Genomic DNA, 113,051 nt, shown 5'->3' with positions numbered 1-113,051 from the left:
CCGATCCCGGTGCCGGTGGCCTACCACACCTTCGGCGGCTGGAAGCGTTCGGGCTTCGGCGATCTCAATCAGCACGGCCCGGCGTCGATCCAGTTCTACACCAAGGTCAAGACCGTCACCGAGCGCTGGCCCTCGGGTATCAAGGATGGGGCCGAGTTCGTCATCCCCACCATGAAGTAGCCGGCGATGGACCTGCACGACTTGGACGACGACGAACGCGTGATCGCCGAGACGGCGGCCGCGTTCGCCGAGAAGCGCATCGCGCCTTACGCATTGGAATGGGACCAGACGCACCACTTCCCCACCGATGTGTTCAGGGAGGCAGGCGAACTGGGTATGGGCGGCATCTACTGCGCCGAGGACGCCGGCGGCACCGGGCTGCGTCGCATCGATGCGGTGCGCATCTTCGAGCAGCTCGCCGCCGCCGACCCGAGCATTGCCGCATTCATGTCGATCCACAACATGTGCGCGTGGATGATCGACACGTATGGCACCGACGAGCAGCGCAAGACGTGGGTGCCATGCCTTTCCTCCATGCAGTCCATCGCCAGCTACTGCCTGACCGAGCCAGGCGCCGGATCAGACGCAGCGGCGCTCCGCACCAAAGCGGTGCGGGACGGGTCCGATTACGTGCTCGACGGCGTGAAACAGTTCATCTCCGGCGCCGGCAGCTCGGATGTGTACGTGGTGATGGCACGCACCGGCGCCGACGGGCCGAAGGGGATATCGGCCTTCCTGATCGAAAAGGATTCGCCAGGGCTCAGTTTCGGCGCCCAAGAGGTCAAGATGGGCTGGAACGCCCAGCCGACCGCGCAGGTGGTGTTCGAGGGTGTGCGGGTGCCCGCCGATGCGCTGCTGGGTGGCTCCGAGGGCACCGGCTTCGGCATCGCGATGAACGGGCTCAACGGTGGTCGTATCAACATCGCGGCATGTTCACTGGGCGGAGCGCAGTCCGCGCACGATAAGGCCGTCGCCTACCTGGCCGACCGTCAGGCCTTCGGTGGCACCCTGCTCGACGAACCCACCATCCGGTTCACCCTCGCCGATATGGCCACCGCACTGGAGACCTCACGGAACATGTTGTGGCGCGCGGCCGGCGCCCTGGACAGCGGCCACCCCGACAAGGTGATGCTGTGCGCGATGGCGAAGCGGTATGTCACCGACGCGTGCTTCGAGGTGGCCGATCAGGCCCTGCAACTGCACGGCGGCTACGGATATCTGCATGAGTACGGCCTGGAGAAAATCGTCCGCGATCTGCGGGTGCACCGCATCCTTGAGGGAACGAACGAAATCATGCGCGTGGTGATCGGGAGATCCGTCTCGTCGCGTGCGAGTGCATGAAAGGACCCGCAATGAGTACGATCGCGTTCCTCGGACTGGGGAACATGGGCGGGCCGATGGCCGCCAACCTCGTGGCCGCAGGGCATACGGTGCGCGGGTTCGACCCCGTTCCCGCCGCCGTCGAGACCGCAAAAAGTAACGGCGTCAGCGTCTTCGGCAGCGGAGCCGAGGCTGTCGACGGTGCCGACGTGGTGATCACCATGCTGCCCAACGGTGCACTGGTCAAGAGTGCATATGCCGAGGTGCTGCCGGCGGCCGCGGCCGGGGCGCTGTTCATCGACAGTTCCACCATCTCCGTCGACGACGCCCGAGAGGTGCACAGGCTCGCCGGTGAACACGGATTCGCCCAACTCGACGCGCCGGTGTCCGGCGGGGTCAAGGGCGCGGTGGCCGGCACGCTGGCCTTCATGGTCGGCGGCGAGAGCGAGGCCGTGCAGCGCGGCCGGCCCGTCCTGGAACCGATGGCCGGCAAGATCATCCACTGCGGCGACTCCGGTGCCGGTCAAGCCGCGAAGGTGTGCAACAACATGGTGCTCGCGGTGCAGCAGATCGCCATCGGTGAAGCGTTCGTCCTGGCCGAGAAACTGGGATTGGACAAACAGTCGCTGTTCGACGTCATCACCGGTGCCACCGGGAACTGCTGGGCGGTACAGGTGAATTGCCCGGTCCCCGGACCGGTTCCGACGTCGCCGGCGAACAATGACTTCAAGCCCGGGTTCGCCACCGCCCTGATGAACAAGGACCTGGGATTGGCGATGGCTGCAGTCACCTCGACGGGTTCGGCCGCACCGCTGGGTACGCATGCCGCCGAGATCTACGCCAAGTTCGCCGCCGAGCACCCGGACAAGGATTTCAGCGCCGTCATCGAGATGATCCGAGGCTGAATCCGCCGTCGCTTCGCGCACCGGGGAGCGCGTGAGCCCGACCCCTCGAACAAGCTCAGCGCGCCATCCACCAATAGCGGTGCAGCCGCGCACATCCGTCGGCCGACCAACCGTCGTAGTCGCGGCGCACCGCGGCGGCACCGGTGAAGTCCTGGCCGCTGGTGTACGCCGTCGGCACGACCACCGTGGCCAGCTTGGCCGCGGTGGTGGCGCACAAGCCGTGTGCCGACCCCGTCACCGCCAGCGCGCACTCCGGCCCCAGCCCGAGTTCCCACAGCGCGTGCCCGTGCAGGTCCGGTTCGCGGGTGGGGCGGGGTAGGTCATCGGGGGTGACGGTGGCCCCGGCGATCCCCTCGCCGATCAGCTGACGCACCAGCGGCTCCACCCAGTGCGGTGACCCGGTGCTGATCACCGCGATCGCGATACCCGCGGCGTACAAGCTGTTCACCAGGTCGTCCAGGCCCGGTCGCGGGATAACGTCACCGTCGAGCACCCATTCGGCGAACAGGTCGTTCTTGGTGTGCTGGATGTGGGTGGCGATCTCCGCGCTGATCCGCCCGTAGCCCCGCCTGCGCAGGGCCGAGGCGATGCGGCGGCGTTCGTCACCGATACACACCAGCCTGCCGTACTCGGCGACCGTCCAGCTGATATCGAAACCGTGCGCCGCGAATGCCGCGTTGAACGCACGCCGCTGGCCGTCCCGCTCGATATCGGCCAAGGCACCGTCCACGTCGAAGATGACCGCCTGCAGCGGTTCCACCACGGCGCCGGCCGGCCGGCCGGCATCCCACCAGTAGCTCCGCACCCCGATGTCACCCCGCATGTACACAGCGTGGCCCAGGTCACACACCGGCGGCCTCCCCCAAAGGGGGGATTCGGGAGGCCAACTTGCGCAGAATGGTCGCCATGGCACCACAGCGAGAAGCCGAAGGCGGATCGCGCAGGCCGCTGCGGCTGGTCCTGGTCGACGACCACGAGATGGTCATCGAAGGGCTCAAGGCGATGCTGGCCGCGTTCGGCGAGCGGGTGCAGGTGGTGGGCCAGGCCGTCGGCACCGACCGCGCGGTGACCGTCGTCGACGGACTCGACCCCGACATCGTGCTCTGCGATGTCCGGATGCAGGGCTCCAGCGGCCTGGACCTGTGCCGCGAACTGCGCGAACGCAACCCGAACCGCAAGGTGGTCATGTTGTCGGTCTACGACGACGAGCAGTACCTCTTCCAGGCGTTGCGGGTGGGGGCATCGGGTTATCTGCTCAAGAGCATCGGCAGCGACGAACTGGTGCGCCAGCTGGAGTTCGTGCACCTCGGGCAGACCGCGCTGGATCCGGGGATGGCCGCCCGCGCCGCCGACACCGCAGCCCGCTTACAACGCGACGAGTTCTGGCCCGGGGCGCGGCAGGGCCTCACCCAGCGGGAGAGCGAGATCCTGTCCTATGTGGTCAACGGGCTGTCCAATCGCGGGATCGCCACCAAACTGGTGATCGGCGACGAAACGGTGAAGAGCCATCTCAGTTCCATCTACCGCAAGCTCGGGGTGACCGATCGCACCGGCGCCGTCGCCACCGCACTGCGGGAGGGGATCTACCGATGAGCGCCGACGAGGATGCCCCGGGCAGCTCCGATCTTGCCCGCCGGACCGTGCTCACCACCGACGGCGAGCTGACGCTGCTGCGCGAACTCATCCAGGCCGCCTCCAGCGGCCCCGGTGTGGAGCCGCTGGCCGCTGCCGCGGCCCGGATGATCACCGCCGCCACCGGCACCGACGTCTGTTTCGTGCATGTGCTCGACGACACCGAACGCTCACTGACCCTGACGGGGGCCACCCCACCGTTCGACAGTGAGGTCGGCAAGATCCGGCTGCCGCTCGGGCACGGCGTCTCGGGGTGGGTGGCCAGCCATCGTGAGCCGGTGGTGATCATCGCCGACAAGGAAGCCGATCCGCGCTACCTGCCGTTCGAGTCGCTGCGTGGATCCGACTTCACCTCGATGGTGTCGGTGCCCATGGAGACCGATCCGGGCGGCCTGGTCGGGGTGCTCAATGTGCACACCGTGGCGCGCCGGGAATTCGGCGCCCGCGATGTCGAGCTACTGCTGGTGATCGGCAGGCTGATCGCCGGCGCCATGCACCAGGCGCGTCTGCACCGGCAACTGGTGGTCCGTGAACGTGCCCACGAGAACTTCGTCGAGCAGGTGATCCAGGCTCAGGAGATCGAACGCAGACGGCTGGCCGGAGATATCCACGACGGGATCTCGCAACGGCTGATCACCCTGTCGTACTGGCTGGACGCAGCGACCCGGACGGTCGCCGAAAACCCCTCGGAGGCAGGCGTTCAACTCGGCCGGGCCCGTGAGCTGGTCGACCTGACCCTGCAAGAGGCGCGCGCGGCGATCAGCGGACTCCGTCCCCCGGTGCTCGACGATCTCGGGCTGGCCGGCGGGCTGGCCAGTCTGGCCCGGTCCATCCCGCAGCTGCGTCTGGAGCTGGATCTGGCCGATGAAAGGCTGCCCGACCACATCGAGGTGGCGCTGTACCGGATCGCCCAGGAATGCCTGCAAAACGTCGTCAAACACGCCCAGGCGAGCGCCGCCCGGCTCACCTTCGGGGTGTACGAGGACACTGCCCGCCTCGAAATCATGGACGACGGAATAGGTTTCGACACCTTCGAGAACCCGCTCGGCAGCGATGAGATGGGTGGCTACGGCCTGCTGTCGATGGCCGAGCGCGCCGAGATCGTCGGCGGGCGGCTGCACATCCGGTCCCGCCCCGGCGCCGGGACCGCGGTGACGGCCACGATCCCGCTCCCTTCGATCTAGCGCCGTCAGAAGTCGCCGGCGTGCCGGCGCAGGGTTTCGATGGCCGTGGTGAGCGCCCGAGAGTCCGCTGCCGACATCCCGATATCGGCGAAGACTTCCTTGTTCAGCGTCTCGGTGGCGTCCTCGACCGTGGACCGGCCCAGATCGGTCACCCGCACCAGCGTGGTGCGGCCGTCCGTCGGATGCGGTATCCGTTCCACCAGACCGTCGGCCTCCAGCCGCCGGATGGCGTGGGTGACGCTGGTGACGTGCAGCTGCAACCGGTCCGATGCCTTGGTGATGGGCAGCGCGCCGCTGCTGCTGAAGGCCAGCAACCGCAGCAGCTCGAACCGCGAGAAACTCAGATCGTAGGGCCGCAGCGCGGTCTCCACCCGGGCCAGCATGATCTGGTGCGCCCGCATCACCGAGGTGATCGCCACCATCCCGTCGGCCACATCGCCCCAGCCCGCGCGTTCCCAGTTGGCACGGGCCTGGGCGATCGGGTCAGGTCTGCCAGGTTGTGGGGGCATCCCCTGTTCTTACCGCATCCGTGCCCGCGAGCGCGGATTCGCCCCGTGTGCGGTCGCGATATGCGGCGACCGCCGAGAGCACCGCCCGGGTCGACTGGCGCACACCGATGGTGATGCGGACACCCCCGTCACCGTAGTGCCGCACGCGCGGGCCGGCCCCGTCGAACACCTGCCGCCAGACCGCCCGGTCTCCCCCGGGTGCGGGCAGGTAGACGAAGTTGGCGTGCGCGTCGGTGCTGTAGATGCCGACGGCGCGCAACCGGGCGCTCAACAGCCGGCGCTGGGCGGTGATGATCCGGATACGCTGCCGCATCTCGTCTTCCGCGTCGTAGCACGCCGCCACCGCGACCAGCCCCGTCAGTCCCACTCCGAACGGCAGCTGCATGGTCCACAGCCGCCGGGCCAGATCCGGGCTGCAGAACCCATAGCCGATTCGCAACCCAGCCAACCCGTAGGCCTTCGAGAAGGTGCGTACCACAACGACATTCGGGTACTGCTGCACCAGCCCGCGGGTATCCAGCCGTTCGCCCGCACCGAGGAACTCGACATAGGCTTCGTCGAGCACGACGACGGTGTCGGCCGGCACCCGGTCCAGGAAGCGATGGATCTGCGCGGCGGACTCGACGGTGCCGGTCGGGTTGTGCGGACGGCATACCACCACCACCCGAGCGGAACGGGCCGCAGCGGCCATCGCGTCCAGATCGTGGTGACCATGCGGGTCCAACGGCACGGTGATCGACCGCAGACGGGCGATCTGCGCGAAGATCGGATAGCCGTCGAACGTCGGAGTCGCCATCACCACCGCGTCGCCGGGCGCGGTGAAGGCCTGCAGAACCTGCATGATCACGCCGGTGGCACCGGTCCCGATCACCACCTGCCCGTCGTCGACCCCGAGATGATCGGCGATCAAGGTGCGCAGCCGCTGCGGCAGGAACTCCGGGTAACGGTTGGCCGAACCGATGCAGGCCACCAACGCCGAATGCACCGAAGGCAGTGGCGGGAAAGGATTCTCGTTCAGCGACAACGCCAACGGATCCCGCGCATCGGGGAGGGTTTCGACCACGTCGGTCAGCGCACCGGCCGGGATGCTCATCGTCCGCCCCAGCGCACCGCGGCCGCGCCGGCGAAATCCCCGGCGTGCGCGAAGGCCGCCATCAGCACCGTGTCACCGGCTTTGACTCGGCCGTCGGTGATCGCGCGGTCGAAGTTGATCGGGATCCCCGCGGCGAACAGGTTTCCGCAGTCCTCGAAGGTGTCGACGTGACGCTCCTTGGGCAGTTCCAGTGCGTCACGCCAGTTGCGCAGGAACGCACGGTTGGGCTGATTGGTGACCAGCAGGTCGATATCCTTTGGCGCCACCCCGATTCGGTCGCACACCGCATAGGACACCTCGGGCACCTGGCGGTTGCCGCGGGCCAGCACCTTCGTGATCTTCGACTCGGTGAAGCCGATGCAGCCCTCACCCGGACCGGCGGCCCACCATTTGCGCGGCGGGTCGACGGCGATGGTCATATCCCCGGCGAACTCACCGTAGGTGCGGCATTCCACATCCAGGATCGGCGACGAGTCCGACAACGTCACCAGGCCGACGGCCGCGCCGTCGCCCGGTACCGATGCCTGGGCCTTGCGCCGCACCGTCTCCTGCTCGAAGATCTGGCCCGCGGCGTTCTGCGCGACGGCGATCAGCGCGGTGCGCCCCTCACCCGAGGCCAGCAGGCTGCGCGCCATCTTGAGCCCGAGCACGAACGCCGCGCAGCCGCCGTTGTGCAGGTCGACCACCCAACCCGGCTTCATCCCGAGACGGTGGGCAATGGCCCCACCGCCACCGTAGAACGGCATATCGGGCAGCTGCGTGTGTGTGATGAGCACATCGACATCGGACAGCACATCGGCGCCGTGCCGCTCGATCAGGCCGGCGGCGGCCCGCTCGATCATGTCGGTGGCAGTCTCGTCCGGTGCCACGTGATGCCGGTATCTCGGTGCCCGGAACATCAGGTTGTCACGCAGATCATCGGAATCGGCGAACTTCGCGTAATACTCGGCCCCGATGGGTTCACCGGGCAGATAGGTCGAGACGTCCAGCAGGCTGACAGCAGCGGTTCCGGTCATCGAAGACACCTCACTTCATCCAGTCCGGGGTGATGGGCAGGCCGTTGTGGTGCCGGTACTCGGCGATGGCCTTCAGATTGCGCAGCTCCAGTTCGTGGCCGGCGCCGAACATGTCCCAGAAGTCGCCCACCCACACCGGCCGTTCCGGGGGTGCCGCCTCGGGGTAGGGATTCTCGTCGTAGAACGGGTGGTGGCAGTTGGTCCACAGCACCACCGAGCCAGGCTTGTTGAGCACGACCTGCGCGTCCACCACACGCATCAGGTAGATCATCCACAGGTGGTGGCCCTGGTCCCAGGCACAGTGGTAATCGACGGTCATCGCATCGGGATTGGCGACGGTGCGGGTGTAGATCTCGGTCTCCGACCCCAGCCGGTCATAGGCCAGCCAGAGGTCCGGCTCTTCGGTGGGGGTGAATCCGCGCAGACTGTAGGTCCACTCCTCCAGGCTCCGGGTGTCGGCCAGATACTCGTAGAGTTCCCTTGGCGGACAATCGATATAGCTGTTGACGGTGCAGAACTCACCGAATACCTGGTCGTGCGGATACACCGACCGCATCATCTCCATGATGATCGGTGTGGCCTGTTCACGAGGTGACGTCTCGATGCGGACGACTCCCTCGATCGGGGCGGCGATATCGGCAAGTGCGGGCAACGCTATGGGCTTAGACATGAACGTGGGCCTCCTTGGTCTCCAGAAACGGTGCGAACGGTGGAATTTCATCGGCAGAACATTCGATGCTGACGACCGACGGTCCCTCCTCGTCGAGGGCGGTCTGCAGGGCGTGGGGTAACGCGCCGATCTCGGCGACGTCGACGGCGGGCAGGCCCGGGAACATCGCCGCCAGGCCGGCGCCGAGCTTGCTGGGCGTAAATCTGTTGTAGCTGTAGAGGTCCCGGTAGAACAGCTGCTCGCGGGTCACGCACATGGCGTGGGCGTTGTTGTTGAACAGGACGACGGTGACCGGCAGCCGATACTGGATGGCGGTGTGCAGTTCCATACCGTGCATGAAGAACGAACCGTCGCCGGCGATGATGACCGTCCGGTGGCCTCTGGCGAAGCACATTCCGATACCGGCGCCGAAGCTGTAGCCCATCCCGCCCATCCCGAGCGCCACCACGAACCGTCCACCGCGGCGTACCGGCAGGTAGTGGATGGCCGACGCTCCGGTGTTCCCGGCGTCGACGACGATATCGGTACCGTCCGGCAACGCCGCGTCTAGCGCGGCCATCGCGGCCCGATACCGAATTCCGTTGCCCTCGTGGACGGGTGGGGTGAGCTCGGTGTACGGGATCCTGTCCGGCACCGTCACTCCGTCCGGCGGGCAGGATCGTAGCGACTGGGGACCTGACCCGACCCGACCTGACCCGGACAGGGCGGCGTTGAGCATCGTCAGCGACCGGCGCAGGTCGTCGGTGTGCACATGCAGACTCGACAGGTAGGGCGGCTCCGCCCCCAGCGACAACACCGGCAGTGCCGCCAGCGCGGCATCCAGCCCCGCGCGCGCGGTGGCCGGCAGGCGGGTGCCCACCAGCAGGCAGACGCCACTGGCGGTCAGCGCTTCGGCCACCCCCGGGTGACCCATCACACCTGTCACCCCCAGTGCCGACGATGATCCCAGGCCGGGAGCACCGCTGACGTCCTTGGCATCGGGCACGGTGGCCACCCGAGCCCGCAGAATGGCCCGAAGCCGCTCCAATTCATCGCGGGCATCGTCACGGGCCACCTGTTCACCGGCGATGATCGTCACGGGGCCACGCACCCGGCGCAGTTGCTCTGCGATCGGGTCCGGGTCACCGATCGGAACGGCGAGCGGCAGTCCGGCGCCGGCGGCACCCTCAAAGATGCCTTGCTGTACATCTTTCGGCAGCAGCAACACGGCCGGGCCGCGGTGGGAGGCGGCCAGCGCCTCGCTCAACGCAGTCTCGATCAGGGCCGGATCCACCACCCGCCGGCAGTACACCGACACCGCCGAGAACAAGGCTTCGGCGTCCAGCGACCCTCCCAGCCCGCTGGTGTCCTGGAACGATCCGCGGCCGTCCATCGCCGTCGGCGGCTGTCCCACCAGGGCCAGTACCGGCACCCTGCTGGCCAACGACTCCCCCAGTGCGGCAATGAGATTGAGGGAACCTCCCCCTGACGTGGCGGCCACCACCCCGAGCGGCGCACCTGAGCGCCGGTATCCGTCGGCCATGGTGGCGGCCGAGAACTCGTGCTTGGCCAGCACGGCGGTGAGGTCGGCACGGAAATGTGCCGCGTCGTAGAGGTCCTCGATATTCGCGCCGTCGACGCCGAAGATATGCCGCACCCCATGTGCCGCGAGGCGGTCGACGATATGGTCGACCACCCGGCGCCTGCTGGTCTGTCCGTTGGACACTGCTCACCTGCTTTCTCGTTCTGCAGGTGACACGGTTCCGGTCGGGATCGGGTTCACCCGCGGGACCGATTCACAGGTTCTTTTCGAGCAGGACCTTTCCGTCGTCTGCCGAAACTAGTTGCACAGCAGCGATTTCCTTCATGGGCCGCGGAGTGTTTCCGCTGGGTAGGGCGGTCGCACCGGACAATCCGAGCCAGGTCGCGATCTGGTCGCGACTGCCGTCCTTGCCCACCACCACCATTCCCAGGTTCTGCGGCTTGTTGTCCCGTTGGCCCCAGTCGCCGTAGCTGCACGCCATATCGATCCGCGTGCCCCAGCTGTACTCGGACATCGAGATGCTCGCGGCGATGGTCGTGGGGTTGACCTTGTTCATCTCCAACGACGGCGCCGCCTGCTGGGTCTCCTGCTGGATGCCGAACACGTCGGGACGAACGGCCACCACGACGCCCACCGCCAGCAGTGCGGCCGCCAGGCCCACCGCAGCCGAGGTCAGCCACCGCGAACGCCGCCTGCGCCAGCGCACCTGTTCGACCACCTGCTCGCGCAATTCGGGGCGTAACGGCGGCTCCGGCTCCCGCACCGAGTCAGCATCGTCCATCGCCTCGACATCGGCGAGGTCGACCATGGCCAGCAAGGCCGGCATCCCGGTCAGTTCGGCCACCGCGGCGCGGCACTGCGCGCAGGTCGGCAGGTGCGCCTCGTACTCGCGGCGTTCGGCCGGGGACAGCGCGCCCAGCACGTAGGAGGCGTCCCAGGTGGTGTACTGATCTCCGTCGGAGATCGACTCGTTCCCGGTCATCGCGTCACCCCCATTTCCTGCAGATTGAGGCGTAGTGCCCGGACCGCGTAGTGCAGCCGCGATTTCACGGTGCCCTCGGCGATCTGCAGATCGGCAGCGATCTGGGCGGTGCTCATACCCTGGTAGTACGCACGCTTGATGACCGCGCGATGGTCCTCGGACAGTTCGCTCAGCGCGGTGCTGATCAGTAGGCGGTCCAGCGCAGAATCCACTTCGTCGGGGCCGGCAGCGGCTCTCGAATGGTTGTCGGCGACCGTTTCCATATCGGGGGTGTCGGTTTCGTTACGGAAACGGGCGCTTCTCCGGTCGTCGATGACGAGATTACGCGCGACCGTGTACAACCAGGGACGTACCGGTCGGTCCGGGTCCGTCGTCACTTCGGGATGCCGCCACGCGCGCAGCAGCGTCTCTTGCACCACGTCTTCGGCGCGGGCGGCATCGCCCGTCAATCGCAGGGCATACCGCCACAACGCGCCGGCGTGCTCGTCATACAGCACCCGCATCATCGCGGCCTCCGGATCGTCCACTCCCAACCTCCACCCCTTACACGACGCCGGCAGTCATCCGGTTCAACCGGAAATGTTTGCCCCGGCGGGCGGGAGCGAAGCGACCCGGGGAATCGATCCGGCGGGCGGGAGCGAAGCGACCCGGGGAATCGATCCGGCGGGCAGGAGCGCAGCGACCCGGGGAATCGATCCGGCGGGCAGGAGCGAAGCGAGCACGGGATCAGGCGGGCAGAAGGGTGAGGATCCGTGGCCCGTCCTCGGTGACCGCGACGGTGTGCTCCCAGTGCGCGGCGCGGGAACCATCGGTGGTGACGACGGTCCATTCGTCATCGAGGATCTTGGTCTTGGCGGTTCCGAGCGTGAGCATCGGCTCGATCGCCAGCACAGAGCCGACGGCCAGGTACGGGCCACGCCCGGGTGCGCCCTCATTGGGCAGGAAGGGGTCCATGTGCATCTCTCGACCGATACCGTGGCCGCCGTAGCCGGCGACGATGCCGTACTTGCGGTCATGGCGCGCCTCTGCGGCGTGGGTTCCGGTCTCGATGGCGTGTGAGACGTCGGTGAGCCGGTTGCCGGGCACCATGGCGGCGATCCCGGCTTCCATCGACAGCCTGGTGGCTTCCGATAGCAGTTCGTCGGCCTCGATCAAGGTGCCGACCCCGAAGGTGACCGCGGAGTCGCCGTGCCACTTCTCCAGGATCGCCCCGCAGTCGATGGACACCAGGTCACCGTCGGCCAGCACCTCGTCGTCGGACGGGATACCGTGCACGACGCGGTCGTTCACCGACGCGCAGACGGTCGCCGGATACCCGTGGTAGCCCAGGAAGGACGGCACTCCGCCGCCATCGCGGATCACCGATTCGGCGATGCGGTCCAGTTCGCCGGTGGACACCCCTGGTGCAGCGGCCCGCTGCACCGCCTGCAGAGCCGCCGCCACCAATGCGCCGGCGGCTGCCATGGCGTCCAGTTCGCCCGCACTGCGCTGGGGAATGGTCTTACGCCGTCCCGGCACCGAGATCATGAGCGCCTACTTCAGCGGCCGAGCGCGTGCAGCGCCCGCGCGAACACCTCGTCCAGGGAACCCACGGCGTCGACCGTCTTCAGTTCACCGGCGTAGTAGTCCAGCAGCGGTGCCGTCTCGTCGCGGTACACCTTGAAGCGGTTGCGGATGACGTCTTCGGTGTCATCGGCGCGGCCACGGCCCTTGAGACGCTCGACCAGCTCGTCCTCGGGCACCCGGAACTCCACCACCGCGTCGAGCGTCAGCCCGCGCTTGGCCAGCATGTCCTTGAGCGCCTCGGCCTGTTCCACCGAGCGCGGGAAGCCGTCGAGGATGAAACCGTCGGCCGCGTCCTCGGCGTCGATACGGTCGTCGACCAGCGCGTTGGTCAGTGTGGCGGGGACCAGGTCGCCCGCGTCCAGGTACTTCTTCGCTTCCAGCCCCAGCGGGGTGCCGTTGCTGATGTTGTAGCGAAACAGGTCGCCGGTGGAAATCTGCGGGATCCCGAGCTTCTCGGCCAGCTTCTCTGCCTGTGTGCCTTTTCCGGCGCCCGGCGGGCCGAGCAAAACGATTCTCACTTCAGGAACCCTTCGTAGTTGCGCTGCATGAGCTGGCTCTCGATCTGTTTGACCGTGTCGAGGCCGACACCGATCATGATCAGCACGGCCGTACCGCCAAACGGCAGGTTCTGCACTGATCCGGAGTTACCGATCTCCAGGAACAGGTTGGGCAGCACGGCGATCACACCGAGGTAGATCGATCCCGGAAGAGTAATACGGCTCAGCACGTAGCGCAGGTAGTCCGCAGTCGGCTTGCCCGGCCGGATGCCTGGGATGAAGCCACCGAACTTCTTCATCTCGTCCGCCCGCTCGTCGGGGTTGAACGTGATGGAGACGTAGAAGTAGGTGAAGAAGATGATCAGGCCGAAGTAAATCGCGATGTAGACCGGGTCCGCCGGGTTGGTCAGGTAGTTGGCGACGAACTGATCCCACCAGCCGTTGCTGGGGCCCGACCGGCCGCTCTGGATCAGCTGGGTGATCAGGTGCGGGATGTAGATCAGCGAGGACGCGAAGATCACCGGGATGACGCCGGCCTGGTTGACCTTCAACGGCAGATAGGTCGAGGTCCCGCCGTACATGCGGCGGCCGACCATGCGCTTGGCGTACTGCACCGGGATACGGCGCTGTCCCTGCTCGACGAACACGACGCCGACGATGATCGCCAGCGCGGCCACGCAGACCGCGGCGAAGACGATCCCGCCGCGGCTGTCCAGGATGGTCTTGCCCTCGGACGGGATGCGGGCGGCGATACCGGCGAAGATCAGCAGCGACATGCCGTTGCCGATACCGCGCTCGGTGACCAGCTCACCCATCCACATGACGAGGGAGGCACCGGCCGTGAGCACCAGCACGATGACGATCAAGCCGAAGATCGACGTGTCATCGATGATGTCGAGGTTGCAGCCCTGCAACAGGCCACCGTTGGCGGCCAGCGCCACGATGCTGGTGCCCTGCAGGATCGCCAGGGCGACCGCCAGATAACGCGTGTACTGCGTCATCTTGGCTTGGCCCGCCTGGCCTTCTTTGCGCAGCTGTTCGAAGCGCGGGATCACCACCGTCAGCAGCTGCACGATGATGCTGGCCGTGATGTAGGGCATCACGCCGACGGCGAACACCGTCAGCTGCAGCAACGCACCACCGGAGAACAGGTTGATCAGGGAGTAGATCTGCGCCGAGTCGCCGCCGCTGACCTGCTCGATGCACTTCTGCACGTTCGGGTAGTTGACACCTGGCGACGGGATGGACGCGCCAACGCGGTACAGGATCACGATCGCAAGCGTGAACAGAATCTTGCGCCTGAGGTCGGCCGTCCGCAGTGACGATATGAAAGCCGAAAGCACTCTTCCTCCTGCGCAGCCGAGCACTTGTCGCGGCGTGCCAATGGGGCTGGTTGGTCCAGCGTTTGGTCAAGTCGTGCGCGGTGCCCCGATCAGCTGCTCCCAGCCTGCACAGTCGCGCGTCAAACAGTCTACGAGAGTAACAGTCGCACGCCGGCGCCCCGCCGGGGAAACCGGCTCCCGGCATACCCCGTCATCGGGGCATCTTCGATTCGATCTTGTCGGCGATATCGACCGCCGCACTGATCGGCTCCTGCTGCGCAGGTTTGCAGGCCTGGATGTCGAGGATCACGTTGGCCGCCAGTGCCAGCGCCCGCTGACACGACCTGGTCTGGCTGTCGGCGCCACGGGTGTACGGCATCGACAACAGGGTGTCGGTCTTGGCGAGGTTACCGCTCACCCACTTCGGCAGCGCCTGTCCGTTGACCCTGATGTTGATCGTGTGATTGGTGCACTTGGACCACCGGTCCGCCGAATCGTCGAAAAATGCCCGCGCGGCATCGGCAGTCCGGTACGTCACCGCCGACTGCACCACCAGGCTGTCCCACTGATCCGTGTTGGGTGTCCGGAGCATTTGCTGGCGCAGCGTCTTGTAGTGGCTCGGGTCGTAGATGGGGGCTTCGTTCACCTGCCACACCCCGAGGCAGTTCAGATTCGACAACAGGTTGCGATGGTCACCCATCACATCCACCGGGTTCTGCGGCGTCATGCCGGTGACGCCCACGACGGTGTCGACATCCTTGGCGCTGAGCAGCAGTCCGGGCAGCGCCGAGTCCGGCACCGATTTGGGCGGTTTCGCGGGGTCCGAGGCTGACCCGTCCGAGCAGCCGGCCAACGCGAGGCTGAGCGCGAGCGCCCCGATAGCAATGATCCTCACCGGGTCAGGCGTGCGTCCCGGCCGCAGCGCAGGCTTCCTGTACGCGGGTCGCCTGATTGTTCATCTCGGTGGCGGTGCCGTTCAAGCTGTCACCGGGAATGCGCAGTCCCATCTTGACCAGCAGCTTGGTGGCGCCGAGCGACCACGTGCGCATCGGGTCGGAGATATCCGGTGGCAGGCCCGGGGTGTTCGCCGCGTCCATCGAGATTCCGGCGGCCTCGCGCAACGCGGTCCGCCCGGTCGAGTTGCTGCTCGCCACTGCCGGATCGCTGTAGCCGGAGCCTTCCAGGGAGTCGGCGAAGTCTCCGTAGTACTGCGCGGAACCGTCGAGCACCTGAGCGAACTGTGCGCACGCGGCGACGGCGGCCGGGTTGGCCCCCTCCGATGTGATGGCACCGACCTGTACCTGCGCAGCCTGCACCGGTGCCGGCGCCGGATCGGCGTCGAGGTCATCGGCGTACGCCGGCGTGGCGCTCGCCAGACCCATCCCGAGTGCGATGAGCGACACGACTCCGGCTTTCCGGGCCTTCTCGTTCAGCCGAGGTGACTTCAAGGCGCTTCCTCCAAACAATGTCGGTCTCGCGCGGTCCGGTTTGGAGATCGGCGCCGAGACTGCAATGCGCATCACGGTCCATTCATCAGGTGTCCAAACCGTGAACGAACCACCAACGGCTGGTTTCCGGCTGCCGTCCATTCGTTTGCATCCCCCTGTGGAATTCATTGGGCCCGAATGTGATTCCGGAAAGAAGCCCAGCTCGAAGACGCGCACTAGACGGGAACAGGGCGTGAACAATTTCCCCTCCGTTCACCGTCCGGAAACCCCGCCATTAGAGGCTCCGACGCGACGTATCCGTTACATAACCGTTCGACCTTCGGTATTCCGAATATGAGAGGGCGATATCACCACCATGTACAAACATCTTGCCGCTCTGGCTGCCTGCGTGCTGGTGCCGGTTGCGACTGCGCCTCTCGCACAGGCCGACCCGCCACCGCCCCCCGCCAACCCCGATTCAGCCATCACCCCGCTCGATCCCACCAATCCCCTTCCGCCCGAAGGTGATGTTGCCTCTGCGGCTCCGGGCGTCCTGAACACTCCGGACGGCTGGCACCTCGAGGTGGTCGGCAGCAACGAGACCCAGCTGCCGGTGGCTCCGCTGACCACCGCCGTCTCCTCGCGCGAATACCTGGTCGCCGGCACCTTCACCGGCAAGATCACCGGTGGCGGCAAGACCAAGCTGACCGGCGGGTCGCTTGAGGCCGGCGAGCAGATCGGTTGCGGCATCGTCTCCGATGAAGTGGAGATCAACCCCGGCGCCAGCTTCAGCCCCGGCATCAAGATTCCGTTCACCAACGACGTCAGCGCCGGTTTCGGCGTTTCCCTCCAGGGCAAGGTCTACCTGAAGCCCGGCACGGTGACGACGGTTGCCATCGACAAGAAGAAGTTCAAGGGCACCACGACTCGCGTCACGATCACCGGCGTCCGGATCAAGACCGACCAGTGCGCCGGCCAGTCGTTCATCCGCTCGTACGCGACGCTGACCAGCTCGACCGACAACACCGACGACGTCGTCACCTACCTCGGCGTCACCAAGGCCGTCTGACCACATGCGCACCGGAACGGAAGAAAAAATGTTGAAGCGTATTGCCACAGTTGCCGCTTGCATGGCGCTGCCGCTTGCGACGGCGCCGATCGCCCTGGCCGATCCGCCGGTCGATGACGCCGGACCGCCGCCGGACAACGGTGTGGTCGCCTCTGCCGAACCCGGCATCGTCACCACCCCGGACGGCTGGGTGCTCACCGTGGTGGCCAAGGATGAGACGCAACTGCCGGTCGCGCCGCTGACCACTGCCGTCTCCTCGCGCGAGTACCTGGTCGGCGGAACCTTCACCGGTACCGTCACGGGCAAGGGCAAGACCACCCTCAAGGGCGGAACGCTGGAAGCCGGCTACCAGATCGGTTGCGGTATCGAGCTGGGCCAGGTCCGTCTCATCGGCTCGGTGGGTGTCAGCACCTCCGGTTCGTCGCTGGCCGGCGGGCTGATCCCGACCGGTGTGTCGTTCCCGATCTCGGGCACCATCGAGATCCACGCGAAGCCCGGCACGGTCTCCAACGTCGCCGTCGACAAGAAGGAATACAAGGCGGCGCCGGTGCGGGTCACCCTGAAGGACACCCATATCAAGGTCGACGGTTGCGTCGGTCAGTCGTTCCTGCGTTCCTACGCCACGCTGACCAGTTCAACCGAGGACACCGATGACATCGTCGCCTACTACGGCGTGACCAAGTCTGTCTGACATCGGCATGGCTTCCACACCAGATCGCTACGCCCGCAACCGTTCTACGGTGGCGGCGGCAGCTGGTTTAGTGGCTCTGGCAGCGGCGGTCGCCTTCCCGGCGGCCGCCGTTGCGGACCCGCTGCCACCGGATCCGCTGCCCGTTCCCGGCGACCCCGCGCCGCCTCCGCCCGCACCGAACGTCCCGGTGATAGGCGCACCGCTCGGACCGTCGGGATGGAATATCTTGGCACAGAACGGCTCTCAGGCTGCCCCGGGCGCACTCGGGGCTCCGCAGGATCTTTCCGGGCTGGACCGCAACACCGTTCTCGGTCAACTGCCGGCGCCGGCAGCTCCCGGTACGGGTCCCGGCGCAGTACCCAACCTCAACCCGTTCAACAACGCCTATGGGTTGCCGCAGTGCGATGTGCCGTCGGCTCCCGGCAAGTGTGAACAGTTCGACGTTGCACCCGGCGAAGAGCATGCCGATGTGAGCCGCCGGGAGTGGCTGGGCCGGTACATCGATCTCTACCGCGACGGCAGGCTACGGGGCGGATTGCTCGGCCAGCTTCCGCAGCAGCAGCTCGGAGAACCGTTGCCGGGCACCGCACCCCCGCCCGGCACCAACATTCCGCCCGGCCTCGGCCAGTACCTGCCCGACCCGCCGGCACCCGCGGACGGCGCTCCCCCAGTCCCCGCTCCAGCACCGCAGGGCTGATACACGCACATATGGTATCGAAAGAGGCCGTATCCCAACGGGTTTGACCTGTGGGATGCGGCCTCTTGTCGTCGACACGAGAATCCCCTACAGCGGAGAGCCACGGCATCCGTGTCGAAATGTACTGATTTACAGAGAAGTTCACCCTTGGCAAAGCTCGCGCGACCGCAACCCTCGGCTCGCACCCCAGGCTCCACTCCACCGAACCGGGCATGCGCGATACGCAGGGAAGGTCTCGCGCGCGGCGCGAAATACGGCTTCCTCAGCGAGATTTCGGTGAATTCTAGGAGAACTCACGCTGGGAGCTTTTCCTCAGCCGCAGGTAGAGGACCTGCGGTTTCAATACCAGTTGATTTAAAGACATTGCTGGGTAGTGGATTAGCAATTCCTAAGGTAATTTCTGCCTGTCAAACTCACCCAGACCCAGGGAGTTTCCGCTGTGAACCGTAAGTCCGCTTCACTGACGGCCGGTGTGTGCTCACTCTGCATCACCGCATCGTTGGTTACCGCTCCGCCGCACGCCGCAGCGGCCGCCACTGCGCCCGCCGTTCAGCACCGCACCGTGTCCACGCTCGAACAGCCCTATGAGCTGACGGCGTCGATCGACCAGTTGCTCGCCGTGGCCGGCCTGCCGCTGAACAACTTGAACACGACGATCAACACGGTCGGTCAGCTGCTGGTGTTCGTCAAGGGCCTCAACCTGGCGATGGGCCACCTTTACACGGGCGCTTGGGGTTCCGTCCCGGCAGACCTCCTGCAGGCGTGGACCGATGAGCAGAAGGCGATCCAGAACGTCATCGCGCTGCCCGCCAAGCTGATCGCCTACGACCTCGCCGTCATCGGCGGGGCGTTCGGCGCCACGGCGACTGCCGCCACCGCGGCGAAGTCCGGCACCGCTGTCGCCACTGCGAGTGCGGGGAGCACCGTTACCGGCATCGCCACACTCCTTTCGCTGCCGCTGCAGAACTTCAACACGGCCGTGAACACCGTGGGTCAGCTGCTGGTGTTCATCAAGGGCCTCAACTCGGCGATGGGTCACCTCTACACCGGCGACTGGGCCGCGATCCCGACCGATCTGGCGAAGGCCTTCACCGACGAGGTGACGGCCATCAAGAACGTCTTCGCCCTGCCGGGCAAGCTCATCGCCTACGACCTGGGCGTCATCAGCGGTGTGGTCGGCGCCACCGCGACCGTGGCCGCCGCGACGCCCGTCGCGAGTTCGCGCGTCCAGACGCTGGCCCTGACCGCCGCCCCCTCCACTGCGGGCAGCACGGGCAAGACCGCCGAGGAGGCGTCGAAGTCCGGCACGGAGACCAAGGACGGCACCGACGCCACGGACACGACCGAGGTCAAGGACACCACCGAGACCAAGGACACCACCACCGAGGTGAAGGATCCCACCGAGGTCAAGGATCCGACCGAGGTCAAGGACACCACGACCGAGGTGAAGACCCCCACCGACGAGAAGACCTCGACGGAGACCAAGGACACCACCGGTACCGATACCGCCGGCTCGGAGTCCGGGACGTCCACCGATACGGCCGGTGACAAGACCGGCGACACGGCCGGGGACAAGTCCGCCACCGACGGCAAGGGTTCCACCACCGGCAAGCAGGGCACGGGCAAGAAGGGCTCAACCTACGGCAAGCACGCTCGCCAGGATGACGGCACCGACTCCACCGCGTCGGCGTCCACCGGTACGACCAAGACGTCGACCGGCGCCGGCCGGCACCGCAAGCCCGAGGGTGCAAGCTCGGAAGGTGCGTCCTCTTCGGCGTCCGCTTCCTCGGCAGGCGGCTCCAGCGCTGCGGCGTAACTGACGCATCACGCACGTATCGACGAGGCCCCCGGCAGCACTGCCGGGGGCCTCGCTCGTGTCCAAGGAAGCAAACAGATTCAAGGCGTACAGTCGGAAGCGTTCATTACATCAGCTAAGTAAACGGCGAGAGGGGCCTTGTGATGGCACGCGTAGACGGCGATACCTGGGATCTGGCATCCAGCGTCGGCGCCACCGCGACGATGGTGGCGGCCGCCCGGGCGATGGCCTCGGCCGCCCCCAATCCGGTGATCGACGATCGGTTCGCGGCCCCACTGGTACGGGCGGTCGGCGTCGACTTCTTCACCAAGCTCGCCGACGGTGAACTCGGTGAATCGGATCTGGGTGACGACCCCCGGATGAACATCGCGCGGTTCGCCAACGGTATGGCCGCACGGACCCGGTTCTTCGACGACTTCTTCACCGCCGCCGGGAACACGGGTGTGCGCCAAGCCGTGATCCTGGCCTCGGGTCTGGATGCCCGTGCCTACCGGCTGGACTGGCCGGCTGGCACGGTGGTATTCGAGATCGACCAGGCCGCGGTCATCGAGTTCAAGACGCAGACACTGAGCGATTTGGGTGCGCAGCCCACCGCGGATCGCCGGACGGTGGCCGTCGACCTGCGCGACGACTGGGTGTCCGCGCTGCGGGGCGCGGGGTTCGACCCGGCCGCGCCGACCGCCTGGATCGCCGAGGGCCTGTTCGGTTACCTGCCCTCGGAGGCGCAGGACCGGCTGCTCGACCTGATCACCGCGAACAGCGCCCCCGGCAGCCGACTGGCCGCCGAGGCGGTGCCGGGCACCGGCGACGTCGACCCCGAGGTGCTCAAGGAGCGCATGCAGTCGGTCACCGACAAGTGGGCCGAGCACGGGTTCGACCTGGACTTCAGCGAGCTCGTCTATCTGGGCGACCGCACCGACGCCGGCACCCATCTCGACGACCTGGGTTGGCAGACCTCCGGCGTGCCCACCAACGAGCTGCTGGCCCGCTACGGCCTGCCCACGCTCGACGAGGACGCACAGTTCGGGTCGCCCATCTACATCACCGCGGTGAAGTGATGGCGCGGTCCGAGACGGACAGCTGGGACCTGGCCTCCAGCGTGGGCGCGACCGCCACCATGGTGGCCGCGGCCCGCGCGCGGGCCACCGCCGAACCCGATGCGATCATCGACGACCCGTATGCCGCGGACCTGGTACGCGCGGTCGGTGTGGATTTCTTCACCCGGTTGGTCAACGGCGATATCGAGATCCCCGATGATGAGGCCGCCGCCGGCATCCGGCTCATCACCGACACCATGGCCGTGCGGACCCGGTTCTTCGACGACTTCTTCATCGCTGCCGGGGACGCCGGCATACGCCAGGCGGTCATCCTGGCCTCCGGCCTGGACACCCGGCCGTACCGCCTGCACTGGCCTGCGGGCACCGTGGTCTACGAGATCGACCAGCCTGACGTCATCGCCTTCAAGACCCAGTCCATGGATGCCCTTGGCGCGAGGCCGTCAGCGCAGCGCCGGACCGTCGCGATCGACCTGCGCGAGGATTGGCCTTCGGCTTTGACGGCAGCCGGATTCGATCCGGCTGCACCGTCCGCCTGGAGTGCCGAGGGCCTGCTGATGTACCTGCCGCCCGACGCGCAGGACCGGCTCTTCGACGAGATCACCGCCTTGTCGGTGTCGGGTAGCCGGCTCGCCACCGAGTATCACGGCGGCGACTTCGGCCAGTCGATCGGCGAACGCGCCAAGGAGATGGTCGGGCAGTGGGGCGCGCAAGGATTCGACATCGATCTGTCCGAGCTGTTCTACAAGGGCGAGCGCAACGACGTCGTGGACTATCTGTCCGCCCGGGGCTGGCAGGTGCACAGCCGCAGCCGCCGAGACGTGTTCGCCGACTACGGCCGTCAGTTCCCCGAACGGGCCAACCCGCTGCAGCACTCGGTATCCATCACCGCCATTCGGGACTGAAGGAATTTTCATGGCAACCAACAGCACTGCGCGCTCCGACGGCGACTCCTGGGACCTCGCCTCCAGTGTCGGCGCCACCGCCACCCTGGTGGCCGCCGGCCGCGCCATCGCCAGCACCGAACCGCACGGCTTGATCGACGATCCCTACGCAGCGCCGCTGGTACGCGCGGTCGGCATCGACTTCTTCACGAAGATGATCGACGGCGAGCTCGATCTGACGGACATCTCGCCGGAGGCCGCCAAGCGAGCTCGCTCCAATATCGACGAGATGGCCGTCCGGACAAAGTTCTTCGACGAGTATCTGATGGCCGCCACGGAAACGGGCGTCCGGCAGGTCGTCATCCTGGCATCCGGACTCGACTCGCGCGCCTACCGCTTGTCCTGGCCCGCCGGGACGATCGTCTACGAGATCGATCAGCCGGATGTGATCGAGTTCAAGACCAGCACACTGGCCGGCATCGGCGCCGTACCGACCACCGAGCGCCGCACGGTGTCGATCGACCTGCGCGAGGATTGGTCCACCGCGCTGCGCAACGCCGGCTTCGATGCCGCCGCCCCGTCCGCCTGGCTGGCCGAGGGACTGCTGATCTACCTACCTCCGGAGGCCCAGGACCGCCTGCTCGACGTCATCGACCAACTCAGCGCCCCAGGAAGCACCGTGGCCACCGAGTTCGTGCCGGGACTGCGCGACTTCGACCCGGAGGCGGTGCGTGACGAGGCCGTGAGCCTGAAGGCTCTCGGACTGGACCTGGATATGTCGTCGCTGGTCTATCCCGGCGAAAGGCACTCTGCCGCCGACTATCTGGGCGCCAGGGGCTGGGAGATGACCGGTGTGCCACGAGCCGAACTCTTTGCGCGCTACGGGTTGCCGCTACCCGAGGTGGTCGTGAACAACCCGATGGCCGAGATCATCTACATCAGCGGCACTCAGAAGCGGTAGTCCCCCAGCCACAGCGCCGTCACACCGCTGACGGCGCTGTGGGCCTGATCCAGCGCCCCGACGACCGAACGACCCAGCAGCGCGCCGAGTGCCTGCGGCAGAGAGGCGGCCACGGGCTGCGATGATGCCTTGGGCCGCAACATATCCAGCAGCGACGAGCCCGGGTAGCTCACCAAGCGGGCGGCGGCGTCGGGCGCCACGCCGGCGAGCACCTTGGCCCGGGTGATCGCGGTGCGCAGACCGCCGAGTTCGTCGACCAGACCACGCTCCTTCGCGTCCGCCCCCGTCCACACCCGGCCGCGGGCCACCGCGTCGACATCCTCGACCGACAGCTTGCGGCCATCGGCGACCCGCTGCACGAAGTCGGTGTAGAAGAGGTCGGCCTCGGCTTCCACGTGGGCGTGCTGTTCCGCGGTGAACGGCGCATTGACCGACCAGGCGTCGGCATTGGCGTTGGTGCGCACCGAATCGGTACCCACCCCGAGACGGTCCTTGAGCTCACGGGCCACCAACTTGCCGGTGACCACACCGATCGAACCGGTGATCGTGCCGGCGTTGGCGATGATCTCGTCGGCGGCCATCGACACGTAGTAGCCGCCGGAAGCGGCGACGGCACCCATGGACGCCACCACGGGCTTGCCGGCGGCCCTGGCCCGGACCACCTCCCGCCAAATGGTTTCCGAACCCGTCACCGAGCCACCGGGGCTGTCCACCCGCAAGACGATCGCCGATACTTCGTCATCGGCGACGGCCTCGCGCAGGGCGGCGGCGATGGTGTCCCCGCCCGCGCTGGAGTTGCCGATCGGCAGCACCTGCGGTCCGCCGCGCCCACTGACGATCGGTCCGTGCAGCGTGACCACCGCGATGGTCGGTTTGCTGTTCAGGCCGGGGATGTTCGGTATCGGTTTGGCGGCGGTGGCCCGCGCGTATCGAGACAGGAACAGCCGAGGTGGCGCGTCCTCACCGTCGGCAACCGCTGCGCCGCCGCTGAGTTCGGCGATCCGCGCGTAGGCCTCGTCGCGGAAACCGATGCGGTCGATCAGCCCGCCGGTCACCGCGTCATCGCGCAGCAGCGGGGCCTTGTCGGCCAGCGCATCCACCGCGGCGCTGTCGAGGTGCCGCGATGCCGCGACCGCGGTGCGCACCTGCGCGTGCAGGCTCTCGATCATCGCGCTGTCCGCTTCCCGATGCGCGTCGGTGTAGCTGTCCTGCGTGAAAAGGTTTGCCGCCGACTTGTATTCGCCACGGGCCACGAACTGGGCCTCGATCCCCACCTTGTCCAGGGCATCGCGCAGGAACATCGCATTGGTCGCGAAACCGACCAGCCCGACCGTGCCCGACGGCTGCATCCACACCTCGCGGAACGCCGAGGCCAGGTAGTAGGACAACGTGCCGGGATACGTTTCGGCCCAAGCCAGTGTCGGCTTCAGCTCGCCGAAGGCGACGATGGCCTCGCGCAGTTCCTGCACCGGGCCCGGCGCCGCCGCGGGGATCTGCACCCGGGCGATCAGACCGGCCACCCGATCGTCCTTCGCGGCACGGTCGATGGCGGCGACGGCCTGACGCAGGGTGATCGGCTTTCCGCCGGCCGAGATCAGCGCCATCGGATCGAATCCGGTGGTCTCCGGCGGCATCGCCTGCAGGTCCAGTTCCAGCACACACCCGTCGGGCACGCCGTTGTGCCGGGCCGTGTCCACCTTGCGGACGATGGCGCGCAGTTCTGTAGTGCCTGGGAGAAATCCGAACATCACCCGAGCGTACCGATCGCCGGGCGCCGGGCACCGGCGCTCGATCGGCCGTACCGTGTGGCCGTGAGGTTCTCCATCTCCCTGCCCCAGTTCGTGGACACCGCGTTCGACACCACCGGCGTCAAGGAGTATCTGGCCCGGGCCGAGGAACTCGGGTTCGACGGCGGCTGGACGCTCGAGCAGACGGTCGGCCCCGCACCGCTGATCGCCCCTCTGGAACTGCTCTCCTATGCGGCGGCGTGCACGACACGGTTGCGGCTCGGGGTGGCGGTCTTGGTCACGTCCTTGCACGACCCGCTGCAGCTGGCATCGGCGGTCACCGCCGTCGACCGGCTCAGCCACGGCCGGCTCGATCTCGGAGTCGCCCCAGGCGGCGGCGGACGTCAGTTCTCGGCGTTCGGCGTCGACGGGTCGTCGTTCATCTCCAGCTTCACCGAAGGACTGGAATTGATGAAGGCGGCATGGTCGGACGAACCCCGGCTGACCTTCCACGGGCGGTTCCGCGATGTCGCCGACCTACAGATCGTGCCCAAGCCGGTGCAGCGTCCCCATCCGCCGATCTGGTTCGGCGGCAACGCACCTGCCGCGCTCGCCAGGGCGGTCCGGCACGGAGACGCGTTTCTGGGGGCCGGATCGTCCACCACGGCCGCCTTCGCGACCGCAGTGCACACGCTGCGCCGCGAACTCGACGAACAAGCCAGGGACGCGGCCCGGTTCACCATCGGCAAGCGGGTCTATCTGATCGTCGACGACGACAGATCCCGCGCGTGGGATCGCGCCGTGGCCGGGTTGGACCGGATCTATGGCCACGGCGCGGGGCTCGAAGCCGTCGCGGTGGCAGGCACACCCGCCGACGTGCTGCGCGGACTGGCCGAGGTGGCCGCCGCGGGAGCACAGACCATCCTGCTGAACCCCCTGGGCGCGACCGTCGCCGAGGATCGTGAGCAGATGGAACGCCTTGCGGCCGAAGTAATCCCGCAGCTGCCCTGAATGAAGGGCACGGTGCGCGCAGAAGACCGGGAGTATTGGCCTGCCCGACCCCTCGCCCCCAGGCAGGCCAATACGAACGTATTGTTGCACGATACATTCGTACTTGCCACGTCGGGCTATACGGTGGGTCGGTGACTCGCTGGCCGCCGGATTCCACCCGCGATCCGGCCGCTTCCAATGCCGACAAGATCCGCCACGCCGCACTCGTCAACTTCGCCGCGCGCGGTGTCGGGGCCACCTCGTTGCGCGAGGTCGCATGCGCGGCAGGGGTGTCCATCGGACTGGTCCAGCACCATTTCGGGACCAAGGCCGGGCTGGTCGACGCGGTCGACCGGTACGTCGTCGAAGTGATCCAGACCACGCTCGCCTCCGGGCCGGGACCCACCACGCTCGAGGCCTTCGGCGAGAAGGTCACCGCTCTGTTGGTACAGCACCCCACCGTCGTCGACTATCTGGCCCGGTCACTCGTGGAGGTCACGCCGGTCGGGTCCGCGATCTTCGACACCTTGATCGAACAGGGCCTGACCCGGTGGGAACGGCGGGCTGAGGAGGGCCTCGCCCGCGACGATCTGGACCACACCTGGGCGGCGCTCAATCCGGTGCTGTTGTTCTTCGGCACGGTGCTGCTGCGGCCGCATATCGAGCGGCATCTACCGGCTCCCTTCACCTCACCCGCCGAGCTGGAGCGGTGGGGTGTCGCCGTCAACGACATGATGCGCAGGGGCCAGATGCGCCCCGAGGATTAGCGTGCCCATGCAAACGGCCCCCGCCGGAAGCGGGGGCCGTTTGTGAAGAGAACTACTACAGCTCGGTCGCCGAGCCGCCGGCAGCAGTGATCGCCTCGCGGGCGCTGCCACTGAACTTGTGCGCGGTGACATCGACCTTGGCCGACAGCTTGCCGTCGCCGAGGACCTTCACCAGCACGTTCTTACGCACCAGGCCCTTGGCCACCAGCTCGTCGACACCGACGGTGCCGCCGTCCGGGAACGCCTTGCCCAGCTCGCCGATGTTGACGACGCCGTACTCGGTGCGGAAGCGGTTACGGAAACCCTTCAGCTTGGGCAGACGCATGTGGATGGGCATCTGGCCACCCTCGAACGTCGAGGGGACGTTCTTACGGGCCTTGGTGCCCTTGGTGCCGCGGCCCGCGGTCTTACCCTTGGAACCTTCACCACGGCCGACGCGCGTCTTGGCGGTCTTCTCGCCCGGCGCCGGCTTCAGGTCGTGCAGTTTGATAACGCTCATGATTCCTAGACCTCCTCAACCGTGATGAGGTGATGGACGGCCTTGATCAGGCCGCGGGTCTGCGCGTTGTCCTCACGAACGACCGACTGACGGATCTTCCGCAGTCCGAGGGTCCGCAGGCTTTCGCGCTGCTTCCAGCGTGCGCCGATGGTTCCGCGCACCTGGGTGATCTTCAGTTCAGCCATGATCACGCATTTCCTTCACGCGCGGCTGCAGCAGCCAGCGCCTCGCTCTCGCGACGGGCCCGCAGCATTCCGGCCGGCGCGACATCCTCGATGGACAGGCCACGACGGGCCGCCACCTCTTCGGGGCGCTGAATCATCTTCAGCGCCGCCACGGTGGCATGCACCACGTTGATCGCGTTGTCGCTACCCAGCGACTTCGCCAGAACGTCGTGCACGCCGGCACATTCGAGCACCGCGCGGCAAGCACCGCCGGCGATGACACCGGTACCCGGGCTGGCCGGTCGCAGCATCACGACACCGGCCGCGGCCTCACCCTGAACCGGGTGGACGATGGTGGCACCGATCAGCGGCACGCGGAAGAAGTTCTTACGCGCTTCCTCGACACCCTTGGCGATGGCGGCCGGAACTTCCTTGGCCTTGCCGTAGCCGACGCCGACCATGCCGTTGCCGTCACCGACGATGACCAGAGCGGTGAAGCTGAAGCGCCGACCACCCTTGACCACCTTGGAGACGCGGTTGATGGTGACAACGCGCTCGATGTAGTTGCTCTTCTCGCCGCGGTCGTCACCGCGGCCACGACCGCCGCGGTCGTCGCGACGGCCACGGCCGTCACGGTCGCCACGACCGCCGCGATTGTCCTGCGCCGAACCGGCGCCAGCCTGCTCGGCCATCATGCAGTCCTCTCGTTAACAGTCATCAGAATTTCAGCCCGCCTTCGCGCGCGGCATCGGCAAGCGCCGCGATGCGACCGGCGTAGGTGTACCCACCGCGGTCGAACACGACGGCCTCGATACCGGCGGCCTTGGCGCGCTCGGCGATCAGCTGACCGACGCGGGTGCTGACGGCCTTCTTGTCGCCTTCGACGGCACGCACGTCGGCCTCGATCGACGACGCGGCGGCCAGCGTGGTGCCGGTCAGGTCATCGATGAGCTGCACGTGGATGTGCCGCGCCGAGCGGTTCACCATGAGCCGCGGCGTGGTAGCGGTGCCTTCGACCTTCTTGCGCAGCCGGGCGTGGCGGCGCAGGCGCGCGTTGCGCCGGGTCTCGGAGATGTTCTGCCCCACCGGCTTACGGGTGGCGGCTTCAGTCTTCGTGGTAGCCATGGGTTACTTACCTGTCTTTCCGACCTTGCGGCGGATCTGCTCACCCTCGTAACGCACGCCCTTGCCCTTGTACGGGTCGGGACGGCGCAGGCGACGGATGACAGCGGAGATCTGACCGACCTTCTGCTTGTCGATGCCGGAGACCGAGAATTTGGTGGGCGTCTCCACCGCAAAGGTGATGCCTTCCGGCGCCTCGATGAGCACCGGGTGGCTGTAGCCGAGCGCGAACTCCAGGTTGGCGCCCTTGAGCGCGACGCGGTAACCCACGCCGAAGATCTCCAACTTGGTGGTGTAGCCCTCGGTCACACCGGTGACCAGGTTGGCGACCAGCGTGCGCGACAGCCCGTGCAGCGAGCGGTTGCGCCGCTCGTCGTTGGGGCGGGTCACGACGATGGCACCATCGTCATTGCGGGACACCACGATCGGCTCCGCGATGTCGAGGGTCAGGGTGCCCTTGGGCCCCTTGACCGACACGTTCTGGCCCTCGATGGCCACGTCGACTCCGGCGGGAACCGGAACCGGCTGTTTTCCAATACGCGACATGTTCTCTTCCCCTACCAGACGTAAGCGAGGACTTCGCCGCCCACGCCTTGTCGAGATGCCTGGCGATCGGTGAGCAGACCCGAGGACGTGGAGATGATCGCCACGCCCAGGCCGCCGAGCACCCGAGGCAGATTGGTGGACTTCGCGTAGACCCGCAGGCCGGGCTTGCTCACCCGACGCAGGCCGGCGATGCTGCGCTCACGGCTGGGGCCGTACTTGAGCTGCACGACCAGGGCCTTGCCGACGCGGGCATCCTCGGTGCGGAAATCGGAGATGTAGCCCTCACTCTTGAGGATCTCGGCGATATTGGCCTTGATCTTCGAGTGAGGCAGCGTCACCTCGTCGTGGTACGCCGAATTGGCGTTACGCAGACGCGTCAAGAAGTCTGCGATGGGATCGGTCATCGTCATGACAGCCGGTTCACCTTCCTCGCGGCGGTTCCCATCGGGTCATCCGACACCGTGGGCCTTCCGTGTTTTGAAATCGAATGAATGCTGGTTACCAGCTGGACTTCTGCACACCGGGCAGTTCGCCCGCATGTGCCATCTCGCGCAAGCAGATTCGGCACAGGCCGAACTTGCGGTACACCGCGTGCGGACGGCCGCAGCGGTTGCACCGGGTGTAGCCACGCACCGCGAACTTCGGCTTCTTGTTGGCCTTGTTGACCAGAGCCTTCTTTGCCATTGCTCAGTTCTCCTTGAACGGGAAGCCGAGGGCCCGCAGCAGCACTCGTCCTTCATCGTCGTTGGTCGCCGTGGTGACCACGGTGATGTCCATGCCACGGGGGCGGTCGATGGAGTCCACATCGATCTCGTGGAACACCGACTGCTCGGCGAGCCCGAAGGTGTAGTTGCCGTTGCCGTCGAACTGCTTGGGGCTCAGGCCACGGAAGTCGCGGATACGGGGCAGCGCGATCGACACGAGACGGTCGAGGAACTCCCACATCCGGTCGCCGCGCAGCGTGACGCGGGCGCCGATGGGCATGCCCTCGCGCAGCTTGAACTGTGCGATCGACTTGCGGGCCTTGCGGATCTCCGGCTTCTGGCCGGTGATCAGGGCGAGGTCGTTGACCGCGCCGTTGATCAGCTTGGCGTCGCGGGCGGCGTCACCGACACCCATGTTCACGACGACCTTCACCACGCCCGGGATCTGCATCACGTTGGCGTAGTTGAACTCTTTGTTGAGCGCGTCCTTGATTTCCTCGCGGTAGCGCTGCTTCAGCCGCGGCTGCACCTTGGCGGTGTTTTCTACGGTGGTCATGTCAGATGTCCTTGCCATTGCGCTTGGAGACGCGGATCTTCTTGCCCGACTCCTCGTCGACGCGGTAGCCGATGCGGGTCGGGTTGCCGTCGGAATCGACGACCATCACGTTGGAGACGTGGATTGCCGCCTCCTGCGTGACGATGCCGCCCGAGGACGCGCCACGCTCGTTCTGCGACTGAGCGGTGTGCTTCTTGATCCGGTTGACACCCTCGACGAGAACCTTGTCGCGGGTCGGGTAGGCCTCGAGGACCTTGCCCTTGGCGCCCTTGTCCTTACCGGAGATGACGAGCACGGTGTCGCCCTTGTGCACCTTCATTTACAACACCTCCGGGGCAAGCGAAACGATCTTCATGAACTTCTTCTCACGCAGCTCACGACCGACCGGCCCGAAGATGCGGGTGCCACGGGGGTCGTTGTCGTTCTTGATGATGACGGCGGCGTTCTCGTCGAACTTGATGTAGCTGCCGTCGGCGCGGCGACGCTCCTTGACGGTGCGCACCACGACGGCCTTGACGACGTCACCACGTTTGACGTTGCCGCCGGGGATGGCGTCCTTGACGGTCGCCACGATGATGTCGCCGATACCGGCATAGCGCCGCGACGAGCCACCGAGCACGCGGATGCACAAGATCTCCTTGGCACCCGTGTTGTCGGCGACCTTCAGCCGCGATTCCTGCTGAATCACTCGATCTCCTGACCTGGGTTGTGTGCACGCCAGATACCGACCTGGTCATGCGCGGTCTTGTTTCCGCAGGGCACGCAGGGTCATAGGAATATGACCGAGGTCTGCCCGCGGCAACCCCTAGAGTCTAGGGGACGCGCTGCTCAGCGCCAAATCCCAGCTCAGCCGGGGCTGCACCGTCACACCACGGCGGCGGTCAGTTCCACCTCGACGGGCGCCCCGGACGGCAGAGACGCGACGCCGACAGCGCTGCGCGCCGGCAGTGCACCGGCACCCAGTTCCGCGGCCAGCATGGCTGACGCGCCGTCAGCAACCGCGCTGAGCTGGGTGAATGTCGACGCGCAGGCGATGAAGACGGTCATCTTCAGGCAACGTATCCCGGCGCGCTCGGGCAGCACCGAGCGTACGGCGGCCAGTGCATTGCCCGCTGCGTGCCCGGCCGCGGCACACGCATCCTCGGGAGAGACGGTGTCACCGACGATGCCGGTGTAGAGCAGCGCACCGTCCCGTCGTGGCGTCATACCCGCGGTGTGGATGACACCGTCGTGCAGGACCGCGGGTACATAGTCGCCCTGTGGCAGCGGTGCCACCCGCTCAGTCGACACCGAGTGCCACGCCTTCCTGGCGGGGATCGGCGGCTCCGCTGAGCACACCACGGTCGTCCACCGAGATCAGTTGCGCGCTGCCGCCCGCTCCCCACCGCGGCTGGACGACCACGCGATGTCCCAGCGCGCTCAATTGGTCGCGCACCCCGGCCGGCACGCCGGGTTCCAGACGCAGCTCCTCGGGAGCACCGATGACGTCGGCGTCCGAGCCGGGAAACACCGTGAACCGTGGGGCGGCCACCGCCTCCGCGGGATTGCGCCCGTGGTCCAGCACATGGGAGATCAGCTGCATGTTCCATTGCACCTGGCCGTCGCCGCCCGGGGTGTTGCCGACATGTGCGAGGGCGCCCGCATCGTCGGTGACGATCCACGCGTTGAGCGTGTGCAGTGGTTTTCGGCGCGGTTTCACCTCGTTGGGATGTCCTGGTATCAGGTAGGCGCCCCGGCCCAGCCGGTTGTTCAGCACCACGCCGGTGCCGGGCACCGTGAATTTCGCGCCGAAGGTGAACGCCAGCGAGTGGATGAAGCTCACCGCGCGCCCGTCGGCGTCGACTGCCACCGTCGAGGTGGTGTCCCCCGCCGCGACCGCGATACGGCCACGCACTTCGGTGCGGCCGTCGAGATCGCGGCGCTGCACGTCCAGGCGTTCGGTGTTCAGGATGTAATCGACGCCGTCGCGACGGTTATCGCTGCCGCACAACGCAAATCGATCGGCGAATGACAGTCGGGCGGCTCGGACCAGCCGGTCGATCGCGGCAGCCGACATCCACTCCGTCGCACCGAGCACCCCGTCGCACAGTGCTGCCTGCTGCACCACCATCCACCCGGGCGTCGGCAGTGGGGTCTGGTGCAGCACCGCACCGGCGTAGCGTCCGGTGAGCGCAGGCTCGGGAGCCACCCACGCCCCCGCGGCCCATTCGTCGCCGCTGAACGGCGCACCACCGGCGCGGAGCGCGGCCACGGCCCGCTCCGCGAACTCGCCGGTATAGAAGCTGCCGGGGTTGTGCGCCAGCGTTCGGATGGTGGCCGCCAGTGCCGGCTGTGGGAGGCGGCGGCCGGCGGCCACCGGAACACCTTGCGGCGTATAGATCTCCGAGAGGCCGGGGTCTGCCGCGACCGCCTGGGCAGCCGAGCGGACATCGCCGGCGGTGTGCTCCGAGCAGGGCAGCCCGTTCTCGGCGAGGCGGGCCGCGGGTTCCCACAGTTCCGGCAGCGACCGCGTGGCGCCGCCGCCGTGGAGTGCCCGCAGCGCGGCGGGTGCGCCGGGCACGGCGACGGCCAGCGGGCCATCCATCGGTATCGCGCTGAGGCCCTGCGCCGCATAGAAATCCGCGGTTCCTCCGTCGGGGCCGAAGCCGGATCCGTTGACGGTCCACACCCGCCCGTCGGGTTCCCGCACCACGGCGAAGGCGTCGCCGCCGATACCGCATTGGCCGGGCAGGGTCAGCCAGGTCAGTCCGGCCATCGCCAGCGTGGCGTCGATGGCGTTACCACCGTCGGCCAGCACCCGGGCACCGGCCAGGCTGGCGGCCGGGTGGCTGCTGCTGACCATGCCGCCCGCCGACAGCGCCGGCGGACGTGGCGCCGCGCTCATCAGGCGCCCCGGCGGGCCCGGCGAGTCGGGCCGGCAGGCATCTCGCCCGGCTCCACGCCGACGAAGATCTCACCGTCCCGTTCCTCGCACGGAAAGGTCTTGATGGGTTCGGTGGCCGGCGGGCTGATCGGCTCACCGGTCTCCAGATCGAAGGCGCTGCCGTGGCAGGAGCAGCCGATACCGTCATCGCGCAGTTTGCCGGAGGACAGCAGGCAGTCCAGGTGTGTGCAGTAGTTCGAGGTGGCGTATGCCTTACCGTTGAGCCGTGCCACCGCGAACTCGTGATCGCCGGAATAGAACCGCCGCACGATTCCCTCGGGCACCTGCCCGGATCGTGCTACCCGAACGAAATCCATTGTTGTTCTCCGTCTTTCTGTGGTCTCAGGCTGTGGTCTCAGGGCAATGCGCGTCAGGTGTTGAGGTAGACGGTCTTCTCGGCGAGATAGAACTCCATCATCGAAGCCCCGGCCTGTTCCTTGAACGTCGCGGTGGACGAGGCCTTGTAGCCGCCGAACGGTGCGTTCATCGCCATCCCGGTGGTCGGCTGGTTGATCTTGACCAGACCGGTCCGCGACTCACGCACGAACCGCTGCGCGGTGACCAGGTCCGAGGTGACGATCGCCGCGGACAGCCCGAACTCGGTCGCGTTGGCCAGCTCGATCGCCTCGTTCAGTGACCCCGCCCGCTGGAAGGCCAACAGCGGGCCGAACACCTCTTCGGTGACGATGCGCATCGTGGGCTCGGTATCGGTGAACACGGCGGGCCGCACGAAATGGCCACCTGGACTGGCCGCCACATCCACGGTGGTGCCCCCGCACCGCAGCCGTGCACCTTCGGCCACCCCGACCGCCACATAGTGCGCGAACTTGTCGAGTTGCTGCGCGCTGGCCAGTGCGCCCATGTCCACACCGTCAACCGCGCCCGGGCCGACCACCAGGGCGTTGGTGCGCCGGACGACGCGCTCGACCAGTTCGTCGTGTACCGCATCGGTGGCGATCACCCGGCTGGTGCCGGTGCAGGCCTGACCGGACAACCCGAAGGCGCCCTTGACGATCAGCGCCGCCGCGCGGTCGAGGTCGGCATCGTCGGCGACGAGCACCGGATTCTTGCCACCCATCTCCAGCTGAACCCGCCGGTGCGGTCCGACCCGGCCGTGGATGGCGCGGCCGACTTCCGTGGAACCGGTGAACGTGACCGCCGCGATGCGTTCGTCGGCGGCCACCGCGGCCCCGGCCACCCCGTCGCCCTGGACGAGCGCGATCACCGAGGGCGGCAACCCGCCGGCCAGCAGCGCCTCGACGAGACGCTGACCCATGAGCGGAGTGAGCTCGGAAGGCTTGAACAGCACCGGGTTTCCGACCGCCAGGGCCGGTCCGAGCTTGCGGGAGGGAATGTTGAGCGGGAAGTTCCAGGGTGTGATCGCACCGACGACACCGACCGGTTCGCGCAGCGTGTACACCAGGGTGTCACCGGCCGCGGGCAGCGTCACTCCCCCGCTGCGGGTCGCCTCGGCGGCGTAGAACCGCAGATTCGCCGGTGTGCGGCCGACTTCCATACTCGCTTCGGCGAGGGTCTTGCCCTCCTCCCGGACCAGCTCGGCGATCAGTTCAGGGCCGCGCCTCTCCAGCTCTGCCGCAGCCGATTCCAGGATCGCCGCGCGTCGCTCGGGTGCACTGGCGGCCCACTCCGGCGCGGCCTTCGCCAACCCATCGACGGCGTTGGCGACATCGGCGGGCCCCGAGGCGGGGAAGGTTCCGATGAGATCGGTCGGGTCGGCCGGATTGGTCCGGGTGAAGGTGTTTCCGGACTGAGCGGGCACCCAGGCGCCGCCGATGAAGTTGAGTCCTGAGGTCATTGCTGTACCTGCGATTCTTCGTCGATGTCTACGTAGGCGAGGTCCCACAGATCGGTGCTCTCATCGCGCAGGGCAGCCACGTCGACCTCGCGGCCCAGCAGCTCCCGCGCGGCCATGATGTCCTCTCCACGGTCGACAGCGAAGGCGCCCCGCACGGTGGCGCCTTCGAGGTAGAAGCCGGTGAAGTCCCGTGCACCGATATCACCGCGGATCACCGGATCTCCGGTTGCCGTACCGATGAATTGGAGGTTGTGCCCGTGCTGGTCCGACCAGAACCACGGCGCGTCATCCGAGGGCGTGTCGCGACCGAGCATCGCGTTCGACACCGCGACACCCTGCCTGCTGGCATTGTCGAAATGTTCCAGGCGAACGTGGCGGCCCGCCCGCTCGGAGTACCGGCGTGCCACATCCCCGGCCGCGAAGATGCCCGGGATGCTGGTGCGGCCCGACGCGTCCACCACGATACCGTCGTCGACGCCCAGTCCGGACGCCTCGGCGGCGGTCGTGTTCGGCGTGATGCCGATACCGATCACGACGGCGTCGGCCTCGAAAGATTCTGCCGCACCGGTGATGTCGATGAGCACACCGTCGGCAGTGGTCCGGATGCCGGCCAACCGCACCCCGGTGCGCAGGTCCACGCCGTGGTCGCGGTGCAGCCGGCAGACGGCCTCGCCCATGGCGGATCCGAGGATGCGGGCCAGCGGCACCGGTACCGATTCGAACACGGTGACCGCCACACCCGCGGCAGCCGCGGTGGCCGCGATCTCCAGCCCGATGAAACCCGCGCCGATGATGGCCAGCCGCCTGCCCGGCACCAGCACCGGCGCCAGCGCCACGGCGTCGTCGAGCGTGCGCAGGTAGTGCACGAGATCGGGTCGCGGGCCGGGCACGGTCAGCGTTCTCGGAGTGCCTCCGGTGGCGAAAAGCACTGCGTCGGCTTCGATATCGGCCCCGCTGTCCACCGCAACGGTCCGTGACGCCGGCTCCACCCGCAGCACCCTCGTTCCGGTGACGATCTCCACGTCGTTGTCGGCGATCCAGCTGGGGCGCAGAATCCAGAGGGCGGCCTCGGTGTCGGTGCCTGCCAGGAACTCCTTGGACAGGGGCGGGCGCTGATAGGGCGCGTGTGGTTCGTCACCGATGAGCATGATGCGGCCGTCGAACCCCTGCCTGCGCAGGTTGCGGGCGGCGACGGCGGCTGCTTGTCCGGCGCCGACGGTGACGATGGTGCGCGGTGTCATATCCGCGCCTCCTCTTCGGTGCGGGCCGGCACACGGCTCTCCGGCGCGAGATTGACGTAGATGGTGCCGTCGTCATCGACGCGCACCGGGTAGGTGGGCTGACAGAGGTCCTGATCGGCCTCGTAGCCGGTCTCCAGGTCGAACTGCCACTGATGGCCCGGGCAGATCACCTTGCCGTGCAGCAGTGTGCCCCTGAACAGCGAACGATCCTGGTGCACACAGAGATCGGCGAAGGCATACACCTTGCCCTCAGTCTGGAACAGGGCGACGGCGATACCACCGACCTCGACCCGCAGCTTGCGGCGTCTGCCCAGTTCGCGCGCGGTGGCGACCGCGGTCCACTCCATGATTCTCCTGTCCGATTTCGGCGCGCCACGCTCGCGCAGCGGACGTGGGCGCGCCGAAATCACTCAGACCGCGACCGGCTCCAGCTCGGGTGCGACGTAGGTGTCATACAGACCCTTGGTGTAGGAGAACCGCATCTCGGCTCCCCACCGCACCATCTGCAGGCAACGCTGCTGCAGCTGCGGGGTGTCGGCGTGATCCAGCACGATCTGGTAGCCGCGTTCGCCGTGCACCACGTCGGAGGTGATGTGCAGATCGAAGAACTCGATCTCGTCCTCGGTGAACTTGTAGACCTCGCGCAGCGGCACGATCTGCTTGGTGTAGATGCTGGGCACCTGAGATTCCAGCCCCACCACCAGCGCAGCGGTCGCCACCACGAAGTGCTCACGCTGCGACACCGCGTAGCACCAGGACTGCAGGCCGCGGGTGATGGCATTCATGTTGTTGGGGTCTTCGATGCGTTCCTTGGTGGTGCCGCATGCCTCGCCGAACTTGATCAGCAGGTCGGTGTGCCGGATATCGGCGAGTTCCTCTTCGTACATGTTCTGCAACGTGAAGTCTTTGGCGCCGGTGAACTCGTCGGGGGTGTTGGCGTAGATGTTGGCCAGGTAGTCGGCGAACGGTCCGACGTAGTGGAAGTGGTTCTCGGCCCAGCGGGCGAAATGGTGGCGCTCCAGCCGACCCTCGGCCCACGCCTTGGAGAACGATGCGTTCTTGGCCTCGCGACCCTTGATCGCGTTCTCGAGTTCTGCGCGGAACTCCTCACGGCCCAGTAGTTCGGTCATGGAATCGATCCCTTCGATCAGTTGAATTCGCGAAATCATCGGCAGAAAAGGATGTTTCGCAATGGATGCGGCTGCGAGACGATGCGACGGTGCGAAGTCGGCTCTGCACCAACGACGTTAGCCAGCAGACCGACGTTGCGACATGGACAACTTCACCCCGTGAGAGCGACGTCACGAGTCATCATGCACACCCTCAACGGCTGACGACGGCCGCGGTCAGCGCCTCGAACTCGGCCAGGATCGCCGCGCCGACCGCCTTGTCCTGTGCGCCGTTACCACCGCTGATCCCGACGCCGCCGATGATCTGGCCGTTGAAGACGAGCGGAAATCCGCCCACGAAGACCGCGAACTTACCCGGCAGCATGTGGCTGATACCGAAGGCCTCGTTACCCGGCAGCGCCGGGCCGTCGGGCGCCTCATTGAACAGGTGAGTGGCCCGCTCGTGGCCCGCGGCGGTGAACGCCTTGGCGATGGAGATGTCCACGCCGGTCAACCGGGCCCCTGGAAGGCGATGCAGGGCAAGGACATTGCCGCCGTCATCGCAGATGCACAGTGTCTGCTTGACCCCGATCTCCTCTGCCTTGGCCCGGCCGGCGGCGAGCAGGGGCAGGGCGTCGTCGAGGGTGATCCGGTAGATCTGGTGCATATCTGCTGACCTCCTGAAGTTTGTCGGTGATGACCGATTCGGGCGGGTCGGCGATCCCGCCCCGGGCTGTTCGCCTGGTGCATGTCTACCGGGGCAGGCGGGCGCCCGCCTTGGTCACAATGTCCGCTTTATCGACCGCATCATGGTCAAACTGCACATAGTCTGTGGGCAGTCGACAGTGTGATCGTGGTGGTTCGATCCGCCACCGCGACGACGAACGCGCCGCACAGAGCAGGTGAGGACATGCCAGCAGAGCACCCGCACGGTGACCGGATGACGGTCGCCGGACTGCTCGATGAATCGCTCATGTCGGGTGCCCGGGTGATGACCGGGCAGGACCACCTCGATAGCGAGTTGCATTGGGTTCTCCCGCTTTCCGAGGTGTTGTCCGGCCACGAGCCACTCGACGGCGTCGCGGTCTACGCGCGTCCGGAAGCGCTGCTGGGCACCGCCGGCGCCCTGGCCGCGCTCGCCGCCCGCGGCGCCACCACCCTGCTGGTCGACGGTGCGGTCCCCGCCGATTTCCCGGCGGCCCTGCCTGCCGGGCTGGTGGTGATCGAGATGGCGTTTCCGGTCGGGTTCACCGCCCTGAACCGACTGCTGGCGGAGCGGGCACTGAGCCGGGAAGTGCACGTGATGCGGTACGCCACACACGTGCACACCTCCTTGGCGGGACTTTTTCACCGTGGGGCCGGGCTGCAGATATTGATCCGCGAGGTGTCCAACCTCGCCCGTAACCCCGCGGTCGCACTGGACGCCCGTGGCCAGATCGTGGCCCACAACGGCTTGGCCGCCGAGGCGGCGGGGGTTCTCACCGAGGTCATCGTGCCGAGGTTGACGGTCGACCTGCCGGCCGCCGCCCGGCTCTCGGGTCATCACGACACCCGTGTCGAGCACCTCGCAGACCCGCACGGCAACACCTGGACCGCCATCTCCACGGCCATCCGGCTCGGCAAGGCCTTCGAAGGCTGGGTCCTCGTCCTGGTCCCGAATTCCGCACCGGGTGCCCACGATCTGGCACGGCACATCGTCGTCACCGAGCAGGCGACCGCGATCATCGGTTCGGAGATGTTGCGACAGCACAGCGTCGATGAGGCCGAGGAACGCGCCCGCGGTGATTTCGTCCAGGCCCTGGTCCACGGCCACTTCTCCAGCGAGCACGATATGCGCGCACGGGCGGAGTACCACGACATCGACATCGATTCGCAGTTCGGCGTTTTCGTCGCGCCGGGCGCGATTCCCCATGGGGTGGACAATCCCGCGGCGAGCATGGTCCGGCTGGCCCGGTACGCAGCCAATGTGGCACCCGATCCCGCCGTCCGCTCCTATGTCACCGTGCTGGGTGACGTCCTGGTGGTGGTGCGCTCACTCCGTGGCGGCGATGACGCCGCGCGGCACCGCGAGATGGTTCATTACGCCGAGGCGATGGCAGGCGAACTGGAGAACCGCCGCGGCGCTGCGGTCGCCGTGTCCTACAGCAGACCGGCCGGTGGTGCACAAGCCGTCTCGGCCACCTACCGCGAAGCCCGCATCGCGCTGGGTATCGCACGCAGGCTGGGGCTCACCGGCGCGGTGTCCTATCAAGATCTGCGGAGTTTCACGGTGCTCGCCGAGATCGCCGAGACCGAACAGAGCAAGGCGCTGGTCAACGACATCCTGGGCCCCCTGCGGGCCACTCCCGATCTGCGCGAGTTCCTGACCGGCTACCTGGCACACGGCGGGAACGTCAACGCCACCGCCCGGGTGCTCAATGTGCACCGCAACACCATGCTGACCAAGTTGGATCGGGTGTCGCGGGCGATCGGTCTCGATATCCGGTTGCCCGACAACCAGTTCACCGTCTGGCTGGCGATCCGGCTGGACCTGCTCAGCGAAGTGCACGCCGCTGTCGACCGAGAGGCCAGCTTCCACTGACCGAGGCGGCGCTATCGTTCGGGCGCCGGATCGGGCCCGACGAACGAGCCCAGCAGTCCGAGCGCGGCAACCACGGAGACCATCGCGAACGCGAGCATGAAACCGGTGGTGGTGCCCAGGCCCAGGGCGATCGCCACCCACGCCGCGCCCATCGCCGAGCCGCCGAAGCGCACCAGGTTGAACAATCCGAGTCCGGTGCCCTGCGCCCCGGCAGGAGAGCGGGTGGCACCGGTGGCCGCCGGCGTCTGCACGAATGCCGTCCCGATTCCGATCAGGACCAGAACCCCCACGAAGCCGGCCAACCCCAAACGCTTTTCGACCAGATGCGTGCCGACGGCCACACAGAGCAGGGCCTGGCCGAGGATCAGCAGCACCAACCCGGTGCGTAAGACCCGGCGGGCCCCGACCCGGTCCAGGTAGCGCCCGACCGGCGGGCCCAGGATCACCATCGAAGCCGGGATCGCCAGCAGCACCGCGCCGGCCAGCGACCCGGTCCGGCCGCCGCCGACGAGGTAGAGGGGCACCGCGAGCAGCGTGGCTCCGAGGCTGAACATGAACGCGAACGCGCCCAGGGTGCTGCGCACGAACCGGGCCTCTGCCACGAGCCGGACGTCGACGAACGGCTCGGACACCCGCAGGCAATGCCGGACGAAAAAGATCAGGACCGCCACGGCCACCATCACCGCGAGGGCAACGACCGCCGAAAGACCTTGCTGCGGGACGAGTGCGACGCCGAGGATCAGCAGCCCCGACCCGAGGGTCAGTGAAGTCGCGCCGATGGTGTCGAAGCGCATCGTGGTGCCGGGATGACGCGGGATGTGGAGCAGGGTGCCGATCAGACCGGCCAGCGCGACCGGCACGAGCGGCACGAACACCCATCTCCACCCCCAGCCGTCAGCGACGAAGCCGCCCATGGTGGGTCCGATGGCCTGGCCGATGCCGTTCACCGAGGCCCACAGCCCCACCGCCCTGCCCCGCCGCTCCCCGGCGAACAGCCAGGTCAGCAGGCCGAGCACCGCCGGCCCGAGGGCGGAGGCCGCCGCACCGCCCACGCAGCGCCACAGGATCAGCAGTTCCAGCGACGGAGCGGTCGCGGCGCCGAGGGCGCACACCGCGGTGGCGACCATCGAGGCGCAGTACACCCGCCGCCTGCCGAACCGGTCGCCGATCCAGCCGACCAGCGGCATCGTCGCGGTGAACGTCATCAGGAAGCCGACCACCACGAATACGCCGCTGCCCAGCGGTGCGTCGAATTCGGCGAGGATGGCCGGCATGGGCACGTTCACCACGTTGTTACTCACCGTGCCGACCAACGTCCCGGAGAGCAGCGCAGCGAGGGCCAACGGCGTGCCGGCGTCGTCGGGGACCGCCGTGCCCGCGGGTACGCGGCTGTCTGTGTCAGTCATGGCAGAGGCTTCCGTGGCCGATCTGTGTGGTGTGGCTGGGCGAGGTGCATGAGCACCCCTGAAGCCACTGTCTCATTCACGCCGGGGCAGAGGTGGCGCCCGTATGGGCCAAGGCGCACAGAGAAGCCGCTCCCAGTTGGGCATCGTGCACAGGCCGTGCTGGGCCCCTCATCGTGCCGATCCGCACCCCAGCGCGGACTTTTAACGTTGGCGAAACACCGCGACATCAGGATGACAATGTCGGAACACGTTGCACAGGGGCGCACGCACAGCGTTGTGCACTCTGTGCGTTGACCCGTTCACGCAACGAGTCGAGCATTCCCCCATCAGACTGCACAGCCCACGAGCAGTTGTGAGTGAAAAGACCCCCGATGGATACACACCTCAGCGCAGCCCACTGGATCTATCTGGCCGGAATCGTGGCCATTCTCATCACGATGGCGCTGCGGAAGAACATCGTGGTGCCGGCGGTCGTCGCGACTCTGCTTACTGCCTGGGTGTTTTCGGGCAGCATCGTGACCGGACTCGCGTCGATCTTCAATGCCAGCCTGGTGGCCGCCCACGAGCTGTTCAATATCTTCCTGATCATCGCCTTCGTGACGGCGATGCTCGGCGCGCTGCGCGAGATGGGCGCCGATCGGCTGATGGTGGCCCCATTCCGGCGGGTGATGCGTGCGGGCACAAGCAGTTTCGTCGTCCTGGCCATAGTCACCTACGTCATCTCACTGTTCTTCTGGCCGACTCCTGCGGTACCACTGGTGGGTGCCGTGCTCATCCCGGTGGCGATACGCGCCGGTATGAGTCCACTGTCGGTCGGCATGGTGATCGCCATCGCAGGCCAGGGCATGGCGCTGTCGTCGGACTACATCATCAAGGTCGCCCCGGGAATCTCGGCGACCGCAGCGGGTGTCGATACCGACGATGTCGCCGACAAGGCCATGGTGCTGTCGCTGATCGTCGGTCTCGTCGCGTTGGCCATCACCTACCTCACCCAGCGCAGGACCTGGCAGAAGCCGTCCCCGGATCTGTTGGTGGACTGGGAGAACAAGGCCGACAAGCTCGGCGTCCCGATCAGTGCGGACAGCCCCGGCGACACGGGATCGGTCGGCACTCACAGCTCGGGCCTCGGTGGTGACGCACCGGTTCCGGCCGGCGGCAGCAGTAACGCCGAAGTGCACGCCGCGACCGCGACGACCGTGCTCGCGCCCGCCGAGTCCGACCCCGCAACAACGTCGAGATCATTGTCGGCCAAGGCGTTCGCGACGATTGTGCCACTGGCTTACCTGACGCTGATCGTCTATCTGTTGCTGGGCAAGTTCACCAGCCTGGTACCGCCCCTGCAGGGCGGTGAGGCTGCGGGCATCGTCGGCGGTATTGCGGCGATGCTGCTGTTTGCGGCCTGCCTGACCAACAACAAAAGGGCATTCCTGGAGAGTTCCTCGACCCACATCGTCGACGGCCTGGTGTTCGCGTTCAAAGCCATGGGCATCGTGTTGCCGATCGCCGGATTCTTCTTCATCGGCAACGGTGACTTCTCCGCTCAGATCCTCGGAATGCCCAAGGGCACAACGGGACCGGCGCTACTGTTCGACCTCATCAACGCCGCCCTGTCCCATGTCGCGCCGAATGCGTTCCTCATCGCGTTCACGGTGTTGTTCGTCGGTGTCATCGCGGGCCTGGAGGGTTCCGGGTTCAGCGGACTCCCACTCACGGGCTCGCTGTCGGGTGCGTTGGGCACGGCCGCCGGGATGGACCCCTCGACGTTGGCAGCAATCGGTCAGATGGGCAATATCTGGTCCGGCGGCGGCACGCTGGTCGCATGGTCCTCGCTGGTCGCGGTAGCCGGCTTCGCGCGGGTCCCGGTCCTCACCCTGGCGCGGAAGTGCTTCCTTCCGGTGATCACCGGTTTGGCGCTCTGCACGGTCTTCGCGATTCTCGCGTTCTGAGGGCGCTGCCCCAGTCAGGGCGGCGCGGGATGCCCCCCCGGCTACGCCGCGCAGCGGAACCCGATATGCGTTGTCGCGGTGTCCCTGGACTGCGGCGACCTGGCCGCAGGGCGATAGCGGTGGCAGTACTCCGGCGCGCACAGATGCGATCCGCCCTTGAGCGCCTGGCTCACCCCGGGATCGTCGGCGGGTAGGCAGCACGCGTTGGCGACCCGCCCGGTGAATTCGGTGGTCGTCCACTCCCACACGTTGCCGATCATGTCGACCAGCCCGAATGCGTTGGGGGCGAACGTGCCGACCGGGGAGGTGCCCCTCCATCCGGCCGCGCCGTCGTTGCGGTACGGGAAGGCGCCCTGCCAGGTGTTCGCCATCAGCTCTCCGCCCGGCTTCGCGTCCTCACCCCACGCGTAGGTCGACTCCGATCCGGCCCGCGCCGCGTACTCCCACTCGGCCTCGGTCGGTAACCGGCGGCCCACCCAGGCCGCATAGGCCAGCGCGTCGGCGTAAGCGACCTGAACGACGGGGTGATCGGCGGCGGCTTCGGCATGGTCCGGTCCGAACGGGTGGCGCCAATTCGCCCCGGGCGCCCAGTCCCACCACTGCCGCCAGTCCCCCAGATTCACCGGCCCGGGCGTCTGCCGGAAGACCATGGCCCCGGGTACCAGGTCAGCCGGATCCGCGCCGGGATAGAGCGCCGGATCCATCGGTCGCTCAGCAACGGTCCGGTAGCCGGTGGCATCGACGAATGCGGCGTACTGCGCGGTGGTCACGGGGTGTCGTTCGATCGCGAACGGTGCGACCTGGACCTGCCGGACCGGCTGTTCCTCCGGGTAGAAACCGGCGGCACCCATCCGGAACCGCCCGCCGGGCAGGGCCACGACTTCGGTCGGCGTCATGGCAGGAGGATCTCGAAATCTCCGGCGAGCAGTTCGGCGGCCGCGTCGAATCCGGTTGTCCCGGTGGGAGCTGTGGTGTGCACCGACACCAGATAGTTGCCGGCGTTGGTCCAGATGTGCACCACCCGGTCGACGAACTCGACCGCATTCTGCGGCGTGTCCGACCATGCGCCGAGCATCTTCTGACCGCTGTACTGACACAGCTCGGCGGGCAGCACGCTGATCGAACTGACCGCGGACTCCCCCATCAGCCGGTCCGCATACTGGTCGAAGGCTTTCGCCGGCTCCAGCGCCGTGGCCGCGATGGAGATCGTCGAGTCCATCCCCTGCGGTCCCTTGAGATAGCCACCGATATCGCCGCTGCCACCTTGCATCGACCAGCCGTCGGGAACCGGCACCGTGATCACCGGCGCGGCCGGGTCGGCCACCTTGGCGACGAAACCGACCCGAGGCTTCTGCTCGGGAGCACACGTCACCGCGTCCGCCGGGATCGGCGCGCGGCTGGTGGGGGCGACGCCGAAGCCCGACGAATCCGGAGCGCCGGTCGGCGAAGTCGGCACTGACCTCGTCATCGACGTACCCGGCCGGCCGGTGTCCGCGGCGACCGGATTGCCCGCACTGGTGCGCACGCACCCGGCGGTGGCGGCGAGCACCAGACACGCCAGCACCGCCGTCGCGGAGCGGGTCATTGCTTCGAGATGTGTCATCAGCCTTTCGCGTGCACTTGAGCCGGTTCCTTGTTCCCCTCACGGTACGGCGCATCCGGGATGCCGACCACCACCGGCCGGAAGGCTCTGTCCACGGAGCCGTCCGGCCGGCGTTCTCAGTCCTTCGAAAAGGCGCGGGCCAGTTCCCGTTCGACGTCGCGGTACGGCGTACCCGAGATGTCCACCACCACCTTGGCGATGGTCCCGCCGGTGAAGGCGAACGGCGCCGTGTAGGCGCTGCACACGGTCTGTCCGCTGTTGCGGCCGACCGCGATACCGCCGCCCGAGAGGCCGAAACTACCGGGGTGGCTGCGGATGCCGGTACCGGTCGCCACCACGGTGTCGTCGACGAACAGCGAGACGTCCCCCAGCGGTGTGTGGCTGCCTTCGACGGTGCCGGTGCGCTCATAACGCACCCCGAAGACGTGACTGCCCAGCGGTACCGGCGCCGAGGCCGAGACCCACTGCTGCTCCTCGCCCATGAAGTTGTAGACGTAGTGCAGTCGTCCGTCCTGGACGAACAGCACATGCCCGCCGTGTCCGGCACCGTGTTTGAACAACACGCCCTCAGCGTCAGCGGCATCCACGGTCACCTCGGCCAACACCGAGAAGGACTGTCCGCGCAATTCGGCGGCTGCGCCGGCACCGACCTCGGCGATATCCGGGTAGTAGGTGAAGTTGGTGCGATCGACGGCCAGGGAGGGGCGCCATCTGGCGAGCGTCTCCAAGATGTTCAGATCGCCCAGCGGGAGCCCGTTGTACTTGGCGGCCTCCGCGAACCACAGTGCCTTGAGCTCCTCCAACTTCTCCGGGTTCGCACCGGCGAGGTCATGGCATTGGCTGCGATCGGACTCGATGTGGAACAACTCCCAGCGGTCCTCGTCGAAGTGACCCCAGCCGGCCGGTGACGCCGCGTGCACGGCGTTGGCGAACCACCCGTCATGCCAGATCCCGCGCGTACCCAGCATCGTGTAGAACTGCGTCTGTTTGCCGGTGCGTGCGGTCGGATCATCAAGAGCGGCTTTGAAGCTCACCCCGTCCAGCGGCTTCTGTGCGATACCGCGCACCTCGTCCGGCGGACTGATGCCGAGCAGTTCGTAGACCGTCGGGGTGATGTCGCAGACGTTGACGTAGTTGTCCCGGAACTCACCGTGGGCCTTGATTCCCTTGGGCCAGCTGATGATCGCGGTGTCCGCGATACCGCCTTCATGCGACGCATAGCGCTTGAACAGCTTGTAGGGCGTGTTGAACGCCATCGCCCAGCCGATCGGATAGTGGTTGTAGGTCTCCGGACCACCGAGTTGGTCGTAGAAGCGCATGCTCTCTTCGACGGTGTCGATATAGCCGTTGAAGAACTTGTTCTCGTTGACCGAACCGTTGGGGCCGCCCTCACCGCTGGCCCCGTTGTCGGAGATGACGACGATGATCGTGTTGTCGAGTTGACCGGACTCCTCGAGGTAGTCCAGGACCCGGCCGATCTGAGCGTCGGTGTAGGACAGGAATCCGGCGAACACCTCCGCCATCCGGGCGAACAGTCGCTTCTCCTGGTCGTTGAGCGTCTCCCACGGCCGCACGGTGTCCTGTAGCGGCCACGGCTCACCGCCTGCGCCCTTGACGTCCAGGTAGGGATTGATCGGGGACAGCTCGGTGTCCGGCGGGACGATGCCGAGTTCCTTCTGCTTCTCCAGCACCAGTTCGCGATAGAGCTCGTAGCCCATGTCGAACTTGCCGGCGTACCGGTCCGCCCACTCGGCGAAGACGTGATGGGGTGCATGCCCGGCGCCCGGGCACAGATAGGAGAACCACGGTTTGTCCGGCGCGATCACCTTGGAATCGCGGATGAACTCGATTGCCTTGTCCGCCAAATCCTTCGACAGGTGATAGCCGTCCTCGGGAGTCGCCGGCGGCGCTACCGGGTGGTTGTCGTAGACCAGGTCGGGGTACCACTGGTCGGTCTCGCCGCCCATGAAGCCGTAGAACCGTTCGAAACCGCGGCCCAGTGGCCAGTGTCGTTTGGTGGCGGCGAGGTTGGACTCCTCCAAGGGCGTCAGGTGCCATTTCCCGACGGCGTAGGTGTTGTAACCGCGTTCGGCGAGCACCTCGGACAACAGCGCGGTGTCCAGCGGGATGCGGCCGTTGCAGTTGGGAAAACCGTCGGTGAACTCCTCGACGGTGGCCATCCCGACCGTGGTGGCGTTACGCCCGGTCAGCAGGGAGGCGCGGGTCGGCGAGCACAGGGCCGTGGTGTGGAACTGCGACAGCCGCACCCCCTTCTCCGCGATCCGGCGCATGGCGGGCATTTCCACCAGTCCGCCGAAGCAATCCCAGGTGGCGATGCCGGTGTCGTCCCACACCAGATACAGCACGTTGGGCGCACCCTCGGGTGCCGTCGGCGCCGCATACGGGCCCCAGTCCGGCTCCGAATCCCGGATGTCGACAGCAATCTTCCCTTTGAACTCCGATGCCATGGCAGCCTCTTGCAGTCGTCGGATCCGCCGTTCGCTCGACGGTCGCCCGGAGATTACACCCGCGGAGTAGGGCGCAGCTGAGAAAATTGACGCCGCCATCAATCGGAGGCGTCGAACGCATCGTTCTGGCCTCCGTCAGGCCATCGGATTCACCGGATCGCGCACCCGGTACAGCCGCCAATCCGGTTGGCTGTCGCCGTCGTTGGGAATCTCCAGTTCCAACGTGGCGACATCGGATCCGGTGTCGTACAGCGTCGGGTAACGCTGATTGAGGGCATCGGAGGCCCCTCGCCCGCTGGGCGGAACCGACAGCAGGTATTTGATCCCGTGCGCGGACGGGTCGTTGAGCAACTCGACGAAGTCCGGGTCAGAGGGCACGACGAAAATCCGCGGGTTCTCGGAGGCAACCACGACCGCGAACCCGTACACGGTGTCGGTGATCACCGAACTGTCCGGCAGATCCAGACCATCCAGGTACTTCGCGATGTCACGCTCCGTGGAGAAGGTTGCGACGATGCGCCGCTCGACGGCCTTCTGCGGACTGACCGAGTTGGGGTCCGGGCTCAGCACCGTGCCCAGCGCGTACTCCTGCGGTGCATAGTGCGGGGACATCATCCCCCGGCCGGCGACCGGCACCGCGACCGCAGCCAGCATCGCCACCGCCACATAACCGACCCTCGACCTGTGCGGTGCGGCCGCGGCGGTTGGCGGCGCGTGCCGCCCACGCCGTGTGGGTTCGGCAAGTCTGCCCTCCGGTACCGCGAGCATCGCCAGCGTCGACGCCAACGGGATCGCGGCAATGTAGAAACGCATGAACGGGAAGGTCGCCCCCGTGGCGAAGGTGTAGGTCTGGAATGCGAGCACCGCCCCGTACATCAGTACCGGCACCGCCAGCACTCCGCGATGCGGGAAGTGCCTGCGCGCCACGCCCGCCCACAGTGCGATCGGCAACAAGGTCGGCGCCAGCAGGGTGATGCACACCGCGGCGAACGCCAGACCTCCGGTGAAACTGGTGGCAGCGGCCCCGCCGGACTGTTTCAAGATCGCCGAGTTTCCGTATTGGGAGCTGAACTGACCGAAGGCGTCACCGGTGATCAACCAACTGGTCGCGGCCCAGCCGACGAAGGCCGCGGCTCCCGGCAGGCTGACCAGCAACAGGTCGAGCAGGGCGCGCCGGATGCGGGGTGCCTCCCGCGCGCGCAGGTACGTCGTCGCCCCCACGAGCACGCCGGCGGCCGCCACGGTGCCCACCGCGTCGTAACGAGTCAGATAGGCCAAGCCCAACGCGATACCGCCCGCTGCCACCAGGTGATGCACATCGTCATCGGTCATCCAGAGGATGAGACGGCGGACCGCCCAAGTCAGAAAGAAGACGAAGGGGGCCTCGCTCATCCCGTTGGATCCGTAGAACATGATCATCGGATTGAGGGCGAACAGCGCGGTGATCGTGACGGTATAGGCCCGCGGCAGGCCGCGATCGCTGCCGGTGGCGAAGATCTGTACCACCGCGCCGGCCATGAACACCGCGGACATGACGCTGCCGGCAAACCCTCGCGCCGTCAGATCCGGGAAGAACGGCGACAGCAACATGACCGGGACCTCGAGCATCGCGGTGAGAGGTGTGAAGATGAACCCGATCGCGGCCAGATGCGGATCGCGGCTGTAGAGCACGCTTTCCGAGGCCTGTACGCGGGACAGCGCGTCTCCGAGGATGAACCCGTTATGCACCTGCAGCCAATACCCGACGGCCAGGTACGCCACCAACATCGTCAGGTACGCCAGCCACTTGCACTGCCGGTCCGAGAGCACCCGTGCAGTCACGTCGTCGTGCCCCCACCATCGCCCGGTTTGGCCGAGAGGCCGTGGAACGTCTTCTCCCAGTACGACGGATTGCGGATGATCTGGTACACACCCTTGGCCGCGGCGATACTCATCATCAGCCAGAACGCGGGCACCGTCAGCGCCGCCAGCAACAGGTCCGAGCGATCGTCTTCACGCAACGCGATGAGGTTCATGTAGATCGTCGCCGCATTACCGAACACCAACGCGATCAGGGCCGGGAAGTAGACGACCGGCGGGAACACCGCACCCACGACTTCCGGCTGACCCAAGAACCACAGCACGGTGATGAGCCAGAAGACCAGATTGAGCACGGCGATGATCGGGGTTCCGGCCAGCACCAGGTTGAACCGCAGAAAGCTGCGCGGCCCAAGCACCCGATAGAGCTGTAGTGGATTACGGATGTGCACGAGCCAGGTTTGCAGATAACCCTTGTACCAACGGGATCGCTGTCTGATCCAGTTGATCGGATCCGAGTTCGCCTCTTCCTGCGTTGCCGAATCGATCACCGCGGTGTGATAGCCGGACGCGTCGATACGCAGACCGAGGTCTGCATCCTCGGTGACATTGAACGGGTCCCACGCACCGATCTCGTCGAGGACTTCCCGGCGCAGATGATTGGAGGTTCCCCCGAGGGGAATCGGGGACGTGCTCCGCATCATCCCGGGTAGCAGATAGCCGAACCACAGTCCGTATTCGGCCGTGAACCATCCCGTCAGGATGTTCTGGTGGCCGTTGTGGTACTCCAATTTCGCTTGGACACAGGCGATATCATCCGGCAACGAAGCGAATGCCGCGACGACGCGGCGCAGTTGCAGCGGTTCGGGCAGATCCTCGGCGTCATAGATCGTGACGATGCTGCCGGTTGCGAAACACAGCCCGTAATTGCACGCTTTGGGCTTGGTCCGCGGGTCCGCCGGCGGGACCAGCAGGATCGTGATGACCTCGGATTCACCGCACGCCCGGGCAGCGGCGATGGTGACATCGTCGTCCTCCTCAAGGAGCAGCAGCACCTGCAGCTTGTGCTCCGGGTACTCAATCGCAGACATCGCGCCGATCAGATCGCCGACGACCTCGGGCTCGTTATAGGCCGGCACCAGAATCGTGTAACGCGGAAGGTCTTCGTCGGGCATGGCACGGGCTTGCTCATCGGTGATGGTGATCGGCTTCGACGCCAGACCCTCTCGGAAGATCAGAATCCGGTCGGTCATGGTGAGTACATATCCGAAGGTGCACAGCCCGATCAGCGCCACCGCGGTCTGCATCGGAAGCACGATGGCGAATATCAGCGTCACGCCGACGGCGGTGAGTAGCGTCGGTTTCTGCCAACCCCACACCGCACGCGAGGCCGACTGCATCGGATGTTCGTCGCGTAGACCGTTGATCGCCCGGTCCAGCGCGAACCGTCGATGCTCCTCGGTCAACCCGATGTCGACCGGGAACGGCATCTCCAGCGTCATGGATCCACCCCCAGCGGTTCCAATTCGGCGCGCACCAGCGCGTGCCCGAATTCGGTGAGCAGATCGTCGTCCTTGATGTTCGGATCGTCGTCGGCGGTGGCGGAATTCCCGCGGAACAACACCGTGAACATCGAGTTCAGCGTCGGGACCAGACCGCCTGTCGGCTGCGGGAACGGTGCCCAGTCCTCGTGGTTGTCCACCGCGATGGCCAGGACCCGGCGGCCCACGGTCCCGTCGGTCCATGTCCACTGCAGGCCGTCCCAACTCACCAGGATCTTGTCGTCGACGACCGAGAACAGATCGGCCCTGGTGCCGTACCCGAGATCTACCGGACGAATGCCGCTGAGCCGGATACCGTTGATCCGGTACATCATTCGGGTGGGATAGACATTCAACGAGAACGGCCGAAGCGTGGTGAGGCTGTCGACCATCACGGTGCGCGGCCGGGAGAACTTGTCGTAGTGCGGGTTCCCTCGATCGGCGACCATCTTCTGTCTGGTGAGCACCGCGCCGCGGCCGTAGTACCGGGTGACCCAGGTATAGCGCTGGCTCTCCAAGATCCGCCAGCCCGGCGGCGCCTTCATCGGCGCCGAGAAATCCATCTTGTCGACCCGCGCCGCAGGGGCGAGACCGATCTCTGGCAATCGGACCAGGGACAGCAGGACCGCGATAACGAGTACCAACGGCACGGCCGACCAGATCTGGCGGGCGGCAAGAGGTTCCAGTTTGCGGTCGAGTACCCGCTTCGGTTCTCCACGCCGAGCGGCCAGGAACATCAACGAGCCCACCACACAGATGGACGTGAGCGCGGGAACGTACTGATACTGCCTCAGACTTGCATTGGGCAGGAAGATCGCCATGAAACCCAGCAACAGCAGACCGACCAGCCAAGCCAGATTGGAGCCCACCATCGCACGACTGACGCGTCGCCCGACAGCCGTCGCGGTGGCCGTCGCGGCGATCACCATCGTCCCCACGCCGGCGGCAACCCGATTGCCGCCCAACACGATCACGGTCAGGTAGTACGGGAGCGGGAACACCATGAACAGCACCAGCCACGCCCAGCCGAACCGGATGATGGGCCGCAAACCGAACATCGCGACACTCGCGCTGACGACGAACAGCCACATCGCCACCAGATCCAGCCGTAGGAGGTGGAAGTACAGCCCGTAGCGCTGGAGCAGGACGCCGTGTACCAGCAGCGCCATCACCAGACCCATCGTCGCGACGATGATGTCTGTCTGACGATCGTGGATGGGCAGCTCGGTGCGGTGTCGCCGTGCGATCCCGACGGCCGCCAGCGCCGCCGCGATCGGGACGATCCACACGTATCCGCCGAAACCGCCGCCGACGGTTGTCGCCCACGCACTCGCGATGGTGCGGTGGAATGCCGCGACCGTCAGGATCGCGATGAACCCCCACCGCAGGATCATCCGCGTCACCGGATGCAGGTTCTCCACCGAGCGATTCCGGAGGGTCCATCTGGGCCGTTCGGAGGTGTCGCCGGCCGCGGTCATCTCAGCCGTCCTTGATGCGGCGCCGCTCCCGGATCCGCAACCAGACCGTCAACGCCAACACGATGACCAGCATCGACCCACCGATCCACCACCACACGGCCCCGGAGGACGTGTTGGTCGACGCGGACTCAGTCGTCCGCTGTGGGGCAGTCACCGTGACCGGAGGGCGACCTGCGATCGACACCAGGGCGACGCCGTCGACGATGGACCACCGGCGCTCGTCGGCACCCAACCACGTCAACAGCTCGTCGAGTTGAGCGGGTGCCCCATTTGACGTCGCCACCAGCACCGAACGGCGACCGTCGAAAATCACCTGCAGCGAGGCGAATTTGAGCGCAGGCTCCAGTGTCAGCGTCGTCGCCTTGCCGCCGTCGTCGTACACGTCCACGGTCATCTGGACGGCGTCCGGCGCCGAGACGGGCAACGTGACCGAAGAATCGGTCCACCCCTGTGGGGAAATCAGTACCGCGGGATTCGAGGATGCGACGGCCTCTGCGAGCGGTACCACCGAGGTGTCGATCGGCAGTGCGCTCAGCCGCTGCAAGCCAGTCATGATCTGCACCGCCCGCACAGTATCGGCGAACCGATCGTCGCCGATCCCGATCACCACGCGCGGCATCAACGCCTGCGGCAGTGACTGGAATCCGACCGGCACGGGCGGCTGCGCCGGTTCGCTGCGCACCGCGCTCTCCCCGTCGATGGTCAGCGTGATGGGCTGGAACTCCCCGCACCGGCCGGTGTTGCCGGAAATACTCACCTGCACGGCCAGTGTCGTATAGCGCCGCAACAGCCGGTCGGGAATGTCCACCCAACGGTCGATCGCGCCACTGGCGTCGGCAGGCCACCTGGCGATCGTCTCTCCGCCGATGGTGGCGACCAGTTGCCCACCGATGCTGTTCGGAAGCGGTGTGTAGGACCCCTGCAGATGCACTCTGATGTTGTGGGCCGCCCGTCCCAGTCGAGTCTGGTCCAGCGCGATCCCGACCTGCGGGTTGAGTGCGACGGCGTTCACGCCCGGCTGACCCAGCTTACGGATCGTCGTCTCGTTTCCTGGCAGCTGCGGAGCGGAATTCAGGGGTCCGACAACGGCTTTCGATGACAGTGCATACTTCGAGAGACCGCTGGTGAGCAGTCTTGCCTGATTCGTGAGCTCGGCGGCGGAGCCCGTGACGAGCAACGCGGGCATTCCGCCACCGGGATACAGCGACACGCCTGCATCGGGCCCCTCGGCGACCACGATGTGGCGCTCGAGCGGGCTTGCCGAACCGGGTGGCTGCGCGGCCGGCGCAGGCAGTGGCGCCACTTCCACCGTCGGGTTCTGCTTTCCATAGTGTGAGGTGATCGCGGTGGCCAATTGCACGACGGCATTCGCTTCGGTTTGCGACGGCCGCCGGCCGGTATAGATCACCAGTTTCCGCAGGATCGGCGGCAGGAAGTCCGCCACCACGTCCGGAACCTGCTCCTGCCCGGCGTAACTCAGCGAGACGTCGGTCAGTCGTAACGGATTGGTGGGATCGAGGCAGTACCCGTCGAGCGGCAGCAGGTAGCTGCGCACCAACAGCGATATCGCGTTGTCGACCACCTGCACCCCGACCAGGGGTATGACGACGGGCCCACGCTGCGCCGGTATAGCGGCCTGAGTGATCACCCGGTTGTCCTGGCTGACCGTGATCGTCGCACTGCGCACGTTCACCGGCAATTGCGCCGTGAGGTTCAACGTCGACGGCACCATCCCGGCCGGAACCGGGACCGTGAGGGTCGCGGTGCCCACTTGGCCGTACAGCAACAGATCGGGATCAAGACCCAGGGCGGCCAGGGCGAGCGTGGGCGAATCAGCCAACCACGGCTGATCCGGAGCTGCGTGTGCCACCTGCACACCCGGCACCATCAGCGTCGCCACGACGACAATCAGTACCGCGATTACCGACCGCAATCTCTCGACCATCAGGGCAAACCATATTCGCTACGCCTGCAGGTAGTAGACGAGTGGCGAAATTGTTATCCGCCGATTTCCGCCATCGCGGGAAAGCCACACGCCAAAAAACATTTCGGCGAATTGTCGAGATAGTCAAAGCAATAGGCAGATCAATTACCCGATCTGACGGAAAGATCGCTCGGCACGCATTCTCATCGGCAGGCCGAGCTCCCCCACCTACCGCAGACACCGCTGAAGCACCCGCCCCCACCTACGCAAAAACCCCCGCCATCAGGCGGGGGTTTTCACTCATGCGGTCTTACTTGGCGCGCTCGAGCACCTCGACCAGCCGCCACCGCTTGGTGGCCGACAACGGTCGGGTCTCCATCAGCGAGACGCGGTCGCCGACACCGGCTACGCCGTTCTCGTCGTGCGCCTTGACCTTCGTGGTGGTCCGGATGATCTTGCCGTAGAGCGGGTGGCTCTTGCGAGATTCCAGCTCGACCACGATGGTCTTCTGCATCTTGTCGCTGACCACGTAACCGATGGCCGTCTTGCGACGGCCACGCGTCGTCTCGGTGGCCGGCGTGTGGTTGGGGCCTGCTTCTTTCGCAGTCTTCTCTGCCATTTTACGAATCCTCACCAACGGGTCCGGAGGCCAGACCCAATTCACGTTCACGCAGCACGGTGTAGACCCGTGCGATCTCCTGGCGGACGACCCGCAGCCGCCGGTTGTTGGCGAGCTGTCCGGTCGCCATCTGGAAGCGCAGGTTGAACAGCTCTTCCTTCGACTCGCGCACACGAGTGGTGAGCTCTTCGTCGGTCAGCTCACGCAGTTCGCCGGGCGAAATTCCCACTGCCATCAGAACTGCTCCTCTCGTGTCACGATGCGTGCCTTGATCGGCAGCTTGTGGATTGCGCGGGTGAGCGCTTCCTTGGCGATCTTCTCGTCCGGGAAGCTGATCTCGAACAGCACGCGGCCGGGCTTGACGTTGGCCACCCACCACTCCGGCGAACCCTTACCCGAACCCATGCGGGTTTCGGCGGGCTTCTTGGTCAGCGGGCGGTCCGGGAAGATGTTGATCCACACCTTGCCGCCACGCTTGATGTGCCGGTTGATGGCGATACGAGCGGACTCGATCTGCCGGTTGGTGATGTAGGCGTGCTCCAGTGCCTGGATGCCATAGTCGCCGAAGCTGACCGAGGTGCCGCCGCTGGCGATGCCACGCTGCTCCGGGTGGTGCTGCTTGCGGTGCTTGACCCTGCGGGGAATCAACATGATTAGTTCTCCGTGCTCTCGGCGGTTGCCTCGACAGCAGCGTCAGCGGTCGGCGCGGCTGTGTCGTCACCGCTCGCGGCGCGTCCGGCGTCGGTGCTCGTCGCCGTAGTACCCGATGCACCGCTGCGGCGCGGACGAGTACCCGACGGACGATCCCGGCGCGGACGGTCTGCGGCGGGCGCGGCGGCGGTCAGCTCACGCTTGCCGCCGACGATGTCACCCTTGTAGATCCAGACCTTCACACCGATGCGGCCGAAGGTGGTCTTCGCCTCGTAGAGGCCGTAGTCGATATCCGCGCGCAGCGTGTGCAGCGGGACGCGACCTTCGCGGTAGAACTCCGAGCGGCTCATCTCAGCACCGCCGAGGCGGCCCGAGCACTGCACCCGGATGCCCTTGACGTTGGGCTGCCGCATCGCCGACTGGATCGCCTTGCGCATCGCGCGGCGGAACGCCACCCGGTTGCTCAGCTGCTCGGCGACACCCTGGGCAACCAGCTGTGCCACCGACTCGGGGTTCTTCACCTCGAGGATGTTCAGCTGCACCTGCTTCTTGGTGAGCTTCTCCAGGTCGGTGCGGATGCGGTCGGCCTCCGTGCCGCGGCGGCCGATCACGATGCCGGGACGCGCGGTGTGGATGTCAACGCGGACCCGGTCCCGGGTGCGTTCGATCTCCACGTCGGCGATGCCGGCGCGCTCGAGGCCGGTGGCCAGCAGACGACGGATCGCGACGTCTTCCTTCACGTAATCCGAGTACTGCTTGTCGGCGTACCACCGGGACTTCCAATCGGTGGTGATGCCGAGGCGGAAGCCGTGCGGATTGATCTTCTGGCCCACTACTCCGAGCCCTCCTTCGCTTCTGCGGAAGCCTTGGTTTTGGTCGAAGCGGCCTTGCTGCCCTGGGCGCGACGGCTGCGCGCTGACGACGCAGCGGCACCCTTCTGCTTGGGCGGACGGCTCTCCACGATCACGGTGATGTGGCTGGTGCGCTTACGGATCCGGAACGCACGCCCCTGGGCGCGCGGACGGATGCGCTTGGCGGTCGGGCCACCGTCGGCGTGAATGGTGGCGACCACCAGGGTCGCCGGGTCCAGCCCGCTGTTGTTCTGCGCATTGGCGGCCGCACTGGCGATCACCTTGGCGACCGTCTCGCTGGCCTCCTGGGGAGCCCAGCGCAGGATGTCGAGCGCCTCGGCCACGGACTTGCCGCGAACCAGGTCGATGACCCGGCGTGCCTTGGTCGGCGACATGTGCACGAAACGTGCCACCGCCGTCGCGGACGGATATTCCGTGCCTGTTTTCAACGGAGTACTCATTACCGGCGCTTCGCCTTCCGGTCATCCTTGATGTGACCCTTGAACGTACGGGTGGGCGCAAACTCGCCCAGCTTGTGCCCGACCATCGCCTCGGTGACGAACACCGGCACGTGCTTGCGACCGTCGTGGACGGCGAAGGTGTGACCGATGAAGTCCGGGATGATGGTGGACCGGCGCGACCAGGTCTTGATGACCTGCTTGGTGTTCTTCTCGTTCTGGACGTCGACCTTCTTGAGCAGATGGTCGTCGACGAACGGGCCCTTCTTCAGGCTGCGTGGCATCGCTGGCTACTCCTAGCGCTTATTCTTGCCGGTGCGCCGGCGTCGGACGATGAGTTTGTCGCTCGCCTTGTTGGGCTTGCGGGTGCGGCCCTCGGGCTTGCCCCAGGGGCTCACCGGGTGACGACCACCGGACGTCTTACCCTCACCACCACCATGCGGGTGGTCGACCGGGTTCATCACGACACCACGGACGGTCGGGCGCTTGCCCTTCCACCGCATGCGGCCGGCCTTGCCCCAGTTGATGTTGGCCTGCTCGGCGTTACCCACCTCGCCGACGGTGGCGCGGCAGCGCACGTCGACACGACGGATTTCACCGGACGGCATACGCAGCGACGCGTAGGTGCCTTCCTTGCCCAGCAGCTGGATGCTGACGCCGGCCGAGCGGGCCAGCTTGGCACCGCCGCCGGGCCGCAGCTCCACAGCGTGGATGACGGTACCGGCCGGGATGTTGCGCAGCGGCAGGTTGTTACCCGGCTTGATATCGGCGTTGGGGCCCTGCTCGATGACATCGCCCTGCTTCAGACCCTGCGGCGCGATGATGTAGCGCTTCTCGCCGTCGAGGAAGTGGAGCAGCGCGATGTTCGCGGTGCGGTTCGGGTCGTACTCGATGTGAGCGACCTTGGCGTTGACGCCGTCCTTGTCATGGCGACGGAAGTCGATGACGCGGTAGGCGCGCTTGTGGCCGCCACCCTTGTGCCGAGTCGTGATGCGGCCGTGGGCGTTACGTCCACCGGTGCTGTGCAGCGGGCGGATCAGCGACTTCTCCGGGGTCGAACGAGTGATCTCGGCGAAGTCGGAGACGCTCGAACCGCGACGACCGGGGGTCGTCGGCTTGTACTTGCGAATTGCCATTATCAGTTAATCCCTTAACTCCCGGCCGGTCAGGCCGGTGCTCCGAAGAGGTCGATCGGCTTGCTGCCCGGCGCCAGGGTCACGATCGCGCGCTTGGTGCTCTTGCGCTGGCCGTAGCCGGTGCGGGTGCGCTTGCGCTTGCCCTGCCGGTTGGCGGTGTTCACCGAGTCGACCTTGACGGAGAAGATCTTCTCGACGGCGATCTTGATCTGCGTCTTGTTCGAATCCGGGTGCACCACAAACGTGTACACGTTGCCCTCGATCAGTCCGTAGGACTTCTCCGAGATGACCGGGGCCAGGATGATGTCGCGGGGGTCGGTAATCGTTGCCATCAGACCGACGCTCCTTCTTTTTGGTCCTTCGTGTTCGCGGCGATGTACGCGTTGAGCGCCTCGACGCTGAACACGATGTCATCGGCGCGGAGCACGTCGTAGGTGTTCAGCTGGTCGGCCGAGAGCACGTGCACCCCGGGGAGGTTGCGCACGCTCTTGGCACCGACCTCGTCGGCGCGGCCGATGACCACCAGCACGCGCTTGCGGTCGGTCAGCTTGCCCAGGAAACCCTTGGCGCTCTTCGTGGACGGGACCTGGCCGGCCACCAGTTCGGTGACGGCGTGGATCCGCTCGTTGCGCGCCCGGTCCGAGAGCGCCCCGCGCAGGGCGGCGGCGATCATCTTCTTCGGGGTGCGCTGGCTGTAGTCACGCGGCTTCGGCGCATGCACTGCGCCACCACCGGTGAACTGCGGCGCACGAGTCGAGCCCTGGCGCGCGCGGCCGGTGCCCTTCTGGCGGTAAGGCTTCTTGCCACCACCGGACACCTCGGCGCGAGTCTTGGCCGAATGCGTGCCCTGGCGGGCGGCAGCCAGCTGCGCGTTGACCACCTGGTGCAGCAGCGCGATGTTGGCTTCGGCGTCGAAGAGGGCAGCCGGCAGTTCCACGGAACCATCCAGCTTGCCGTCCGGGGTATGAACGTCAATCTTCAAAGAAGTCATTACTTCTCACCTCGTTTGATCGCGGTGCGAACCACGACCAGTCCACCGTTGCGCCCGGGAACTGCGCCCTTGATCAACAGCACGCCGTTCTCGGCGTCGACCTTGTGCACCTTCAGGTTCTGGGTGGTGATGCGGTCACTACCCATGCGACCCGACATGCGGGTGCCCTTGAAGACGCGGCCCGGGGTGGCGCAGCCACCGATCGAGCCGGGACGACGGTGCACAGCCTGCGCACCGTGCGAAGCACCCTGGCCCTTGAAACCGTGGCGCTTCATGGTGCCGGCGAAGCCCTTGCCCTTGCTGGTGCCGGTCACGTCGACATATGCACCGTCGGCGAAGATCTCGGCGGTCAGCTCCTGGCCGACCTCGTACTCGGCGGCGGCGGCTTCGTTCTCCAGGCGCAGCTCCGCCAGGTGCCGGCGCGGGTTGACCCCGGCGGCGGCGAACTGGCCGGCGACCGGCTTGTTGACCTTGCGCGGGCTGATCTCGCCGTAGGCGAGCTGCACGGCGCTGTAACCGTCACGCTCGGTGGTGCGGATGCGGGTCACCACGTTGGGGCCGGCCTTGACGACCGTCACCGGGACGACTTTGTTGTTCTCGTCGAACACCTGCGTCATGCCCAGCTTGGTGCCCAAAATGCCTTTTCTAGCCATTTTTCTCGGGTCTCCTACTGGATGTTGACGTCGACACTCGCCGGGAGATCGATGCGCATCAAGGCGTCAACGGTCTTCGGCGTCGGGTCGAGGATGTCGATAAGGCGCTTGTGGGTACGCATTTCGAAATGCTCCCGCGAGTCCTTGTACTTATGGGGAGACCGGATAACGCAATACACGTTCTTCTCGGTCGGCAGCGGCACCGGGCCGACCACGCTGGCGCCCGTACGGGTGACAGTCTCGACGATCTTTCGCGCCGAGGCGTCGATCGCCTCATGGTCGTAGGCCTTGAGCCTGATGCGGATCTTCTGTCCCGCCACGCTTCTCCTACCTCACTACTAACGGGCCCACGGTTGGGCCATGTTCGTTCCTGCTTGGTCTAGCGCGCCACGCACGAGTGCGCCGCGCTGGCTATGCCGCCGCTGTTTACCTGTCTCTGGTACACCGACCCCCGCGCTCGGGTGTGTCGCCCTTGCGCACACTCGTCCGCGTTCGAAATTTCGCTCGCGATCGAGGTGGGGACCGGACACGCCCGTGAGGACGCTGGTCGCATGCCCGACCAGGCGAACCCGGCTCAAGGCAACCCGAACAGTATGCCTCAGATCGGGGCGGCAGCCAAATTCCGGGCGGGCGGCCCCGCGCCAACTGCGATCGGGACAGTTCGGAGCACCGAGGCTGAGGCCGGGGAACCCCTCGCGGACCGAAATCAACCTGGCTTCAGCCTCGGTACCCGGGTATATCTTACTCCGAAGTAAGGTATCGCACATGTGGCCTCCGAGCTCGACCTATCGCGCGTGGCAACAGCTGTCCCGGCGGCCCGGCGGCACCGTCTTGTTCTCCGCCGCGGCCATGATCCGCGTGCCGTACTTCGCCTCGGTGCTGCCGCACGTGCGGCGGATGGAGCCCGGCCTCGCCGAGGTGACGGTGCCCAAGTGGTTCTTCGTCTACAACCACCTGCACACCGTGCATGCGATCGCGTCCTGCAACGCCGCCGAGGTGGCGATGGGGATGGCCATGGAAGCCACGGTGCCCACCACGCATCGCTGGATCCCGAAGGCCATGACGGTCCAGTACCTGGCCAAGGCCACATCGTCGCTGCGGGCCGTCGCGGGATTCGAGGTGCCGGACTTCGGTGCGATGACCGAGGGCACCGAGATCGTCGTCCCGGTCCGGATCCTGGACCGTACGGGCGCGGAAGTGGTGCACGCCGAGATCACCACCTGGGTCACGCCGGCCTGAGCCGATCCGGTGCCTCTAGCCCAGGTAGGTGCCGTGGCCCTCGCGCACCAGTTCACCGTCGAAGATGAGGACCTCGTTGACCAGCTGCCCGCGCTGATTGCGGTAGTTGATGACGAGGGTGGACACACCCCGGTAGACCGCGACCAGATCGAAGTGCAGATCGGGAAGTTGCGCCAGCGCGCTGGTCCAGTACTCGCGCAACGCCGCCTTGCCGCGCACCACTCCCCCGCTTTCGGGCACGACGCGCTCGGCCACCGGCGAGCTGAACACCACGTCATCGTGGAAATGCGCGAGCACGGCCTCGACATCGTGCCGGTTCCAGGCGTCCACCCAGATCTGTGCGAAGTCGCTCATCGGCGTCAGCTCGGCAGTCCGGCCCAGAACGCACACTGGTGCGCCGTCGCGAAGTCGGTGACCACCCGGCTGCCGTCGGGGCGCAGCTGCATCCACGACGAGGGGTCGGGGTCGGGGCGACGGGGATCAGGTTCATCGTCGACCGGTGGCCACACCGGCCCACCCGGCACGGCGGGGACACCGGTGGTGACGAATTGCGTCCAGTACGACAGCATCTGATCGGACAGCCGCTGTTGGGCCGCGGTCAAGGCGGGCGCCCCGCCGATCTCGAACAGGTATCGCAAGTCCAGGGAGTGGCTGGCGCCCACCGAGAAGGGCAAGTGCCGCAACGGGTCCGGAGTCGGCGGAGCGGGATCGTCGAATTCGTAGCCGTACACCGGCGCCGACCTGCCCAAGTCGGTGGCCATCCGGTGCGCGACGCAGGCGAAGACACCGTCGGTGACCGCCGCGGCGTATGCCAGCGATGCATCACCGCCGAAGCGAGCCAGCGGGTAGTGCGCGCCGACGGCGGCCCCCTGGTCCCCGAAGGTGTCCGCGAGCAGGCCCGGGTAGTCGGCGGGAGTGGACTTGTGCCCGGTACGCAGGTACTGCAGAGCCACGAACAGCGTGAATTCGTCGGCGGTGGTCCCGATGAGCACCGGGACCTTGGCCGCCTTTCCGTCGTGGATCATCTTGACCGGATCGGCCGGCAGGATCGGTGTACCGGTCGCCGGGCCGGTCAGCCAATCACTGCCGATCCGGTAGAACCACGGTGGCTGATCGAGTCTGGCCGCGGGTAGCGCGCGCAGGCAGCGCGCTGCGTCCGCCGGATCGGCACAGCCCACCCGCGCGGCGTAGCGCAGGCTTTCGCGCCGGGCGGTGGCCAGGTCGGCCTGTGCCTGACACGGACCGCTCTGGATGATGGCGGCCCGGAACAGTCCCGCCGAGCCGGGCGCGACGAGGTGATCGCATACCGACATCGCCCCCGCCGACTCCCCGGCGATGGTGACTTTTCCGGGATCGCCACCGAACGCACCGATGTTGTCGTGCACCCAGTGCAGCGCCGCCTGTTGGTCGGCGAGCCCGTAATTGCCATCGCCGACGCCCGGGTGAGCGAGGAATCCCGGCGCCCCGAGCCGGTAGTTGATGGTGACCACGATGACCCGGCCCTTGGTCGCCAACCAGCGCGAGCCGTACAGCTCGCCGCTGCCGTTGAGGAACGCGCCGCCGTGGATCCAGAACATCACCGGCAGCCCGACGGCGCCGGCGGGCACCCAGACGTTGAGCGTCAGGCAGTCCTCGGAGGTCTTGCGGCCCCAACCGGGATCACGCGAGACGTCCTGTACGCAGCGGGGACGGGGCATGGTCGCGTCCCGGATACCCGGCCACGGGGCGACCGGCGCGGGTGGTTGCCAGCGCAGCGGGCCCACCGGGGGCGCCGCGTACGGAATACCTTGGAACAGAACGTAGCCGGAGGCGGCAGCCCCTTGAAGCCGGCCGTCGGCGATGTGCACCAGGCCGCTGTCGAGCCCGGGGTCCGGTGTGGGCACCCGGCTGGTGTCGGCCACCTGGCCGGCGCCCCGTGCGCAGCCGCCGAGGACCACCACGCCGATGACCGCGGTGGCCAGTAGGCGAGCGACGGGGCCGGACCACCGGCGCCCGAACGGACCGGACAGCATGATCGCCGAGCCTACGGCAGCCGATCGGCGCAAACCCGCCCGCGCGATGGTGCGCATCGCCGACACTGGGTACGACCGGAAACCTGACACCCGTCAAGTCAACCGCAAGGAGCTGCCGATGAGCACCCCGACCACCGATCGCCCGGTAAGTCCGCAGAACCGCGTCCTGGCCGACCCGACCGCCTACGCCGAGGATGCGCGCCTGCACGCGGCGCTGCGCCACCTGCGTGCCGAGCAGCCCGTCTCCTGGGTCGATTTCCGGCCGTATCGGCCGTTCTGGGCGATCACCAAGCACGCGGACATCATGGCGATCGAACGGGAGAACGACCTGTTCATCAGCGAACCGCGGCCACTGCTGGCCACCGCCGATGCCGACGACATGGCCAAGGCTCAGCTGGAAGCCGGGATGGGCCTGCGCACCCTGATCCACATGGACGACCCGCACCACCGCAAGGTGCGGGCCATCGGCGCGGACTGGTTCCGCCCCAAGGCGATGCGCGACCTCAAGGTCCGCGTCGACGAACTGGCCAAGCGCTATGTCGACCGGATGCGCGAGATCGGGCCCGAATGCGATTTCGTCACCGAGATCGCGGTGAACTTCCCGCTGTACGTCATCATGTCGCTGCTGGGGCTGCCCGAGTCCGATTTCGGGCGGATGCACATGCTGACCCAGGAGCTGTTCGGCGGCGACGACGAGGAATACCAGCGCGGCAAATCCCTCGAAGACGGACTGGAGGTGCTGCTGGACTTCTTCGCCTATTTCTCCCAGCTGACCGCCTCACGCCGGGCCGACCCGACCGAGGACCTCGCCTCGGCGATCGCCAACGGCACCATCGACGGGCAGCCGCTGTCCGATGTCGACACCGCTTCCTATTACGTGATCGTCGCCAGCGCCGGCCATGACACCACCAAGGACGCGATCTCCGGTGGCCTGCACGCGCTCATCGCGAATCCCGCCGAACTGGACCGGCTGCGCGCACACCCCGAACTGATGGGCACCGCAGTGGACGAGATGATCCGCTGGACCACCCCGGTCAAGGAGTTCATGCGCACGGCGACCGCCGACACCGAGGTGCGTGGCGTCCCCATCGCCAAGGGCGAATCGGTCTACCTCGCCTACGTGTCGGGCAATCGTGACGAAGAGGTCTTCGAAGATCCGTTTCGCTTCGACGTCGGTCGCGACCCCAACAAGCATCTGGCCTTCGGCTACGGTGTGCACTTCTGTCTGGGGGCGGCGTTGGCCCGGATGGAGATGACCAGCCTGTTCGGTGAGCTCATCCCCCGCCTGGACGCCATCGAACTGGCCGGTACGCCCGAGCTTTCGCAGACGGTGTTCGTCGGCGGACTCAAGCACCTGCCGATTCGGTATTCGTTGCGCTGATCGAGTGAGTGGCCAGGAAACCGTCCACCGACACCCGGGCGATCTGCTCGTAGTCGAAATCCGGGAGCGTGCTGAGCTTTCCGAGCACAACCGGCCCCAGTAGCAGCGCCGCAGCCGTGGTGCGGTCGACATTGCCCAGTTGGGCGATGGCATCCGGGCTGTCCAGGACGGCCTCCAAGGGAGCGGCATACTGTTCGGCCACCCGTTCACGCAGCGTGCGTATCTCGGGGCTGTCGGATTTGGCCGCGGCGCCCGCGCGGTCGGTCCAAGGTAGCGCCGTGAGGTCACCTCCCAGTGCCAGCCACGACATCGCCGCCACCGTCACCGGCACCTCTGCGATCAGCGCGGCCTGCGCCTGCACCAGCGCCGTGAGCCGTTCCCGCAGCGGCCCTTCCGGCGGGGGCTCCGGCGCGGCCGGAATCAAGGCGTGAAAGGCGGCCGCCAGCAAGTCATTTCCGCTCGGAAAATGCCGGTACAGCGTGGCCCGGGCCACGTTCGCGCCGCGCAGTACCGCGTCGACAGTCACCGCGCTGGGCCCCCCGGACCGAAGCAGCGCGGTCGCGGCGTCGAGCAGCCGGGCCCGGGACCGGGCCGGTCGCGGATCCGATTCAGCCGCCATCTCGAATCTCCTCCGCTCCAGAAACAAGACTGTTAGTCTCGCAACGAGACCAATAGTCTCTTTATTATCGCACCCCGGGGAGCCCAGCAATGGTCGACACCACACCGCTGGAGGTGCCGATCACCTCGGCGCGAACCCGGGCCTGGACACTGTGCGTCGCCTGCCTGGGCGTGTTACTGGTCATCTCGTCGATGGTGGCACTCAACACCGCACTCGGCGATATCGCCGTCGCGATGTCGGCCAGCCAGACGCAGCTCACCTGGATCGTCGACGGGTACACCCTGGCGTTGGCGTGCCTGCTCCTGCCGGCCGGCGCGATCGGCGATCGGTTCGGCCGGCGCGCCGCACTGCTGGCCGGACTGGCGGTCTTCGGGGTGGCATCGGTGATTCCCGCACTCAGCTCCGACCCTGGCCACGTGATAGCCGCCCGCGTGGTCGCCGGGGCCGGCGCCGCCTTCATCATGCCCGCCACCCTGTCCCTTCTCACCACGGCGTACCCAAAGGAGCAGCGCACCAAAGCCATTGCCATCTGGGCCGGTATCGCCGGGTGTGGGGCCATCGTCGGGATGCTGGGAACCGGTCTGTTACTGGCGATCTGGTCCTGGCAGGCAGTCTTCTGGGGTTTCGCGATCGGCGCGGCGCTGACGTTCGTCCTGACGCTGACCGTCAAAGAGTCAAAGGACCCCGCGACCACACCGTTGGACGGCCTGGGCGCGGTGACCATCGGGGTGGCGGTGGCGGTGCTGGTGTTCGGCATCCTGGAAGCGCCGGCGCGCGGCTGGGGACATCCCGTCGTGCTGTCGTGCATCGCCGCCGGCATCGTGCTGATCGCTGTGTTCGGCGTCCTCGAGTTGCGCGTGCGTCATCCGCTGCTGGACGTCCGACTGTTCCGGGTTCCCGAATTCGGTACCGGAGCGGCGGCCATCACGGTGCTCTTCATGACCATGTTCGGCTTCTTCTACCTGGAGATGCAGTTCCTCCAGTTGGTATTGGGGTATTCACCGCTGGGCACCGCAGTCGCGCTGTCGCCGTTGGCAGTTCCGCTGCTGATCCTCTCGCCGCTGTCCGCGTGGTACCTGCCGCGGCTCGGCTTGCGGTTCGTGGTCTTCACCGGATTGATGCTGATGGCGATCGGGCTGCTCGGCATGCGTGGGCTCGCGGTGGACGCCTCCTATGCGGAGCTGGCCTGGCCGCTGCTGGTCATGAGTACCGGCGTCGGTTTGTTCACCGCCCCGACCACGTCGGCGATCATGACCTCGGCACCCGACGACAAGCAGGGGGTGGCCTCCGCGGTGAACGACACCACCCGTGAGATGGGTGCGGCACTGGGAATCGCGCTGGCCGGTTCCATGCTGGCCGCCCGCTACACCCACGAGATCATGCCGGCCCTGGGCCGCTATCCCGAACCGCTGCGTACCGCGGCGGCCGGCTCGATCGGTGAGGCACTCAATGCCGCAACACGTTTGGGGTCGAACGGCACGGATCTGGCGTTCGCCGCGAAGATGTCGTTCCTGTATGCGATGCAGGGGTCGTTGACGGTACTGGCGATCGTGACGGCCGGGGCCGCGGTACTGATCTCGATGTTCGCGCCCGGCCGGGACGGTAAGGCGCTGTTCAGGAGATGAACTCGGCCGCCCGGTGCCCGATCATCGCGATCGTGGCGTGCGGCCCCCGGCTGGGCAATATCGGCATGACCGACCCGTCCACCACCCACAGACCGTCGATGCCGTGCACCCGGCAGCGCTCGTCGAGCACCTGACCCATCGGCGCGGTACCGCTCAAGTGTTGTGTGGTGGACCAATGTGCTTCGCGCCCAACCACTCCGGCGATCTCCCCGGCGAGCTCGGCACCGTGACGCAGGGCCGCCACATCGGCTTGTTCCCCGTCATAGTGATGCTCGATGACGGGGGCATCGGCCAGATCCGCCGACAGCACCGAGAGCCGTCCCCGCGATTGCGGACGCATCAGAGCGATACCGATATGTGGACGATCGGCGGGACCCGCCCCGATCATCTCGGCGAAACCTGTTGTGTAGAGCCGGAGTTCGAGATCACCCAGGTACAGGGCCGCCTCCACGGGGGGCCGGCCCGGCGCGGCCGGCCAGTCGACCGGCAGCACCCACTCCGGATGATCGCAGAACGCCACCCCCACGGGCAGCCCGGTGTGCACGGTGATACCCGCGCGCTCGAGCATGTCCGCCGGCCCGATGCCCGAGACCATCAGCAGCTGAGCGGAACCAATCGCACCGGCCGACAAGACAATTCGGTCAGCGGTGAGAGTGTCCAGCCCTGCCCGGCCGAGCACCTCGACACCGACGGCCCGCGCTCCCTTGATCAGGACACGCAGCACGGGAACGCCGGAGCGCACGGTGAGATTCGGTCGGGACAACGCCGGGAGCAGGAATACCGAAGCCGGTCCCAGCCGGATCCCGTTTTCGATGTTGAGTGGTATCGCGCCGACTCCGACCCCCTCGGGTTCGCCGTTGAGATCGTCGAGCCAGGGATACCCGAGGCCGAGCCCTCGTTGCACGAACGTCGCCGTGCCCGGGCTCAGCTGCGCGGTCCGACGGACCCGGACCGGCCCGTGCGCGCCGTGCAGTGGGCCCGTGCGGTCCAGATCGGTCTCGATCGCCCGGAAATGGGGCAACACGTCGTCCCAGCGCCAGCCAGGCAGATTCCACCCGTCGAAATCCGCGGCCCTACCCCGGCAGAAGTACCCGCCGTTGATGGCGCCCGAGCCGCCCACCACGGCTCCGCGCATCACCGTCGCCGTCCGCCGGGGGTGGTCGGTCAGCGAGGTGGCGTACTGCCGGACGACTGCGCTGCCCGGTCCGATCGGGAGTCTGGTGGCATCGCGCAGGTGCGCCGACACCGCGGGATCATCGGCACTCGGGCCCACTTCGAGGACCGTGACCTTGCATCTTTCGTCGACCGAAAGGCGTTCGGCCAGAATCGAACCAGCACTTCCCGCGCCGACGATCAGGACATCGCTGTGCAAGTTTCAGGTCACGACCGGATCTGCGGTTTGAGCGCCCCGACGTGCCGCTCCCGCACCACCCCGGTCCACAAGCCCAGCCCGTAGGCGATGTCGTCGAGGCGTTTGAGCAACAGGTAGCTGAGCACGCCGACCCGCTGGGTGTCCTGCTCGGAGTTGTTGTTGCGGCTGACCCAGTCGGCGAGCCCGTCGAGGATCGCGGCCACCAGGACCACGTGCCGGCAACGCCGGAAGAACACGGCCGCCAGCAACGCCACCGGCCAGTAGTGCCGGCAGATGGCCGACGCGGCCTGTAACGCCGACCCCCACAGCCCTCGCGCCGCCATCGCGGCGACATCCCTGGGTGCGGTCTCCACCGCGTCCAGTGAGGTGGCGACCCGGCGGCCGAACAACAAGGTGATGACCGCGGCCGCGAAATATCCCAGGTTCGAACCGCTGGCAATCAGGATCCAGACCAGCAACATCCACCGGTGCACCACCATCGGCGCGGTCTTACCCGGGTGCCGCACCGAGAGCGGGGCCGCGGATTGCCCGTAGAAGGCCTTGCGCCCGAACCATTCCCGCAGCTGGGTCCGATGATCGTGGCCCACCAGCGCGATGGGTTCATAGCGGAGCCGGTGACCGGCCTCCACGAATCGCCAGCACAGGTCGACGTCCTCACCGGAGCGCAGGGTCTCGTCGAAACCACCCACCTCGGCCAGCAGACTGCGCCGGCAGATGATGGCGGCACTGGGCACATAGGACACCGGCCCGTAGGGGACGACCGGCGCCTCCCGCATCCCCAGGTCCAGCGAGGAGCGCACCGACTCGTACCGGGCCACCAGGTTGTCGGGCTCACGAAGACTCACGATGCGCGGTGCCACCAGCGCGACAGCGGGGTCGCAGAAGTGGCCGAGCAGCGCCTCCAGCCACCCCCGGCGGGGCACCACGTCGGAGTCCAGGAAGGCCACGAAGTCGGTGGTGCAGGCCGCCAGGCCGGTGTTGCGCGCCGCGGCCGGACCACGGCTGCGCGCGTGCCGCAGCACCACCACCTCGCTGCGCACGCCCTCGAAATCGGAATCCTGCACCGGCACCGTCGAGCCGTCGTCCACCACGACCACCCGCATCCCGCGCAGCGAGCGCACCAGCCGGCACAGGCCAAGGATGTTGTCACGCACTGGCACAACGACTGTGACATCCCGGTGGGACGGACCGGTCGCCGGCCGCGGGTGCGCCACGGTGGCATCGAGCAGGGTGCGGGCCAGCTGGGCCGACAAGGCGTCGTGCACCTCCAGGCGGCCACCGTCGAGCATGGTCTGAGCGACCGGCGCCAGGCGCAGCAGCCTGGTCGGCGACCCACCGAGCAGGGCTGCGCCCTCACCGAGGACCTTCACCCGGCGATCGACCTGGACCGCGAATCCGTCGGGCAGCCGCGGACCCGTCATAACAGCATCCCGCGCGCGTCCGGGCTCCACGCCGACACTCTGCGCACGCATCCGTCGACCATAGCGGCGAACAGCCGCGCGCCGTCCTCTTCTGTGGCAGTCGTCGGGTCCCCCAGGACCCCGATCTCACTCACCGCGGCCACCCCGCCACGGCGCATCGCCGGCATCAACTCCGACAACGGTGCTCTGTTACCCGGCACGCGTTCCTCGATCCGCACATTCTCTGGTGAAATATGTAGCAATACAGAAGTTTCGGTATGTCCCGCATGAGCGTCGGCGCCCCGCACCGTACACGAAGACCAGGCGGCGTCGCGGCCTTCCGCTCGTAGCAGTGTCACCGCCGCGGTCAGCGCCTCGACATTTCCACCGTGACCATTGACGAAGACCAGACGCGTCGCCCAGCTGCACGCGGACCGGCCGAACTCGGTCAGGACCAGGCGCAGCGCCTCGGTGCCGATCGACACCGTGCCGGGGAACCCCTCGTGCTCGCCGCTGGCGCCGTAGCTCACGGCGGGCGCGAGCAGCCAACCTGCGCCGATCCGGGGAGCCGCGGCGCGAGCGACCGCTTCCGCGATCCGGGTGTCGGTGTCCAGCGGCAGGTGGGGCCCGTGCTGTTCGGTCGAGCCGACCGGGACGATCAGCGAGGGCTTCCCCGCAGGCGAGGAGCCATGCAGCCGATTCGACGTCGCGGTGCCGAGGTCGGTGGGGAGGGCCACCGGACGATGGTAGGCCCAATTCACCTGGCGTGCGCCGATTGTTGGCGCATGCGCTGCAATTGATTTGCATTGCGGGGCGTGGCTGCCGGACGGCGGGTCACGGCAGCCACGTCAGCCACGTCAGTATCAGCGGGCAGGAATCCCGAGGGCGCGAGTGAAACCTTGCGGAATCAAAATGTCGTCGGCGTTCAGATCGTGGATCGAGGCCTTCCCCAGCCCGCGCAGCGCCGAGTCGATCCCGCCGTGCATGATGTCGAGCACGTTCTCGACGCCGGTCTGCCCTTCGGCGGCCAGACCCCACAGGTAGGCGCGGCCGATCATGACGGCCCTGGCACCGAGCGCCACGGCCTTGACCACATCGCTGCCCCGGCGGACGCCGCCGTCGAGCAACACCTCGATCTGGTCGCCCACCGCATCGGCGATCGCAGGCAGGCAGCGGATGGCCGCCGGGGTGCCGTCCAGGTTGTTACCACCGTGGTTGGACACCGTGATCGCCGAAACCCCGGCATCCACAGCGCGTTTGGCATCATCGACGCGCACCATGCCCTTGAGCAGGAACGGTGCGTCGGGCCACTGCTCACGCAGCCACGCGATGTCTTCCCAGGTGGGCGGCGGGGTGCCCATCCACTGGCCGTAGGCCTCGAAGAAGGTCGGCCCGGGTTCCCCGCGCCTGCCCTGGTTGGGAACCCGCAGGTCCGGCGGACGCAGATGCTTACCGAAACTCCAGAGCCAGCGCGGTTTGGAGATCACCTCGGGTGACATCTTGATCATGGTCTTGAGATCCATCCGCTCCGGGATCTTGGGGCTGCCCCAGTCCCGGCCGTGGCTGAAACTCCAGTCCGTGGTCGCGATCAAGCCGGCGGCTCCGGCGTCCCTTGCGCGCTGCACGCGCTCGGCGATCTCCTCGCGGCTGCCCAGCCAGTAGATCTGGAAGAAGACCTTGTCGTTGACCGCGGTGACTTCCTCGATGGGCTTGCTGGCGAACGAGGACAACCCCATGGCCGTACCGCGGGCCGCCGCCGCGCGGGCCACCGCGACCTCACCGTCGGGGTGCACCGCCTGCACCCCGGTCGGCGAGATGATGACGGGCAGCGAAATATCCTGCCCCATCACGGTCGTCGCCAGATCGCGCTTCTCGGTGGCGCCGATGACGTGCGGGGCGAAGCCGAGTTCGGCAAACGCCTCGACATTGTCGGAGACCGACACACCCTTCTCGCTCGCCGAGATCAGCGAGGAATAGGCGGATTTGGGTAACCGCTTCTTCGCGCGCTGCTGCGCGATGGCGACGGTTTCGAACCAGGTATCGCGGGCCATGATCTACACAGGACTTTCATTACAGAACGACTTGGGCGGGCGAGCGGGAGTGGTGAGCAGTTTCAGCGGGATCGGGCCTTTGCGTCCGCCACTTCGCGAGTGGTCGACGCTGGGCTTGGGCTTGTCCCGCCCCAGCGCCAGGGCCGGTTCCCCGAATCCCTGGACGCACTCGGGATCCGGGCCGTCCAGCGGCAGCCCGGTGAAGAACTTCGCGGCCATGCAGCCACCACGGCAGGCGTCGTAGTGCCCGCACCCGGTGCAGGCCCCGGCCGACTGCGGTTCACGCAGCTCGTTGAAAAGCCGGGAGTTCTGCCAGACGTCCTGAAAGCCGTTGCTGGTGAGCACGTTTCCGGCGAGGAACTTCTCATGGATGGCGAACGGGCAGGCGTACACGTCACCCACCGGATCGATCAGGCAGACCACCCGGCCCGCACCGCACAGGTTCAGACCCGCGAGCGCGCCGGGCTCGCCGAGGCCCGACAGGTGGAAGAACGAGTCACCGGTGAGCACGCGCTCGCCCTTGGCGACGAGCCAGTCGTAGAGCTGGACCTGCTGTGCGGCGGTCGGGTGCAGTTGGTCCCAGACGTCCGCGCCGCGGCCCGAGGGGCGCAACCGGGTGATGCGCAGCGTGGCTCCGTAGTGATCGGCGAGTGCCTTGAAGTCGTCGAGCTGGTCCACGTTGTGCCGGGTGACGACCACGGAGATCTTCGCGTCCTTGAAACCCGCCGCGGCGAGATTCTCCAGCGCACGGACGGCCATGGCGAACGAACCGGGGCCGCGCACCTCGTCGTTGACCTCGGCGGTGGCACCATCGAGCGAGATCTGGACGTCGACGTAGTCGCTGGCGGCCAGCTTCGCAGCCACCTCCGGGGTGATGCGCACGCCGTTGGTCGAGAACTTCACCCCGACATGATGTTCGGTCGCGTAATCGACCAATTCCCAAAAGTCCGACCGCACAGTCGGTTCCCCGCCGCCGATGTTCACGTAGAACACCTGCATGCGCTCGAGCTCGTCGATGATGTCCTTGCACTGTTGGGTGCTCAGCTCACGCGGGTCGCGCTTGCCCGACGCCGACAGGCAGTGCACACAAGACAGGTTGCAGGCGTAGGTCAGCTCCCAGGTCAAACAGATCGGGGCGTCCAGGCCGCGCTCGAACTGATCGACCAGGCGGGGCACGGGTTGCATTGCCGGCGCGTGCGCCGAATCCATCATCGTCACTCGGAAGTCTCCCTCGGGACCAGCATCTGGGACTGTGCGAGCACGCTCAGCGCGTGCAGATAGGGGCCCTGCGCGTCATCGTCGATACCGGCGGCGCGACAGGCGGACCGGACGTCGGGGTGGTCAGCCAGCGAGCTGACCACCTCGACGATGGTCCGGTTCTTGAGGAACGACAGCTTCCGGGTACCGAAGTGATACAGCAACGCCCCGAACGGTTCCGGCCGCACCGCCACCTGGCGGTGCAACGTCCAGGCCAACGCGGGGTCGAAGGCCGGTGCCGGGGCTGTCGGCGCCGACATGGTCAGTAGACCCCGCACATCCCGTCGATCGAGACCTCTTCGACGAGAGACTCGGTGACGAGCTGCGAAGTGACCGTTTCGGCCTGCTGATTGGGTTCCATGGACTGCCCCTTTCGTTACCGTGAGAGTTACCGCGGGGTCTCGACAACTGTGACCCACGCCGCACACAATATGGCATCGAGTGCCGAAATGGAAGGGTGGTAGGCGATGAGCGTGGGACGGCGCCCTTCGACCACCCAGGGCCACATCAGCGGGGTCGCCCTGGAACTCTTCGCGACCCGGGGTTTCGACGATGTCAGCGTCGACGATGTGGCCGCCGCGGCGGGCATCTCCCGGCGCACCCTGTTCCGCTACTTCTCGTCCAAGAACGCCATCCCCTGGGCCGACTTCGACGCACACCTGCAGTACCTGCGCGATGTACTCAACGCGGTGCCGCCGGACGTACCGCTCGATACCGCCTTGCGTGCAGCATTGTTGACGTTCAACGACTTCGGCGCCGAGGAGACCCCACAGCACCGGCAACGGATGCGCGTCATCCTGGAGACCGACGCGCTCCAGGCCTACTCGATGACGATGTACGCCGGGTGGCGCGAGGTCATCGCCGCCTTCGTGGCCCGCCGGCTGGGACTCAAGCCCGCCGACCTGGTGCCCCAGACCGTGGCGTGGACGGCGTTGGGCGTGGCGCTGACCGCTTACGAGCAGTGGCTGGCCGACGAATCGGTATCCCTGCCCGAGGCACTCGGCGACGCCTTCGACGTGGTGGGCCGCGGGCTCGGCGAACTCACCCCGGAGAGCTGAACGAAAATTCTTCGCCCAACCCCGTCGGAGTTCGGGCCGCCGCAACGACGATAAGGGTGTGAGCGCCCAAACCGAGTCCGCCCGGGCGCTGTTGACGCTGTACGACGAGGCGCTGCCGGTGGTGTACGGGTACTTCGTCAGGCGCTGCGGCGACCGCGGCACGGCCGAGGACCTGACCTCGGAGACGTTCCTGGCCGCGATGGATGCCGCCAGGAAGCCGTCGCCACCACCGGTCACGGTGCCCTGGCTGATCGGGGTGGCGCGACACAAGCTGGCCGACCACTACCGCAGGCGAGTCAGCGTGCCGACGGCGGACGTACCCGAGACCACCGATCCCGTCGACGGCTGGGACGCCGAACTGGACCGCATCGTCGCCGAGGCGGTACTGGCCCGGCTCCCCGAACACCACCGCACCGTGCTGGCGCTGCGCTATATGGACGACCGTTCGGTCGGTGAATGCGCCGAACTGATCGGACGCACCGTGCATGCCACCGAAGCCCTACTGGTGCGGGCCCGCCGCGCCTTCAGATCGCATTACCCGGAGGGAGGTACGCCATGACCGACGGCAGTCACGACCCGCTGACAGCGCTCTACGGCGACGACCTGCCCATCGCGCCCGATCCGGAGTTCGCGGCCCGGCTGCGCGCCCGCCTGGAAGCCGCCCTGTCCCTACCCGCCGGAACCGAAGGAGTTGTCATGAGCGGAACCGATTCCCTGCTCGCCGAACTCAGCGCACCCACCGCCCGACCGGTCACCGCGGCCGTCATCCCGTATCTGGCGGTCACCGACGCCCGCACCGCACTGGACTGGTACGCCGAGGTCTTCGGCGCCGAGGTGGTGGGCGTCCCCATCGTGATGGATGACGGCCGCATCGGCCATGCCGAGTTGTCGATGGCCGGCGCACCGGTGTACCTGGCCGACGAGTACCCCGAGATCGGGCTCAAAGCTCCTGCACCGCAATCTGTTTCCGTGAGCCTGCGACTGGAGGTGCGGGACACCGACGCAGCGCTGCAGCGGGCTCGCGAACGCGGCGCCCTGGTGCAGCGCGAACCCTACGAGAACCACGGCTCCCGCAACGCCGCCGTCATCGACCCGTTCGGACACCGCTGGATGCTCGCCGGCCCACTCACCGGCGCGCCCGAGACCATCCGGCACGGCGACGTCGGCTACGTGTCGGTGAACACGCCGGACGCCGCGCGGGCTCAGGCGTTCTACGCGCACGTGCTGGGCTGGTCCTATGCCGGTCATCACGTAGCGGGATCAGCCGAATCCGGGCTGTCGACGGGCATTTTCGAGACGCCCGGCCCCAGCACGCTGTTCTGCTGCTACGCCGTCGACGACCTGGAAGCCGCCCGCGCGTCGATCCTGGCCGGCGGCGGTACCGTCGGTGAACCCCAGCAGCGCGAGTTCGGGACGGTGTGCGATGCCACCGATCCGCAGGGCATACCGTTCGCCGTCTATCGGGACACCGTGGGCACACCGCGGCCCGCGCTCAACGGCACCGGCCCGGGTGAGCTCTCCTACCTCACCTACGAGGTACCGGATTCGGCGGCGTTCAAGGCGTTCTACAGCCGGGTGCTGCACTGGACGTTCGAGCCGGGCCGGGTCGACGACGGCTGGGGTGTGCAGGGGACGCACCCGATGGCGGGTGCCGCCGGGGGCGCGCAGGTCGCTCGGACCGTACCGATGTGGACGGTCGCCGATATCGACGCGGCGGTCGCGCGGGTGCGCGAGGCCCGGGGCCGGGTCATCGAGGAGCCGTCAGCCCAGTCCTACGGTAAGTCAGCCTTGTGCACCGACGATCAGGGCGCGCGGTTCTACCTGGGCCAGCACTGAGGCCGCTCAGCACTGGAGGCGGTCGGCACAGATCACGGAAGAACGTCGGCGATCGGAGTGGCCGCGGCGATCTTGCCGCGGGCCTTCATCACCTTGCCGGGCATGCCGCCGCCTACCACGGCGGTCAGCACACCGTCGCGCTCGTAGTAGGCCAGGAACTTGCGGCCGTCGTCTTCGACCACGTGCACGATGTCGTCGGCGGCAGGCTCGCCGAGACACTGGATCTTCACGTCGTACTGGTCGCTCCAGAAGTACGGCACCGTCGTCACCGCGGCACCGGCTTCCCGGCCGAGCAGCGCAGGCACCAGGGCGCGAGCCTGCTCGGCGACGTTGCTCCAATGCTCAACGCGCACTTGGTGGCCCACCTCGGACCGCCAGGACGCGACATCCCCGATGGCCCACACGTGCGGCGCGCTGGTCCGGCCGGCGTCATCACAGACCACGCCGTTGTCGACCTCGATACCGCTTCCGTCCAGCCAGCCGGTGACCGGATGCGATCCGATACCGACGACCACCATGTCGGCTTGGAGTTCGGTGCCGTCGGCCAGCACGACCGTCTCGACCTTGTCGGTACCGCTGACCGAGGCCACCCCGACACCGCAGCGCACCTGCACGCCCTCGGCCTCGTGCAGCCTGGCCACCAGCGCGCCGATCTGCTCACCCAGCACCGAGGCCAGCGGCGTGGGCTGCGGCTCGACGATCACCACCTCGACACCGAGTTGGCGCAGGCTGGCGGCCACCTCGCAACCGATGAACCCGGCGCCGACGATCACGGCACGCCGGGCGGTCGCCGCATGGGCACGCAGGGCCGCGCTCTCGTCGATGGAGCGCAGGACCCGGATGCCCTCGAGGTCGGGGAAGGATGGAATACGTTTGGGCACAAGACCGGTGGCGATGACAAGGTCGTCGTAGCCGATGACCGAGCCGTCCGCCAGCGTCAGTGTCCGGGCGGCGGTGTCGACCGATGTCGCGGCAGAGCCCAAGCGCAGGGTGATGTCGTTCTCGTCGTAGAACTCCTGCGGCTTCAGGACGACGTCGTGCTCGGGGTTGCGCAGCACCTCCTTCGACAGAGGCGGCCGGTCGTACGGCAGATGCGTCTCATCGCTGACGATGGTGAGGGGCCCGGTGTATTCGGCGCGGCGCAATTGCTCGGCGGTGCGGGCCGCGGCCAGTCCACCACCGACAATGACGATTCCACCATTAATTGTCACGTGGGTCTTCATACACGATGACAGCGGCGTTCTGCCTGTCCACCCCACTGGTACTGCTCAGGACCGGGCCCGCTCGATGATGTTGGACAGCACCACAATGCTCTCACTGCGTTCGATATCGGCGCTGGCCCTGATGCGTTCGAGCGCTTCCTCCAGGTGCCGCATGTCGCGAGCGAGCACGTGCAGGATGGCATCCGAGGTCCCGGTGACCGTGGCCGCGCTGACCACCTCGGGGATGTCGATCCAGGCTTGACGCAACTCGGCGGGCGCGATGGTGCCGTGGCAGTACACCTGCACATAGGCCTCGGTTCCCCAGCCGAGAGCGTTGCGGTCGACGACGGTGGTGAAACCACGGATGACCCCGTGATCGAGCAGGCGATCCACCCGACGTTTCACCGCAGGTGCCGACAGACTCACCCGTTCCCCGATCTCGGCGAAGGTGGCGCGCGCGTTATCGGTCAGTTCGGCCAGGATCCGCTCATCGGTGTCGTCCAACCGGTCCAATGCCCCTCCTCACGCAACAGAACGCCATTTATCGACACTGTACGCAATGAATCATTCTCTACCACGCAATATATGGCGATTGATTGCATGTCAGGGCACGTTTACCGTTGAATCATGACGATTTCCGAGGTCGCCAGCCACTCCGCCCTGCCACCGACCCGTGCCGCCCGCACCCGCCACTACGCCATGACGGCGCCCACCCACTTCGCCGTCGAATACGCGATCAACCCCTGGATGGACACCTCGACCCCGGTGGACGCCGGACTCGCGTGGCAGCAGTGGGAGAACCTGCGGCACGTCTATCTGGACCTCGGCCATTCCGTCGATCTGGTGGCACCCGAACCGGGCTTGCCCGATATGGTCTACGCCGCCAACGGCGGGCTGCTCGTCGGTGGGCACGCCATCGTCGCCCGCTTCGCCTATCCGCAACGTGCCGGCGAGGCCGACGCCTACGCCGCATGGATGAGCAGCCGGGGACATCAGCCCGTGCAGACCCGACACACCAACGAGGGCCAGGGCGACCTCCTGGTCGCCGGATCGAAGATCTTGGCCGGGCACGGTTTTCGCACCGACCCGCGGGCGCACGACGAGATCGCCGACATCACCGGCCTCCCGGTGATCGGCCTGGAACTCGTGGATCCCCGCTTCTACCATCTGGATACCGCGCTGACGGTGCTCACCGACGATGTCATCGCCTACTACCCTCCGGCGTTCACCGATACCGCCCGCGCCACTCTGGAGCGGCTGTTCCCGGACGCCATCTTGGTCACCAGCACCGATGCCTTCGTGCTGGGCCTCAACGCGGTGTCCGACGGGCGCCATGTCGTGCACCCCGCCGCAGCCACCGGTTTTGCGGCGCAGTTGACGGCCGCGGGCTTCGAGCCGATCGGCGTGGACCTGTCCGAACTGCTCAAAGGCGGCGGATCCGTCAAATGCTGCACCCTGGAAGTCCATTCATGACCATCCTGGACGGTGTGAAGGTGGACCTCACCCGCGACGCGATCTCGCTCGACGAGACGTACACCGCGCACAACTACTCCCCGCTGCCCGTCGTCGCGGCCTCGGCGGAGGGTGTGTGGATCACCGATGTGGAAGGCCGGCGCTACCTGGACTGCCTCGCGGCGTATTCCGCGGTCAACTTCGGCCATCGCCACCCGGAGATCACGGCCGCCGCACACGCCCAGCTGGACACCGTCACCCTGGTCAGCAGGGCGTTCCACTCCGACCGACTGGGGCCGTTCTGCGCCGCACTGGCCCGGATGTGCGGCAAGGAGATGGTCCTGCCGATGAACACCGGCGCCGAGGCCGTCGAGAGCGGTATCAAGGTGGCCCGCAAATGGGGCACCGACGTCAAGGGCGTCCCGGCGAACCTGGCGAATATCATCGTGGCACGGAACAACTTCCACGGCCGTACCACGACCATCGTGAGCTTCTCCGATGACGAGGCGGCACGCGGCGGCTTCGGCCCCTTCACCCCCGGGTTCCGCTCGGTGCCCTTCGGAGATGCCGACGCGCTGGCCGACGCAATCGACGAGCACACCGTGGCCGTGCTGCTCGAGCCCATTCAGGGCGAGGCCGGCATCATCGTGCCGCCCGATGACTTCCTGCCCCGGGTGCGCGCGCTGTGCACCGAACACCGCGTGCTGATGATCGCCGACGAGATCCAGTCCGGACTGGCCCGCACGGGTCGCACCTTCGCATGCGACCACTGGGGCGTGGTGCCGGATGTGTACCTGCTGGGCAAGGCGCTCGGCGGCGGGGTGGTGCCGGTGTCGGCGGTGGTGGCCGACCGCGACGTGCTCGGCGTGCTGCATCCGGGCGAACACGGTTCGACCTTCGGCGGCAACCCCCTGGCCGCCGCCGTCGGCAGCACCGTGGTGGGAATGCTCGAAGGTGGCGAATACCAGGCCCGTTCGGCCGATCTGGGGGCACACCTGCATGCCCGCCTGACCGCAATGAGTGGCCGTGGCGTACTCGCGGTACGCGGCAAGGGCCTGTGGGCCGGCGTCGATATCGACCCGCGATTGGGCACCGGGAAACAGGTCAGCCTGCGACTGGCCGAGCGCGGCGTCCTGGTGAAGGACACCCACGGCCACACCCTGCGCTTCGCCCCTCCCCTGGTCATCACGAGGGACGAGATCGATTGGGCGATGGACCAGTTCACCGAAGTTCTGGCCGACGTAGTCCACTAGCGACCGACCCACTGCAGGGAGCAGCATGACCGAACCGGCGATCACCCTCACCGAACAGATGCTGCGCCGCAGGCCGGTGCTCGGTGCACCCGTGGCCCATGGCGCCGCCCAAGAACTCAAGCGCACGATCGGCGTGTTCCAGCTGACGATGTTCGGGGTGGGAGCCACGGTCGGCACGGGCATCTTCTTCGTGCTGTCCGAGGCAGTGCCCGAAGCAGGCCCGGCGGTACTGCTCTCCTTCGTGCTCGCGGGGATCGCCGCCGGGCTTGCTGCCATCTGTTACGCCGAAATGGCGTCGGCTGTGCCGGTGTCCGGGTCCACCTACTCGTACGCGTACACCACCCTCGGCGAGTTCGTCGCAATGGGCGTGGCCGCCTGCCTGCTACTGGAATACGGCGTGTCGACCGCCGCGGTGGCGGTCGGGTGGAGTCAGTATCTCAACAAGCTGATGGCCAACATCTTCGGATTCCAGTTGCCGCATGCCATCACCGCCGCACCGTGGGATACCGAGCCCGGCATCATCAACCTGCCCGCGATCATCCTCGTCGTCATGTGCATGCTGCTGCTGATCCGGGGTGCCTCGGAATCGGCCAAGGCCAACACCATCATGGTGCTCATCAAACTCGGGGTGCTGGCCATGTTCGCGGTGATCGCGTTCACGGGATTCTCCACCAACCACTTCGCCGACTTCGCTCCGCTGGGTTGGGGCTCGGTCGGACTCGCGGCGGGCACCATCTTCTTCTCCTATATCGGGCTCGACGCCGTCTCCACCGCCGGCGACGAGGTCAAGGATCCGCAGAAGACCATGCCCCGCGCCATCATCGCCGCACTGCTGATCGTCACCGGTATCTACATCCTGGTCACATTCGCCGCATTGGGCGCGCAGGACTGGACGGGCTTCGCGGGCCAGGAAGCCGGGCTGGCCCAGATCCTCGACGACGTCACCGGATTCAAAGGCTGGAGCACGGTACTCGCCGCAGGAGCGGTCATCTCGATCTTCTCGGTCACCCTGGTGACGATGTACGGCCAGACCCGCATCCTGTTCGCGATGGGTCGCGACGGACTTCTCCCGTCGATGTTCGCGAAGGTCAACCCGCGCTCCATGACCCCGGTGAACAACACCATCGTCGTGGCCATCATCGTGAGCATCCTGGCCGGCTTCGTCCCGTTGGACAAGCTGGCCGACATGGTGTCGATCGGCACACTCACGGCCTTCATCGTGGTGTCCCTCGGGGTGATCATCCTGCGTCGCCGCGAGCCCGACCTACCCCGTGGGTTCAAGGTGCCGCTGTACCCGGTCACCCCGATCCTGTCGATCGTGGCTTGTGCCTACATCCTCTACAGCCTGCACTGGTACACCTGGCTGGCGTTCGGTGGATGGGTCGCGGTCGTGCTCGTGTACTACCTGGTGTGGGGGCGACATCACAGCGCGCTCAACGACGGCGGCGACAGCGTGATCGACTCCGCCGCAACGGGTATCGACGACGTGCAGATCATCACACCCCCGAAGGACAACACATGACCGTGCTCGTCGGGTACCTGGCCGGCAAGGGCGGCCTGTCGGCCCTGCACCTGGCCATCGAGGCTGCACGGACCCTCAAGACCGGACTTGCCGTCGTCACGGTGGTACCGAAGCCGTGGACCACACCCTCGCCGGCGCGCATCGATGCCGAATACGCCCAATACGCGGACGCCGTCGCTGCGGACTCGGCCGCCCAGGCCGGCGCGTGCATCGCCGAGCTGGCCCCAGACCTGGAAGTGACGTTTCACAAATACGCGCACCGGTCGGTACCCGGTGGGCTGCTCGACGCCGTCGAGGAGTTGGACGCCGACGCCCTGGTACTGGGCTCGGCGGCGGACGGCAAGCTCGGGCAGGTGGTGGTCGGGTCGACGGCCGACCGGCTGCTGCACTCCGCGCCCGTCCCGCTGGCGATCAGCCCTCGCGGCTACCGGGGGTCCAAAGGTGCCGCGCTGAAACGGATCACCTGCGCCTACCCCGGCACCCCGGAAGCCGTATCGGTGGTGGCACGCGTGGCACAGCTGGCGGCACGACTGGCCGTGCCGATGCGGGTGGTGACGTTCGCGGTGCGGGGCCGCACGATGTACCCGCCTGAGGTCGGGTTGCACGCCGAGGACGCCATCCTGACCGAATGGGCTCGGCACTCGCGAGAAGCACTGGCCCGGTTGAAGTCCGACGGTGTGGTGGCCGAGGATGTCGCCCTGCAGGTGGTCACCGGAAACGGCTGGGATCAGGCCATGGACGCCACCGATTGGGTCGACGGTGAACTGTTGGCGCTGGGCACCTCCCCACGCGGGACGGTCGCCAGGGTGTTCCTCGGATCCCGCGGCACCAAGATCGTGCGGCACAGTCCGGTACCGGTGCTGGTGCTCCCGGGATAGGTGGCGTTCGTGCGTCGTAGTACGCGCTGGGCTAATAGTTCCGGCCACGCCGGCCGGCACGGCTAGTACTTGAGCACACCCCGGTCGACGGCGATCTGGCTGCCCGACAGCGTCGCCGACGCGTCACCGGCCAACCATGCCACCACATTCGCGACCTCCTCGGGCGCCATGAACGCCGCGAGTCCCTCGTTCTTGCCGTCGGTCACCTTGTGATACGGCATCGGGGCGAAACTGTGCAGGAAGCTCGGGAACTTGGAGAAGATGGCCGCCATCGCCTCGGGCTCGATCATCGGGGTGTCGATGGAGTACGGGTGGATCGAATTGACCCGAATCCCGAACTCCCCCACCTCAAGTGCCAGCGAGTTGGTCAGCCCCACCAGGCCGTGCTTGGACGCCGCGTAGTGCGAGTTGCCCGGGGTCGCCTTCACTCCCGCCGAGGAGCTGACGATGATGATCGATCCGCCATTGCCCGCTTCGATCATCGCGGGCACGGCAGCCTTGATCGTGCGCCAGGTGCCGTTGAGGTTGACGTCGATGACGGTGTCCCACTGCTCGGGCGTCAGCTCCCACACCCGGCCCCAACTGAGCACACCGGCATTGGCGACCACCACATCGAGGCGGCCGAACTGCTCCACACCATCGGCGACCAGCTGTTGCTGGGCATCGAAGTCACGGATGTCGACCGCCCGGGCCAGTACCTTGCCGCCGGCCGCCTCGACACCGCGCACGGTCTCGGCTAGATCGTCGGCGGTGGCCGCCGGATAGGTGATCGTGTCCGATACCGGCGCGCAGATATCGGCGGCGATGATGTGGGCGCCTTCGTTGGCCAGCCGGATCGCATGCGCCCGGCCCTGGCCGCGCGCGGCTCCCGTCACGAATGCCACACGTCCCTCGAGGGATCCGTTACCCGCCGCCATTGCCGGTCCTTTCGTCAAACCCGGGCCCAGGCTAGCAGTCCGATTGGAACGTGTTCTAGTAACTGATCGCATCGCGGATGATCGGGCACGTCATACAGTGCCCGCCGCCCCGGCCGCGGCCCAGTTCAGCACCCACGATGGTGATGACCTCGACACCGGCCTTACGCAACAGCGAGTTGGTATGGATGTTGCGGTCGTAGGCGAATACCACGCCGGGCTCGACGGCGACGAGGTTGTTGCCGCTGTCCCACTGCTGGCGCTCCGAGTCGTACCGGGTGCCGCCGGTTTCGACGACCCTGAGTTCGGCCAGCCCCAGCGCCGCCGCGACCACCTCGACGAAAGACCTGGTCTCCTCGATCACCTCGATTCCCGGTGCGGCGTCCGAAGGCACCAGGGTGAACGGGGCGATGCCGTCGACGATATCGGGATAGATCGTGACGACATCGCGGTCGGCGAAGGTGAAGACGGTGTCCAGGTGCATGGCCGCGCGTAGCTTCGGCATGCCGGCGACGATCACCTTCTCGGCCGCCCCGGCGGCGAACAGCTCCGACGCGACCTGTGTGATGGCCTGCCGCGACGAGCGTTCACTCATCCCGATCAGCACCACGCCGTTACCCGGGATCAGCACATCGCCACCCTCCAGAGTGGCCAGGCCCCAGGTCTTCTCGGGGTCACCCCACCACACCGTGGAACCGGTGTAGTCGGGGTGGAACTCGTAGATGGCCTTCATCAACAGGGTTTCGTCGTGCCGGGCCGGCCAGAACAGCGGATTGAGCGTCAGGCCGCCGTAGATCCAGCACGTCGTGTCGCGGGTGTACAGGGTGTTGGGCAGCGGCGGCATCAGGTACTCGGTGACGCCGCCGTCTTCGCGAGCCAGCGCGCGGTAGCCGGTCCGCACATCGGCGGGTAGATCGCGGGTGGCCATGCCGCCGATGAGGAATTCGGTGAGCCGGCGCGGCTGCAGCGAATCGAGGAATCCCCGGGTGTCGTCGACCAGGCCCAGGCCGACCTCGTTGGCGACGATCTTGCGGTCCATCAGCCACGACCTGGCTGCCGGGATCTCCATGGTCTCGGCGAGCAGATTGTGCAGCTCGACGACTTCCACATCGCGGTCGCGCATCTTGTCGATGAAGTCGAAATGGTCGCGCCGGGCGTTCTGCACCCAGAGCACGTCGTCGAACAACAGGTCGTCGCAGTTGGTCGGGGTGAGCCGTTCGTGCGCCAGCCCAGGCGAGCACACCAGCACCTTGCGCAGCTTGCCCACCTCGGAGTGCACTCCGTATACAGCCGAAGGCGCAGTCATGACGGTCCTTTCGCTCAAATCTGGATGGAACCGGAGACCAGCCCGTAGATGCCGGCGGCGGCGCCGAGCACGATGACACCGAACAACACCGCCTCCGCGGGCTGGAACACCTGCAGTGAACGCTCCCTGCGGGCCTTGACATAGAGCAGCGCAGCCGGTGCGTAGAGCACGCACGAGAGCAGCAGGTGGTCCCACCCGGCGGCGTACACCAAGAATAGGGTGTAGATCGTGGCCAGCGCCGCCACGACCATGTCCGGAATCAAAGACTCTCTGTCACTGTAGGTTTCGCGGGTGACGGTCAGCTTCAGCGCGTAACCGGCCGCGAGCAGGTAGGGAATGAGCGACAGCGCCGCCGTCAGGTCGAGCATGAAGTCGAGCGCATCAGAGGTGAACAGCAGCAGGACCAGCAGCAATTGGACCAGGCCGGCGGCCATCACCAGAGCGGTGATGGGAGCACCCTTGGAGTTGGTTCGGGCCAGGAACTTCGGCATGTCGGCGGCCGTGGCGGGAATGTAAAGGACTTCGGCGGCCATCAGGCTCCACGCCAGGTAGGCACCGAGGACCGACAGGATGACACCCACCCGGATGAAGATCGACCCCCAGTGCCCGACGATGGATTCCAGAACCGAGGCCATCGACGGCTGACTCACCGTCGCGAGTTCCGGTTGCGTCAGCACACCGTAGGAGACCAGCGTGACGAGCATGAAAACGCTGAGCACTGACAGGAACCCGAGGACGGTCGCGCGCCCGACGTCCTCGCGTCTGCGGGCGAACCGGGAGTACACGCTGGCGCCCTCGATGCCGAGGAAGACGAACACGGTGATCAGCATCGTGCCTTTGGCCTGTTCGAAAAGCGAGGCGAGTGAATAGTGCCCGTCCCCGCCCCAGAAGTTCTCGGTGAACACATCGGCTTTGAACGCGATGATCGCGATGACGATGAAGGTGAGGATGGGCACGATCTTGGCGATGGTGGCGATCCGGTTGATGATCGCCGCCTCCTTCACTCCGCGCAGGATGAGGAAGCAGAATAGCCACACCCCGATCGACGAGCAGGCCACCGCCAGCACTGTGTCACCGGACCCGAGACCGGGGAACAGCGCACTGGTGGTCGCCATGATGAGGACCCAGTACGAGGTGTTGCCCGCGCATGCCGAGGCCCAGAATCCGAAGGCCGAATTGAACCCGACGTAATCCCCGAAACCGGCTTTGGCGTAGGCATAGATGCCGGCGTCCAGATCGGGTTTGCGGGTCGCGAGTCGCTGAAAGACGAACGCCAGCATGAGCATTCCGGCGCCTGCGATGGCCCAGGCGATCAGCGCCCCGAGCACACCCGTCTCCACGCCGAACCGGCGTGGGAGCAGGAATACACCGGATCCGATCATCGATCCGATGACCATCGCCGTCAGTGTCGGCAGGCTGACCTTGTCGACGTCAGTCGAACTCTCAGCGCTCATGGTCGCCCTTCAGCACCGGCAGAAATTGTCGCAAGTCCGAGAGGACCAGCGGCGCAAGCGGACTAACCCGGACGCTATCAGGGTGAGGCTGTGCGGCGGCGAATTATCTGCGCATAGGTGACGGTGTCACAGCTGCGCGATGATCTGCTGTCGCTTGCTGGAGTATTCGTCCTCCGAGATCGCTCCGGTGGCCCGAAGCGTCTCCAGTTCCTGCAGACGCTGGGCCACCGACGGCGCGGGAGGCGCCGGTGGGACATAGCCGGCGGGTGCGGGGGCCGCCGGGGGTGTGGGCGCCGGGGCGGAGGGCGCCTGCTGTGCGGCACCGGCCCGGCGAACCACAGCCTGCACCTGTGCCCGTGCGGCCGGATTGCTCCGAAGATCGATCATGCCGTTCATTCCGATGTTGTTGGCCTTGAGGATTTGCAAGATCTCCATCAGCGGACCGACCTGGCCGGACAGGTCGTAGGTTCGGCGGTCTTCGTCGATCGTGAACGTCGCGGGCACCTGCCCGTTGATCAAGGCACTGCGCTCCCAGTCGATCTGGAACTGGTTCGTCGCCGGGTCCACCAGCACCACGACCTTGCGGGAGGTGAGCGTCCCCAGCCGGGTCACGCTGGCGATGACGCGGTCCTCGGCGGTGAACGGCGCGATACCGGGGCCCGAAATGTGCAGATTGAGTTTCACCAGCGGTTGGTCGTTGATCCGGGTGCCGGTTTCGCCCATTCCGGTGATCTGTGCGAGCGCGAGCACACCACTCGCTTCCAGCGCCTGGGTCCGCGCGGCCGATCTCGCACCGAAGTTGGCCAGCGCCAAGGCAATCAGGACGTCGGCCGCGGTGATCAACAGACCGACCCAGAACATCCATTTCAGCAAAGAACTCTGGCCGGTGGCGAAGTACACGCCGAGGAAGATCGGTCCGACCAGACCGCCGCACAGCAACACCATCAGCTGCGCCTTCACGTATCGCCACACCATGCGCCACGCTCCGTTCGAAGTCGACGGAGCCAGACTAACGCCAACCAGCGCATTTTGGAGGCTCGCCAAAACGAATTGGGCGCTTGCCGTCGGACCAACTGCTTGCGTATGCAATCAACGGCGGTATTGTCCACCATTTGACCGACGGTGCCATAGACGTTCGTGCCTAGAATTGCGTGTGCTCAAGCCCGACCAGGACATCCGGGGTGTCCATGTGTCCGAGCGACAGGTGATCAGGCGCGGCCAGGACCTGGCCATCATCCTGCTCAACACGGTCACCCTTGTCGCCGCTTCGAGCACGCTGCTGCTTCCCGGGACGCCCGACTCCGCGGCCGGCACGATCCTGCTCGCAGCACTGGGCTGCTGGGCGGTTTTCCGTCTCTTCACCCGGTCGCGCGCGCTCGGCTTCCAGCTCGTCGACTTCGGCTACGTGCTGGTCGTCGCCGCGGCGATCCCCTGGTTCGAATCGAATCCCGGCAATCTCTACACCAACTCGGTACCGCAGGTCATCGCCGGTACCGCCGTGATCGCCTTCACCATGGCCCAGCCACCGAAGGTGAGCTTTCCCGCGGCCGCACTGATCACGCTGGCCTATGCGTTCGGCTGTGCGCAGATGATCGGCTGGCCCGACGCGGTTCAAGTGCCGATGTTGTTCTACATGCTCGGCATCGAATGGGCCATCGCCGCGGCGCTGCTGGCGGCCGGTCTGGCCGTGGCCCGCCAGGTCGATCGGGTCCGCGCCGACAACCACGACGCCGCCCTGCGTGATGCGATCGCCGCGGCGGTGCGCAACTACGAACTCGAACACCTGGCACTGGTGCACGACACCGCAGCCTCGACGCTGCACCTGGTCGGCGAGGGCGCCGACATCTCGTCTGAACGCGTTGCGGCACAAGCCCGCCGGGATCTGGAGCTGCTGACCGGCGGACCCACGGCGCGGGAACCGCTGCCCGATACCGATATCGTCGCCGCACTCCGGCAGGAGATCGCGCACTTCCCGGTGGAGATCGCCCTGACCGGTCTGCCCAGCCTCGTACTCACCGGATCCCGGGCCCGTACGGTGCTGGCTGCCGTGCGGGAGGCGCTCAACAACGCCGAAAGGCATGCCGACGCATCGCACATCGAGATCAAGGTGGCAGCCACCTCGGTCACCGTGATCGATGACGGGACCGGGTTCGACCTGGCCACCGCCAGCCTCGGCCACGGCGTCGCCGAGTCCATCGTCGCCCGGATGCGCCGAGCCGGCGGCAGCGCCACCGTGTACTCCGCCCCGGGCAGCGGCACCGAGGTGACACTGACGTGGGCGCACTCACCAGATGTCGCCCCCACCAACGCGATCGTCGACGATATCGATCACCTGACCGAACGCATCCTGGTCCAGTTCGGTCTCGGCATCATCGTCTTCGGCCTGGTTCAGCTGTTGGTCTCGGTACCGTACGCGGCCGCCCGCACCGGTTCCCCGGTCCTCCAGCTCGGACTGGGCTGTCTCGCGGCCCTGGTCATCATCGCGGGCGTGCCCCGGGTGCTCAACCGCGGTCCCGACGTCACGATCCCCGCCCTCGTGATCATGGCCGTGGTGATCGCCGTCCAGTCTCTGTCGGTGCCCGCGGACATGCTGGGCGGCCCCATCCAATGGCCACTCGTCGCGACGGGACTGTGTGTCCTGCCATTCGTCCTGCGGCTGCGGGTTCGGCACGGCGCCGCGGTCATGGTCGCGTTCTGGCTCGGCACCGCGATCCTCACCTTTGTTCGGCAGCCGGACGTCACCATGGCGTTCAACCTGGCTCTGTACACCGCCGGTATCGTCATGGTGCAGATGTTCGCGCTGGCCTTTCCCGAGCTGCTGCGCAACGCCACCATCGCCGCCGCCGCAGAGGCCAGGGAACGATGGGCGATAGCCGACCGGAACCGTATCGCCGAAGCGCTGCACGACGATTACGTGCGCCGCACGTCGAAACTGATCCGCGGGGTGTTCCCTCTGCTCCAGACGCTGAGTACCGGCGTCATCGACGCCGAGACCAGGCAGCGGGCGCGGCTGGAATCACGGCGGCTACGGCTCTACATCTTCCAGTCCCGCACCTTCAGCCATCCGCTCGTCGCCGAATTGCGGGCCGCCGTCGACCAAGCCGACCGGCGCGGGGTGATCGTCACGATCAACACGGACAGCGACTTGCCCTCACTCGACGCGCACGCCCGCCGCGTCGTGCTGACGCCGCTGCGCGACGCGTTGGGTCAGGCGCGCAAACATGCCCGGATCGGTCTGACGGTGGCAGGTGGCGAGCTGGTCGCCAGCATCGTCTGCGATGTCGCCCGAGTCGCACCGCTGCGGGCGTACAGCACACATCCGAACGTCGAGGTCACGGTGATCGCCGACAAGGTGTGGATCAGCGTGCATCATTCCTTGGCGGTCACACCGACCACGGCAGAGGCCCAGCACCACAGCATCGCATGAAGCGCGTTAGGATCTGCCCATACATCAGTATTGTTAGCCGAGTTTCCTACTTCGGACGATGTGGGCGTTGCTAAGAGTAGGGTTCTGATCCGAAGACTGCGGGGGTGCACACTCGGTGATCTCATCGACCTCAGGCGAAATGCATGAATAAGGCCAACGATCTGGGAGTGCCGAACCCCCGGACCGCCATCCCGGTCGCCCTAATTGACGACCACGACGTTATTCACGCCGGGGTCAAGGCCTGGTTTGCCGAAGCGGATCCGCCCATCGACCTCGTCGCCGACTACCCCGACCCGTCGTCCTTCCTGGCCGAACACCCCCGAGGAGACGGCTCCATCGAGGTCGTACTCTTCGACCTGCAGTACGAGCGTTACCGGCCCGAGTTCGAGAGCCTCAGCGAAGTCTGCGCCGCGGGGCATCGGGTGATCGTGTATTCCCATATGTCGACCGACGAGGTCATCCTGAGCAGTCTCGACGCCGGCGCGATGACCTTCCTCGGCAAGGGTGAAGACAAGCAGCACCTCTTCGACGCGATCTACGCCGCGCACTCGAACACGCCCTATGTCGGTCCACGGATGGCGAAGGCCCTGTTCAACGACCGCACCGTCGGCCGCCCCGGATTGAGCACACGGGAACGCGAGGTGCTGATCGCCTGGTTCCAGACCGAGAACAAGGAGTTCGTCGCCAAACGCCTGTTCATCGAACCGTCGACGGTGCGCACCCACCTGCAGCGCGCGCGAGCCAAGTACGCGGCGGTGGGCCGACCCGCTCCCACCAAGGCGGCGCTCATCGCCCGGGCCGTGCAGGACGGCATCCTCAGCATCGACGATCTGTAGCTCACATACCCGGACCTTTGACCCCCGGCGGGCACGGAGTAGGCAGGAACAACGACCAACACCAACCCTCGGGCAGTGGCGGCGTGAGGTTCGGCGGTGGTGGCGGTGGGGCCGGGGGCAGTTCGCCCTCGAAGATGTTCTGGGCCACATTGCCCTGACCGTGATAGACGTACCAGTACGTGTGGCAGACGTTGTTGTCCCACACCACCGGGTTCACCCGCAGGTTGCCGGTCTGCACCGGCGGATCGCCCGGGCACCAGCGGCACGGACCCTCCGGGCTGTCCGGCGGGCAACCGGGCCAGCTGCCACCGGGGGTTGCCTCGGCGGTGGTGGCACTGAACCCGATGCCGGCGACGGTCATGCCGATCGCCAGCAGCGGGGCGGCGAGATAGCTGATCTTCATGCCGACAAGTACAGCGCCTGCCAACGGCTACCGATCCCACACTCTCGGCACCGAGATCGACATTCGGCCGAATTCCACTCGCACAAACCGGCCCAAATGTGCGTTTGGGCGCAGGGTACGCATACGAAAGCGGCGCCCACCCTTTCGGGTGAGCGCCGCTTCGCGGTAAAGCTAGATCACTTAATGATCTTGGTGACCCGGCCGGCGCCGACGGTGCGGCCACCCTCACGGATCGCGAACCGCAGGCCCTCGTCCATTGCCACGGGCTGGATCAGCTTGACGGAGATGTCGGTGTTGTCACCGGGCATCACCATCTCGGTGCCCTCGGGGAGGGTCACCACGCCGGTCACGTCCGTGGTACGGAAGTAGAACTGCGGGCGGTAGTTGTTGAAGAACGGCGTGTGGCGGCCGCCTTCGTCCTTGGACAGGATGTAGACGCTGCCCTCGAACTCGGTGTGCGGGGTGGTGGTGCCCGGCTTCACGATGACCTGGCCGCGCTCGACATCCTCGCGCTTGATGCCACGAACCAGTAGACCGACGTTGTCGCCGGCCTGACCCTGATCCAGCAGCTTGCGGAACATCTCGACACCGGTGACCGTGGTCTTGGTGGTGCCGGGACGGATGCCGACGATCTCGACCTCTTCGTTGACGTTGATCACGCCACGCTCGACACGGCCGGTGACGACGGTGCCACGACCGGTGATGGTGAAGACGTCCTCGACGGGCATCAGGAACGGCTTGTCGGTCTCGCGGATCGGGTCCGGGATCGACTCGTCGACGGCGTCCATCAGATCCTCGACGGACTTGACCCACTTCGGGTCACCCTCGAGGGCCTTGAGTGCGGACACCTGGATGACCGGGGCCTCCTCGTCGAAGTCCTGAGCGGCCAGCAGCTCGCGGACCTCGAGCTCGACGAGCTCCAGGAGCTCCTCGTCGTCGACCATGTCGGACTTGTTCAGCGCGACCAGGATGTAGGGCACACCCACCTGGCGGGCCAGCAGCACGTGCTCGCGGGTCTGCGGCATCGGGCCGTCGGTGGCGGCGACCACGAGGATGGCGCCGTCCATCTGGGCCGCACCGGTGATCATGTTCTTGATGTAGTCCGCGTGACCGGGGGCGTCGACGTGTGCGTAGTGACGCTTGTCGGTCTGGTACTCCACGTGGGAGATGTTGATCGTGATGCCACGAGCACGCTCTTCGGGCGCATTGTCGATCTGGTCGAATGCGCGCGACTCGTTCAACTCGGGGTACTTGTCGTGCAGAACCTTGGTGATTGCTGCAGTCAGCGTGGTCTTGCCGTGGTCAACGTGACCGATGGTCCCGATGTTGACGTGCGGCTTCGTCCGCTCGAACTTCGCCTTCGCCACTGTGGTGTCCTCCTGGACTTGTTGGTGCTTTGTTTAAAGCAGGTGTGTTGATGTGTTCAGTTGTGCGGTCTGCAAGGTACCGGACTACTGCCCGGTCGCCTTCGCGATGATCTCCTTCGACACGTTCGCCGGAACTTCGGCGTACGAGTCGAACACCATGGAGTAGTTGGCCCGGCCCTGGGTCTTCGACCGAAGGTCGCCGACGTAGCCGAACATCTCCGACAGCGGCACCTGCGCCTTGACGACGCGCGCACCGCTGCGCTCCTCCATGGCCTGGATCTGACCACGGCGGGAGTTCAAGTCGCCGATCACATCGCCCATGTAATCCTCGGGCGTGGTGACCTCGACAGCCATGATGGGCTCCAGGATGACCGGCTGCGCCTGTCCGGCAGCCTTCTTCAACGCCTGCGAACCCGCGACCTTGAAGGCCATTTCCGAGGAGTCGACGTCATGGTAGGCGCCGTCGAGCAGCGTCACCTTCACGTTGACCAACGGATAACCGGCCAGCACGCCGTACTGCATGGCGTCCTGTGCACCCGCGTCGACCGACGGGATGTACTCACGCGGGATGCGGCCACCGGTGACCTTGTTCTCGAACTCGTAGGTCGCGCCGTCCTCGCCCTCGAAAGGATCGAGGCTGATGATGACCTTCGCGAACTGGCCGGAGCCACCCGTCTGCTTCTTGTGGGTGTACTCCACGTTCTGCACGGCGCGCTTGATGGTCTCCTTGTAGGCCACCTGCGGCTTGCCGACGTTGGCCTCGACCTTGAACTCGCGCTTCATGCGGTCGACCAGGATGTCCAGGTGCAGCTCGCCCATACCGCCGATGACGGTCTGGCCGGTCTCCTGATCCAGGTGCACCTTGAAGGTCGGATCCTCTTCGGCGAGCTTCTGGATCGCGGTGCCCAGCTTCTCCTGGTCACTCTTGGTCTTGGGCTCGATGGCCACCTCGATCACCGGATCGGGGAAGGTCATCGACTCCAGCACGATCTGGTTGTTCGGGTCGCTCAAGGTGTCACCGGTGGTGGTGTCCTTGAGGCCGATCACCGCGTAGATGTGGCCGGCGGACGCCGTCTCGACCGGGTTCTCCTTGTTGGAGTGCATCTGGAACAGCTTGCCCAGCCGCTCCTTCTTGCCCTTGGTCGAGTTGATGACCTGCGCACCGGAGTCGACCTTGCCCGAGTACACCCGGACGTAGGTCAGCTTGCCGAAGAACGGGTGGGTGGCGACCTTGAAGGCCAGCCCGGAGAACGGCTCATCGGCCGAGGGCTTCCGGGAGATGATCTCGTCTTCCTTGCCCGGGACGTGGCCTTCGGCGGCCGCGACGTCCAGCGGGGTCGGCAGGTAGTCGATGACCGCGTCGAGCATGGGCTGCACGCCCTTGTTCTTGAACGCGGAGCCGCAGAGCACCGGGTAGGCCGCGCTGCTGACGGTCAGCTTGCGCAGACCCGCCTTGATCTCCTCGACCGTGAGCTCTTCGCCGCCCAGGTACTTCTCCATGAGCTCGTCGTCAGCCTCGGCGACGGCCTCGATCATGGCGGTGCGGTACTCCTCGGCCTTCTCCTGCAGATCGGCCGGGATGTCGACGACGTCGTACTTCTCGCCGAGCTTGGTCTCGCCGCGCCACACCTTGGCCTTCATCTCGACCAGGTCGACGACGCCCTCGAAGTCGTTCTCGGAGCCGATCGGCAACTGGATCGGAATCACGTTCGCGCCGAGGCGGTCCTTCATGGTCTGCACCGAGAAGTAGAAGTCGGCGCCCAGCTTGTCCATCTTGTTGACGAAACAGATGCGCGGCACGTCGTACTTGTCGGCCTGACGCCAGACCTGCTCGGACTGCGGCTCAACGCCCTCTTTACCGTCGAAGACGGCGACGGCACCGTCGAGCACGCGCAGCGAACGCTCCACCTCGACGGTGAAGTCGACGTGGCCCGGCGTGTCGATGATGTTGATCTGGTTGTCGTTCCAGAAACAGGTGGTCGCAGCCGAGGTGATGGTGATACCCCGCTCCTGCTCCTGCTCCATCCAGTCCATCGTCGCGGCGCCGTCGTGCACCTCACCGATCTTGTACGAGATACCGGTGTAGAAGAGGATGCGCTCGGTCGTCGTCGTCTTGCCGGCGTCGATGTGCGCCATGATGCCGATATTGCGGACCTTCGTGAGGTCGGTGAGCACGTCCTGTGCCACGGCTAGATTCCCACTCTTTCGCTTGCTTGGTTGCTATTGGTGTTTCCGCCGACGCCACTCCGCGTCGGCGTCGAGATCACCAGCGGTAGTGCGCGAAGGCCCGGTTCGCCTCGGCCATCTTGTGGGTGTCCTCGCGTCGCTTGACGGCGGCACCCAGGCCATTGCTGGCGTCCAGAATCTCGTTGGCGAGACGCTCGACCATCGTCTTCTCGCGGCGGGCCTTGCTGAAGCTCACCAGCCAGCGCAGGGCCAGCGTGGTGGAGCGGTCGGCACGGACCTCGACGGGGACCTGGTACGTGGCGCCACCGACGCGGCGGCTGCGCACCTCGAGGGCGGGCTTGACGTTGTCCAGCGCGCGCTTGAGGGTGACGACCGGATCGGTACCGGTCTTGTCACGAGCCTGCTCCAGCGCGCCGTAGACGATGCGCTCTGCCAGCGACTTCTTCCCATCGAGCAGGACCTTGTTGACCAGCTGGGTGACCAGCTGCGACCCGTAAACCGGATCATTGACCAACGGGCGCTTCGGTGCGGGACCCTTGCGCGGCATCAGCTCTTCTCCTTCTTCGCGCCGTAACGGCTACGTGCCTGCTTGCGGTTCTTGACACCCTGGGTGTCCAGCGAGCCGCGGATGATCTTGTAACGCACACCGGGGAGGTCCTTCACACGACCACCGCGCACCAGCACCATCGAGTGCTCCTGCAGGTTGTGGCCTTCACCCGGGATGTAGGCGGTGACCTCGACCGAGCTGGTCAGGCGCACACGTGCGACCTTCCGAAGCGCCGAGTTCGGCTTCTTCGGGGTGGTGGTGTACACGCGAGTGCACACGCCACGGCGCTGCGGGCTGCCCTTGAGGGCCGCGGTCTTCACCTTCGCGACCTTGTCGCGGCGACCCTTGCGGACCAGCTGGTTGATGGTTGGCATGTACCGGCTTTCTGTTTCTGCTCTGCTTGCGTAAGTCTCTGTACTGCTGTTTTCGCCCTACCGCTTACCCCGCGATCGGGCGTGTCGCACCCACCAGAAACCCATCGAATCGATAGCATTCCGATGCCTGCGGACATACGAATCCGCCCGGCGCGCAGGCATGCCGACCAATTTGAGGCAGCATGCGGCCCTGTCGACCAGGCACGGGGATCCACAATACCAGGGTGGCCCGCGCGCAACCAAACCCGTGCGTAGCGGCCTTATCGCAGGTCAGACACCACGGGTTGGAAGGGCGTCAACCCCGTGCTTGATGCCCCGTCGCTTCGCTCGCCCCGGACGGCTAGCGCCTCTGCATCCCCGCTGCCAGCCGGAGCACCATATCGGTGAAGACGGCGTCGGTATCGACATCGTCCATGACCCCCGTCATCTCCAGCAGCACGAAGCCGTGCAGGGCCGACCAGAACTCCAGCGCCGCATAGAACGCGTTCTCGCCGTCGAGCCCGTAGGAGGCCAGCGCCGCCAGCACCGGCTCGGCCGCGGCCCTGGTGGCCGCCGTGTATTCGGGGTCGTCGCCACCCAGCGGCATCCGGGTGAACGCCGAGTACCGCCCCGGGTGGTGGTGGGCGTAGCTGCGGTAGGCACTGGCCATGGTGACCACGGCATCCTCGCGGGTCCGGCCCTCACCCACGGTGTTGAGCATGCCGATGATGTCGTCGATCACCCGCATCCGCACCGTGCGACGCAGGTCGTCCAGGCTCTGCACATGGTTGTAGAGCGAGGGCCCCTTGGTGCCGAGCTGGGTGGCCAGGGCGTTGATGGTCAGTGCGTCCCAACCCTCGCGGTCCAAGAACACCAATGCCGAGTTCACGATGGCATCGCGACTGAGTTTGGTCACCCGCGCTGCCATATTCGCTTAATCCTTCGCTCGGCCGTTCTGGTGGTCCCCGGCTGCCGGGTTAACGAAGGACTCTAGTTCACGCGGTCCTGGCTGAGCTGCGCAAGCCGCTCGGTGATCGAGCAGAGGTCGGGCAGCATGGCCGGATTCATCGTCTGGATCGACCACGTGATGACATCGTCGCCCTTGGCGACATAAATACTGCAGGCATTGGCGTCGAAGGCCTTGAATCCCCGGTTGCCGTCCACCGACAGTTCGGTGAGCGTGCGCCCGGCGTTCTGCTCCAGTGCGCGTTCGGTGTCCATATCACTGCCGCGATACCACCAGGTCGAGATGCCCATACCCGCCCCGAACGAGCCGATGAGCGTGTTCTCCTGCCAGAAACAGCCGGCGTCGCTCACCACCGCCTGGCTGAACATCGCCTTTCCGGCCGCCGCGGTGATATCCGCGTCCGTGATCCCGTTGCAGTCGGCTCCGCGGAAACCGGGGTGCTCACCGGCCGCCGGGGCCGGGGTACGGGGCTTGTCCCGCTCCCCCGCCGCACCGCACCCGGTGCTCAGCGTGGCCGTCGCGCACACTGCGAGCAGTACCGTCAGCGCCCTGGTCATGTCAGAGATCCGATTTCAGGGTGGCCGACAACAACTTCTCGGCATCCGGGCACGGGTCGGCATTGTTCCGGTGCCGGTACTGGACCCACCAGCTGAGCACCCCGCCCCCTCCCGCAGCGGTCGCCGAGCACGCCACCCCGATCCCGTCCCGCCGAGCCAGGAAGGCCTTGTGCCGTTCGATGACCGTGTCGGTGATCTGGGCGCCGCGCTCACCGGCCAGGGCACGCTCACGATCGAGGCTGCCGGAGTCGAACCAGGCGAACACCACGTCGACCACGTCCTTCTCACGGTCCAGGACGTATTGACACACCGCACCGCTGTACGGCCGGACCACGTTGTCGGCGCCGAGGGTCTGCGCCACCGTGCTGTCCTCCAGCAGGCCGCACCGGTTGTCGGCGTAGCCGTAGCTGCGCTCGTCGGACGGGCCACCGGGTGCGGCGGACTGCGCACTGCCGCCCACCGTCTGGGTGCACCCGGCCAGGGCAGGGACCATGGCGAGGACCACCGCAAGGACCATCGCCACTGCTCGATTGCCGCGCCCACGCATCGAGCACACGCTACCGAGCAGCACCGTCCGCGGCGACCCGTCGAACCGAACCGGCCAACCGGCGATAACACGTTCTACCGAGGCCCCGGGCAACGTACTCTTCTCTCATCCATAGGAAGGTGGCGAACGTGACCGTGCAGAGAAGCCGACGGACCGCGGTGGCATGCGCCCTGGTGATCCCGTCCGTCCTGACCGTCCTCGCCCCACCCGCCGACGCCAAGAACGGCGACACCCACATCACCGGCCAGGGTGTCGTGCAGACCCTCGATTGCAACAACGCGACGCTGTTCGTCACCGGCACCGGCAACACCATCAACGCCAAGGGCACCTGCTGGGGTGTGGCGCTGCAGGGGTCGTCGAACATCGTGATCGCCGACAACGTCATCAACGACATCACGGTGTACGGCTACGACCAGACCGTGATCTACCACGACGGCGACCCGGCCGTCATCGACCGCGGTCGCGAGCTCGGCATGGCCAATCGCATCAACCGCGCACCCGCCTGATCTTGTGCGGAGACTGCTCGGTGTCGTCGTCGTGTGCGTCGTCGCGGTGTGCTCCGTGGCGGCATGCGCTCCGGCCCCGTTTCAGGTGAGGCCGATGTCCACCACGGTTCCGGTGCCCCCGGTGTCGGACGCGGCCGCAGCGGTGGGTTTCGTCGATGTGCGCACCGTCGTCCCCGACGCCGTGATCGATCTGCGCTACGCCACCGCCGACAACTTCGTGGGCGTACCGCTCTACCCCGCCGGCGCACGCTGCCTGGTGCACGAATCACTGGCCGATGGGCTGACCACCGCGGCGTCGCGGTTGCGTGCCGACGGACTGGTACTGGTGTTCTGGGACTGCTACCGACCGCACGATGTGCAGGTCCGCATGTTCGATGTGGTGTCCAACCCGGCCTGGGTCGCCAAACCCGGCCCCTATTCGAAGAGCCACGAGTCGGGACGGTCGGTGGACGTGACGACCGCGAGCGCCGCCGGACTGACCGAGATGGGCACCGGTTTCGACAGCTTCACCCCGGAGGCCCACGCCTTCGCCACCGAGGGCGTGAGCGCGATCGCGCAACAGAACCGCGCACAACTGCGCGCGGCGATGGTGGCCGGCGGTTTCACCCCATACGCCGGCGAATGGTGGCATTTCGACGGTCCCGGCGCGGGTGAGCGACGGCCCATCATCGATGTGCCCGTCACCTAATCTGGGAGGACCACCGGTGAATCGAGGAGTCATGCGTCTACACATCGTCGGGCCGCTGACGGCGGCCGTTCTGGTGCTCGGACTTGCCGGGTGCGGGACGAGCGACACGAAACCCGCCCCCACCGCCACCGCCGGCACCTCCGGCGCACAGGTGGAGATCGGCAACACCATCAACTACGGCTCGTTCGGCACCACGGCCGAAATCGACTGTGCCGAGGGCAAAGCCCTCAACATCGGCGGCTCCAACAACACGCTGACCGTGAAGGGCACCTGCTCCAGCGTGAACGTCGGCGGCGCGGACAACAAGCTGACATTCGACCACGTGGACAAGTCGATCAGCGTGGTCGGCTTAAACAACACCGTGGTCTACAAGGACGGCGACCCCAAGGTCGACGATCTCGGGTCGGGTAACAAGATCAGCAAGAGCCCGTAGACCCGACCGATCAAGCCTGGGCGCCGTGCCGGCCGGCGCCGTCGGCGAAGCGCTTCGCTCCGGCGACCGACTCGGCGGCCACCGTCTGCAGGCTGGCGAACTCGAAATCCATTGCTGCCTGCTCGGATTCACCCCATTGACGCAGAGCCGAAAGACGATCTGCACGCAGACACAACTGCGGCAGCGCGGCCAGTTCGGCAGCCAGTTCCTCGGCCGCCCGGCGGGCATCGCCTTTGGGCACCACCCGGTTGGCCAGGCCGATCGCCAGGGCCTCCGCGGCGTCCACCGCACGGCCGGTGAGGATGAGATCCATGGCACGGCTGTGCCCGATCAACCGTGGCAACCGGACCGTGCCACCGTCGATCAGCGGAACCCCCCAGCGCCGGCAGAACACCCCGAACACGGCGTCCTCCTCGGCGATCCTCAGGTCGGCCCACAGCGCCAGTTCCAGGCCCCCGGCCACGGCGTAGCCACTCACCGCGGCGATCACCGGTTTGGACAACACCATCCGCGTCGGCCCCATCGGGCCCGGCCCGGTGCGGTGGGTCTGGTTCATCTCCGGTGTGCCGAAGGCCTTCAGATCCGCTCCGGCACAGAACGTTCCGTTCTCTCCCCAGAGCACGGCGACGGCGGCCGCGTCGTCGTTGTCGAACTCGTCGAACGCGGCGTACAGCTGCGCCGCGGTGGGGCCGTCGACGGCGTTGCGGGCCTGCGGGCGGTCCATGATCACCGTGGTGACGGGTCCGTTGCGTTCCACCCGCACCGAATCGGTCCCCCCGGTCGCTACGCTCCTGCCCGCCGAACCCGTCATCTCGCCTCCACCTTGTCGCGCAGCGCCACCAATTGCGCCGCGAAGTCCTGATACGCCCGCCGCAAGTCCGCACCCGGCCAGTCGGCGGGCACGAGTTCGTCGGGTAACACCGGGTCGGTCACCAGATGCCGGACGATGCCGGCGGCGGCCACGAACCGGGCCGGCACATCGGCGGCGGCGTGCATCTCGGCCAGCAGGCGCCAACCCGTCTGAGACCACGTCTGCAGATCCCACAGCAGGGATGCGAGCCCGGCCGGATCGTCGTCCCGCGAGTGCAGTACCCGAACCCGGTCCGCGGCAGGAACCGGCTGGGCCAGATTGTCCGGCCGCAGCCACAACCCCTCACGAAGTTCGCCGAACCTGTTCTGCACCAGAGTATTCCGCAGTTCCGCGCGGCTACGGGCATCAGCCCCCACGGCCGTGATCGCCAACGTGATCCAGTCGCCGTTCCAGGTCCGGATCTGCGGGGCGATGGCATCGTCCTGCCTGCGTTGCCGCGTGAGCAGCCGTTCCGACAGCCGGTAACCGTCGTCGGAGCGAACCAGATCACCCGCGCCGACCATCCGGGTCAGCGCCACCCGCAGGGTGGCCTCCTTGATATCGAAATCCGATGTCAGATGGATCAATTCGGCCACCGAGGCCCAGGCGGGGTGCGCACCGAGCAGCACGCTCAGCACCACCGACCGAGCCGTCAGGCGCAGCACCTCAGACCCCCGACGTGCGCCGGCCGTGATCCCCCAGCGGTTCGTCGCGGTGGCGCACCGCCTCGCGGAAGCCGTGCGCGGTCGCGTCGGCCACGAAGGCATGGCCCTCTGGCGTATGCCGGGCGATCCCGTCGAAGACCGTGCTGACCATCTGACTGGTGGCCACCCCCTGCTGCAACAGGGCGGTGTTGCAGGCCAGCTTGGCCATGATGAGCTGGTTCACCGGCATCGCGGCAATGCGCCCGACCAGCCGCTCGGTGCGCTCGTCCAAGTCCGCCGGCTCAGGGGCCTCGACGGCCAGGCCCCATTCGGCGGCCTGCGCCCCGGTGAGGCAATCCCCGGTGAACAGCAGCCTTTTCGCGCGCTGGTCGCCGAGGCGGTGCGCCCACAGACCTGCCGCCGGCACCCCCCAGACCCGCATCGGCGGGTAGCCGATCTTGGCGTCGGAGGCGGTGATCACCTGGTCGGCATGCAGCGCGATATCGGTGCCCCCGGCCACGCAGTAGCCGTGGATCTTGACCACCGTCGGTTTGTCGGCCCGCATCAGGCTGGAGAACCCCCGCACGAACCGGCTCATCATCTGATAGTCGATCATCGGGTCCCACGGCCGGTCGGGGAGGTGGTTGACGGCCTGGGTCCGACCGTCCAGCACGGTCCCGTCGTAACGGCCCGCCCCGCCCGCGGACGAGGTGCCGTCGGCGTAGGCGCTCAGATCGAACCCCGCGCAGAAGCCCTCCCCCGCACCGGAGACGAGGATGACGTGCACCGCCGAGTCCAGGTCGGCCTGTTCCACGCACGCCGCGAGCTCCAGCGGGGTGTCGGCGACGATCGAGTTGCCCTTCTCCGGGCGGTTGAAGGTGATGCGGGCGACGCGATCGGTGACCTCGTAGGTCATCGTCTGCAGGCTCATCCTTTGACCAGGGCGCGCTCGATGATCGGCGACAGGTCCAGCCCGGCCGGCAGCGTGCCATAGGCTCCGCCCCACGCCCCGCCGAGCCGGCTGGTCAGGAACGCCTCCGCGACCGCGGGATGCCCGTGCCGGATCAAGAGCGCACCCTGCAGGGCCAGGCTGATGTCCTCGGCGATCTTTCGGGCCCGATACTCGATACCGTCGAAATCGCCGAGTTGCGCCTTCAGCCCGGCGACGTGGGCATCCAGCCTGGGCTCGGAGGTCTGGGCCAGCTCGTCGAAAAGCACGTCGACGCATTCCGGTCGGGTTGCCACGGCACGCAACGTGTCCAGCGCGCTGACATTGCCCGATCCCTCCCAGATTCCCATCAGCGGGGCTTCGCGGTACAGCCTGGGCATACCGGATTCCTCGGCATAGCCGTTGCCACCGAAGCATTCCATGGCCTCGGCGGCATGCGGGGTCGCGCGCTTGCACACCCAGTACTTGGCCGCGGCCAAACCGATTCGGCGCAGCAGGGTTTCGCGTTCGTCACCGCGTACCGCGGCGTCGGTGGCCCCGGCCATCCGCATGGCCAGCATGGTGGCGGCCTCGGCCTCGACGGCCAGGTCGGCCAGCACGTTGCGCATCAGCGGCTGGTCGATCAGATAGGCGCCGAAGGCCTTGCGGTGCTGGGCATGGTGCACGGCACGGGTCAAGCCGGTGCGCATGCTGGTGGCGCTGCCCAGGGTGCAGTCCAGCCGGGTCAGGTTGACCATCTCGATGATCGTCTTGACGCCGCGACCTTCCTCGCCCACCAGCCATGCGGTCGCGTCGTCGTACTCGATCTCACTGGAGGCGTTGGCGTGATTGCCCAGCTTGTCCTTGAGCCGCTGGATGAACATCCGGTTGCGGGTGCCGTCCGGCAGCACCCGGGGCAGGAAGAAACAGCTGAGCCCGGTTGGGGCCTGTGCCAGCACCAGGAAGATGTCGCCCATCGGGGCCGAGGTGAACCACTTGTGGCCGCGCAGTGTGTAGCTGCCGTCGCCGTTGGGGGTGGCTTGGGTGGTACCGGCGCGCACGTCGGAACCGCCCTGCTTCTCGGTCATCGACATACCTGCGGTGAGACCGGCTTTGGTGGCGGGGACCTTCAGTTCCGGGTCGTAGACCCGGCTGGTCAGCAGCGGCTCGTACACCGCCGCGAGTTCCGGATTGAAGCGCAGCGCCGGCACCACGGCATAGGTCATCGAGATGGGACAGACGTGGCCCGGCTCGGGAGTCCAGACCGACATCTTGGCCGCCCGCACCACATGGGCACCCGGCCGGTCATCGGCCCACGGTGCGGCGTGCAGTCCGTGGGTGACCGCCGCATTCATCAGCTCGTGGTAGGCGGGGTCGTATTCGACCTCGTCGACGCGATGGCCGTAGCGGTCGTGGGTGTGCAGGATCGGGACGTTGCGGTCGGCCAGGTCACCCCAGCGCTGAGCACGCCGGCTGCCCCCGAGAGCGCCGACCTCGTGCACCTCGTCGATGCCCCATTCACCGCCCTCCCGGATGAGCGCTTCGGCCAGCGCAGGGAAGGTGGCGGCGTTGTAGTTCTCCAGCGGCGGGACCTGATTGGTCACGAGATGGGTATCCGGCATTCCTCCACTGTTACATTTTGCCGACAACTGCACAAGATCTGTAATGTGACGCTGGTGAAACCCAACTCCGCCGTCCGTGCCGCCGATCTGGAACTGCGCCTGGAGCCGGTACCCGACAGCTCCGCGCGCACCGGCGTACACACCCTCACCGAGTTCGGTGGTCTGGAACTCGGCATCTGGGAGATGACGCCCGGGGTGATGACCGACGTCGAGGCCGACGAGGTGTTCGTCGTGCTGTCCGGCGCGGCGACAGTCGAATTCGCGGACGGCACCGCGCCATTGGCGCTCGGGCCCGGCGACGTGGTGCGGTTGGCAGCGGGAGCCGAGACGGTGTGGACCGTGACCGAGACCCTGCGCAAGGTCTACTTGGCCGGGTGAGCGGCGAAGAACTGCCATAGCCGGTCGGTGGCGAACCCCGGCCACTCATGGCCGCCCCCGTCGACCGTCATCAGCGTCACCCCGCGTCCGTCGGCACATTCGGCCGCCGACGTGGTGACCGACCCATCGACGGTGACCGCAGGCACGGCACACTGATCGACGTTGCGCCAGAACGTGTTCACCGCCGGCACCGACGGCCCGTCGATATGCGCGAAGCCCTCACCCCGTCCGCCGTCGTAACGGATCCGGCTGTCCGCAGTGCCGTGGATGTGCAGCACCGATGTCGGGCGCGGGGCTGGGCAGGGATCCAACTGCGTCGCGGAGTCCGGGCCGATCGCGGCGAAGAGTGTGGTGTGGCAGGCCAGGGCGTACGTCATCATTCCGCCGTTGCTGATCCCGGTGGCGTACACCCGCTTCGGATCGACATCGACCTGACGGGCGATATCGCTGACGGCCGCGGCGACGAAACCGACGTCGTCGACACCATCGGCGGCCGACCGTCCGCAACAGCCGCCGCCCGCGTTCCAGGCCCGGCCCTGTCCGTCGGGGTAGGCGACCGCGAATTTCGCGGTGTCGGCCAACCGATCCCAGCCATAGGCTCGCTCGGCCTGGGCGGCACTGCCGAACCCGCCGTGCAACATGACCACCAGCGGAGCCTGGGCGGGCAGCCCGTCCGGGACGTAGAGCAGGTAGGTGCGGTCCCCCAGATGGTGCACGGTGGATCCGGCGGCCGCCGCGCTGAGTCCGGTGCAGCCCGCGGTCAGCAGGGCCACCGCCAGCAACGCGGCCAGGCGCACGGGTCTAGACGTTCTCGCGGAGGAAGGCGATATCGTCCTTGCGGCCCTCTTCGGAGGTCTCGCAGATGACGGGCGCGGCGGCGGCCTTCACGACAGCGGCCAGCAGTTGCGGATCGATCTGTCCCAGACCGAAATTGGCATGCCGGTCGGCGCCCGAACCGGCCGCGTCCCTGGAGTCGTTGCAGTGCACCAGGTCGATACGTCCCGTGATGGCCTGGATCCGCTCCACCGCGTCGATCAGGGCCTCCCCCGCTGCCCACGCGTGGCAGGTGTCCAGACAGAAGCCGATTCCCTTGTCACCGATGTGATCCCACAACCGGGCGATGGTGTCGAACTGGCGGGCCATGGCGTGATCACCGCCGGCGGTGTTCTCCAGGTACACCGGCACGTCGGTGTTGAGTGCGTCCAGGGCCTTGACCCAACGCTCGAATCCGGCCTCGATGTCCTTGTCGTCGGCGTGTCCGCCGTGCACGATGACGGCGGTGGCGCCGATCGCCGCGGCAGCGTCGCAGGTGTCCTGCAGGATCTTGCGCGAGGGGATGCGCACCTTGTTGTTCGCCGAGGCGACGTTGATCAGGTAGGGCGCGTGGACGTAGAGCGGGACCGCGGAGGCGCGCAGCGTCTCGGCATCCTCACGCGGCGCCGGCTTCTTCCAGCTCTGCGGGTTACCGAGGAAGAACTGCACCGCGTCGGCGCCGTCTGCCGTAGCGGCGGCCAGGGGATCTGCATTGTCGACATGCGAACCGATGAGCACGCCGTCCAGTCTAGGTGGGTGGCCCGACAGCGCCCATGTCGAGCGTGAATCCGCTGCGCCGCAGACGCCGATTTTCCGCAGGAGTTTCACACTCGATTTCTCAGAGCTGTCACAACCGAGGCGGCCGGGGACTTCACTCATGGGAGACCCGTTCCTCGGCAGCGAAGCCTTGACATCCGGGGCGTTGAACTCCCACACGCTGCGCACCCGTTTCACGGCCGTCTATCCGAACGTCTACGTCGACAACGCTCTCACGGCGAGCAGCCGGGCCCAGGCCGCATGGTTGTGGTCGAAGCGGCGCGCCATCATCGCCGGTAACTCCGCCGCCGCCCTGCACCGCACGCCATGGGTCGGGGCACACGAGCCCGCCGAACTCATTCACGACAACCGCCACCCGCCACAAGGCATCCGAACCTTCTCTGACCGCATCGAGCAGGACGAGATCGTGGAGATCCGCGGTATGCCCGTGTGTTCTCCGGTCCGCGCCGCGCTCGATATCGGCTGCCGGCGTCCACTCGACGCTGCCGTCGCCGCGATCGACGCCCTGGCCCGTGCGACCCATCTGGAGTTCGTCGCGGTCGAGAAGCTGGCGGCGCGGTACCCGGGCCGGCGCGGACTCCGGAATGTCAGGAGAGCGCTCGAGCTGGTCGATGCCGGAGCCGAGTCTCCCCGCGAAACCTGGCTGCGGTTGCTGATCATCCGGGCCGGATTCCCACGGCCCCAGACGCAGATCACCGTTCGCGACGAGTACGGCTATCCGTTCGCGCGGGTGGACATGGGCTGGGAGAACCTCAAGATCGGGGCCGAGTACGACGGCGGTCAGCACCGCGTCGACCCGGAGGTCTTCGCCCGCGACATCCACCGCCTGGAGGCATTGGCGAACCTCGGCTGGGTCATCGTCCGGGTGACGAAGCGCGACCCCGAGCGCGGCATCATCAACCGGCTGAACCGAGCCTTCGCCCGCCGAGCGTGAATCCCCTGCGGCACAAACGCTTCCACAGCGCAGACGTTTCACACTCGATGCACGAAAAAGGCCCCCGCGCTGAGCGCGGGGGCCTTTTCCGTACGAACTAGCGGTAGTCCGAGTAACCGTAATCGTCCAGCGGCACGGCAGCGCCGGTGCTCTGGCCGAAGTCCGGGCTGTAGTACTGATCCTCGTAAGACGGGATCGTGTACGCCGCAGCGCGGGCCTCTTCGGTCGGCTGAACCTGGATGTCGCGGTAGCGGGCGATGCCCGTACCGGCCGGGATCAACTTACCGATGATCACGTTCTCCTTCAGACCCTGCAGCTTGTCGCTGCGGCAGTTGATCGCCGCATCGGTCAGCACGCGCGTGGTCTCCTGGAACGACGCCGCCGACAGCCACGAATCGGTGGCGAGGCTCGCCTTGGTGATACCCATCAGCACCGGACGTCCGGCCGCGGGCTCGCCGCCCTCGGCCACCACACGACGGTTCTCGACCTCGAACTCGGCACGCTCGGTCAGCGACCCGGGCAGGAACTCCGTCGCACCCGAATCGATGATCGTGACGCGGCGCAGCATCTGCCGGACGATGACCTCGATGTGCTTGTCGTGGATCGACACGCCCTGGGCCCGGTAGACCTCCTGGACCTCCTTGACGAGGTGGATCTGCACCTCGCGCGGGCCCTGCACACGCAGCACCTCGTGCGGATCGGCAGCACCCTCCATGAGCTGCTGGCCCACGGTGACGTGGTCACCGTCGGAGAGCAGGCGCTCGGAGCCGTCGTCGTGCTTGAACACCTTCAGGCGCTGGCGGCGGGTGAGCTTGTCGTAGACAACCTCTTCGCTGCCGTCGTCGGGAACGATGGTGATCTTGTAGAACTTGTCCGTCTCTTCGAGCCGGACCCGTCCCGTGACGTCCGCGATCGGGGCACGGTTCTTCGGCACGCGGGCCTCGAACAGTTCCTGCACACGGGGCAGACCACCGACGATATCGGCGCCACCGGTCACACCACCCTGGTGGAAGGTACGCATGGTCAGCTGCGTGCCGGGCTCACCGATGGACTGCGCGGCGACGATACCGACGGCCTCGCCGATGTCGACCAGCTTGCCGGTGGCCATCGAGCGGCCGTAGCACATGGCACACACACCGGTACCGGTGGTGCAGGTCAGCACGGAGCGGACCTTCACCTCGGTGATACCGGCTGCCAGCAGGGCATCGATCGCCGGATCACCCAGGTCGTGGCCACGGGCGACGACGACGTTGCCGTCGGCGTCCACCGCGTCGGTGGCCAGGGTGCGGGCGTACGCCGAGGTCTCGATGTGCTGATCGCGCACCAGGGAACCGTCGGCCTGCTTCTCGGCGAGGGTGACGTTGATACCGCGCTCGGTCTCACAGTCGTTCTCGCGCACGATGACGTCCTGCGACACGTCCACCAGACGACGGGTCAGGTAACCCGAGTCGGCGGTACGCAGCGCGGTGTCGGCCAGACCCTTACGGGCACCGTGGGTGTTGATGAAGTACTCCAGCACGGTCAGGCCCTCGCGGAACGAGGACTTGATCGGACGCGGGATGTACTCACCCTTCGGGTTGGTCACCAGACCCTTCATGCCCGCCAGGGTGCGGGTCTGGGTCAGGTTGCCCGTCGCGCCGGACTTCACGATCGTGATGATCGGGTTGTCCTCGGGGTAGTACGCCTCCAGCGCCTTACCGACCTCTTCGGTGGCCTGCTGCCAGATCTTCACCAGCTCGCCGTTGCGCTCGTCGTGGTTGAGCTTGCCGCGCTGGTACTGCTTCTCGATCGAGTCGGCCTCGCCCTCGTAGCGCTCCAGGATCTCCTGCTTCTGCGGGGGAACCAGCACGTCGGCCATCGACACGGTGACACCCGAACGGGTGGCCCAGTAGAAGCCGGCGTCCTTGAGCTTGTCCACGGTCTGCGCGACGACGATCATCGGGTACCGCTCGGCGAGATCGTTGATGATCGACGCCTGGGCCTTCTTGAACATCTGCGCGTTGACGAAGGGGTAGCCCTTCGGCAGCAACTCGTTGAACAGCACGCGACCCAGGGTCGTCTCCGCGGTCCAGGCCTCGCCGGGCTTCCAGCCGTCTTCGAACAGCTCGGCCTCGACCGCGGCCGGCGGACGCTGCTGCGTCAGCCGCACCTTGATCTTGGCCCGCACCGACAGCGCACCACGGTCCAGGGCCATGATGGCCTCGGCCGGGCTGCTGTACACACCGGTCTCCGGGGTGTCCGTGGCGGCCGGCGTGTATTCGCCGGTGTCGCCGGGGATCTCGGTGGTCAGGAAGAACAGCCCGGTCACCATGTCCAGACGCGGCATGGCCAGCGGGCGGCCCGACGCGGGCGACAGGATGTTGTTCGAGGACAGCATCAGGATGCGGGCCTCGGCCTGCGCCTCCGCCGACAGCGGGAGGTGCACGGCCATCTGGTCACCGTCGAAGTCGGCGTTGAACGCCTCACACACCAGCGGGTGCAGCTGGATGGCCTTGCCTTCCACCAGCTGCGGCTCGAAGGCCTGGATACCGAGGCGGTGCAGGGTGGGTGCACGGTTCAGCAGCACCGGGTGCTCGGCGATGACCTCTTCGAGGACATCCCACACCTGGGGACGCTGACGCTCGACCATGCGCTTGGCGCTCTTGATGTTCTGCGCGTGGTTCAGGTCGACCAGACGCTTCATCACGAACGGCTTGAACAGCTCGAGAGCCATCAGCTTGGGCAGACCGCACTGGTGCAGCTTGAGCTGCGGGCCGACGACGATGACCGAACGGCCCGAGTAGTCGACGCGCTTACCGAGCAGGTTCTGACGGAACCGGCCCTGCTTGCCCTTGAGCAGATCGGACAGCGACTTGAGCGGACGGTTGCCCGGACCCGTGACGGGCCGGCCACGACGGCCGTTGTCGAACAGCGCGTCCACCGACTCCTGAAGCATGCGCTTCTCGTTGTTGACGATGATCTCGGGTGCGCCGAGGTCGATCAGTCGCTTGAGCCGGTTGTTGCGGTTGATCACGCGGCGGTACAGGTCGTTCAGGTCGGAGGTGGCGAAGCGGCCACCGTCGAGCTGAACCATCGGGCGCAGCTCCGGCGGGATCACCGGAACGGCGTCGAGCACCATGCCCATCGGGGAGTTGCGGTTCATCTGGAACGCCGCGACGACCTTCAGACGCTTCAGGGCGCGAAGCTTCTTCTGGCCCTTGCCGTTCTTGATGGTGTCGCGCAGCGACTCGGCCTCGGCGTCGATGTCGAAGCTCTCGATGAGCTTCTTGATCGACTCCGCGCCCATGGCGCCGGTGAAGTACTCGCCGTAGCGGTCCTGCAGCTCGCGGTAGAGCACCTCGTCCACGATGAGCTGCTTGGGAGCCAGCTTGGTGAAGGTGGTCCAGATCTCGTCGAGCCGGTCCAGCTCACGCTGGGTCCGGTCGCGCAGCTGGCGCATCTCACGCTCGCCGCCGTCGCGCACCTTGCGGCGCACGTCGGACTTGGCGCCCTCGGCCTCCAGCTCGGCCAGGTCGGCTTCGAGCTTCTGCGCCCGGGCCTCCAGGTCGGCGTCGCGCTGATCCTCGACGGCCTTCTTCTCGACGACCATCTCGGCTTCGAGCGTGGAGAGCTCGTTGTGGCGCATCTCCGTGTCGACGGAGGTGATCACGTAGGCCGCGAAGTAGATGATCTTTTCCAGATCCTTCGGGGCCAGGTCCAGCAGGTAGCCCAAGCGCGAAGGAACACCCTTGAAGTACCAGATGTGCGTGACGGGCGCGGCCAGCTCGATGTGGCCCATCCGCTCACGACGCACCTTGGCGCGAGTGACCTCGACGCCGCAGCGCTCACAGATGATGCCCTTGAAGCGCACACGCTTGTACTTGCCGCAGTAGCACTCCCAGTCGCGAGTCGGTCCGAAGATCTTCTCGCAGAACAGGCCGTCCTTCTCTGGCTTGAGCGTGCGGTAGTTGATGGTCTCCGGCTTCTTGACCTCGCCGAAGGACCAGTTGCGGATGTCGTCCGCGGTCGCGAGACCGATCCGGAGTTCATCGAAGAAGTTGACGTCTAGCACGTAACTCCCTTTCCCCTTTCGGGACTAGAAAAACACTGCGTTCAATGACGGCTCGCGCGAACGCTCGCCGCTAGGCCAGGTCCTCGACAGAAGCGGATTCGTTGCGGGACAGGTTGATTCCGAGGTTTGCAGCGGCACGCTCCAAGTCCTCGTCGTCACCGTCACGCATCTCGATCGCGGCTCCGTCGGAAGACAGGACCTCGACGTTGAGGCACAGCGACTGCAACTCTTTGAGAAGCACCTTGAACGACTCCGGGATGCCCGGCTCGGGGATGTTCTCGCCCTTGACGATCGCCTCGTACACCTTGACGCGACCCACCGTGTCGTCGGACTTGATGGTGAGCAGCTCCTGCAGCGTGTACGCCGCACCGTAGGCCTGCATGGCCCAGCACTCCATCTCACCGAACCGCTGACCACCGAACTGCGCCTTACCACCGAGCGGCTGCTGGGTGATCATCGAGTACGGACCGGTGGAGCGGGCGTGGATCTTGTCGTCCACCAGGTGGTGCAGCTTCAGGATGTACATGTAGCCGACCGTCACCGGGTACGGGAACGGCTCGCCGGAACGCCCGTCGAACAGACGCGCCTTACCGTCGGCATTGACCATGACCTCGCCGTCGCGGTTCGGCAGCGTCGAGCCGAGGATGCCCTGCAGCTCTCCCTCGCGGGCACCGTCGAACACCGGGGTGGACACGATGCTGTCCGCCGGAACGCTGAGCAGTTCCTCGGGCAGGTTGCTCGCCCACTCCGGAGTTCCGTTGGCGACGTCGATGTTCCAGCCGGCCTTGGCCACCCACCCGAGGTGGGTTTCCAGGATCTGGCCGATGTTCATACGACGCGGCACACCGTGGGTGTTCAGGATGATGTCCACCGGAGTGCCATCAGGCATGAACGGCATGTCCTCGACCGGCAGGATCTTGCCGATGACGCCCTTGTTGCCGTGGCGTCCGGCGAGCTTGTCACCGTCGGAGATCTTGCGCTTCTGAGCCACGTAGACGCGGACCAGCTCGTTGACGCCGGCGGGCAGCTCGTCGTCATCCTCGCGGGAGAACACGCGGATGCCGATGACCTTGCCCGACTCGCCGTGCGGGACCTTCAGCGAGGTGTCGCGGACTTCGCGGGCCTTCTCACCGAAGATGGCGCGCAGCAGACGCTCTTCCGGGGTCAGCTCGGTCTCACCCTTGGGCGTGACCTTGCCGACCAGGATGTCACCGTCGCGGACCTCGGCACCGATGCGGATGATGCCGCGCTCGTCGAGATCGGCCAGCACCTCGTCGGAGACGTTCGGGATGTCCCGGGTGATCTCCTCGGCGCCCAGCTTGGTGTCGCGGGCATCGATCTCGTGCTCTTCGATGTGAATCGAGGTGAGCACGTCCTCCTCCACCAGACGGTTGGAGAGGATGATCGCGTCCTCGTAGTTGTGGCCCTCCCACGGCATGATCGCCACGAGCAGGTTCTTGCCCAGGGCCATCTCACCGTTCTCGGTGCAGGGACCGTCGGCGAGCACCTGGCCCACCTCGACCCGCTGCCCGTGATCCACGATCGGGCGCTGGTTGGCGCACGTGCCGTGGTTGGAGCGGTTGAACTTGCGCAGCACGTAGCTACGACGGGTGCCGTCGTCGGCCATCACGGTGATGTAGTCGGCGGAGACCTCCTCGACCACACCGGCCTTCTCGGTGACGACCACATCGCCGGCATCGATGGCTGCACGCAGTTCCATACCGGTACCGACCAGCGGGGCCTCGCTACGCACCAGCGGAACCGCCTGGCGCTGCATGTTGGCACCCATCAGGGCACGGTTGGCGTCGTCGTGCTCGAGGAACGGGATCATCGCGGTCGCGACCGACACCATCTGGCGCGGCGAGACGTCCATGTAGTCCACGTCGGCGGCCGAGACGAACTCGACCTCGCCACCCTTACGGCGGACCAGGATCTTGTCCTCGGTGAACCGGCCGTCGCCGTCCAGCGGCGAGTTGGCCTGCGCCACGACGTGGCGGTCCTCCTCGTCGGCGGTCAGGTAGTCGATCTGGTCGCTGACCTGGCCGTCGATCACCTTGCGGTACGGGGTCTCGATGAAGCCGAACGGGTTCACCCGGGCGTACACCGACAGCGACCCGATCAGGCCGATGTTCGGGCCTTCCGGGGTCTCGATCGGGCACATCCGGCCGTAGTGGCTGGAGTGCACGTCGCGCACCTCGAGGCCGGCGCGCTCACGGGACAGACCGCCGGGGCCCAGCGCCGACAGGCGGCGCTTGTGGGTCAGACCCGAGAGCGGGTTGTTCTGGTCCATGAACTGCGACAGCTGCGACGTTCCGAAGAACTCCTTGATCGCCGCCACGACGGGACGGATGTTGATCAGGGTCTGCGGCGTGATCGCCTCGACGTCCTGGGTGGTCATCCGCTCGCGGACGACGCGCTCCATACGTGACAGGCCGACCCGGATCTGGTTCTGGATCAGCTCGCCGACGGTACGCAGGCGACGGTTACCGAAGTGGTCGATGTCGTCGACCTCGACGGGCACCTCGACGCCGTCGGGCGCCGTCATGCTGGTCTGGCCCTCGTGCAGGCGCACCAGGTACTCGATGGTGGCCGCGATGTCCTCGGGGGTCAGCGTCGAGTTGGTGATCGGCTGCCCGGCGTTGAGGCCGAGCTTCTTGTTGACCTTGTAGCGGCCGACGCGGGCCAGGTCGTAGCGCTTCTCCTTGAAGAACAGGTTCTCCAGCAGGGTCTGCGCGGACTCCTTGGTCGGCGGCTCGCCCGGGCGCAGCTTCCGGTAGATGTCCAGCAGCGCCTCATCGGTGCCGGCGGTGTTGTCCTTCTCCAGCGTGCCCATCATGATCTCGGAGAAGCCGAAGCGCTCCACGATCTGCTCGTTGGTCCAGCCCAGCGCCTTGAGCAGCACGGTGACCGGCTGGCGGCGCTTGCGGTCGATACGCACACCGACGGTGTCGCGCTTGTCGACGTCGAACTCCAGCCAGGCGCCGCGGCCCGGGATGACCTTCACACTGTGCAGGTCCTTCTCGGTGGCCTTGTCGATCGAGGAGTCGAAGTACACGCCCGGCGACCGGACCAGCTGCGACACCACGACACGCTCGGTGCCGTTGATGATGAAGGTGCCCTTGTCGGTCATCATCGGGAAGTCACCCATGAAGACCGTCTGGCTCTTGATCTCACCGGTGTTGTTGTTGATGAACTCGGCCGTGACGAACAGCGGGGCCGCGTACGTCATGTCCTTGTCTTTGCACTCGTCGACCGGCGCCTTGACCTCGTCGAAGCGCGGATCGGAGAAGCTCAGCGACATGGAGCCGGAGAAGTCCTCGATCGGCGAGAGTTCGGCGAGCACCTCTTCGAGGCCACCCACCGGGTTGGCGAGGTCACCGCGGGCGATGGCCTTGGTGCGCCACTGCTCGGATCCGACCAGCCATTCGAACGAATCGATCTGAACGTCAAGCAGCCCCGGAACCTCGAGTGGTTCACGGAGCTTCGCGAACGAAATTCGGTTAGGCGCTCCCGGTACGGAGTTGGAAATATCGGACTTGCTCTGGCGAGAGACTGCCAAGATGCACCCTTCCAGCAACTGATGCGACCTTTTGGAAGGGCTGTTCGCCGGTCCTTTTTGGCCGCTGTAATCTGCATCGGTTCGGCTGGCGTTCTCACAGTCCGAAACCTCTGGACACACGGCACGCGTCTAGGTCACTGAGCAGGACTCAGGCTAAGACCACAGTGTCAAGTGCGGGTGAGGGGTGGGCAGGATGCAGCCAGCGCAACGTCCAACGATAGCGCACGTCCGCCTGTTCTTCAAACAACATCCTTCGACCACCGCGTGTGATATCGATTGGGCGCTGGCTGGCGTCCTCAATCCGTGCACACATGCTGCCCAACAGACTGGCCCGTTTGGGCGCTTCCGTCAAGACTTCACACGCGGTTTGCTGCGCACTTTTGGATAGTAGCGGGCACCACCGACACGAGCGCGCTTCAGAGGGACGTGAGGAAGATCACATCACTTACCTCGCGGCCCGGTGGTGCGAAAACGACAACGGCCGGCGGGACCGTGATCGGTCCCGCCGGCCGGCGCCGCTCTGCTTACTGCTCGGTGGCCCGGGGTATCGAGGCCGTCGGGAACTCCTCGTCGTGGCTTTCCTGATGTGCGACGTGCCGGTGCGGCTCGTCGGCGAACTCGTGGGTCTTGAACTGATGGGTGCCGTCGAGATCGTCGAGGATCGCGGCCTGCGCGGCCGGGGGCAGGGTGTGCAGGATCTCGCGCACCCGGGCCTGACGACGCGCCACACCCTTACGCTCGGGCATCCCCGGCGTCGCAAT

Annotated in this window: 115 protein-coding genes and 2 pseudogenes (1 of these 117 running past the window's edge); 33 read left to right on the top strand and 84 right to left on the bottom strand. The window is 66.8% G+C overall.

What is annotated here, in order from left to right; all coding sequences use genetic code 11:
• The 3 genes in view from H7J86_RS28460 to mmsB are tightly spaced (at most 12 nt apart) and all read left to right on the top strand, a layout consistent with a single transcriptional unit that may run on beyond the window.
• Window positions 1-180, top strand: partial view of a CoA-acylating methylmalonate-semialdehyde dehydrogenase gene (locus tag H7J86_RS28460; protein ID WP_090359784.1) — the final stretch only. The gene continues 1,341 nt to the left of window position 1, outside the view; only the last 180 of its 1,521 coding nucleotides appear in the window; its start codon lies off the left edge, out of view; its stop codon occupies window positions 178-180.
• A 12-nt stretch (window positions 181-192) separates the two neighbouring features.
• Window positions 193-1,341 (top strand): acyl-CoA dehydrogenase family protein, encoded by a 1,149-nt coding sequence (locus H7J86_RS28455; RefSeq protein WP_267295066.1) that lies wholly within the window; start codon window positions 193-195, stop codon window positions 1,339-1,341.
• An 11-nt stretch (window positions 1,342-1,352) separates the two neighbouring features.
• Window positions 1,353-2,225 carry a 3-hydroxyisobutyrate dehydrogenase gene (gene mmsB, locus H7J86_RS28450; RefSeq protein ID WP_267295024.1) on the top strand — a complete coding sequence of 291 codons (873 nt, stop codon included), beginning with the start codon at window positions 1,353-1,355 and terminating at the stop codon, window positions 2,223-2,225.
• Between the two features lie 55 nt (window positions 2,226-2,280).
• Here mmsB and H7J86_RS28445 read toward each other — a convergent pair whose 3' ends face one another.
• Entirely contained in the window at window positions 2,281-3,048 is a 768-nt protein-coding gene (locus tag H7J86_RS28445) for an HAD family hydrolase (RefSeq protein ID WP_267295022.1), read from the bottom strand.
• Between the two features lie 83 nt (window positions 3,049-3,131).
• Between H7J86_RS28445 and H7J86_RS28440 the strand changes: the two genes are divergently transcribed.
• Both H7J86_RS28440 and H7J86_RS28435 read left to right on the top strand, forming a co-directional pair.
• On the top strand, window positions 3,132-3,818 hold the full coding sequence (locus H7J86_RS28440) for a response regulator (protein WP_267295020.1): 687 nt from the start codon (window positions 3,132-3,134) through the stop codon (window positions 3,816-3,818).
• On the top strand, window positions 3,815-5,041 hold the full coding sequence (locus H7J86_RS28435; RefSeq protein WP_090359793.1) for a GAF domain-containing sensor histidine kinase: 1,227 nt from the start codon (window positions 3,815-3,817) through the stop codon (window positions 5,039-5,041). Before H7J86_RS28440 ends, H7J86_RS28435 begins: the two co-directional genes overlap by 4 nt.
• Before the next feature lie 5 nt (window positions 5,042-5,046).
• Here H7J86_RS28435 and H7J86_RS28430 read toward each other — a convergent pair whose 3' ends face one another.
• The 12 genes from H7J86_RS28430 to H7J86_RS28375 all read right to left on the bottom strand — a co-directional run bounded on the left by H7J86_RS28430 (window position 5,047) and on the right by H7J86_RS28375 (window position 15,666).
• Window positions 5,047-5,550 carry a MarR family transcriptional regulator gene (locus H7J86_RS28430; protein WP_167156923.1) on the bottom strand — a complete coding sequence of 168 codons (504 nt, stop codon included), beginning with the start codon at window positions 5,548-5,550 and terminating at the stop codon, window positions 5,047-5,049.
• A complete protein-coding gene (locus tag H7J86_RS28425; RefSeq protein WP_267295018.1) occupies window positions 5,525-6,643 on the bottom strand; it encodes a pyridoxal phosphate-dependent aminotransferase in 1,119 nt (372 codons plus the stop codon). The genes H7J86_RS28430 and H7J86_RS28425 overlap by 26 nt, the downstream gene beginning before the upstream one ends.
• The gene (locus H7J86_RS28420) at window positions 6,640-7,659 is read right to left on the bottom strand and encodes a 3-oxoacyl-ACP synthase III family protein (RefSeq protein WP_090359800.1); all 1,020 of its coding nucleotides are present in this window, start codon (window positions 7,657-7,659) and stop codon (window positions 6,640-6,642) included. Before H7J86_RS28420 ends, H7J86_RS28425 begins: the two co-directional genes overlap by 4 nt.
• Before the next feature lie 10 nt (window positions 7,660-7,669).
• Entirely contained in the window at window positions 7,670-8,317 is a 648-nt protein-coding gene (locus tag H7J86_RS28415; RefSeq protein ID WP_187099245.1) for an SRPBCC family protein, read from the bottom strand.
• 4 nt (window positions 8,318-8,321) lie between these two features.
• Entirely contained in the window at window positions 8,322-10,034 is a 1,713-nt protein-coding gene (locus H7J86_RS28410) for a thiamine pyrophosphate-binding protein (protein ID WP_267295016.1), read from the bottom strand.
• A 70-nt stretch (window positions 10,035-10,104) separates the two neighbouring features.
• Entirely contained in the window at window positions 10,105-10,833 is a 729-nt protein-coding gene (locus H7J86_RS28405) for an anti-sigma factor family protein (protein ID WP_267295014.1), read from the bottom strand.
• Window positions 10,830-11,360 (bottom strand): sigma-70 family RNA polymerase sigma factor, encoded by a 531-nt coding sequence (locus tag H7J86_RS28400; protein ID WP_090359805.1) that lies wholly within the window; start codon window positions 11,358-11,360, stop codon window positions 10,830-10,832. The genes H7J86_RS28405 and H7J86_RS28400 overlap by 4 nt, the downstream gene beginning before the upstream one ends.
• 199 nt (window positions 11,361-11,559) lie before the next feature.
• A complete protein-coding gene (gene map, locus H7J86_RS28395) occupies window positions 11,560-12,360 on the bottom strand; it encodes a type I methionyl aminopeptidase (RefSeq protein WP_267295012.1) in 801 nt (266 codons plus the stop codon).
• An 11-nt stretch (window positions 12,361-12,371) separates the two neighbouring features.
• On the bottom strand, window positions 12,372-12,917 hold the full coding sequence (locus tag H7J86_RS28390) for an adenylate kinase (protein WP_090359810.1): 546 nt from the start codon (window positions 12,915-12,917) through the stop codon (window positions 12,372-12,374).
• Window positions 12,914-14,239, bottom strand: a complete 1,326-nt coding sequence (gene secY / locus H7J86_RS28385) for a preprotein translocase subunit SecY (protein WP_090359813.1) — start codon at window positions 14,237-14,239, stop codon at window positions 12,914-12,916. The genes H7J86_RS28390 and secY overlap by 4 nt, the downstream gene beginning before the upstream one ends.
• Before the next feature lie 190 nt (window positions 14,240-14,429).
• The gene (locus H7J86_RS28380) at window positions 14,430-15,113 is read right to left on the bottom strand and encodes a sensor domain-containing protein (RefSeq protein ID WP_267295010.1); all 684 of its coding nucleotides are present in this window, start codon (window positions 15,111-15,113) and stop codon (window positions 14,430-14,432) included.
• A gap of 4 nt (window positions 15,114-15,117) precedes the next feature.
• A complete protein-coding gene (locus tag H7J86_RS28375) occupies window positions 15,118-15,666 on the bottom strand; it encodes an Rv2240c family protein (RefSeq protein ID WP_235632945.1) in 549 nt (182 codons plus the stop codon).
• A gap of 355 nt (window positions 15,667-16,021) precedes the next feature.
• Between H7J86_RS28375 and H7J86_RS28370 the strand changes: the two genes are divergently transcribed.
• The 7 genes from H7J86_RS28370 to H7J86_RS28340 all read left to right on the top strand — a co-directional run bounded on the left by H7J86_RS28370 (window position 16,022) and on the right by H7J86_RS28340 (window position 22,818).
• On the top strand, window positions 16,022-16,714 hold the full coding sequence (locus H7J86_RS28370; protein ID WP_187098326.1) for an MspA family porin: 693 nt from the start codon (window positions 16,022-16,024) through the stop codon (window positions 16,712-16,714).
• A gap of 28 nt (window positions 16,715-16,742) precedes the next feature.
• Window positions 16,743-17,405, top strand: coding sequence for an MspA family porin (locus tag H7J86_RS28365; RefSeq protein ID WP_090360485.1), 663 nt, complete (start codon window positions 16,743-16,745; stop codon window positions 17,403-17,405).
• A 70-nt stretch (window positions 17,406-17,475) separates the two neighbouring features.
• Complete coding sequence (locus H7J86_RS28360; RefSeq protein WP_267295008.1) at window positions 17,476-18,102, top strand: hypothetical protein; 627 nt, start codon at window positions 17,476-17,478, stop codon at window positions 18,100-18,102.
• 439 nt (window positions 18,103-18,541) lie between these two features.
• Window positions 18,542-19,918, top strand: a complete 1,377-nt coding sequence (locus tag H7J86_RS28355) for a hypothetical protein (RefSeq protein ID WP_267295006.1) — start codon at window positions 18,542-18,544, stop codon at window positions 19,916-19,918.
• A gap of 143 nt (window positions 19,919-20,061) precedes the next feature.
• Window positions 20,062-20,976, top strand: a complete 915-nt coding sequence (locus H7J86_RS28350) for a class I SAM-dependent methyltransferase (protein WP_267295004.1) — start codon at window positions 20,062-20,064, stop codon at window positions 20,974-20,976.
• Window positions 20,976-21,878, top strand: a complete 903-nt coding sequence (locus tag H7J86_RS28345) for a class I SAM-dependent methyltransferase (protein WP_267295002.1) — start codon at window positions 20,976-20,978, stop codon at window positions 21,876-21,878. The genes H7J86_RS28350 and H7J86_RS28345 overlap by 1 nt, the downstream gene beginning before the upstream one ends.
• 10 nt (window positions 21,879-21,888) lie before the next feature.
• Window positions 21,889-22,818: a class I SAM-dependent methyltransferase gene (locus H7J86_RS28340; protein ID WP_267295000.1), complete on the top strand. Its 930-nt coding sequence runs from the start codon at window positions 21,889-21,891 to the stop codon at window positions 22,816-22,818.
• Here the strand turns inward: H7J86_RS28340 and sppA are convergent.
• Window positions 22,806-24,566, bottom strand: coding sequence for a signal peptide peptidase SppA (sppA, locus tag H7J86_RS28335; protein ID WP_187098321.1), 1,761 nt, complete (start codon window positions 24,564-24,566; stop codon window positions 22,806-22,808). The two genes, H7J86_RS28340 and sppA, sit on opposite strands and share 13 nt — an antisense overlap.
• A 63-nt stretch (window positions 24,567-24,629) precedes the next feature.
• On the opposite strand from sppA, the gene H7J86_RS28330 reads away from it, so the two are divergent.
• Both H7J86_RS28330 and H7J86_RS28325 read left to right on the top strand, forming a co-directional pair.
• Entirely contained in the window at window positions 24,630-25,556 is a 927-nt protein-coding gene (locus tag H7J86_RS28330) for an LLM class flavin-dependent oxidoreductase (protein ID WP_267294998.1), read from the top strand.
• A 131-nt stretch (window positions 25,557-25,687) separates the two neighbouring features.
• Window positions 25,688-26,302 (top strand): TetR/AcrR family transcriptional regulator, encoded by a 615-nt coding sequence (locus H7J86_RS28325; protein ID WP_090359831.1) that lies wholly within the window; start codon window positions 25,688-25,690, stop codon window positions 26,300-26,302.
• 55 nt (window positions 26,303-26,357) lie between these two features.
• Here H7J86_RS28325 and rplO read toward each other — a convergent pair whose 3' ends face one another.
• The 18 genes from rplO to H7J86_RS28235 all read right to left on the bottom strand — a co-directional run bounded on the left by rplO (window position 26,358) and on the right by H7J86_RS28235 (window position 37,649).
• Entirely contained in the window at window positions 26,358-26,801 is a 444-nt protein-coding gene (gene rplO / locus H7J86_RS28320; RefSeq protein WP_090359834.1) for a 50S ribosomal protein L15, read from the bottom strand.
• A 5-nt stretch (window positions 26,802-26,806) separates the two neighbouring features.
• Window positions 26,807-26,986 carry a 50S ribosomal protein L30 gene (gene rpmD, locus H7J86_RS28315; protein WP_090360514.1) on the bottom strand — a complete coding sequence of 60 codons (180 nt, stop codon included), beginning with the start codon at window positions 26,984-26,986 and terminating at the stop codon, window positions 26,807-26,809.
• Window positions 26,987-26,988: 2 nt separating this feature from the next.
• Entirely contained in the window at window positions 26,989-27,657 is a 669-nt protein-coding gene (rpsE, locus tag H7J86_RS28310; RefSeq protein ID WP_090360517.1) for a 30S ribosomal protein S5, read from the bottom strand.
• Window positions 27,658-27,682: 25 nt separating this feature from the next.
• Window positions 27,683-28,090, bottom strand: a complete 408-nt coding sequence (gene rplR, locus H7J86_RS28305) for a 50S ribosomal protein L18 (RefSeq protein WP_090359836.1) — start codon at window positions 28,088-28,090, stop codon at window positions 27,683-27,685.
• 3 nt (window positions 28,091-28,093) lie between these two features.
• Window positions 28,094-28,633 carry a 50S ribosomal protein L6 gene (gene rplF / locus H7J86_RS28300; protein WP_090359839.1) on the bottom strand — a complete coding sequence of 180 codons (540 nt, stop codon included), beginning with the start codon at window positions 28,631-28,633 and terminating at the stop codon, window positions 28,094-28,096.
• Window positions 28,634-28,644: 11 nt separating this feature from the next.
• The gene (rpsH, locus tag H7J86_RS28295; protein WP_090359841.1) at window positions 28,645-29,043 is read right to left on the bottom strand and encodes a 30S ribosomal protein S8; all 399 of its coding nucleotides are present in this window, start codon (window positions 29,041-29,043) and stop codon (window positions 28,645-28,647) included.
• Between the two features lie 88 nt (window positions 29,044-29,131).
• Complete coding sequence (locus H7J86_RS28290; protein ID WP_083736047.1) at window positions 29,132-29,317, bottom strand: type Z 30S ribosomal protein S14; 186 nt, start codon at window positions 29,315-29,317, stop codon at window positions 29,132-29,134.
• Window positions 29,318-29,320: 3 nt separating this feature from the next.
• Entirely contained in the window at window positions 29,321-29,893 is a 573-nt protein-coding gene (gene rplE / locus H7J86_RS28285; RefSeq protein ID WP_090359843.1) for a 50S ribosomal protein L5, read from the bottom strand.
• Window position 29,894: 1 nt separating this feature from the next.
• Window positions 29,895-30,212, bottom strand: a complete 318-nt coding sequence (gene rplX / locus H7J86_RS28280) for a 50S ribosomal protein L24 (protein WP_090359845.1) — start codon at window positions 30,210-30,212, stop codon at window positions 29,895-29,897.
• Entirely contained in the window at window positions 30,213-30,581 is a 369-nt protein-coding gene (gene rplN, locus H7J86_RS28275; protein WP_018601827.1) for a 50S ribosomal protein L14, read from the bottom strand.
• A 176-nt stretch (window positions 30,582-30,757) separates the two neighbouring features.
• Window positions 30,758-31,168 carry a RidA family protein gene (locus tag H7J86_RS28270; RefSeq protein WP_372517345.1) on the bottom strand — a complete coding sequence of 137 codons (411 nt, stop codon included), beginning with the start codon at window positions 31,166-31,168 and terminating at the stop codon, window positions 30,758-30,760.
• Between the two features lie 4 nt (window positions 31,169-31,172).
• Window positions 31,173-32,777 carry a gamma-glutamyltransferase family protein gene (locus H7J86_RS28265; protein WP_267294994.1) on the bottom strand — a complete coding sequence of 535 codons (1,605 nt, stop codon included), beginning with the start codon at window positions 32,775-32,777 and terminating at the stop codon, window positions 31,173-31,175.
• Window positions 32,777-33,133 carry a Rieske (2Fe-2S) protein gene (locus H7J86_RS28260; RefSeq protein ID WP_090359849.1) on the bottom strand — a complete coding sequence of 119 codons (357 nt, stop codon included), beginning with the start codon at window positions 33,131-33,133 and terminating at the stop codon, window positions 32,777-32,779. The genes H7J86_RS28265 and H7J86_RS28260 overlap by 1 nt, the downstream gene beginning before the upstream one ends.
• A gap of 53 nt (window positions 33,134-33,186) precedes the next feature.
• On the bottom strand, window positions 33,187-34,632 hold the full coding sequence (locus H7J86_RS28255; RefSeq protein ID WP_187098317.1) for an aldehyde dehydrogenase family protein: 1,446 nt from the start codon (window positions 34,630-34,632) through the stop codon (window positions 33,187-33,189).
• Window positions 34,629-35,873 (bottom strand): NAD(P)/FAD-dependent oxidoreductase, encoded by a 1,245-nt coding sequence (locus H7J86_RS28250; protein WP_267294992.1) that lies wholly within the window; start codon window positions 35,871-35,873, stop codon window positions 34,629-34,631. The genes H7J86_RS28255 and H7J86_RS28250 overlap by 4 nt, the downstream gene beginning before the upstream one ends.
• Window positions 35,870-36,220, bottom strand: coding sequence for a Rieske (2Fe-2S) protein (locus H7J86_RS28245; protein WP_267294990.1), 351 nt, complete (start codon window positions 36,218-36,220; stop codon window positions 35,870-35,872). The genes H7J86_RS28250 and H7J86_RS28245 overlap by 4 nt, the downstream gene beginning before the upstream one ends.
• A 63-nt stretch (window positions 36,221-36,283) precedes the next feature.
• Window positions 36,284-37,003, bottom strand: a complete 720-nt coding sequence (locus tag H7J86_RS28240) for an iron-containing redox enzyme family protein (RefSeq protein ID WP_090360518.1) — start codon at window positions 37,001-37,003, stop codon at window positions 36,284-36,286.
• A gap of 193 nt (window positions 37,004-37,196) precedes the next feature.
• Complete coding sequence (locus H7J86_RS28235; protein WP_090359859.1) at window positions 37,197-37,649, bottom strand: GlcG/HbpS family heme-binding protein; 453 nt, start codon at window positions 37,647-37,649, stop codon at window positions 37,197-37,199.
• A 243-nt stretch (window positions 37,650-37,892) separates the two neighbouring features.
• On the opposite strand from H7J86_RS28235, the gene H7J86_RS28230 reads away from it, so the two are divergent.
• Window positions 37,893-39,563, top strand: a complete 1,671-nt coding sequence (locus H7J86_RS28230; RefSeq protein ID WP_267294988.1) for a PucR family transcriptional regulator — start codon at window positions 37,893-37,895, stop codon at window positions 39,561-39,563.
• A gap of 11 nt (window positions 39,564-39,574) precedes the next feature.
• Here the strand turns inward: H7J86_RS28230 and H7J86_RS28225 are convergent, their stop codons facing one another.
• The gene (locus tag H7J86_RS28225) at window positions 39,575-40,969 is read right to left on the bottom strand and encodes an MFS transporter (protein ID WP_267294986.1); all 1,395 of its coding nucleotides are present in this window, start codon (window positions 40,967-40,969) and stop codon (window positions 39,575-39,577) included.
• Window positions 40,970-41,340: 371 nt separating this feature from the next.
• On the opposite strand from H7J86_RS28225, the gene H7J86_RS28220 reads away from it, so the two are divergent.
• On the top strand, window positions 41,341-42,915 hold the full coding sequence (locus tag H7J86_RS28220; protein WP_267294984.1) for a hypothetical protein: 1,575 nt from the start codon (window positions 41,341-41,343) through the stop codon (window positions 42,913-42,915).
• Window positions 42,916-42,956: 41 nt separating this feature from the next.
• Here the strand turns inward: H7J86_RS28220 and H7J86_RS28215 are convergent, their stop codons facing one another.
• The 18 genes and pseudogenes from H7J86_RS28215 to rpsJ form a co-directional block, all read right to left on the bottom strand.
• Entirely contained in the window at window positions 42,957-43,811 is an 855-nt protein-coding gene (locus H7J86_RS28215; RefSeq protein ID WP_267294982.1) for a formylglycine-generating enzyme family protein, read from the bottom strand.
• The gene (locus H7J86_RS28210) at window positions 43,808-44,518 is read right to left on the bottom strand and encodes a hypothetical protein (RefSeq protein WP_235683544.1); all 711 of its coding nucleotides are present in this window, start codon (window positions 44,516-44,518) and stop codon (window positions 43,808-43,810) included. Before H7J86_RS28210 ends, H7J86_RS28215 begins: the two co-directional genes overlap by 4 nt.
• Window positions 44,519-44,634: 116 nt before the next feature.
• Window positions 44,635-46,986 carry an arylsulfatase gene (locus H7J86_RS28205; RefSeq protein ID WP_187098312.1) on the bottom strand — a complete coding sequence of 784 codons (2,352 nt, stop codon included), beginning with the start codon at window positions 46,984-46,986 and terminating at the stop codon, window positions 44,635-44,637.
• Between the two features lie 135 nt (window positions 46,987-47,121).
• Entirely contained in the window at window positions 47,122-48,753 is a 1,632-nt protein-coding gene (locus H7J86_RS28200) for an ArnT family glycosyltransferase (protein ID WP_170847355.1), read from the bottom strand.
• Window positions 48,754-48,803: 50 nt separating this feature from the next.
• A complete protein-coding gene (locus H7J86_RS28195; protein WP_267294980.1) occupies window positions 48,804-50,285 on the bottom strand; it encodes a glycosyltransferase in 1,482 nt (493 codons plus the stop codon).
• Window positions 50,282-51,802, bottom strand: coding sequence for a hypothetical protein (locus tag H7J86_RS28190; RefSeq protein ID WP_090359878.1), 1,521 nt, complete (start codon window positions 51,800-51,802; stop codon window positions 50,282-50,284). The genes H7J86_RS28195 and H7J86_RS28190 overlap by 4 nt, the downstream gene beginning before the upstream one ends.
• Before the next feature lies 1 nt (window position 51,803).
• The gene (locus tag H7J86_RS28185; RefSeq protein WP_267294978.1) at window positions 51,804-53,747 is read right to left on the bottom strand and encodes a hypothetical protein; all 1,944 of its coding nucleotides are present in this window, start codon (window positions 53,745-53,747) and stop codon (window positions 51,804-51,806) included.
• Window positions 53,748-54,036: 289 nt separating this feature from the next.
• Window positions 54,037-54,345, bottom strand: coding sequence for a 30S ribosomal protein S17 (gene rpsQ / locus H7J86_RS28180; RefSeq protein WP_090359880.1), 309 nt, complete (start codon window positions 54,343-54,345; stop codon window positions 54,037-54,039).
• Between the two features lies 1 nt (window position 54,346).
• On the bottom strand, window positions 54,347-54,580 hold the full coding sequence (gene rpmC, locus H7J86_RS28175) for a 50S ribosomal protein L29 (RefSeq protein WP_090359883.1): 234 nt from the start codon (window positions 54,578-54,580) through the stop codon (window positions 54,347-54,349).
• On the bottom strand, window positions 54,580-54,996 hold the full coding sequence (rplP, locus tag H7J86_RS28170) for a 50S ribosomal protein L16 (protein ID WP_090359885.1): 417 nt from the start codon (window positions 54,994-54,996) through the stop codon (window positions 54,580-54,582). Before rplP ends, rpmC begins: the two co-directional genes overlap by 1 nt.
• A gap of 2 nt (window positions 54,997-54,998) precedes the next feature.
• Window positions 54,999-55,829 (bottom strand): 30S ribosomal protein S3, encoded by an 831-nt coding sequence (rpsC, locus tag H7J86_RS28165; protein WP_090359888.1) that lies wholly within the window; start codon window positions 55,827-55,829, stop codon window positions 54,999-55,001.
• Window positions 55,830-55,834: 5 nt separating this feature from the next.
• Window positions 55,835-56,308: pseudogene (gene rplV, locus H7J86_RS28160) on the bottom strand (50S ribosomal protein L22); the annotation flags it as partial.
• Complete coding sequence (gene rpsS / locus H7J86_RS28155) at window positions 56,308-56,589, bottom strand: 30S ribosomal protein S19 (RefSeq protein ID WP_010908582.1); 282 nt, start codon at window positions 56,587-56,589, stop codon at window positions 56,308-56,310. The pseudogene rplV and the gene rpsS, both read right to left, overlap by 1 nt.
• 12 nt (window positions 56,590-56,601) lie before the next feature.
• Window positions 56,602-57,441, bottom strand: coding sequence for a 50S ribosomal protein L2 (rplB, locus tag H7J86_RS28150; RefSeq protein ID WP_090359890.1), 840 nt, complete (start codon window positions 57,439-57,441; stop codon window positions 56,602-56,604).
• A 29-nt stretch (window positions 57,442-57,470) separates the two neighbouring features.
• Window positions 57,471-57,773, bottom strand: coding sequence for a 50S ribosomal protein L23 (rplW, locus tag H7J86_RS28145; RefSeq protein ID WP_090359892.1), 303 nt, complete (start codon window positions 57,771-57,773; stop codon window positions 57,471-57,473).
• A complete protein-coding gene (gene rplD, locus H7J86_RS28140; RefSeq protein ID WP_090359895.1) occupies window positions 57,773-58,432 on the bottom strand; it encodes a 50S ribosomal protein L4 in 660 nt (219 codons plus the stop codon). Before rplD ends, rplW begins: the two co-directional genes overlap by 1 nt.
• Window positions 58,432-59,085 carry a 50S ribosomal protein L3 gene (gene rplC, locus H7J86_RS28135; protein WP_090359900.1) on the bottom strand — a complete coding sequence of 218 codons (654 nt, stop codon included), beginning with the start codon at window positions 59,083-59,085 and terminating at the stop codon, window positions 58,432-58,434. Before rplC ends, rplD begins: the two co-directional genes overlap by 1 nt.
• A gap of 14 nt (window positions 59,086-59,099) precedes the next feature.
• Complete coding sequence (gene rpsJ / locus H7J86_RS28130; RefSeq protein WP_003883485.1) at window positions 59,100-59,405, bottom strand: 30S ribosomal protein S10; 306 nt, start codon at window positions 59,403-59,405, stop codon at window positions 59,100-59,102.
• Window positions 59,406-59,850: 445 nt separating this feature from the next.
• Between rpsJ and H7J86_RS28125 the strand changes: the two genes are divergently transcribed.
• On the top strand, window positions 59,851-60,324 hold the full coding sequence (locus tag H7J86_RS28125; RefSeq protein WP_267294976.1) for a hotdog fold domain-containing protein: 474 nt from the start codon (window positions 59,851-59,853) through the stop codon (window positions 60,322-60,324).
• A 15-nt stretch (window positions 60,325-60,339) separates the two neighbouring features.
• Here the strand turns inward: H7J86_RS28125 and H7J86_RS28120 are convergent, their stop codons facing one another.
• Complete coding sequence (locus H7J86_RS28120; RefSeq protein ID WP_267294974.1) at window positions 60,340-60,678, bottom strand: nuclear transport factor 2 family protein; 339 nt, start codon at window positions 60,676-60,678, stop codon at window positions 60,340-60,342.
• A gap of 5 nt (window positions 60,679-60,683) precedes the next feature.
• Window positions 60,684-62,336: a carboxylesterase/lipase family protein gene (locus H7J86_RS28115; RefSeq protein WP_267294972.1), complete on the bottom strand. Its 1,653-nt coding sequence runs from the start codon at window positions 62,334-62,336 to the stop codon at window positions 60,684-60,686.
• A 118-nt stretch (window positions 62,337-62,454) separates the two neighbouring features.
• On the opposite strand from H7J86_RS28115, the gene H7J86_RS28110 reads away from it, so the two are divergent.
• Window positions 62,455-63,717: a cytochrome P450 gene (locus H7J86_RS28110; RefSeq protein ID WP_090360533.1), complete on the top strand. Its 1,263-nt coding sequence runs from the start codon at window positions 62,455-62,457 to the stop codon at window positions 63,715-63,717.
• On the opposite strand, the gene H7J86_RS28105 is transcribed toward H7J86_RS28110, so the two are convergent.
• A complete protein-coding gene (locus H7J86_RS28105; protein ID WP_267294970.1) occupies window positions 63,683-64,336 on the bottom strand; it encodes a TetR/AcrR family transcriptional regulator in 654 nt (217 codons plus the stop codon). The genes H7J86_RS28110 and H7J86_RS28105 overlap by 35 nt on opposite strands.
• Before the next feature lie 89 nt (window positions 64,337-64,425).
• Between H7J86_RS28105 and H7J86_RS28100 the strand changes: the two genes are divergently transcribed.
• The gene (locus tag H7J86_RS28100; protein WP_267294968.1) at window positions 64,426-65,961 is read left to right on the top strand and encodes an MFS transporter; all 1,536 of its coding nucleotides are present in this window, start codon (window positions 64,426-64,428) and stop codon (window positions 65,959-65,961) included.
• On the opposite strand, the gene mftG is transcribed toward H7J86_RS28100, so the two are convergent.
• From mftG to mftA, 7 genes are all read right to left on the bottom strand, one after another.
• Entirely contained in the window at window positions 65,951-67,333 is a 1,383-nt protein-coding gene (gene mftG / locus H7J86_RS28095) for a mycofactocin dehydrogenase MftG (protein WP_267294966.1), read from the bottom strand. The genes H7J86_RS28100 and mftG overlap by 11 nt on opposite strands.
• Window positions 67,334-67,341: 8 nt before the next feature.
• The gene (gene mftF, locus H7J86_RS28090) at window positions 67,342-68,754 is read right to left on the bottom strand and encodes a mycofactocin biosynthesis glycosyltransferase MftF (RefSeq protein WP_090359919.1); all 1,413 of its coding nucleotides are present in this window, start codon (window positions 68,752-68,754) and stop codon (window positions 67,342-67,344) included.
• Entirely contained in the window at window positions 68,751-69,494 is a 744-nt protein-coding gene (mftE, locus tag H7J86_RS28085) for a mycofactocin biosynthesis peptidyl-dipeptidase MftE (protein ID WP_090359920.1), read from the bottom strand. The genes mftF and mftE overlap by 4 nt, the downstream gene beginning before the upstream one ends.
• A 102-nt stretch (window positions 69,495-69,596) precedes the next feature.
• Window positions 69,597-70,784, bottom strand: a complete 1,188-nt coding sequence (gene mftD, locus H7J86_RS28080) for a pre-mycofactocin synthase MftD (protein ID WP_090359924.1) — start codon at window positions 70,782-70,784, stop codon at window positions 69,597-69,599.
• Between the two features lie 3 nt (window positions 70,785-70,787).
• The gene (gene mftC, locus H7J86_RS28075; protein WP_267295064.1) at window positions 70,788-71,969 is read right to left on the bottom strand and encodes a mycofactocin radical SAM maturase; all 1,182 of its coding nucleotides are present in this window, start codon (window positions 71,967-71,969) and stop codon (window positions 70,788-70,790) included.
• 29 nt (window positions 71,970-71,998) lie between these two features.
• Entirely contained in the window at window positions 71,999-72,301 is a 303-nt protein-coding gene (mftB, locus tag H7J86_RS28070; RefSeq protein WP_090359925.1) for a mycofactocin biosynthesis chaperone MftB, read from the bottom strand.
• 2 nt (window positions 72,302-72,303) lie between these two features.
• Window positions 72,304-72,402, bottom strand: a complete 99-nt coding sequence (gene mftA, locus H7J86_RS28065; protein ID WP_090359928.1) for a mycofactocin precursor MftA — start codon at window positions 72,400-72,402, stop codon at window positions 72,304-72,306.
• A gap of 106 nt (window positions 72,403-72,508) precedes the next feature.
• Here mftA and mftR point away from each other — a divergent pair, with 106 nt between their 5' ends.
• The 3 genes from mftR to H7J86_RS28050 are packed head-to-tail and all read left to right on the top strand — an operon-like array spanning window position 72,509 to window position 74,935.
• A complete protein-coding gene (gene mftR / locus H7J86_RS28060) occupies window positions 72,509-73,099 on the top strand; it encodes a mycofactocin system transcriptional regulator MftR (RefSeq protein WP_090359930.1) in 591 nt (196 codons plus the stop codon).
• 58 nt (window positions 73,100-73,157) lie between these two features.
• A complete protein-coding gene (locus H7J86_RS28055) occupies window positions 73,158-73,658 on the top strand; it encodes an RNA polymerase sigma factor (protein ID WP_090359933.1) in 501 nt (166 codons plus the stop codon).
• On the top strand, window positions 73,655-74,935 hold the full coding sequence (locus H7J86_RS28050; protein ID WP_267294964.1) for a VOC family protein: 1,281 nt from the start codon (window positions 73,655-73,657) through the stop codon (window positions 74,933-74,935). The genes H7J86_RS28055 and H7J86_RS28050 overlap by 4 nt, the downstream gene beginning before the upstream one ends.
• Before the next feature lie 32 nt (window positions 74,936-74,967).
• Here the strand turns inward: H7J86_RS28050 and H7J86_RS28045 are convergent, their stop codons facing one another.
• Window positions 74,968-76,158 (bottom strand): NAD(P)/FAD-dependent oxidoreductase, encoded by a 1,191-nt coding sequence (locus H7J86_RS28045; RefSeq protein WP_267294962.1) that lies wholly within the window; start codon window positions 76,156-76,158, stop codon window positions 74,968-74,970.
• A gap of 45 nt (window positions 76,159-76,203) precedes the next feature.
• Window positions 76,204-76,650: an Rv2324 family transcriptional regulator gene (locus tag H7J86_RS28040; protein WP_090359939.1), complete on the bottom strand. Its 447-nt coding sequence runs from the start codon at window positions 76,648-76,650 to the stop codon at window positions 76,204-76,206.
• 114 nt (window positions 76,651-76,764) lie between these two features.
• On the opposite strand from H7J86_RS28040, the gene ddaH reads away from it, so the two are divergent.
• From ddaH to H7J86_RS28020, 4 genes are read left to right on the top strand one after another with little or no spacing between them, the layout of a single operon-like run.
• Window positions 76,765-77,610, top strand: coding sequence for a dimethylargininase (gene ddaH / locus H7J86_RS28035; RefSeq protein WP_267294960.1), 846 nt, complete (start codon window positions 76,765-76,767; stop codon window positions 77,608-77,610).
• A complete protein-coding gene (gene rocD, locus H7J86_RS28030; protein ID WP_267294958.1) occupies window positions 77,607-78,842 on the top strand; it encodes an ornithine--oxo-acid transaminase in 1,236 nt (411 codons plus the stop codon). Before ddaH ends, rocD begins: the two co-directional genes overlap by 4 nt.
• Before the next feature lie 25 nt (window positions 78,843-78,867).
• A complete protein-coding gene (locus tag H7J86_RS28025) occupies window positions 78,868-80,364 on the top strand; it encodes an amino acid permease (protein ID WP_090359945.1) in 1,497 nt (498 codons plus the stop codon).
• Window positions 80,361-81,242: a universal stress protein gene (locus tag H7J86_RS28020; protein ID WP_090359948.1), complete on the top strand. Its 882-nt coding sequence runs from the start codon at window positions 80,361-80,363 to the stop codon at window positions 81,240-81,242. The genes H7J86_RS28025 and H7J86_RS28020 overlap by 4 nt, the downstream gene beginning before the upstream one ends.
• Window positions 81,243-81,304: 62 nt before the next feature.
• Here the strand turns inward: H7J86_RS28020 and H7J86_RS28015 are convergent, their stop codons facing one another.
• The 4 genes from H7J86_RS28015 to H7J86_RS28000 all read right to left on the bottom strand — a co-directional run bounded on the left by H7J86_RS28015 (window position 81,305) and on the right by H7J86_RS28000 (window position 85,891).
• On the bottom strand, window positions 81,305-82,159 hold the full coding sequence (locus H7J86_RS28015) for a mycofactocin-coupled SDR family oxidoreductase (RefSeq protein WP_090359950.1): 855 nt from the start codon (window positions 82,157-82,159) through the stop codon (window positions 81,305-81,307).
• 55 nt (window positions 82,160-82,214) lie between these two features.
• The gene (locus H7J86_RS28010) at window positions 82,215-83,462 is read right to left on the bottom strand and encodes an arginine deiminase (RefSeq protein WP_187098299.1); all 1,248 of its coding nucleotides are present in this window, start codon (window positions 83,460-83,462) and stop codon (window positions 82,215-82,217) included.
• A gap of 14 nt (window positions 83,463-83,476) precedes the next feature.
• On the bottom strand, window positions 83,477-84,916 hold the full coding sequence (locus tag H7J86_RS28005; protein ID WP_267294956.1) for a basic amino acid/polyamine antiporter: 1,440 nt from the start codon (window positions 84,914-84,916) through the stop codon (window positions 83,477-83,479).
• 126 nt (window positions 84,917-85,042) lie between these two features.
• Window positions 85,043-85,891 carry an SHOCT domain-containing protein gene (locus H7J86_RS28000; protein ID WP_090359958.1) on the bottom strand — a complete coding sequence of 283 codons (849 nt, stop codon included), beginning with the start codon at window positions 85,889-85,891 and terminating at the stop codon, window positions 85,043-85,045.
• A 214-nt stretch (window positions 85,892-86,105) separates the two neighbouring features.
• Here H7J86_RS28000 and H7J86_RS27995 point away from each other — a divergent pair, with 214 nt between their 5' ends.
• Window positions 86,106-88,343, top strand: coding sequence for a sensor histidine kinase (locus H7J86_RS27995; RefSeq protein ID WP_267294954.1), 2,238 nt, complete (start codon window positions 86,106-86,108; stop codon window positions 88,341-88,343).
• A 143-nt stretch (window positions 88,344-88,486) separates the two neighbouring features.
• Entirely contained in the window at window positions 88,487-89,179 is a 693-nt protein-coding gene (locus H7J86_RS27990) for a LuxR C-terminal-related transcriptional regulator (protein ID WP_267294952.1), read from the top strand.
• Window position 89,180: 1 nt separating this feature from the next.
• On the opposite strand, the gene H7J86_RS27985 is transcribed toward H7J86_RS27990, so the two are convergent.
• From H7J86_RS27985 to H7J86_RS27950, 8 genes are all read right to left on the bottom strand, one after another.
• Window positions 89,181-89,582, bottom strand: coding sequence for a hypothetical protein (locus tag H7J86_RS27985; protein WP_267294950.1), 402 nt, complete (start codon window positions 89,580-89,582; stop codon window positions 89,181-89,183).
• A 176-nt stretch (window positions 89,583-89,758) separates the two neighbouring features.
• The gene (gene tuf, locus H7J86_RS27980; RefSeq protein WP_090359967.1) at window positions 89,759-90,949 is read right to left on the bottom strand and encodes an elongation factor Tu; all 1,191 of its coding nucleotides are present in this window, start codon (window positions 90,947-90,949) and stop codon (window positions 89,759-89,761) included.
• A gap of 84 nt (window positions 90,950-91,033) precedes the next feature.
• Entirely contained in the window at window positions 91,034-93,136 is a 2,103-nt protein-coding gene (fusA, locus tag H7J86_RS27975) for an elongation factor G (protein WP_090359970.1), read from the bottom strand.
• A gap of 76 nt (window positions 93,137-93,212) precedes the next feature.
• On the bottom strand, window positions 93,213-93,683 hold the full coding sequence (gene rpsG / locus H7J86_RS27970; RefSeq protein ID WP_090359972.1) for a 30S ribosomal protein S7: 471 nt from the start codon (window positions 93,681-93,683) through the stop codon (window positions 93,213-93,215).
• A complete protein-coding gene (gene rpsL, locus H7J86_RS27965) occupies window positions 93,683-94,057 on the bottom strand; it encodes a 30S ribosomal protein S12 (RefSeq protein ID WP_090359975.1) in 375 nt (124 codons plus the stop codon). Before rpsL ends, rpsG begins: the two co-directional genes overlap by 1 nt.
• A 340-nt stretch (window positions 94,058-94,397) precedes the next feature.
• A complete protein-coding gene (locus H7J86_RS27960) occupies window positions 94,398-94,964 on the bottom strand; it encodes a TetR/AcrR family transcriptional regulator (protein WP_090359977.1) in 567 nt (188 codons plus the stop codon).
• Between the two features lie 62 nt (window positions 94,965-95,026).
• Window positions 95,027-95,560 carry a DUF3558 domain-containing protein gene (locus tag H7J86_RS27955; RefSeq protein ID WP_090359980.1) on the bottom strand — a complete coding sequence of 178 codons (534 nt, stop codon included), beginning with the start codon at window positions 95,558-95,560 and terminating at the stop codon, window positions 95,027-95,029.
• A 1-nt stretch (window position 95,561) separates the two neighbouring features.
• On the bottom strand, window positions 95,562-96,107 hold the full coding sequence (locus H7J86_RS27950) for a DUF3558 domain-containing protein (protein ID WP_267294948.1): 546 nt from the start codon (window positions 96,105-96,107) through the stop codon (window positions 95,562-95,564).
• Between the two features lie 158 nt (window positions 96,108-96,265).
• Here H7J86_RS27950 and H7J86_RS27945 point away from each other — a divergent pair, with 158 nt between their 5' ends.
• The 3 genes from H7J86_RS27945 to H7J86_RS27935 all read left to right on the top strand — a co-directional run bounded on the left by H7J86_RS27945 (window position 96,266) and on the right by H7J86_RS27935 (window position 97,734).
• Window positions 96,266-96,613, top strand: a complete 348-nt coding sequence (locus tag H7J86_RS27945; protein ID WP_235632970.1) for a DUF3060 domain-containing protein — start codon at window positions 96,266-96,268, stop codon at window positions 96,611-96,613.
• A 94-nt stretch (window positions 96,614-96,707) separates the two neighbouring features.
• Window positions 96,708-97,301 carry a M15 family metallopeptidase gene (locus H7J86_RS27940; protein ID WP_187098295.1) on the top strand — a complete coding sequence of 198 codons (594 nt, stop codon included), beginning with the start codon at window positions 96,708-96,710 and terminating at the stop codon, window positions 97,299-97,301.
• 31 nt (window positions 97,302-97,332) lie between these two features.
• Complete coding sequence (locus H7J86_RS27935; protein ID WP_167156823.1) at window positions 97,333-97,734, top strand: DUF3060 domain-containing protein; 402 nt, start codon at window positions 97,333-97,335, stop codon at window positions 97,732-97,734.
• Window positions 97,735-97,744: 10 nt separating this feature from the next.
• On the opposite strand, the gene H7J86_RS27930 is transcribed toward H7J86_RS27935, so the two are convergent.
• From H7J86_RS27930 to H7J86_RS27915, 4 genes are read right to left on the bottom strand one after another with little or no spacing between them, the layout of a single operon-like run.
• Window positions 97,745-98,545 (bottom strand): crotonase/enoyl-CoA hydratase family protein, encoded by an 801-nt coding sequence (locus H7J86_RS27930; RefSeq protein ID WP_267294946.1) that lies wholly within the window; start codon window positions 98,543-98,545, stop codon window positions 97,745-97,747.
• Window positions 98,542-99,246 carry a PaaX family transcriptional regulator C-terminal domain-containing protein gene (locus H7J86_RS27925; RefSeq protein WP_267295062.1) on the bottom strand — a complete coding sequence of 235 codons (705 nt, stop codon included), beginning with the start codon at window positions 99,244-99,246 and terminating at the stop codon, window positions 98,542-98,544. The genes H7J86_RS27930 and H7J86_RS27925 overlap by 4 nt, the downstream gene beginning before the upstream one ends.
• 4 nt (window positions 99,247-99,250) lie before the next feature.
• Window positions 99,251-100,159 carry a crotonase/enoyl-CoA hydratase family protein gene (locus H7J86_RS27920; RefSeq protein ID WP_267294944.1) on the bottom strand — a complete coding sequence of 303 codons (909 nt, stop codon included), beginning with the start codon at window positions 100,157-100,159 and terminating at the stop codon, window positions 99,251-99,253.
• Window positions 100,156-101,778, bottom strand: coding sequence for an acyl-CoA dehydrogenase family protein (locus H7J86_RS27915; RefSeq protein ID WP_267294942.1), 1,623 nt, complete (start codon window positions 101,776-101,778; stop codon window positions 100,156-100,158). Before H7J86_RS27915 ends, H7J86_RS27920 begins: the two co-directional genes overlap by 4 nt.
• Window positions 101,779-101,832: 54 nt before the next feature.
• Between H7J86_RS27915 and H7J86_RS27910 the strand changes: the two genes are divergently transcribed.
• Window positions 101,833-102,156, top strand: a complete 324-nt coding sequence (locus H7J86_RS27910) for a cupin domain-containing protein (protein WP_267294940.1) — start codon at window positions 101,833-101,835, stop codon at window positions 102,154-102,156.
• Here H7J86_RS27910 and H7J86_RS27905 read toward each other — a convergent pair.
• Together H7J86_RS27905 and H7J86_RS27900 are read right to left on the bottom strand one after the other, a co-directional pair.
• Window positions 102,141-102,953, bottom strand: a complete 813-nt coding sequence (locus H7J86_RS27905) for an extracellular catalytic domain type 1 short-chain-length polyhydroxyalkanoate depolymerase (protein WP_267294938.1) — start codon at window positions 102,951-102,953, stop codon at window positions 102,141-102,143. The genes H7J86_RS27910 and H7J86_RS27905 overlap by 16 nt on opposite strands.
• 4 nt (window positions 102,954-102,957) lie before the next feature.
• Window positions 102,958-103,707 (bottom strand): deoxyribonuclease IV, encoded by a 750-nt coding sequence (locus H7J86_RS27900; RefSeq protein ID WP_267294936.1) that lies wholly within the window; start codon window positions 103,705-103,707, stop codon window positions 102,958-102,960.
• Window positions 103,708-103,846: 139 nt separating this feature from the next.
• On the opposite strand from H7J86_RS27900, the gene H7J86_RS27895 reads away from it, so the two are divergent.
• Window positions 103,847-104,680, top strand: a complete 834-nt coding sequence (locus tag H7J86_RS27895) for a putative endonuclease domain-containing protein (protein ID WP_267294934.1) — start codon at window positions 103,847-103,849, stop codon at window positions 104,678-104,680.
• A 97-nt stretch (window positions 104,681-104,777) separates the two neighbouring features.
• Here the strand turns inward: H7J86_RS27895 and H7J86_RS27890 are convergent, their stop codons facing one another.
• The 3 genes and pseudogenes from H7J86_RS27890 to H7J86_RS27880 form a co-directional block, all read right to left on the bottom strand.
• Complete coding sequence (locus tag H7J86_RS27890) at window positions 104,778-108,731, bottom strand: DNA-directed RNA polymerase subunit beta' (RefSeq protein ID WP_090360003.1); 3,954 nt, start codon at window positions 108,729-108,731, stop codon at window positions 104,778-104,780.
• Window positions 108,732-108,801: 70 nt separating this feature from the next.
• Entirely contained in the window at window positions 108,802-112,290 is a 3,489-nt protein-coding gene (gene rpoB / locus H7J86_RS27885) for a DNA-directed RNA polymerase subunit beta (RefSeq protein WP_372517344.1), read from the bottom strand.
• A gap of 524 nt (window positions 112,291-112,814) precedes the next feature.
• Window positions 112,815-113,051, bottom strand: a pseudogene (locus H7J86_RS27880) (ABC transporter ATP-binding protein); the annotation flags it as partial.

Origin of the sequence: Mycobacterium hackensackense (assembly GCF_025822555.1) — a bacterium.
In the GTDB taxonomy this organism is placed as follows: Bacteria; Actinomycetota; Actinomycetes; order Mycobacteriales; family Mycobacteriaceae; genus Mycobacterium; species Mycobacterium fluoranthenivorans.
This window is presented reverse-complemented; position numbering and strand designations above follow the sequence as displayed.

Excerpts from the sequence above, each read along its gene's own strand:
- mmsB (WP_267295024.1), top strand. The coding sequence starts at position 1,353 with ATGAGTACGATCGCGTTCCTCGGACTGGGGAACATGGGCGGGCCGATG.
- H7J86_RS28445 (WP_267295022.1), bottom strand. The coding sequence starts at position 3,048 with ATGCGGGGTGACATCGGGGTGCGGAGCTACTGGTGGGATGCCGGCCGG.
- H7J86_RS28440 (WP_267295020.1), top strand. The coding sequence starts at position 3,132 with ATGGCACCACAGCGAGAAGCCGAAGGCGGATCGCGCAGGCCGCTGCGG.
- H7J86_RS28435 (WP_090359793.1), top strand. The coding sequence starts at position 3,815 with ATGAGCGCCGACGAGGATGCCCCGGGCAGCTCCGATCTTGCCCGCCGG.
- H7J86_RS28430 (WP_167156923.1), bottom strand. The coding sequence starts at position 5,550 with ATGCCCCCACAACCTGGCAGACCTGACCCGATCGCCCAGGCCCGTGCC.
- H7J86_RS28425 (WP_267295018.1), bottom strand. The coding sequence starts at position 6,643 with ATGAGCATCCCGGCCGGTGCGCTGACCGACGTGGTCGAAACCCTCCCC.
- H7J86_RS28420 (WP_090359800.1), bottom strand. The coding sequence starts at position 7,659 with ATGACCGGAACCGCTGCTGTCAGCCTGCTGGACGTCTCGACCTATCTG.
- H7J86_RS28405 (WP_267295014.1), bottom strand. The coding sequence starts at position 10,833 with ATGACCGGGAACGAGTCGATCTCCGACGGAGATCAGTACACCACCTGG.
- map (WP_267295012.1), bottom strand. The coding sequence starts at position 12,360 with ATGATCTCGGTGCCGGGACGGCGTAAGACCATTCCCCAGCGCAGTGCG.
- H7J86_RS28370 (WP_187098326.1), top strand. The coding sequence starts at position 16,022 with ATGTACAAACATCTTGCCGCTCTGGCTGCCTGCGTGCTGGTGCCGGTT.
- H7J86_RS28365 (WP_090360485.1), top strand. The coding sequence starts at position 16,743 with ATGTTGAAGCGTATTGCCACAGTTGCCGCTTGCATGGCGCTGCCGCTT.
- H7J86_RS28350 (WP_267295004.1), top strand. The coding sequence starts at position 20,062 with ATGGCACGCGTAGACGGCGATACCTGGGATCTGGCATCCAGCGTCGGC.
- H7J86_RS28345 (WP_267295002.1), top strand. The coding sequence starts at position 20,976 with ATGGCGCGGTCCGAGACGGACAGCTGGGACCTGGCCTCCAGCGTGGGC.
- H7J86_RS28340 (WP_267295000.1), top strand. The coding sequence starts at position 21,889 with ATGGCAACCAACAGCACTGCGCGCTCCGACGGCGACTCCTGGGACCTC.
- sppA (WP_187098321.1), bottom strand. The coding sequence starts at position 24,566 with ATGTTCGGATTTCTCCCAGGCACTACAGAACTGCGCGCCATCGTCCGC.
- rplO (WP_090359834.1), bottom strand. The coding sequence starts at position 26,801 with ATGAGCGTTATCAAACTGCACGACCTGAAGCCGGCGCCGGGCGAGAAG.
- rpmD (WP_090360514.1), bottom strand. The coding sequence starts at position 26,986 with ATGGCTGAACTGAAGATCACCCAGGTGCGCGGAACCATCGGCGCACGC.
- rpsE (WP_090360517.1), bottom strand. The coding sequence starts at position 27,657 with ATGGCCGAGCAGGCTGGCGCCGGTTCGGCGCAGGACAATCGCGGCGGT.
- rplR (WP_090359836.1), bottom strand. The coding sequence starts at position 28,090 with ATGGCTACCACGAAGACTGAAGCCGCCACCCGTAAGCCGGTGGGGCAG.
- rplF (WP_090359839.1), bottom strand. The coding sequence starts at position 28,633 with ATGTCGCGTATTGGAAAACAGCCGGTTCCGGTTCCCGCCGGAGTCGAC.
- rpsH (WP_090359841.1), bottom strand. The coding sequence starts at position 29,043 with ATGACGATGACCGATCCCATCGCAGACTTCTTGACGCGTCTGCGTAAC.
- H7J86_RS28290 (WP_083736047.1), bottom strand. The coding sequence starts at position 29,317 with ATGGCAAAGAAGGCTCTGGTCAACAAGGCCAACAAGAAGCCGAAGTTC.
- rplE (WP_090359843.1), bottom strand. The coding sequence starts at position 29,893 with ATGACCACCGTAGAAAACACCGCCAAGGTGCAGCCGCGGCTGAAGCAG.
- rplX (WP_090359845.1), bottom strand. The coding sequence starts at position 30,212 with ATGAAGGTGCACAAGGGCGACACCGTGCTCGTCATCTCCGGTAAGGAC.
- H7J86_RS28265 (WP_267294994.1), bottom strand. The coding sequence starts at position 32,777 with ATGAGCGCGGCGCCACGTCCGCCGGCGCTGTCGGCGGGCGGCATGGTC.
- H7J86_RS28260 (WP_090359849.1), bottom strand. The coding sequence starts at position 33,133 with ATGGATTTCGTTCGGGTAGCACGATCCGGGCAGGTGCCCGAGGGAATC.
- H7J86_RS28255 (WP_187098317.1), bottom strand. The coding sequence starts at position 34,632 with ATGACCTCAGGACTCAACTTCATCGGCGGCGCCTGGGTGCCCGCTCAG.
- H7J86_RS28250 (WP_267294992.1), bottom strand. The coding sequence starts at position 35,873 with ATGACACCGCGCACCATCGTCACCGTCGGCGCCGGACAAGCAGCCGCC.
- H7J86_RS28245 (WP_267294990.1), bottom strand. The coding sequence starts at position 36,220 with ATGGAGTGGACCGCGGTCGCCACCGCGCGCGAACTGGGCAGACGCCGC.
- H7J86_RS28240 (WP_090360518.1), bottom strand. The coding sequence starts at position 37,003 with ATGACCGAACTACTGGGCCGTGAGGAGTTCCGCGCAGAACTCGAGAAC.
- H7J86_RS28235 (WP_090359859.1), bottom strand. The coding sequence starts at position 37,649 with ATGCACCAGATCTACCGGATCACCCTCGACGACGCCCTGCCCCTGCTC.
- H7J86_RS28230 (WP_267294988.1), top strand. The coding sequence starts at position 37,893 with ATGCCAGCAGAGCACCCGCACGGTGACCGGATGACGGTCGCCGGACTG.
- H7J86_RS28225 (WP_267294986.1), bottom strand. The coding sequence starts at position 40,969 with ATGACTGACACAGACAGCCGCGTACCCGCGGGCACGGCGGTCCCCGAC.
- H7J86_RS28220 (WP_267294984.1), top strand. The coding sequence starts at position 41,341 with ATGGATACACACCTCAGCGCAGCCCACTGGATCTATCTGGCCGGAATC.
- H7J86_RS28215 (WP_267294982.1), bottom strand. The coding sequence starts at position 43,811 with ATGACGCCGACCGAAGTCGTGGCCCTGCCCGGCGGGCGGTTCCGGATG.
- H7J86_RS28210 (WP_235683544.1), bottom strand. The coding sequence starts at position 44,518 with ATGACACATCTCGAAGCAATGACCCGCTCCGCGACGGCGGTGCTGGCG.
- H7J86_RS28205 (WP_187098312.1), bottom strand. The coding sequence starts at position 46,986 with ATGGCATCGGAGTTCAAAGGGAAGATTGCTGTCGACATCCGGGATTCG.
- H7J86_RS28200 (WP_170847355.1), bottom strand. The coding sequence starts at position 48,753 with ATGTTGGTGGCGTACCTGGCCGTCGGGTATTGGCTGCAGGTGCATAAC.
- H7J86_RS28195 (WP_267294980.1), bottom strand. The coding sequence starts at position 50,285 with ATGACGCTGGAGATGCCGTTCCCGGTCGACATCGGGTTGACCGAGGAG.
- H7J86_RS28190 (WP_090359878.1), bottom strand. The coding sequence starts at position 51,802 with ATGACCGCGGCCGGCGACACCTCCGAACGGCCCAGATGGACCCTCCGG.
- H7J86_RS28185 (WP_267294978.1), bottom strand. The coding sequence starts at position 53,747 with ATGGTCGAGAGATTGCGGTCGGTAATCGCGGTACTGATTGTCGTCGTG.
- rpsQ (WP_090359880.1), bottom strand. The coding sequence starts at position 54,345 with ATGGCAGAGAAGACTGCGAAAGAAGCAGGCCCCAACCACACGCCGGCC.
- rpmC (WP_090359883.1), bottom strand. The coding sequence starts at position 54,580 with ATGGCAGTGGGAATTTCGCCCGGCGAACTGCGTGAGCTGACCGACGAA.
- rplP (WP_090359885.1), bottom strand. The coding sequence starts at position 54,996 with ATGTTGATTCCCCGCAGGGTCAAGCACCGCAAGCAGCACCACCCGGAG.
- rpsS (WP_010908582.1), bottom strand. The coding sequence starts at position 56,589 with ATGCCACGCAGCCTGAAGAAGGGCCCGTTCGTCGACGACCATCTGCTC.
- rplB (WP_090359890.1), bottom strand. The coding sequence starts at position 57,441 with ATGGCAATTCGCAAGTACAAGCCGACGACCCCCGGTCGTCGCGGTTCG.
- rplW (WP_090359892.1), bottom strand. The coding sequence starts at position 57,773 with ATGGCAACGATTACCGACCCCCGCGACATCATCCTGGCCCCGGTCATC.
- rplD (WP_090359895.1), bottom strand. The coding sequence starts at position 58,432 with ATGACTTCTTTGAAGATTGACGTTCATACCCCGGACGGCAAGCTGGAT.
- rplC (WP_090359900.1), bottom strand. The coding sequence starts at position 59,085 with ATGGCTAGAAAAGGCATTTTGGGCACCAAGCTGGGCATGACGCAGGTG.
- H7J86_RS28125 (WP_267294976.1), top strand. The coding sequence starts at position 59,851 with ATGTGGCCTCCGAGCTCGACCTATCGCGCGTGGCAACAGCTGTCCCGG.
- H7J86_RS28120 (WP_267294974.1), bottom strand. The coding sequence starts at position 60,678 with ATGAGCGACTTCGCACAGATCTGGGTGGACGCCTGGAACCGGCACGAT.
- H7J86_RS28115 (WP_267294972.1), bottom strand. The coding sequence starts at position 62,336 with ATGCTGTCCGGTCCGTTCGGGCGCCGGTGGTCCGGCCCCGTCGCTCGC.
- H7J86_RS28110 (WP_090360533.1), top strand. The coding sequence starts at position 62,455 with ATGAGCACCCCGACCACCGATCGCCCGGTAAGTCCGCAGAACCGCGTC.
- H7J86_RS28105 (WP_267294970.1), bottom strand. The coding sequence starts at position 64,336 with ATGGCGGCTGAATCGGATCCGCGACCGGCCCGGTCCCGGGCCCGGCTG.
- H7J86_RS28100 (WP_267294968.1), top strand. The coding sequence starts at position 64,426 with ATGGTCGACACCACACCGCTGGAGGTGCCGATCACCTCGGCGCGAACC.
- mftF (WP_090359919.1), bottom strand. The coding sequence starts at position 68,754 with ATGACGGGTCCGCGGCTGCCCGACGGATTCGCGGTCCAGGTCGATCGC.
- mftD (WP_090359924.1), bottom strand. The coding sequence starts at position 70,784 with ATGGCCCGCGATACCTGGTTCGAAACCGTCGCCATCGCGCAGCAGCGC.
- mftC (WP_267295064.1), bottom strand. The coding sequence starts at position 71,969 with ATGCAACCCGTGCCCCGCCTGGTCGATCAGTTCGAGCGCGGCCTGGAC.
- mftB (WP_090359925.1), bottom strand. The coding sequence starts at position 72,301 with ATGTCGGCGCCGACAGCCCCGGCACCGGCCTTCGACCCCGCGTTGGCC.
- mftA (WP_090359928.1), bottom strand. The coding sequence starts at position 72,402 with ATGGAACCCAATCAGCAGGCCGAAACGGTCACTTCGCAGCTCGTCACC.
- mftR (WP_090359930.1), top strand. The coding sequence starts at position 72,509 with ATGAGCGTGGGACGGCGCCCTTCGACCACCCAGGGCCACATCAGCGGG.
- H7J86_RS28050 (WP_267294964.1), top strand. The coding sequence starts at position 73,655 with ATGACCGACGGCAGTCACGACCCGCTGACAGCGCTCTACGGCGACGAC.
- H7J86_RS28045 (WP_267294962.1), bottom strand. The coding sequence starts at position 76,158 with ATGAAGACCCACGTGACAATTAATGGTGGAATCGTCATTGTCGGTGGT.
- ddaH (WP_267294960.1), top strand. The coding sequence starts at position 76,765 with ATGACGATTTCCGAGGTCGCCAGCCACTCCGCCCTGCCACCGACCCGT.
- rocD (WP_267294958.1), top strand. The coding sequence starts at position 77,607 with ATGACCATCCTGGACGGTGTGAAGGTGGACCTCACCCGCGACGCGATC.
- H7J86_RS28025 (WP_090359945.1), top strand. The coding sequence starts at position 78,868 with ATGACCGAACCGGCGATCACCCTCACCGAACAGATGCTGCGCCGCAGG.
- H7J86_RS28020 (WP_090359948.1), top strand. The coding sequence starts at position 80,361 with ATGACCGTGCTCGTCGGGTACCTGGCCGGCAAGGGCGGCCTGTCGGCC.
- H7J86_RS28015 (WP_090359950.1), bottom strand. The coding sequence starts at position 82,159 with ATGGCGGCGGGTAACGGATCCCTCGAGGGACGTGTGGCATTCGTGACG.
- H7J86_RS28010 (WP_187098299.1), bottom strand. The coding sequence starts at position 83,462 with ATGACTGCGCCTTCGGCTGTATACGGAGTGCACTCCGAGGTGGGCAAG.
- H7J86_RS28005 (WP_267294956.1), bottom strand. The coding sequence starts at position 84,916 with ATGAGCGCTGAGAGTTCGACTGACGTCGACAAGGTCAGCCTGCCGACA.
- H7J86_RS28000 (WP_090359958.1), bottom strand. The coding sequence starts at position 85,891 with ATGGTGTGGCGATACGTGAAGGCGCAGCTGATGGTGTTGCTGTGCGGC.
- H7J86_RS27990 (WP_267294952.1), top strand. The coding sequence starts at position 88,487 with ATGAATAAGGCCAACGATCTGGGAGTGCCGAACCCCCGGACCGCCATC.
- H7J86_RS27985 (WP_267294950.1), bottom strand. The coding sequence starts at position 89,582 with ATGAAGATCAGCTATCTCGCCGCCCCGCTGCTGGCGATCGGCATGACC.
- rpsG (WP_090359972.1), bottom strand. The coding sequence starts at position 93,683 with ATGCCGCGCAAGGGTCCCGCACCGAAGCGCCCGTTGGTCAATGATCCG.
- rpsL (WP_090359975.1), bottom strand. The coding sequence starts at position 94,057 with ATGCCAACCATCAACCAGCTGGTCCGCAAGGGTCGCCGCGACAAGGTC.
- H7J86_RS27960 (WP_090359977.1), bottom strand. The coding sequence starts at position 94,964 with ATGGCAGCGCGGGTGACCAAACTCAGTCGCGATGCCATCGTGAACTCG.
- H7J86_RS27955 (WP_090359980.1), bottom strand. The coding sequence starts at position 95,560 with ATGACCAGGGCGCTGACGGTACTGCTCGCAGTGTGCGCGACGGCCACG.
- H7J86_RS27950 (WP_267294948.1), bottom strand. The coding sequence starts at position 96,107 with ATGCGTGGGCGCGGCAATCGAGCAGTGGCGATGGTCCTTGCGGTGGTC.
- H7J86_RS27940 (WP_187098295.1), top strand. The coding sequence starts at position 96,708 with ATGTCCACCACGGTTCCGGTGCCCCCGGTGTCGGACGCGGCCGCAGCG.
- H7J86_RS27935 (WP_167156823.1), top strand. The coding sequence starts at position 97,333 with ATGCGTCTACACATCGTCGGGCCGCTGACGGCGGCCGTTCTGGTGCTC.
- H7J86_RS27930 (WP_267294946.1), bottom strand. The coding sequence starts at position 98,545 with ATGACGGGTTCGGCGGGCAGGAGCGTAGCGACCGGGGGGACCGATTCG.
- H7J86_RS27920 (WP_267294944.1), bottom strand. The coding sequence starts at position 100,159 with ATGAGCCTGCAGACGATGACCTACGAGGTCACCGATCGCGTCGCCCGC.
- H7J86_RS27915 (WP_267294942.1), bottom strand. The coding sequence starts at position 101,778 with ATGCCGGATACCCATCTCGTGACCAATCAGGTCCCGCCGCTGGAGAAC.
- H7J86_RS27895 (WP_267294934.1), top strand. The coding sequence starts at position 103,847 with ATGGGAGACCCGTTCCTCGGCAGCGAAGCCTTGACATCCGGGGCGTTG.